115 protein-coding genes, 2 pseudogenes and 1 other annotated feature (2 of these 118 cut by a window edge) are annotated in these 115,343 nt (G+C 28.3%); of the genes and pseudogenes, 39 read left to right on the forward strand and 78 right to left on the reverse strand.

The genetic code is table 11. The annotated features are described in order from the left end of the window. Together rlmD and GSH19_RS03670 are read left to right on the forward strand one after the other, a co-directional pair. On the forward strand, window positions 1-370 hold the final stretch of the coding sequence (gene rlmD, locus GSH19_RS03665; protein ID WP_237026729.1) for a 23S rRNA (uracil(1939)-C(5))-methyltransferase RlmD. 1,031 nt of this gene lie to the left of the window's left edge; the window shows 370 of its 1,401 coding nt (coding positions 1,032-1,401); its start codon lies off the left edge, out of view; its stop codon occupies window positions 368-370. 13 nt (window positions 371-383) lie between these two features. Then, window positions 384-794 (forward strand): hypothetical protein, encoded by a 411-nt coding sequence (locus GSH19_RS03670; RefSeq protein ID WP_237026730.1) that lies wholly within the window; start codon window positions 384-386, stop codon window positions 792-794. A 46-nt stretch (window positions 795-840) separates the two neighbouring features. Here the strand turns inward: GSH19_RS03670 and GSH19_RS03675 are convergent, their stop codons facing one another. Together GSH19_RS03675 and glpK are read right to left on the reverse strand one after the other, a co-directional pair. Then, window positions 841-1,086, reverse strand: a complete 246-nt coding sequence (locus GSH19_RS03675) for a CsbD family protein (RefSeq protein WP_237026731.1) — start codon at window positions 1,084-1,086, stop codon at window positions 841-843. A 61-nt stretch (window positions 1,087-1,147) separates the two neighbouring features. Continuing rightward, entirely contained in the window at window positions 1,148-2,662 is a 1,515-nt protein-coding gene (glpK, locus tag GSH19_RS03680; protein ID WP_237026732.1) for a glycerol kinase GlpK, read from the reverse strand. A 177-nt stretch (window positions 2,663-2,839) separates the two neighbouring features. Here glpK and GSH19_RS03685 point away from each other — a divergent pair, with 177 nt between their 5' ends. Beyond that, window positions 2,840-3,634, forward strand: a complete 795-nt coding sequence (locus GSH19_RS03685; RefSeq protein ID WP_237026733.1) for a tyrosine-protein phosphatase — start codon at window positions 2,840-2,842, stop codon at window positions 3,632-3,634. A gap of 112 nt (window positions 3,635-3,746) precedes the next feature. On the opposite strand, the gene GSH19_RS03690 is transcribed toward GSH19_RS03685, so the two are convergent. The 5 genes from GSH19_RS03690 to GSH19_RS03710 all read right to left on the reverse strand — a co-directional run bounded on the left by GSH19_RS03690 (window position 3,747) and on the right by GSH19_RS03710 (window position 7,967). Then, entirely contained in the window at window positions 3,747-4,328 is a 582-nt protein-coding gene (locus tag GSH19_RS03690) for a LysM peptidoglycan-binding domain-containing protein (protein ID WP_237026734.1), read from the reverse strand. Window positions 4,329-4,535: 207 nt separating this feature from the next. Beyond that, entirely contained in the window at window positions 4,536-5,924 is a 1,389-nt protein-coding gene (gene nhaC / locus GSH19_RS03695) for a Na+/H+ antiporter NhaC (protein ID WP_237026735.1), read from the reverse strand. Between the two features lie 317 nt (window positions 5,925-6,241). After that, the gene (gene trxA, locus GSH19_RS03700) at window positions 6,242-6,562 is read right to left on the reverse strand and encodes a thioredoxin (RefSeq protein WP_237026736.1); all 321 of its coding nucleotides are present in this window, start codon (window positions 6,560-6,562) and stop codon (window positions 6,242-6,244) included. Beyond that, on the reverse strand, window positions 6,552-7,301 hold the full coding sequence (locus GSH19_RS03705) for a TerC family protein (protein WP_237026737.1): 750 nt from the start codon (window positions 7,299-7,301) through the stop codon (window positions 6,552-6,554). Before GSH19_RS03705 ends, trxA begins: the two co-directional genes overlap by 11 nt. Window positions 7,302-7,313: 12 nt before the next feature. After that, entirely contained in the window at window positions 7,314-7,967 is a 654-nt protein-coding gene (locus GSH19_RS03710) for a glycoside hydrolase family 73 protein (protein WP_237026738.1), read from the reverse strand. A gap of 178 nt (window positions 7,968-8,145) precedes the next feature. On the opposite strand from GSH19_RS03710, the gene GSH19_RS03715 reads away from it, so the two are divergent. After that, on the forward strand, window positions 8,146-9,066 hold the full coding sequence (locus GSH19_RS03715) for a magnesium transporter CorA family protein (protein ID WP_237026739.1): 921 nt from the start codon (window positions 8,146-8,148) through the stop codon (window positions 9,064-9,066). A gap of 28 nt (window positions 9,067-9,094) precedes the next feature. Continuing rightward, entirely contained in the window at window positions 9,095-11,839 is a 2,745-nt protein-coding gene (locus GSH19_RS03720; RefSeq protein WP_237026740.1) for an MMPL family transporter, read from the forward strand. Between the two features lie 8 nt (window positions 11,840-11,847). Here the strand turns inward: GSH19_RS03720 and GSH19_RS03725 are convergent, their stop codons facing one another. Continuing rightward, window positions 11,848-12,327, reverse strand: coding sequence for a MerR family transcriptional regulator (locus tag GSH19_RS03725; protein ID WP_237026741.1), 480 nt, complete (start codon window positions 12,325-12,327; stop codon window positions 11,848-11,850). 17 nt (window positions 12,328-12,344) lie between these two features. Next, a complete protein-coding gene (locus tag GSH19_RS03730) occupies window positions 12,345-13,001 on the reverse strand; it encodes a histidine phosphatase family protein (protein ID WP_237026742.1) in 657 nt (218 codons plus the stop codon). A 166-nt stretch (window positions 13,002-13,167) separates the two neighbouring features. Between GSH19_RS03730 and GSH19_RS03735 the strand changes: the two genes are divergently transcribed. Further along, a complete protein-coding gene (locus GSH19_RS03735) occupies window positions 13,168-15,312 on the forward strand; it encodes an LTA synthase family protein (protein ID WP_237026744.1) in 2,145 nt (714 codons plus the stop codon). A gap of 37 nt (window positions 15,313-15,349) precedes the next feature. Here GSH19_RS03735 and GSH19_RS03740 read toward each other — a convergent pair whose 3' ends face one another. Next, the gene (locus GSH19_RS03740; RefSeq protein WP_237026745.1) at window positions 15,350-16,345 is read right to left on the reverse strand and encodes an NAD(P)/FAD-dependent oxidoreductase; all 996 of its coding nucleotides are present in this window, start codon (window positions 16,343-16,345) and stop codon (window positions 15,350-15,352) included. A gap of 42 nt (window positions 16,346-16,387) precedes the next feature. Here GSH19_RS03740 and GSH19_RS03745 point away from each other — a divergent pair, with 42 nt between their 5' ends. Further along, window positions 16,388-17,146, forward strand: a complete 759-nt coding sequence (locus tag GSH19_RS03745) for an alpha/beta hydrolase (protein ID WP_237026746.1) — start codon at window positions 16,388-16,390, stop codon at window positions 17,144-17,146. On the opposite strand, the gene GSH19_RS03750 is transcribed toward GSH19_RS03745, so the two are convergent. Then, window positions 17,135-18,226, reverse strand: a complete 1,092-nt coding sequence (locus GSH19_RS03750) for a PrsW family intramembrane metalloprotease (RefSeq protein WP_237026747.1) — start codon at window positions 18,224-18,226, stop codon at window positions 17,135-17,137. The two genes, GSH19_RS03745 and GSH19_RS03750, sit on opposite strands and share 12 nt — an antisense overlap. Window positions 18,227-18,329: 103 nt before the next feature. Between GSH19_RS03750 and GSH19_RS03755 the strand changes: the two genes are divergently transcribed. Continuing rightward, window positions 18,330-19,286 (forward strand): nucleoside hydrolase, encoded by a 957-nt coding sequence (locus GSH19_RS03755; RefSeq protein WP_237026748.1) that lies wholly within the window; start codon window positions 18,330-18,332, stop codon window positions 19,284-19,286. A gap of 21 nt (window positions 19,287-19,307) precedes the next feature. Here the strand turns inward: GSH19_RS03755 and GSH19_RS03760 are convergent, their stop codons facing one another. Both GSH19_RS03760 and spx read right to left on the reverse strand, forming a co-directional pair. Continuing rightward, window positions 19,308-20,108, reverse strand: a complete 801-nt coding sequence (locus GSH19_RS03760; protein WP_237026749.1) for a Cof-type HAD-IIB family hydrolase — start codon at window positions 20,106-20,108, stop codon at window positions 19,308-19,310. A 114-nt stretch (window positions 20,109-20,222) separates the two neighbouring features. After that, on the reverse strand, window positions 20,223-20,639 hold the full coding sequence (spx, locus tag GSH19_RS03765; protein WP_237026750.1) for a transcriptional regulator Spx: 417 nt from the start codon (window positions 20,637-20,639) through the stop codon (window positions 20,223-20,225). 348 nt (window positions 20,640-20,987) lie between these two features. Here spx and GSH19_RS03770 point away from each other — a divergent pair, with 348 nt between their 5' ends. Further along, on the forward strand, window positions 20,988-22,535 hold the full coding sequence (locus GSH19_RS03770) for a bifunctional UDP-sugar hydrolase/5'-nucleotidase (RefSeq protein WP_237026751.1): 1,548 nt from the start codon (window positions 20,988-20,990) through the stop codon (window positions 22,533-22,535). Window positions 22,536-22,564: 29 nt separating this feature from the next. Here GSH19_RS03770 and rny read toward each other — a convergent pair whose 3' ends face one another. Further along, on the reverse strand, window positions 22,565-24,151 hold the full coding sequence (gene rny, locus GSH19_RS03775) for a ribonuclease Y (RefSeq protein WP_237026752.1): 1,587 nt from the start codon (window positions 24,149-24,151) through the stop codon (window positions 22,565-22,567). A gap of 105 nt (window positions 24,152-24,256) precedes the next feature. Between rny and GSH19_RS03780 the strand changes: the two genes are divergently transcribed. Further along, the gene (locus GSH19_RS03780) at window positions 24,257-25,045 is read left to right on the forward strand and encodes an SAM-dependent methyltransferase (RefSeq protein WP_237026753.1); all 789 of its coding nucleotides are present in this window, start codon (window positions 24,257-24,259) and stop codon (window positions 25,043-25,045) included. Window positions 25,046-25,075: 30 nt separating this feature from the next. On the opposite strand, the gene GSH19_RS03785 is transcribed toward GSH19_RS03780, so the two are convergent. The 3 genes from GSH19_RS03785 to GSH19_RS03795 all read right to left on the reverse strand — a co-directional run bounded on the left by GSH19_RS03785 (window position 25,076) and on the right by GSH19_RS03795 (window position 27,219). Continuing rightward, complete coding sequence (locus GSH19_RS03785) at window positions 25,076-26,044, reverse strand: ADP-ribosyltransferase (RefSeq protein ID WP_237026754.1); 969 nt, start codon at window positions 26,042-26,044, stop codon at window positions 25,076-25,078. 264 nt (window positions 26,045-26,308) lie between these two features. Continuing rightward, window positions 26,309-26,776 (reverse strand): hypothetical protein, encoded by a 468-nt coding sequence (locus tag GSH19_RS03790; protein WP_237026755.1) that lies wholly within the window; start codon window positions 26,774-26,776, stop codon window positions 26,309-26,311. A gap of 20 nt (window positions 26,777-26,796) precedes the next feature. Then, window positions 26,797-27,219: a hypothetical protein gene (locus tag GSH19_RS03795; RefSeq protein ID WP_237026756.1), complete on the reverse strand. Its 423-nt coding sequence runs from the start codon at window positions 27,217-27,219 to the stop codon at window positions 26,797-26,799. Between the two features lie 151 nt (window positions 27,220-27,370). Between GSH19_RS03795 and GSH19_RS03800 the strand changes: the two genes are divergently transcribed. Together GSH19_RS03800 and GSH19_RS03805 are read left to right on the forward strand one after the other, a co-directional pair. Further along, the gene (locus tag GSH19_RS03800; RefSeq protein WP_237026757.1) at window positions 27,371-27,811 is read left to right on the forward strand and encodes a universal stress protein; all 441 of its coding nucleotides are present in this window, start codon (window positions 27,371-27,373) and stop codon (window positions 27,809-27,811) included. A 46-nt stretch (window positions 27,812-27,857) separates the two neighbouring features. Then, window positions 27,858-28,733 carry an RluA family pseudouridine synthase gene (locus GSH19_RS03805; protein ID WP_237026758.1) on the forward strand — a complete coding sequence of 292 codons (876 nt, stop codon included), beginning with the start codon at window positions 27,858-27,860 and terminating at the stop codon, window positions 28,731-28,733. Window positions 28,734-28,779: 46 nt separating this feature from the next. Here the strand turns inward: GSH19_RS03805 and GSH19_RS03810 are convergent, their stop codons facing one another. From GSH19_RS03810 to GSH19_RS03820, 3 genes are all read right to left on the reverse strand, one after another. After that, a complete protein-coding gene (locus GSH19_RS03810; protein WP_237026759.1) occupies window positions 28,780-31,170 on the reverse strand; it encodes a phosphoketolase in 2,391 nt (796 codons plus the stop codon). 249 nt (window positions 31,171-31,419) lie between these two features. Next, the gene (locus tag GSH19_RS03815) at window positions 31,420-32,148 is read right to left on the reverse strand and encodes a GntR family transcriptional regulator (RefSeq protein ID WP_237026760.1); all 729 of its coding nucleotides are present in this window, start codon (window positions 32,146-32,148) and stop codon (window positions 31,420-31,422) included. Window positions 32,149-32,257: 109 nt separating this feature from the next. Further along, on the reverse strand, window positions 32,258-33,820 hold the full coding sequence (locus tag GSH19_RS03820; protein WP_237026761.1) for an Nramp family divalent metal transporter: 1,563 nt from the start codon (window positions 33,818-33,820) through the stop codon (window positions 32,258-32,260). Window positions 33,821-33,944: 124 nt separating this feature from the next. Between GSH19_RS03820 and GSH19_RS03825 the strand changes: the two genes are divergently transcribed. The 3 genes from GSH19_RS03825 to GSH19_RS03835 all read left to right on the forward strand — a co-directional run bounded on the left by GSH19_RS03825 (window position 33,945) and on the right by GSH19_RS03835 (window position 36,457). Next, window positions 33,945-34,445, forward strand: coding sequence for an aminoacyl-tRNA deacylase (locus tag GSH19_RS03825; protein ID WP_237026762.1), 501 nt, complete (start codon window positions 33,945-33,947; stop codon window positions 34,443-34,445). A gap of 121 nt (window positions 34,446-34,566) precedes the next feature. After that, entirely contained in the window at window positions 34,567-35,028 is a 462-nt protein-coding gene (locus GSH19_RS03830; protein ID WP_237026763.1) for a PH domain-containing protein, read from the forward strand. Further along, window positions 35,021-36,457, forward strand: coding sequence for a PH domain-containing protein (locus tag GSH19_RS03835; protein WP_237026764.1), 1,437 nt, complete (start codon window positions 35,021-35,023; stop codon window positions 36,455-36,457). Before GSH19_RS03830 ends, GSH19_RS03835 begins: the two co-directional genes overlap by 8 nt. Before the next feature lie 15 nt (window positions 36,458-36,472). On the opposite strand, the gene GSH19_RS03840 is transcribed toward GSH19_RS03835, so the two are convergent. Then, window positions 36,473-36,997, reverse strand: coding sequence for a TetR/AcrR family transcriptional regulator (locus tag GSH19_RS03840; protein ID WP_237026765.1), 525 nt, complete (start codon window positions 36,995-36,997; stop codon window positions 36,473-36,475). A 316-nt stretch (window positions 36,998-37,313) separates the two neighbouring features. Here GSH19_RS03840 and GSH19_RS03845 point away from each other — a divergent pair, with 316 nt between their 5' ends. Next, window positions 37,314-38,447 (forward strand): YhgE/Pip domain-containing protein, encoded by a 1,134-nt coding sequence (locus GSH19_RS03845; RefSeq protein ID WP_237026766.1) that lies wholly within the window; start codon window positions 37,314-37,316, stop codon window positions 38,445-38,447. A 29-nt stretch (window positions 38,448-38,476) separates the two neighbouring features. Here GSH19_RS03845 and GSH19_RS03850 read toward each other — a convergent pair whose 3' ends face one another. From GSH19_RS03850 to GSH19_RS03870, 5 genes are all read right to left on the reverse strand, one after another. Continuing rightward, entirely contained in the window at window positions 38,477-39,445 is a 969-nt protein-coding gene (locus GSH19_RS03850) for a C39 family peptidase (RefSeq protein ID WP_237026767.1), read from the reverse strand. Then, entirely contained in the window at window positions 39,436-40,458 is a 1,023-nt protein-coding gene (locus GSH19_RS03855) for an NlpC/P60 family protein (RefSeq protein ID WP_370636144.1), read from the reverse strand. The genes GSH19_RS03850 and GSH19_RS03855 overlap by 10 nt, the downstream gene beginning before the upstream one ends. 80 nt (window positions 40,459-40,538) lie before the next feature. Continuing rightward, a complete protein-coding gene (locus GSH19_RS03860) occupies window positions 40,539-41,168 on the reverse strand; it encodes an HD domain-containing protein (RefSeq protein WP_237026768.1) in 630 nt (209 codons plus the stop codon). A gap of 309 nt (window positions 41,169-41,477) precedes the next feature. After that, window positions 41,478-42,470 (reverse strand): AEC family transporter, encoded by a 993-nt coding sequence (locus GSH19_RS03865; RefSeq protein WP_237026769.1) that lies wholly within the window; start codon window positions 42,468-42,470, stop codon window positions 41,478-41,480. 21 nt (window positions 42,471-42,491) lie between these two features. Beyond that, the gene (locus tag GSH19_RS03870; protein WP_237026771.1) at window positions 42,492-44,138 is read right to left on the reverse strand and encodes a malolactic enzyme; all 1,647 of its coding nucleotides are present in this window, start codon (window positions 44,136-44,138) and stop codon (window positions 42,492-42,494) included. 123 nt (window positions 44,139-44,261) lie between these two features. On the opposite strand from GSH19_RS03870, the gene GSH19_RS03875 reads away from it, so the two are divergent. Then, window positions 44,262-45,143, forward strand: coding sequence for a LysR family transcriptional regulator (locus GSH19_RS03875; RefSeq protein ID WP_237026774.1), 882 nt, complete (start codon window positions 44,262-44,264; stop codon window positions 45,141-45,143). A gap of 24 nt (window positions 45,144-45,167) precedes the next feature. On the opposite strand, the gene GSH19_RS03880 is transcribed toward GSH19_RS03875, so the two are convergent. The 6 genes from GSH19_RS03880 to GSH19_RS03905 form a co-directional block, all read right to left on the reverse strand. Further along, window positions 45,168-47,516 (reverse strand): HAD-IC family P-type ATPase, encoded by a 2,349-nt coding sequence (locus GSH19_RS03880; RefSeq protein ID WP_237026775.1) that lies wholly within the window; start codon window positions 47,514-47,516, stop codon window positions 45,168-45,170. Window positions 47,517-47,663: 147 nt separating this feature from the next. After that, window positions 47,664-48,557, reverse strand: coding sequence for an ROK family protein (locus GSH19_RS03885; RefSeq protein ID WP_237026776.1), 894 nt, complete (start codon window positions 48,555-48,557; stop codon window positions 47,664-47,666). Between the two features lie 154 nt (window positions 48,558-48,711). Then, window positions 48,712-51,885 carry a carbamoyl-phosphate synthase large subunit gene (gene carB / locus GSH19_RS03890; RefSeq protein WP_237026777.1) on the reverse strand — a complete coding sequence of 1,058 codons (3,174 nt, stop codon included), beginning with the start codon at window positions 51,883-51,885 and terminating at the stop codon, window positions 48,712-48,714. Then, window positions 51,878-52,966, reverse strand: coding sequence for a glutamine-hydrolyzing carbamoyl-phosphate synthase small subunit (gene carA / locus GSH19_RS03895; RefSeq protein ID WP_237026778.1), 1,089 nt, complete (start codon window positions 52,964-52,966; stop codon window positions 51,878-51,880). The genes carB and carA overlap by 8 nt, the downstream gene beginning before the upstream one ends. 9 nt (window positions 52,967-52,975) lie before the next feature. Further along, the gene (locus GSH19_RS03900) at window positions 52,976-54,256 is read right to left on the reverse strand and encodes a dihydroorotase (protein ID WP_237026779.1); all 1,281 of its coding nucleotides are present in this window, start codon (window positions 54,254-54,256) and stop codon (window positions 52,976-52,978) included. Continuing rightward, the gene (locus tag GSH19_RS03905) at window positions 54,249-55,178 is read right to left on the reverse strand and encodes an aspartate carbamoyltransferase catalytic subunit (RefSeq protein WP_237026780.1); all 930 of its coding nucleotides are present in this window, start codon (window positions 55,176-55,178) and stop codon (window positions 54,249-54,251) included. Before GSH19_RS03905 ends, GSH19_RS03900 begins: the two co-directional genes overlap by 8 nt. 396 nt (window positions 55,179-55,574) lie before the next feature. On the opposite strand from GSH19_RS03905, the gene GSH19_RS03910 reads away from it, so the two are divergent. The 3 genes from GSH19_RS03910 to nrdI are packed head-to-tail and all read left to right on the forward strand — an operon-like array spanning window position 55,575 to window position 60,552. Continuing rightward, window positions 55,575-56,954 carry a hemolysin family protein gene (locus GSH19_RS03910; protein ID WP_237026781.1) on the forward strand — a complete coding sequence of 460 codons (1,380 nt, stop codon included), beginning with the start codon at window positions 55,575-55,577 and terminating at the stop codon, window positions 56,952-56,954. A gap of 50 nt (window positions 56,955-57,004) precedes the next feature. Continuing rightward, window positions 57,005-60,022 (forward strand): YfhO family protein, encoded by a 3,018-nt coding sequence (locus tag GSH19_RS03915; RefSeq protein WP_237026782.1) that lies wholly within the window; start codon window positions 57,005-57,007, stop codon window positions 60,020-60,022. 59 nt (window positions 60,023-60,081) lie between these two features. Then, window positions 60,082-60,552 carry a class Ib ribonucleoside-diphosphate reductase assembly flavoprotein NrdI gene (nrdI, locus tag GSH19_RS03920; RefSeq protein WP_237026783.1) on the forward strand — a complete coding sequence of 157 codons (471 nt, stop codon included), beginning with the start codon at window positions 60,082-60,084 and terminating at the stop codon, window positions 60,550-60,552. 32 nt (window positions 60,553-60,584) lie between these two features. Here nrdI and GSH19_RS03925 read toward each other — a convergent pair whose 3' ends face one another. From GSH19_RS03925 to GSH19_RS03940, 4 genes are read right to left on the reverse strand one after another with little or no spacing between them, the layout of a single operon-like run. Next, window positions 60,585-61,484 carry a hypothetical protein gene (locus tag GSH19_RS03925; protein ID WP_237026784.1) on the reverse strand — a complete coding sequence of 300 codons (900 nt, stop codon included), beginning with the start codon at window positions 61,482-61,484 and terminating at the stop codon, window positions 60,585-60,587. A 12-nt stretch (window positions 61,485-61,496) separates the two neighbouring features. Further along, window positions 61,497-62,342 carry a hypothetical protein gene (locus GSH19_RS03930; protein WP_237026785.1) on the reverse strand — a complete coding sequence of 282 codons (846 nt, stop codon included), beginning with the start codon at window positions 62,340-62,342 and terminating at the stop codon, window positions 61,497-61,499. Window positions 62,343-62,398: 56 nt separating this feature from the next. Further along, window positions 62,399-62,839 (reverse strand): GNAT family N-acetyltransferase, encoded by a 441-nt coding sequence (locus GSH19_RS03935; protein ID WP_237026786.1) that lies wholly within the window; start codon window positions 62,837-62,839, stop codon window positions 62,399-62,401. After that, window positions 62,826-63,263, reverse strand: coding sequence for a MarR family winged helix-turn-helix transcriptional regulator (locus GSH19_RS03940; protein WP_237026787.1), 438 nt, complete (start codon window positions 63,261-63,263; stop codon window positions 62,826-62,828). Before GSH19_RS03940 ends, GSH19_RS03935 begins: the two co-directional genes overlap by 14 nt. 189 nt (window positions 63,264-63,452) lie before the next feature. Between GSH19_RS03940 and GSH19_RS03945 the strand changes: the two genes are divergently transcribed. Beyond that, window positions 63,453-64,796, forward strand: a complete 1,344-nt coding sequence (locus tag GSH19_RS03945; RefSeq protein ID WP_237026788.1) for an FAD-dependent oxidoreductase — start codon at window positions 63,453-63,455, stop codon at window positions 64,794-64,796. 30 nt (window positions 64,797-64,826) lie between these two features. Here GSH19_RS03945 and GSH19_RS03950 read toward each other — a convergent pair whose 3' ends face one another. Next, window positions 64,827-66,008, reverse strand: coding sequence for an MFS transporter (locus GSH19_RS03950; RefSeq protein ID WP_237026789.1), 1,182 nt, complete (start codon window positions 66,006-66,008; stop codon window positions 64,827-64,829). 342 nt (window positions 66,009-66,350) lie between these two features. Between GSH19_RS03950 and cysK the strand changes: the two genes are divergently transcribed. Together cysK and GSH19_RS03960 are read left to right on the forward strand one after the other, a co-directional pair. Continuing rightward, complete coding sequence (gene cysK, locus GSH19_RS03955) at window positions 66,351-67,286, forward strand: cysteine synthase A (RefSeq protein ID WP_237026790.1); 936 nt, start codon at window positions 66,351-66,353, stop codon at window positions 67,284-67,286. A 39-nt stretch (window positions 67,287-67,325) separates the two neighbouring features. Further along, window positions 67,326-68,117, forward strand: coding sequence for a homoserine O-succinyltransferase (locus tag GSH19_RS03960; protein WP_237026791.1), 792 nt, complete (start codon window positions 67,326-67,328; stop codon window positions 68,115-68,117). Window positions 68,118-68,145: 28 nt separating this feature from the next. Here the strand turns inward: GSH19_RS03960 and GSH19_RS03965 are convergent, their stop codons facing one another. After that, window positions 68,146-68,892: an Ig-like domain-containing protein gene (locus GSH19_RS03965; RefSeq protein WP_237026792.1), complete on the reverse strand. Its 747-nt coding sequence runs from the start codon at window positions 68,890-68,892 to the stop codon at window positions 68,146-68,148. A gap of 188 nt (window positions 68,893-69,080) precedes the next feature. Between GSH19_RS03965 and GSH19_RS03970 the strand changes: the two genes are divergently transcribed. Beyond that, entirely contained in the window at window positions 69,081-69,917 is an 837-nt protein-coding gene (locus GSH19_RS03970; protein ID WP_237026793.1) for a DegV family protein, read from the forward strand. A 27-nt stretch (window positions 69,918-69,944) separates the two neighbouring features. Here the strand turns inward: GSH19_RS03970 and GSH19_RS03975 are convergent, their stop codons facing one another. Beyond that, window positions 69,945-70,508, reverse strand: a complete 564-nt coding sequence (locus GSH19_RS03975; protein WP_370636151.1) for a LysM peptidoglycan-binding domain-containing protein — start codon at window positions 70,506-70,508, stop codon at window positions 69,945-69,947. A gap of 372 nt (window positions 70,509-70,880) precedes the next feature. On the opposite strand from GSH19_RS03975, the gene GSH19_RS03980 reads away from it, so the two are divergent. Beyond that, complete coding sequence (locus GSH19_RS03980; RefSeq protein WP_237026794.1) at window positions 70,881-71,258, forward strand: CrcB family protein; 378 nt, start codon at window positions 70,881-70,883, stop codon at window positions 71,256-71,258. Then, a complete protein-coding gene (locus GSH19_RS03985) occupies window positions 71,255-71,608 on the forward strand; it encodes a CrcB family protein (protein WP_237026796.1) in 354 nt (117 codons plus the stop codon). The genes GSH19_RS03980 and GSH19_RS03985 overlap by 4 nt, the downstream gene beginning before the upstream one ends. Before the next feature lie 99 nt (window positions 71,609-71,707). Here GSH19_RS03985 and GSH19_RS03990 read toward each other — a convergent pair whose 3' ends face one another. From GSH19_RS03990 to GSH19_RS04025, 8 genes are all read right to left on the reverse strand, one after another. Continuing rightward, complete coding sequence (locus GSH19_RS03990; protein ID WP_237026797.1) at window positions 71,708-72,196, reverse strand: GNAT family N-acetyltransferase; 489 nt, start codon at window positions 72,194-72,196, stop codon at window positions 71,708-71,710. A 15-nt stretch (window positions 72,197-72,211) separates the two neighbouring features. Further along, a complete protein-coding gene (gene phoU / locus GSH19_RS03995) occupies window positions 72,212-72,907 on the reverse strand; it encodes a phosphate signaling complex protein PhoU (RefSeq protein WP_237026801.1) in 696 nt (231 codons plus the stop codon). A 12-nt stretch (window positions 72,908-72,919) separates the two neighbouring features. Then, a complete protein-coding gene (gene pstB, locus GSH19_RS04000; protein WP_237026802.1) occupies window positions 72,920-73,675 on the reverse strand; it encodes a phosphate ABC transporter ATP-binding protein PstB in 756 nt (251 codons plus the stop codon). Window positions 73,676-73,690: 15 nt separating this feature from the next. Continuing rightward, a complete protein-coding gene (gene pstB / locus GSH19_RS04005; RefSeq protein WP_237026803.1) occupies window positions 73,691-74,488 on the reverse strand; it encodes a phosphate ABC transporter ATP-binding protein PstB in 798 nt (265 codons plus the stop codon). Between the two features lie 9 nt (window positions 74,489-74,497). Then, window positions 74,498-75,385, reverse strand: coding sequence for a phosphate ABC transporter permease PstA (pstA, locus tag GSH19_RS04010; RefSeq protein ID WP_237026804.1), 888 nt, complete (start codon window positions 75,383-75,385; stop codon window positions 74,498-74,500). Further along, window positions 75,385-76,287: a phosphate ABC transporter permease subunit PstC gene (gene pstC / locus GSH19_RS04015; protein ID WP_237026805.1), complete on the reverse strand. Its 903-nt coding sequence runs from the start codon at window positions 76,285-76,287 to the stop codon at window positions 75,385-75,387. The genes pstA and pstC overlap by 1 nt, the downstream gene beginning before the upstream one ends. Window positions 76,288-76,297: 10 nt before the next feature. Beyond that, entirely contained in the window at window positions 76,298-77,158 is an 861-nt protein-coding gene (locus GSH19_RS04020) for a phosphate ABC transporter substrate-binding protein (RefSeq protein ID WP_237026806.1), read from the reverse strand. Between the two features lie 116 nt (window positions 77,159-77,274). Further along, window positions 77,275-78,021, reverse strand: a complete 747-nt coding sequence (locus GSH19_RS04025) for a hypothetical protein (RefSeq protein ID WP_237026807.1) — start codon at window positions 78,019-78,021, stop codon at window positions 77,275-77,277. Between the two features lie 133 nt (window positions 78,022-78,154). Between GSH19_RS04025 and GSH19_RS07225 the strand changes: the two genes are divergently transcribed. Next, window positions 78,155-78,865, forward strand: a complete 711-nt coding sequence (locus GSH19_RS07225; RefSeq protein ID WP_370636148.1) for a winged helix-turn-helix domain-containing protein — start codon at window positions 78,155-78,157, stop codon at window positions 78,863-78,865. A 27-nt stretch (window positions 78,866-78,892) separates the two neighbouring features. Here the strand turns inward: GSH19_RS07225 and GSH19_RS04035 are convergent, their stop codons facing one another. The 6 genes from GSH19_RS04035 to GSH19_RS04060 all read right to left on the reverse strand — a co-directional run bounded on the left by GSH19_RS04035 (window position 78,893) and on the right by GSH19_RS04060 (window position 84,064). Continuing rightward, on the reverse strand, window positions 78,893-79,780 hold the full coding sequence (locus tag GSH19_RS04035; protein WP_237026808.1) for a DUF4097 family beta strand repeat-containing protein: 888 nt from the start codon (window positions 79,778-79,780) through the stop codon (window positions 78,893-78,895). 5 nt (window positions 79,781-79,785) lie between these two features. Further along, window positions 79,786-80,403 (reverse strand): DUF1700 domain-containing protein, encoded by a 618-nt coding sequence (locus GSH19_RS04040; RefSeq protein WP_237026809.1) that lies wholly within the window; start codon window positions 80,401-80,403, stop codon window positions 79,786-79,788. Then, a complete protein-coding gene (locus tag GSH19_RS04045) occupies window positions 80,404-80,730 on the reverse strand; it encodes a PadR family transcriptional regulator (protein WP_237026810.1) in 327 nt (108 codons plus the stop codon). 92 nt (window positions 80,731-80,822) lie between these two features. Beyond that, the gene (locus tag GSH19_RS04050; protein ID WP_370636153.1) at window positions 80,823-81,674 is read right to left on the reverse strand and encodes a fructosamine kinase family protein; all 852 of its coding nucleotides are present in this window, start codon (window positions 81,672-81,674) and stop codon (window positions 80,823-80,825) included. 187 nt (window positions 81,675-81,861) lie between these two features. Continuing rightward, a complete protein-coding gene (locus GSH19_RS04055) occupies window positions 81,862-82,962 on the reverse strand; it encodes a Xaa-Pro peptidase family protein (RefSeq protein WP_237026812.1) in 1,101 nt (366 codons plus the stop codon). An 88-nt stretch (window positions 82,963-83,050) separates the two neighbouring features. Further along, window positions 83,051-84,064 carry an ADP-ribosyltransferase gene (locus GSH19_RS04060; RefSeq protein WP_237026813.1) on the reverse strand — a complete coding sequence of 338 codons (1,014 nt, stop codon included), beginning with the start codon at window positions 84,062-84,064 and terminating at the stop codon, window positions 83,051-83,053. A 157-nt stretch (window positions 84,065-84,221) separates the two neighbouring features. Between GSH19_RS04060 and GSH19_RS04065 the strand changes: the two genes are divergently transcribed. Next, entirely contained in the window at window positions 84,222-84,524 is a 303-nt protein-coding gene (locus GSH19_RS04065; protein ID WP_237026814.1) for a DUF2316 family protein, read from the forward strand. A gap of 19 nt (window positions 84,525-84,543) precedes the next feature. On the opposite strand, the gene GSH19_RS04070 is transcribed toward GSH19_RS04065, so the two are convergent. The 6 genes from GSH19_RS04070 to GSH19_RS04095 all read right to left on the reverse strand — a co-directional run bounded on the left by GSH19_RS04070 (window position 84,544) and on the right by GSH19_RS04095 (window position 91,562). Then, window positions 84,544-85,710: an XRE family transcriptional regulator gene (locus GSH19_RS04070; RefSeq protein WP_237026815.1), complete on the reverse strand. Its 1,167-nt coding sequence runs from the start codon at window positions 85,708-85,710 to the stop codon at window positions 84,544-84,546. 284 nt (window positions 85,711-85,994) lie between these two features. Further along, window positions 85,995-86,915 (reverse strand): ABC transporter ATP-binding protein, encoded by a 921-nt coding sequence (locus GSH19_RS04075; RefSeq protein ID WP_237026816.1) that lies wholly within the window; start codon window positions 86,913-86,915, stop codon window positions 85,995-85,997. Further along, window positions 86,902-87,954: an ABC transporter ATP-binding protein gene (locus GSH19_RS04080; RefSeq protein WP_237026817.1), complete on the reverse strand. Its 1,053-nt coding sequence runs from the start codon at window positions 87,952-87,954 to the stop codon at window positions 86,902-86,904. The genes GSH19_RS04075 and GSH19_RS04080 overlap by 14 nt, the downstream gene beginning before the upstream one ends. A gap of 10 nt (window positions 87,955-87,964) precedes the next feature. Continuing rightward, a complete protein-coding gene (locus tag GSH19_RS04085; RefSeq protein ID WP_237026818.1) occupies window positions 87,965-88,975 on the reverse strand; it encodes an ABC transporter permease in 1,011 nt (336 codons plus the stop codon). Beyond that, on the reverse strand, window positions 88,975-89,907 hold the full coding sequence (opp3b, locus tag GSH19_RS04090) for an oligopeptide ABC transporter permease (RefSeq protein WP_237026819.1): 933 nt from the start codon (window positions 89,905-89,907) through the stop codon (window positions 88,975-88,977). The genes GSH19_RS04085 and opp3b overlap by 1 nt, the downstream gene beginning before the upstream one ends. Window positions 89,908-89,930: 23 nt before the next feature. Further along, the gene (locus tag GSH19_RS04095) at window positions 89,931-91,562 is read right to left on the reverse strand and encodes a peptide ABC transporter substrate-binding protein (protein ID WP_237026820.1); all 1,632 of its coding nucleotides are present in this window, start codon (window positions 91,560-91,562) and stop codon (window positions 89,931-89,933) included. 459 nt (window positions 91,563-92,021) lie between these two features. Here GSH19_RS04095 and GSH19_RS04100 point away from each other — a divergent pair, with 459 nt between their 5' ends. Then, window positions 92,022-93,761, forward strand: a complete 1,740-nt coding sequence (locus GSH19_RS04100; RefSeq protein ID WP_237026821.1) for an ABC transporter ATP-binding protein — start codon at window positions 92,022-92,024, stop codon at window positions 93,759-93,761. Window positions 93,762-93,778: 17 nt separating this feature from the next. Here the strand turns inward: GSH19_RS04100 and GSH19_RS04105 are convergent, their stop codons facing one another. Then, window positions 93,779-94,945, reverse strand: a complete 1,167-nt coding sequence (locus GSH19_RS04105; RefSeq protein WP_237026822.1) for an MFS transporter — start codon at window positions 94,943-94,945, stop codon at window positions 93,779-93,781. 137 nt (window positions 94,946-95,082) lie between these two features. On the opposite strand from GSH19_RS04105, the pseudogene GSH19_RS04110 reads away from it, so the two are divergent. The 4 genes and pseudogenes from GSH19_RS04110 to GSH19_RS04125 all read left to right on the forward strand — a co-directional run. Continuing rightward, window positions 95,083-95,511: pseudogene (locus GSH19_RS04110) on the forward strand (ASCH domain-containing protein); the annotation flags it as partial. A gap of 14 nt (window positions 95,512-95,525) precedes the next feature. Then, the gene (locus GSH19_RS04115; RefSeq protein WP_237026823.1) at window positions 95,526-95,948 is read left to right on the forward strand and encodes a hypothetical protein; all 423 of its coding nucleotides are present in this window, start codon (window positions 95,526-95,528) and stop codon (window positions 95,946-95,948) included. A gap of 24 nt (window positions 95,949-95,972) precedes the next feature. Continuing rightward, window positions 95,973-96,572 (forward strand): hypothetical protein, encoded by a 600-nt coding sequence (locus GSH19_RS04120; RefSeq protein WP_237026824.1) that lies wholly within the window; start codon window positions 95,973-95,975, stop codon window positions 96,570-96,572. Between the two features lie 80 nt (window positions 96,573-96,652). After that, window positions 96,653-97,882 (forward strand): GH25 family lysozyme, encoded by a 1,230-nt coding sequence (locus GSH19_RS04125; protein WP_237026825.1) that lies wholly within the window; start codon window positions 96,653-96,655, stop codon window positions 97,880-97,882. Window positions 97,883-97,928: 46 nt separating this feature from the next. On the opposite strand, the gene GSH19_RS04130 is transcribed toward GSH19_RS04125, so the two are convergent. Continuing rightward, window positions 97,929-98,648: an MIP/aquaporin family protein gene (locus GSH19_RS04130; protein ID WP_237026826.1), complete on the reverse strand. Its 720-nt coding sequence runs from the start codon at window positions 98,646-98,648 to the stop codon at window positions 97,929-97,931. 419 nt (window positions 98,649-99,067) lie between these two features. Beyond that, window positions 99,068-99,309, forward strand: a binding site (T-box leader). 44 nt (window positions 99,310-99,353) lie between these two features. Between GSH19_RS04130 and brnQ the strand changes: the two genes are divergently transcribed. Both brnQ and GSH19_RS04140 read left to right on the forward strand, forming a co-directional pair. Next, window positions 99,354-100,703: a branched-chain amino acid transport system II carrier protein gene (brnQ, locus tag GSH19_RS04135; RefSeq protein ID WP_237026827.1), complete on the forward strand. Its 1,350-nt coding sequence runs from the start codon at window positions 99,354-99,356 to the stop codon at window positions 100,701-100,703. Between the two features lie 72 nt (window positions 100,704-100,775). Beyond that, window positions 100,776-101,390 carry an SAP domain-containing protein gene (locus tag GSH19_RS04140; protein WP_237026828.1) on the forward strand — a complete coding sequence of 205 codons (615 nt, stop codon included), beginning with the start codon at window positions 100,776-100,778 and terminating at the stop codon, window positions 101,388-101,390. A gap of 32 nt (window positions 101,391-101,422) precedes the next feature. On the opposite strand, the gene GSH19_RS04145 is transcribed toward GSH19_RS04140, so the two are convergent. The 3 genes from GSH19_RS04145 to GSH19_RS04155 are packed head-to-tail and all read right to left on the reverse strand — an operon-like array spanning window position 101,423 to window position 103,071. Then, window positions 101,423-102,199 carry a CAP domain-containing protein gene (locus tag GSH19_RS04145; RefSeq protein ID WP_237026829.1) on the reverse strand — a complete coding sequence of 259 codons (777 nt, stop codon included), beginning with the start codon at window positions 102,197-102,199 and terminating at the stop codon, window positions 101,423-101,425. 38 nt (window positions 102,200-102,237) lie between these two features. Next, window positions 102,238-102,408, reverse strand: a complete 171-nt coding sequence (locus GSH19_RS04150; protein WP_237026830.1) for a hypothetical protein — start codon at window positions 102,406-102,408, stop codon at window positions 102,238-102,240. Window positions 102,409-102,444: 36 nt separating this feature from the next. After that, the gene (locus tag GSH19_RS04155) at window positions 102,445-103,071 is read right to left on the reverse strand and encodes a helix-turn-helix transcriptional regulator (protein WP_237026831.1); all 627 of its coding nucleotides are present in this window, start codon (window positions 103,069-103,071) and stop codon (window positions 102,445-102,447) included. Between the two features lie 142 nt (window positions 103,072-103,213). Between GSH19_RS04155 and GSH19_RS04160 the strand changes: the two genes are divergently transcribed. Further along, window positions 103,214-104,209 carry an NAD(P)-dependent oxidoreductase gene (locus GSH19_RS04160; RefSeq protein ID WP_237026832.1) on the forward strand — a complete coding sequence of 332 codons (996 nt, stop codon included), beginning with the start codon at window positions 103,214-103,216 and terminating at the stop codon, window positions 104,207-104,209. Between the two features lie 56 nt (window positions 104,210-104,265). Here the strand turns inward: GSH19_RS04160 and GSH19_RS04165 are convergent, their stop codons facing one another. The 3 genes from GSH19_RS04165 to GSH19_RS04175 form a co-directional block, all read right to left on the reverse strand. Further along, window positions 104,266-104,889, reverse strand: a complete 624-nt coding sequence (locus GSH19_RS04165) for a TetR/AcrR family transcriptional regulator (RefSeq protein ID WP_237026833.1) — start codon at window positions 104,887-104,889, stop codon at window positions 104,266-104,268. Window positions 104,890-104,932: 43 nt separating this feature from the next. Beyond that, a complete protein-coding gene (locus GSH19_RS04170; protein WP_237026834.1) occupies window positions 104,933-106,873 on the reverse strand; it encodes an ATP-binding cassette domain-containing protein in 1,941 nt (646 codons plus the stop codon). A 181-nt stretch (window positions 106,874-107,054) separates the two neighbouring features. Further along, window positions 107,055-107,828, reverse strand: coding sequence for a (S)-acetoin forming diacetyl reductase (locus GSH19_RS04175; RefSeq protein WP_237026835.1), 774 nt, complete (start codon window positions 107,826-107,828; stop codon window positions 107,055-107,057). A gap of 171 nt (window positions 107,829-107,999) precedes the next feature. Here GSH19_RS04175 and GSH19_RS04180 point away from each other — a divergent pair, with 171 nt between their 5' ends. Next, a complete protein-coding gene (locus GSH19_RS04180) occupies window positions 108,000-108,578 on the forward strand; it encodes a TetR/AcrR family transcriptional regulator (protein WP_237026836.1) in 579 nt (192 codons plus the stop codon). Between the two features lie 62 nt (window positions 108,579-108,640). On the opposite strand, the gene GSH19_RS04185 is transcribed toward GSH19_RS04180, so the two are convergent. The 8 genes and pseudogenes from GSH19_RS04185 to GSH19_RS07215 form a co-directional block, all read right to left on the reverse strand. Beyond that, window positions 108,641-108,961 carry a multidrug efflux SMR transporter gene (locus GSH19_RS04185; protein ID WP_237026837.1) on the reverse strand — a complete coding sequence of 107 codons (321 nt, stop codon included), beginning with the start codon at window positions 108,959-108,961 and terminating at the stop codon, window positions 108,641-108,643. Window positions 108,962-109,469: 508 nt separating this feature from the next. Beyond that, window positions 109,470-109,886, reverse strand: a complete 417-nt coding sequence (locus GSH19_RS04190; RefSeq protein WP_370636154.1) for a M57 family metalloprotease — start codon at window positions 109,884-109,886, stop codon at window positions 109,470-109,472. Further along, entirely contained in the window at window positions 109,843-110,016 is a 174-nt protein-coding gene (locus tag GSH19_RS04195) for a hypothetical protein (protein ID WP_237026838.1), read from the reverse strand. Before GSH19_RS04195 ends, GSH19_RS04190 begins: the two co-directional genes overlap by 44 nt. 15 nt (window positions 110,017-110,031) lie before the next feature. Then, window positions 110,032-110,535, reverse strand: coding sequence for a cyclophilin-like fold protein (locus GSH19_RS04200; protein WP_237026839.1), 504 nt, complete (start codon window positions 110,533-110,535; stop codon window positions 110,032-110,034). Window positions 110,536-110,540: 5 nt separating this feature from the next. Next, window positions 110,541-110,732 (reverse strand): DapH/DapD/GlmU-related protein, encoded by a 192-nt coding sequence (locus tag GSH19_RS04205; RefSeq protein WP_237026840.1) that lies wholly within the window; start codon window positions 110,730-110,732, stop codon window positions 110,541-110,543. 12 nt (window positions 110,733-110,744) lie between these two features. Beyond that, complete coding sequence (locus GSH19_RS04210; RefSeq protein WP_237026842.1) at window positions 110,745-111,116, reverse strand: hypothetical protein; 372 nt, start codon at window positions 111,114-111,116, stop codon at window positions 110,745-110,747. 164 nt (window positions 111,117-111,280) lie between these two features. Further along, entirely contained in the window at window positions 111,281-111,952 is a 672-nt protein-coding gene (locus GSH19_RS04215; RefSeq protein ID WP_237026844.1) for a LysR family transcriptional regulator substrate-binding protein, read from the reverse strand. A gap of 36 nt (window positions 111,953-111,988) precedes the next feature. After that, window positions 111,989-112,168: pseudogene (locus GSH19_RS07215) on the reverse strand (LysR family transcriptional regulator); the annotation flags it as partial. Window positions 112,169-112,288: 120 nt separating this feature from the next. On the opposite strand from GSH19_RS07215, the gene GSH19_RS04225 reads away from it, so the two are divergent. Beyond that, window positions 112,289-112,468, forward strand: coding sequence for a hypothetical protein (locus GSH19_RS04225; protein ID WP_237026845.1), 180 nt, complete (start codon window positions 112,289-112,291; stop codon window positions 112,466-112,468). Between the two features lie 107 nt (window positions 112,469-112,575). Further along, a complete protein-coding gene (locus GSH19_RS04230) occupies window positions 112,576-113,298 on the forward strand; it encodes an alpha/beta hydrolase (protein WP_237026847.1) in 723 nt (240 codons plus the stop codon). Between the two features lie 65 nt (window positions 113,299-113,363). Here GSH19_RS04230 and rpsN read toward each other — a convergent pair whose 3' ends face one another. The 3 genes from rpsN to GSH19_RS04245 all read right to left on the reverse strand — a co-directional run. Then, on the reverse strand, window positions 113,364-113,633 hold the full coding sequence (rpsN, locus tag GSH19_RS04235; RefSeq protein ID WP_237026849.1) for a 30S ribosomal protein S14: 270 nt from the start codon (window positions 113,631-113,633) through the stop codon (window positions 113,364-113,366). Between the two features lie 67 nt (window positions 113,634-113,700). Next, on the reverse strand, window positions 113,701-114,330 hold the full coding sequence (locus tag GSH19_RS04240; RefSeq protein ID WP_237026850.1) for a carbonic anhydrase family protein: 630 nt from the start codon (window positions 114,328-114,330) through the stop codon (window positions 113,701-113,703). 18 nt (window positions 114,331-114,348) lie between these two features. Next, a protein-coding gene (locus tag GSH19_RS04245) for an aspartate kinase (RefSeq protein WP_237026851.1) crosses the window boundary here: on the reverse strand, window positions 114,349-115,343 show its 3' portion. The gene runs 298 nt beyond the window's last position; only the last 995 of its 1,293 coding nucleotides appear in the window; its start codon lies beyond the right edge, outside the window; the stop codon is at window positions 114,349-114,351.

The raw sequence follows: 115,343 nt of genomic DNA on the forward strand, positions 1-115,343 counted from the left end.
AGTTCGTGGGATGGATACAATTGCAGATGCGGTTAATGATGCTAATTTGAATGCTGAAAAAAATAACATTCAAAATGCTTCATATGAAGTTGGCAGTGCCGAAGAAATTATGCCAAAATGGATGGCAAATAGGTTCAATCCCACTGCTTTAATTGTTGATCCACCAAGAAGTGGACTAGATCAAGAATTAATTTTAGCCATCTTACAAAGTGCACCAGAAAAATTTGTTTATATTTCTTGTAATCCATCAACACTTGCAAAAGACTTAGTTCAATTAAGTAAAAAATACAAAGTCGATTATCTTCAACCTGTTGATATGATGCCACAGACACCAAAAGTTGAAGTTGTCGTAAAATTCACCAAAAAATAAAGGAGACAATTTTATGAACCCTTTTAATAATAATAACGACGATGAAAATAATAATAACAATATGTTACCAATTCCGCCTAATTATGCAGTAGTTAAACACAATCAATCTCAAAAACTTCGCATTGGTAAAGTTGGTTTCTCATTGACTTCATTACTATTTGGTTTTTTCCCTGCTATTTTTAGAGGAGATTATTATAATCTATCTTGTATGATTGGAATTGAAATTATTGTCGCCTTTTTAATTGCAATTTTTACTGGTAATTCAATTGATAGTGCAATTTATGATTCATATACCATATGTAACTTACTGTGGTTTGTAATATATAATCGTATGTTCTTTAGACACTTACAGAATACTGGATTTAAAGCTACTGATAAACGATCACAAAATTTATTAGTTGAAGCAAAATATTTTAAAGCATAAAAAAACATCTGCTGTTAATAAACAGTAGATGTTTTTTTATTAATTCTTATTCACCAAAAATATCATCCATTTGGTCTTTTACTTCACCTTTTGCTTCATTAAAGTTTCCTTCTGCCTTGTCGGAAAAGTCACCTGAAACTGCTCCCTTAACTTGTTGAGCTTTCCCTTTTGCTTTGTCAGCAAAATTATTAGCTTGTGATTCAATATCTTCAAAGCTACCGTTTTCTTTCAATAGTAAGTAACCCAAAACTGCATTTGCAGAAATACTCATACCTAATAGTAAATTTTTCATGATGAATCCCCCTTTTTAATTTAACTTAATTATAATATAACCATTAAAAAAATAAAAAGAATTACTCTTCATCTGGTCTAAAATGTCTTGCTGCTTTAATTGCTTTATGCCATCCTGCATAAAGTCGTTGACGTTTTTTTTCGTCCATACTTGGTTCAAATGATTTACCAGATTCATATATTTTTTTAACTTCATCTAAATTCTTCCAATAACCAGAAGCAAGTCCAGATAATATTGCTGCACCAAAGGCGGTTGTTTCTTCATCACTTGATCTTTGAATTGAAGTATTTAAAATATCAGATTGAAATTGCATTAAATAACTATTTCTTGATGCTCCACCATCAGTTCTTAATTCTTTAATTTCAATCCCCGTATCTTTTTCCATTGTATCCACAATATCTTTTGTACCATATGCAATTGATTGCAAAGTTGCCTTCACAAAATCATCACTAGTAGTTCCACGAGTGATTCCAAATGCAGCTCCACGCACATCTTGATCCCAATACGGAGCTCCTAATCCATTAAAAGCCGGAACAACATAAATCTCTGAATCATCATTTGAACGTTTCGCAGCAATTCTTGATTCTGGAACTGAATTAATAATTCCCATTTTATCTTTCAACCAAGATAATGCTGAACCAGCAACAAAAATCGAACCTTCTAGTGCATAATGAACTTTTCCATTTAAAGAATATGCAATCGTAGTCAATAATTTAGTTTCAGATACATGAGGTTGAACACCCGTATTCATAATTACGAAAGTTCCATCACCATATGTACTTTTTACCATCCCAGAATCAAATCCGACTTGACCTATCAATGCAGCTTGTTGATCACCAGCAATTCCTGCAATTGGAACACTGATTCCATAAAATTGATAATTTTCAGTGGTTCCATAAACTTCATCTGATCCATGAACTTCTGGTAATATTTGTTTAGGAATATTCAATACATCTAGAATTTCTTGATCCCATTTTAACTCATGAATATTAAATAACATGGTTCGACTAGCATTTGTATAATCAGTAATATGATATTTACCACCTGACAATTTCCATACTAACCAAGTATCAATTGTTCCAAAAATTATTTCTCCATTTTCAGCACGTTGTTGTGCTCCTTCAACGTGATTTAAAATCCATCTGATTTTAGTTGCTGAAAAATAAGAATCAATGACTAATCCTGTTTTTTGATGAATAAAGTTTTCATAACCTTGTTTTTTCAATTGATTAGAAATTTCATTGGTTTGTTTGGAAGTCCAAGCAATTGCGTTATGAATTGGTTCACCAGTTTGCTTGTCCCAAATCACTGTTGTTTCTCTTTGATTAGTAATTCCAATTGAAGCAATATTTTCAGGATGAACACCTGAATCAATCATCGCACTTGCAATTGTTGAAAGAACTGAGTTCCAAATTTCTTTTGGATCTTGTTCAACCCAACCATTATTAAAATTTATTTGTTCGACTGGTTTAACTGATTCAATTATTTTTCGACCATCATGATCATAGATAACCGCACGTGTACTAGTTGAGCCTTGATCAATTGATAACAGATATTTTTGCTCTTGTTCTAGCATGATTTTTCCTCATTTCTTAATTAAACATTTTAATGTACTATATGTTAGCATTTTTTGAACTTTCATACTATTAATTACATAAGATTTAAGTATTATTTAAGTAACTTATTAATTGGAAATAGATAATTAACAATAGTATAATTATTAACAAGATATATAATCAGAAAGGTGAACTGAATGAACAATCAAAGATTACTACCAATTACTTCCGGAGATAATTTCCGTGAATTAGGTGGATATAAAACAACTGACGGTCGACAAGTAAAATGGCATAAAATTATTCGTTCTGGTTCTTTAGGAAACTTAAATGAACAAGATCAACAATTTTTATCCATTTATGGTGTTGATTATGATATTGACCTTCGTTCAAAAGAAGAAGCACTAAATGATCCTGATCGAATTCCAGAAAATGAAATTACTTATCACTTGAATTCATTATTTGATGAAGATCAAACTGATAATTCAAAAGATTCAAAAGATTTAGATACAATTATGACAACTGATGAAAATTATGGGATTAATCATATGAAACAAGTTTATCGTAATATGATAACTGACAAAGGAGCTTTAAAAGCTTTTAACTATTTATTTTCTATTCTATTAGAAAACACAACTGAAAATAAATCAGTTCTATTCCACTGTGCTGCCGGTAAAGATCGCACCGGAATGGCTGCAGTATTTATTCTTTCAGCTCTAGGTGTCGACCTTGAAACCATCAGAAATGACTACTTATTAACGAATGCCGTTGTTCAACATGTTATCGATCGACGTATTGAACTTGCAACTAGCGAAGGTGCAAATTCAATCATGCAAAAAAATCTAAAAGTACTTTATTCTGTATCAGAAGAATTTTTAGATGCTGCATTAGATGAAATAAGCAAAAAATATGGTGACATTAACAACTTCTTACACAATGGAATTGGATTAAGTGATGATGATATTACTGAATTACAAAAAAATTATCTAATATAAAAAAGCGAAACGTATAATTAAACGTTTCGCTTTTTTTAACTTGTTTTTTCTCTTGATTACCTAACATATTAAATATGTTAATTGTTGTTTAAAAAACTTATATCAGTATTGATTAATACCAACCATTGGCCATCCAAAAGTTTTGTGCATTAACCCATGAGCCATAACGACTAGTAACATAATTATTTGCTACAATTTCTTGATTTGCAGGTGAATAATCACCGTTCAAATATGAAGAATCTAATTGATATTTACCAACATAGCGTCCGTTTTGGGCATCATATGAATTAGTTGATTCATGAGATGCAATCCAATTCTTAGCTTGTTCTTCACTATTATTTTGAACTGATGCGTTATTAGTAGTTTCACTCATTTGCGGTGTTTCTGTTTGTGTTTCTACGTTTTGACTAACTGGTTGTGTTACTTGCTTTTTAGGCTTATTTACCTTTTTCTTGTTATGTTTTTTATTATGTTTTTTCTTACTATTTGATAATTTTAGGGTTTGACCTATTTGAAGATCATTACCATCATTTTTCAAATTATTTAATCTGATAATTCGATTAATTGGTAATTGGTTAATTTTTGCGATACTAGAAACGGTGTCTCCGGATTTAACTGTTACTTGTTTAGCAGATGTAGATATTTTTAATCCAATCAAAAATATTGATAAAACTGCAATAACAGTAAATGCCATTAAAAATTTGACATTTTTGGTTTTTAAAATATTATCACTCCTATATATATGAATGTAAAAAAATTTTCGTTCAAAAGTAAATTAAACAACATTTGTCATATTAAAGCCTAAGAATTACACAAAGATTTCCAATTCATTACAATAATTGTGATAAAAGAAACATTGTAATAGTTTTGTAATATTTAATGAACAAAAAAAGAATCCTAACTAGGATTCTTTTTCTATATGTTTAATTCCAATTCCTGTAAATGCACTAATTAATGAAAATACTGGAGATAATAATGAGAAAAATACAAAAGGCAAGTATTCTAAAGTCGGAACACTTAATGTATGGGCAACAAAGACTGCTGCGACTCCCCATGGAACTAGGTAATTAATTACTGCTCCACCATCTTCTAAAGCTCGACTAAGTGCAAGTGGAGAAAGTTTTGCTTCCGCAAATTTTTTCTTGTATGCATTCCCTGGCAAAATAATTGATAAGAATTGTTCACCAATGAAAATATTTACTCCAATTGCTGATAAGATCACCGCTAAAATCAAATTACCAGTTCGATCAATTTTAGAAGTTAAACTTTCCATGATTGTATCAATAATTCCTAAGTGCATTAATAAACCACCTAAAGCTAAAGCTACAATAATTAAAGCTACTGTACTCATCATAGACGAAATTCCACCTCGACTAAGTAATTGATCAACTTCTTGATTTTTAGTATGTGCGACAAATCCATTTTCAATAATGTCTGCTAATTTTTCTAATTTAAAATGCGGATTATTAATAAATAGCAATCCAATTGAAACAACAATATTAATTAATAAAGTTGGAACTGTTGGAATTTTCACCCATGCACAGATGATTAATAAAATTACTGGAATCAACGCAATTAAGCTAATCGAGAAATTTTGATTTAAAATACTTACAGTCGAATTAATTTTAGATAAATCAGCAGTTTGGTGACCATTTCCAATAAAAGAAAATAAAATTAAGGATCCAATAAAGGCCGGAATAGTTGACCACATCATATTTTTAATATGATCAAACAAATCTACTCCAACTACTGCAGTAGTTAAATTAGTGGAAGCTGACAATGGTGATGATTTATCCCCAAAAACTGCCCCAGAAATAACGGCTCCAGCAACCATTGCTGGATTAATTCCCATTGTAATTCCAATCCCCATCAGAGCAATTCCTACTGTCGAAATAACAGTAAAAGCACTTCCAATAAAAGTTCCGACAATTGCACAAATTAAAAAGACTGATGGCAAGAACCATTTAATTGAAATTAACTTAAAGCCAAAAACCATTAAACTAGGAATGACTCCAGAGGCAATCCAAACTCCAATTAAAGTTCCAATTAACATAAAAATAAATAACGGAACAATTCCATTTTTAATTCCAACCACCAAGCTATCATTAACATCATCCCAGCTAAATCCTCGTAGTTTTGCCCAAAAAATTAAAAGCATGATGACTGTCAAAATAGGAACTAATGGGCTTAATTGTAGATACATAATTCCAATCCCCATGATTACAAGCATGACAAGCAATACTGTAATTGCTTCAAATAAATTAATTGAAATTTTCTTTTTTTCCTTCATTAGTTAACACTCCTTTATATTATTTATGACAGTTATCAAATAAAAAACGCCTCTGTTCTATAAACAGGGACGTTTTAACGCGGTACCACCCAAATTAAAAATCAATAAAAATATTGATTAATCACTTGTTCAGATGATATCGATTCTGAATTATTCGTTTTATTTAATGTCGACGTATTTTGAAACTAACACCCTGATCGGTTCGCATTAACCACCGACTTTCTGACACCCAGATGCAATCCTACTTAATCGAAATAAAAAGTCATATTTATTTAAAAGAATCATAGCACTATCTAATTAACTCCGTCAACTAAAAACTATTTTTCTTCTAATTTACGATTTAAAAAATGAGCTAATTTATCTTTTGAATAAAGGCCGGTTACCTTTTCAACGCCTTTACCATTTCTAAATACCACAAAGCTAGGCATACTCATTACTTTATATTTTTGCGGAATTTCTTGATTTTGATCTACGTTAAATTTTACGAACTTAATCTTTTTACCAAAATCTTCTTCTAATTGATCTAAAACTGGTTCCATCATTTTACATGGACCACACCATGGAGCCCAAAAATCGACGAAAACTAATGGAGCATTAACTGCATCATTAAAATTCTCTGGAGTTGCATTAATTGCCATTTTGCTTCCTCTTTCTAACGTAGTGAATAATTAAAGTAACAACAATTGAAATAAGGACAAATGGTCCAAAAATTGTAGGTGGAATTTCGATATGGATCATTGGAATCGATAAGAATAACTTAAGTGAAATAAAGGCAATTAAAACATATGCCATTGTCTTCAATTCTGGAATCTTCTTCATTAGTACCATAATAAATTCAGCAATTCCACGCATTGCAAGAATCCCTATCATTCCACCAATTAAAACAATTACTGGATTATGTGAAATCGCTAATGATGATAATACTGAATCAACTGAAAAAATAATATCCATAAATTCAATTTGAAGAACCACCATCCAGAAGAACTTTCTAGTTCCTCTTTCTTTGGTACTTTTTAGATGCATTTTACTTTTTTTATCACCTTTTTTAAAAAAGTATTGATAAACCAAATACATTAAATAAATTGCACCAATTACTTTAATTTCCCAAAAATCAATTAGGTAAACTCCTAATCCAATTACAATGAATCGAAAAACATAAGCTCCAATCAATCCATAAAACAATGATTCTTCTTGCAACTTTTTGGTTGGTAAAACTTGAGTTTGTGCAGCTAAAACAACTGCATTATCAACTGATAATAAAACTTCAATAATTACTAAAGAAAATATCAATAGCCAATCATTTCCACTTGTAATTACGGTTTGCCAATTATTTAAATCAAAAAATGGACCATAAAGTTTTGCAATAAAATCTAACAATTACTTTCCTCCTTATTCTTCGTAACTATTAATTGCTTCTGTATCATATTCTCTTAAATTATTTTTAACAATTACACCAATTACTTTTTTAGCATAATCTGGATCAGTTGCATAAGCATTTTTTTGAATTAAATAGGCTTGCTTTCTAAAACTATACAAATCAGTCCGTTTAATAAATTTCTTAGAAATTAAATAATTATGATCATCAATTGCGGCTTGTAAACTTGGATACTTTCTAAAATTGGCAACGACCATAACTTTCTTGCCATTTTCATACTCAGCAGTATTATAGCGAATTGATTCACCTTTGTATTCTCCTTTAATTCCAAATGGGTTATTTGCATTTAGATAAAGTCCTGAAGTTCCCCAATCAGACTCTAAAACTGCTTGAGCAATCACAATACTTGGTAATACTTGCTTATTTTTATTGTAACTTTTCATGGCTGGTTTAGATAACTTAGTAATAAAGTTCTTTTGTGCCTTTTTTTCTTTTTTTTCTTTTTCAATTGCTTTAGCATATTTTGATTGCTGCTCATTTTGTTCCTGTTGCTGAGTTTGATTATTAATTCGATCTTTTCTAATTTCAAATCCAACCGCAAAAATTGCTATAATTACAATAAATAAAGTTAATAACGGTAAGAATTTTTTACTACTTCGATGTTTCAAAATTACAAGCCTCCAGCATTAATATTTGTTGTTACATTATACTATACAACTTTTTAAAATTAATTACTTTTAATTAATAATTAACAATTTCTTCATATAACTTCAAATTCTATGCAAAAATCGGCTGGATAGTGTATTATCAATGGTGTTATCATATTTCAATAAAGGGGTTACTACATTGATTGAAAAAGAAATAGTTAACCAAAATATTGAATGGATTAAAGTAATCGATTGTCGTCCAAATGACAAAGAAATTTTAAAAAATGAATATAAAATAACTCAAGAAATGCTTTATTATGCACTTGATCATCATGAACGTCCAAGAATAGAAGTTGATGAAAGTGATATGTTACTTTTAATTTTTGATGTAGCCGAATCTACTCGCTTTAATGGAGATATTTCTGCTGAACCAATTGGAATTATCATTGATGGAAAACGTTTATTTACATTTACAGCTAATAAAACTAATTTTGTAAATGAATTAATGAATCATACTATCCAAAAGATTCAATCAAAAACTATTGAAACATTTCATCCCATTGATTTAACGATGAGATTACTTTACAACCTTTCAATTCAATATTTTGATTACATAAACCAAATTAATAGTGTTCGAACTAGTATTCAACGTAATTTAAAAGGAAAAGCGAAAAAGAATGCAATTAGTCACCTTTTGAACTTACAAACCAACTTAGTTTACTTTTTAACATCATTAACCGCCAACGATGATATGTTAACCGATTTAAAAAGGAAATTAAGATACGAATTATCTGAAGATCAAAATGAAACTCTCGAAGATATTCGAGTAGAAATAAAACAAGGTTTATCGATGGCAGAGATGGCGAATGCAGCTACTCAACAAGTTGCAAATGCCTATTCTAACTTATTAGATAGTAATTTAAATGCAACAATGAAATTTTTAACTGTTTTTTCAATTTTATTAAGTGTTCCAAATATTATTTTTGGCTTTTTTGGCCAAAATGTTACTCTTCCATTCACTCATGGACATTTGGCTTGGGCATTTACAATTTTTATAACTTTTATTTTAATGCTATTAGTTATCTTAATTCTTCAAGCTAATGACTTCTTTAAAAAGTAAATAATCATAAATCAGGAGAAAATATAATATGAAGAATTTTTTTCAAAGTATGCATAAAAACCGTATAATATCAATAATATTTTGGTTAGTAATGGTACTTATAGCAGTTATTTTTATGCCTAATATTAATCAAATATCTCATAATAGTTATCAAAATAATAATGTAAACCAAAAACAAATTAACCAAGCACAGGCTTTACAAAATGAATGGGGACGTGATCTCAACAACACGAACCAAATTTTTGTGGTTTACAATAATCCTGATGGAAAAATTGATAATAAACAACAAAAGATGATTTATCATTCAATTAGTAAGGTTAAAAAAGATGAAAATGGAATCAAAAAAATCACATCTTTGAAGACTACTCCTTCAGCTGAAAAAAGATTATTATCTAACGATAAATCAACTGAACTATTAGTATTAGATGTTGATAATTCGATTGTACAAGATGATGCTTATGCCAATAAGTTAAGACAAGAATTTGGAACGGAAGGATTATCAAATTATGTAACTAATCAAAATATCATTAATAGTGCTAATGCTGATAGTATTTTAAGTAAAACAAATATCGTAGGCATGATAATATTCATGATAGCAATCCTTATAATTGGAATTATTTTCAGATCAATTATTGCTCCAATTATTTTATTAATTTCCAATTCTATTACTTATCTAATATCTGTAAGTTTGATTATGTTGCTAACTGAAAAATTCAAATTAAGTTTTTCTTACTATTCAAATATCACTATCTTAATTAGTAGTGTAGCGGTTGGTACTCTAATTAGTTTCTATATTATTCGTCGTTTTGAGGAATTAATCTCTAAAGAAGATGATAATGAAATTAAAACAGTTACAGCTATCATGGAAGATTTTACTTATCAAATAGCAATCGTTACATTAATTTTAGCAATTGCATTAGGTTCACTATTCCTTATCAATTATGCTCCAATTCAAGCTTTTTCTTCAATTGCAATTACAATCATAATAACTGCAATTGGAACAGCTAACATTGTTACTTTCTTCCTACAAATTTTGGGTAAATCTATCTTTTGGCCTAGAAATAAACTTAATAACCAGAGTAATCATAAAATATGGCAAAAATTATCTAATTTTTCACTTTGGCAACCAATGGCTGGAATTATTTTATCAATATATATTATATTTCCATTTGCGATTTCTTATAAATCAAATTTAACTTATAACGTTAATAATAATGATATAAGTAATAATCAAGCTATAACTGGTAGAGACGTTACTAATCTTCATTTTAATAATGGAAAAACAACTCCAGTTAAAATTTATGTGAAAAATTATCAAAAATTCAATAATGCTAATACTTTATTAGCAATTGATAAATTAACATCAAAATTACAAGCTAATCCTGATATTAAAAATGTTTATTCAATTACTCAACCAGGTGGTGTTCCAGTTGATAAGTATCAATTATCTAATCAACTAGCAATAGTAAATAAACGTTTATCATCAGTTCAATCTACCCTTTCAAATACCAATAGATCATTAAAAGCAAATATTAAAAATATAAATACAAAAAATTTAAATGGTCAGATTACTAAATTGAATCAAAATAGAATTGACTTAACTAAGTTAAACAACAGTATTACAAATACTCAAAATAATCTTTCTAATTCAATTAGTAATGTAGAATCAACTCCAACAATCAAACTAACCAAAAAACAAAAGAAACAAAAAAGACAACAGAAACAACTTCAAGAATCTCTAAATCAAGTCAATCAAGAGCTTAATGATTCAATTAATGATTTATCTGATTTACAAAGTTCAATTAATAATAATTCTGATAATTCTTCTAATCATGAAATTTATTTAAAGAAATATTACTATCAACTTAGAAGAACAAAGACTAATTTAACAAGAGCCAACAAATCAGTTCAATCATCTAATAAAGTAATTAGAAAAAACGCAAAGTATTTAAATAATTTACAAAAAGCTGATATTACAAAAGCTTATTATATTACCGCGGGACAAATGGAGGATACTGATTTTTATCAATCAATGTATAACTTCAATAGTTCAAATCAACAAATTACAATGTTAGAAGTTAATATGAAAGATTCACCTGATAATAGTAGTAATCATAAAAGAATTAATAAACTTGAACAACAAGTTAACACTATGATTCAAGGATCTAGATTAAAAAACTCAGATATTTCATATTCTGGTATCCCAATTGATAATGCCAAAATGCAACAAGATGCTCTTAAATTTATTCCAATAACTTTAGGAATCATGATGCTCATCTTATGGATTGGCTTGATAATAGTTAGTCGTTCTATTCTTCATCCATTATATTGGATTTTAACTTATGTTCTTAGTGCATTTGCTGGTCTTCAAATTTCTCAAATGACTATTAGTTATCTAACTAATGATTCTCTACTTGATTCAAATAGTATCCTATTAATAATTACACCATTATTAATTTTAGCTACAGCGGAATTAGTTCCTTTAGCTAGAACTTATCGAAAAGATAATCCTGATATGATGTATTGGTTATCTTATGAAATAAATGATTTTGGTCAAAAAGTAAGATATTTAATCTTTGGTACAATTTTAATTGCACTTGGATTTGCTTTTGGTGGATTAAATACGTTCTTATATGTATTATTAACAATAATAATTACAACTATTTTATTTAATATTACATTACCATTAATGGCTACTGCACTTGGAAAATTAGCTATAGAATTACCAAAAAGTAAATTGCATGAAATATTCAAACATAATAAAAAGAGCTAGTTAGTTAACTAGCTCTTTTTATATGCAGTTAAATCAGGTTCTTGCCCATCTTCTTTAACCTGATAATGTAATTCGGTATTTTCATCAATGATACCAAAAAGGTGTTTAGTTTTTTCATCATCAAAATATCCGAGATCAATTACTAAGACATCTTCATCATCAACAATTACATTATCGAACGTATTAAAAACAGAATGAATTCTTTTAATTGAATTTTGTCGTTTTTGCGCTCTTTCAAAAGCCGCAGCCAAAGTAAACCCTTGTTGTAAATACATATTAATTAAATTAATTAATATTAAATTTTTGAAATCAAAAACTCTGGAATTAGTTTTTTCAGTTTCTTTTCTAGTACTTTCAATTAAACCTTTTTCATCCCAATATCTAATTTGTCTTGTTGAAACGCCGGTAATTTCACTCACTTCACCAATTCTAAAAACTAACTTTTTAAAATTAGGTGAACTATATAAATGTTTAACTGGTTTTACCATATTTACTCCGATCAAAATTATTGGTTATAAGAAATCACTTTAAATTGATTATGCTTAAATTCTAGCTTAGTTACACTTCCATTATTAGGTCGTTTGGTTAAATCAAACTCTCCATTTGAATATTTTTCAACTAAACTAAGTAATGTATTTCCATGACTAATTAATAAAACATTATCTCCATCTTTTAAATCTGAATTATTAATTATCAAATTTAATCCTTGGTTCAGGCGATTCCAATATTCTTCAGCATTTTCTGCCATATGGAATGGATCTGCTTCTTTTAAATAATTCTTAGCAGTGTCCATATCATGACTTTGAATAATTTCTTTAAAACTTGGTTCCCCGTGTGGTGCACCTGCTTGAAACCAAGTTTGTTCAGAATCTAATCCTTCATAATATCCATAAAAATGTTCTCGAAAAAAATATTTTACAATTGGCTTTTGTAAATTTTGATTCAAATTTTGGTCAATAATAATTTGAGCTGTATCTTGTGCCCTGGTAGTATCTGAACAATAAACTGCTTTAAATGGAATATCACTTAATTTATCTGCAGTTTGTTTGGCTCCATCAATTCCTTTTTGTGTTAAAGGTGAATTACTCCATCCTTGTAACTTATTAAAAATATTAAAATAAGTTTGACCATGACGAACAACATACAAGTTAAAATCAGCCATTTTATCCCTCTTTTCAACTTAACCATGATAACATCATTTTAATCATTCGATAAGCTATGTAAATGATATTCTTCTAAAATTTAAATAAGTTTTCCCTAAATCAAACTTAATTCAACCAATTTCTGATAATATATTACTTGATTACATAATTAAGGAGTCCTGATTCTTGAATAAACTAAAGAGACTATTTTCCCATGTTAATACAAGAGTTGGCTTTATTGTTTTACTAACCATTTTAATTTGGTTAAAAACTTTACTAGCCTATTTCACAGATTTTAACTTAGGCATTGATAATGCATTTCAATTTATCTTAATGATTATAAATCCAATTGCTTCAACTATTATTTTATCTAGTGTTGCCTTTTTATTTAAACCAGCAAAGTTATTTTACCCAATTGCTTTATTAATGGATTTATTAAACACCGTAATTCTATATTTAAATGTAATTTACTTTAGAGAATTTACTGACTTTATGACAGTCAGTACCATTACTGGATATTCAAAAGTAAATCAAGGGTTAAGCGGAAGTTCACTTGCCTTAACTAAACCTCACGATGTATTTTATTGGATTGATTTAATTGTCATCATTGGATTAATCCTATTCAAAGTAATTAAATTAGATAAACGTATTCAAAAAGCTAGAATTGGCTTTGCCATATTCTCATTAGGATCTGTTTTATTATTAACTAATATTGCTTTAGCTGACATGGATCGCCCTCAATTACTAACTAGAACTTTTGACCGTAGCTACATCGTTAAATATTTAGGATTAAACAGTTTTACTGTATATGATGGTATTAAATCACAACAAAATAAAGAAATGAGAGCAACAGCCACTAAATCTGCAATTGACGATATTTTAAAGCACAATGAATCACATTATGCTGAACCTAGCAAAAAAACTGAAGGAATTGCTAAAAACAAAAATGTTATCATTCTTCACTTAGAAAGCTTACAACAATTTGTCATTAACAAAAAAATTAATGGAAAAGAAGTTACTCCATTTTTAAATTCACTTTATAAAAACAAAAGCACTTATTCTTTTGATAACTTTTTCCATCAAGTTGGACAAGGAAAGACTTCTGATGCAGAAAACTTATTAGAAACTAGTACTTACGGATTACCTCAAGGATCCCTATTTACTCAAGTCGGTAGTGACAATGAATTTGAAGCAGCACCTGCAATTTTAGGTCAAGATGGTTATACCAGCGCTGTATTCCATGGGAATAATGCTAGTTTCTGGAATCGTGATAATACTTATAAAAATCTAGGATATCAATATTTCTTTGATGCTAGTTACTATAATACTTCAGGAGACCGTGCAACTGGATATGGATTAAAAGATAAATTATTATTTCATGATTCAGTTAAGTATCTTGAAAAATTACAACAACCTTTTTACGCTAAATTCATTACTGTAACAAATCACTTCCCATTTGATTTAGATTCAGAAGATACTAAAGACTCTACCTTTAAAACAACTGGTACAAATGATTCTAAAGTTAATAACTATTTTGTAACTGCTCATTATCTTGATAAAGCAGTTAAAGAATTTTATCAATACTTATACAAATCTGGTTTAGCTAAAAATTCAATGATTGTTTTATATGGTGACCATTATGGATTATCCAATTCAGAAAACACTAATTTAGCATCTGTTTTAGGTAAAGATCCTAATTCGTGGAATGGATTTGATAATGCACAATTACAAAGAGTTCCATTTATGATTAATTTACCTGGAACTAATAAAGGATATGAAGATCACACATATGGAGGAGAAATTGATGTACTTCCAACAATTCTTCATATGCTAGGTATTAATACTAAAAAATATGTTCAATTTGGTACTGATCTATTCTCTAAACAACATGATTCAGTTGTCGCTTTTCGAAATCGAGATTGGGTTTCACCAAAATATTCATCAATTGGTGGAGTTTATTATGACAGTAAAACTGGACAACCCTTTGATCCTGATGATAAATTAAGAGAAAAACTTCATAAAGTTCAAGATAAAGTTAATACTGAATTGTCATATTCAGATTCATTGAATCAAAAAAATCTATTACGTTTTTACGATCCGAAAGGATTTAAAAAAGTTAACCCTAAAAAATATAACTATGATGATGGAATTGCTCAATTAAATAAAATTCAACAAGCTCTTGGTAATAAATCAACTAGTTTATATTCGAAAAATAAAGATAAATCAACTCAAAAATTATATAAAACTGATGCACCAGAATTAACTCATGACTCAGGTCAAACTAATCGAATTAGTAATAACAATCTTGAATCATCAAGTAGTCAGAAATAATAAAAAGAACCAATCAAATAAATTTGATTGGTTCTTTTTATTTTAAATTAATTCCAGTACTATGAACTGGACCATGATCATTTGGTCTAATTTGTTTTAATAATCCATTTAGAGCAATTGAAGCTTCTGCAAAACCATTAGCAATTAAGTCTTGTTTACTTGAATAAACAATTGGATCTCCAATCGCAAAAACATTTTCAATATCAGTTTGCATAAATCCATCTACAACAATCAAATTATGATCTAATTTTGGCTTAATTGACCATTTCTTAAGTGCTTTATTATTTGATACAAAACCATAATTAACTACTAATTCATCGACAAGTTTCGTTTCCAATTCATTATCAGATTTAACTTTTTTGGCACTCACACTTAAGCGATCATTTTGTAATTCTAATTTTTTAATTAGATAAGGTGTCATTAATTCAATATCTGAATTTTTAAGTTGACTAACCATATGTTCTAATCCTTTAAATTCTTCACGTCGATGCACTAAGTATACTTTTTTAGCAACTTGGTTTAACATTAATGCCATATCAACAGCTGCATCTCCACCACCTGCGACCATAACTTCATGGTTCTTAAATTTATCTAATTTTGGAACACTATAGAATAATTTTTGATTCCTTAATTCTTCTGCATTTTCAGCACGCAGCGTTCTTGGCTCAAATGCACCTGCTCCAGTAGCAATGATTACTCCCTTACTCTTGGTTGTACGTTGAGTTGTTTTAATTGTAAAAGTATCATCATCTTCTTTAACAATATCAATTACTGCCTCATTTAAAAATTGATCTGTTTTGACTAAATTTAATTGCTTTTCTAAATTAGAAATTAATTCTTGTCCAGTGATTCCAGCAAATCCAGGAACATCTAAAATTGTTTTTTCCGGATATAAAGCTTTTACTTGTCCACCAAATTCTGGCAAGCTTTCAATAATTTGTACTTTAGCTTCTCTTAATCCAGCGTAAAAAGCTGCAAACATTCCAACTGGTCCACCACCAACAATTGTTACATCATATATTTCATTATTCATAATTATCACTCTCATCTATTATAATTTTAAGGAGTTTCAAATATGAAAATATTCAAAAATTTATGGATTGCTATTATTCCATTTTTATTGTTAATCGGCATTTGGGAAAGTCGTCAATTAACCTTAAAAAATCTTAAAGTTAATCAATCGACCACTGCTACTATTTTTATTCCAGGTTATGGAGGAAATCAAATTTCTACCAATGCCACAATTAATCATTTAAATAACTTTCATATTGCAACTAAAACACTTCGGATTCATGTAAAAAAAGATGGATCCATTTATAAAACCAAACAGTTCAATCAATTTTCCAAAAATAATCCTACCATTCAATTATTATTCGATAACAATAAAAACCCCAAACTAGAAGCTAATCAAATGGTTAATGTTATGCACTATCTATACAATAAATATAACATTAAAAAAATCAATTTTGTAGGCCATTCATCTGGAGCAAATATTGCTTATGACTATCTAATTCGTAATTCAAAAACATCAAAAGTACCTACACCGCAAAAGTTTATTAGTTTTGCATCAAATTTTTCAAAAACACCACAACCAAATTATCAAAATATTCCTAAACAACTACAAATTTTAAACTTAGTTGGCGAAATTAAACATTCAAGATCTGATTCAGAAATACCATTAAATACAACAAAAAACATGGAAAAATTAGTTAAGCCATTTGTAAAAAGTTATCAATATAAAATTTATCGTGGTAATTATTTACAAGCTGAACATTCAATGTTGCATGAAAATCCTGCTGTCGATAAAATCATCGCAGAATTTTTATTTAAGTAACCTTTTTTTCCTCCTACTCTTTCTTTCAATTATCCTTTGACCTTGTAAAGTTCTAACTTCTCTTAATCCAGCGTCAATTAAAACAATTACCATCATCCAACCAATTAAAATTAAAAGAATTTTTTGTAAATCACAATAATAAAAAATATCAAACGGAATTGTCCAATCCCAAAAAGTATGCAAAAGAATCACAAACAAATAAAAGCGAAAAAATATTTTAGTACTAAAATCATAAATTGAAAATTGAGCTTTCGTTTTTTTACCAATTACAACTGCAGCTCCTAAAATAGCAGCCCAAATTGTATGAGTTCCAATCGTTTGCCAACTTCGAATCAATAACGTAATCAAACCATATTGGCTAGTATATCCAGCATTTTCAATAACTGAAAATCCTGCTCCAATTGCTGCTCCAATTAACATTCCATTGAAAATATATTTTATTTTAAATTGGTTTGTATAATAAATAATAATTAAAAGTTTAGCTGTTTCTTCTACAAATCCAATTAAAAAAGCTGCCCAAAAATTCATATCATTAGAAATTGGAACAATATCGTACAAAATCATTGTTGCAATAATTGCCAAAATTCCACCAATTAAAAAAATTTCAAAAATCTTCATAAATGACAAATTTCGATAAACGTTGATTTCAAAGAAAAGCATTAATAATGACATTGGAACGGTAAGTGATCCAATAAAAGTTAACCCCGTTGAAACTTTGTCACTGCTAAATACGAACATTAAACACCATAGTAATAAAAAACTAAATCCTAATAATGCAAAAACACGACTAAAGAACCATGGTTTAACTGGAGCACTCGAAACTTTTTTTAAGCTTGGAGTAGTTGTCTTAGTACCAGATATAAATAATTGTTCTTCTTCATCCTTTGAATGCTTTTGAAAAACTTGTGAGAACATTCTTCCTAAATGGATTTCGACAGCCTCATAATTTCCCGTCCATTCATTCAAACTTTTAGTTGTATCGTTAAGAATTCGATCATAATTTCGCTTAACACCGACTAAAGAAATCGGAATTTTTTTCAAGTTAGCTAATCGTTTGATATGACTAGTTTTACGTACCATTTTATACCCTCGATTTATAAAAAATTAGTTGCTTTTTTAATATCATTCAAATATGATTCAATTATAGCTTATCCAAGAAACGTTATACAATGGAGGAAGTCACATGAATACAAAGATGATTTTAGATATTGACACAGGAATTGATGATGCAATGGCAATTGCATATGCAGTTAGCGATCCACAAATTGATTTAATTGGAGTAATTGGCTCATACGGAAACATTAAAGCTAAATTAGCGGCTCGTAATTCAATTCAAATCTTAGATTTACTAGAAGAAAACAACGTTCCAGTTTTTATTGGAACTGAAAACCCAATTGACCATACATACAAAAGAGAACCCATTAATAGTCAAATTCATGGTGAAAATGGAATTGGTGATGTTGAATTACCTCTTCCTGTTCGAGAAGTAAGAGAAGAAAATGCCGTTGATTTTATCTTAGATTCAGCTAAAAAATATAAAGATCAATTAACAATTGTAGCAACTGGTCCAATGACTAATCTTGCACTTGCAATTAAAAAAGATATAAAAACAATGCAAGAAATTGGTAATATTACTATCATGGGTGGAGCAATAACTGTTCCGGGTAATGTAACTCCAGTTTCTGAAGCAAACATTAATCAAGATCCAAAAAGTGCTGATATTTTATTCAAAAGTGACTTAAATATTACAATGGTTGGTTTAGATGTAACCCTTAGAACTCTCTTAACTAAAAAAGAAACAAGCCAATGGCGCGAACTAGGTGAAGCAGGAACTAAATTTGCTGATATTGTTGATTACTATATCAATTGTTATGACGATATTTATCCAGAACTTGGTGGCTGTTCACTCCATGATCCACTAGCAGTTGGTGTTGCAGTTAATCCTAACTTTGTTAGTATGATTGACTTAAACGTAATGGTTACAACCGAAAATGATGCTTTTTATGGTCGTACAATTGGTGATAAAGCAAGATTAAACGACTCTACTACTAATGTAAAAGTTGCTGTTAATGTAGATAAAGACTATTACTTAGAAACATTCATGAATAACTTCAATCAATTATTTCAAAAAGTAAAATAAAAAAGGCCAATTGGCCTTTTTTTATTGGAAATATTTCTCTAAATAATCTGCAACTCCAGAATTATTATTATTAAGCGTAACATCATTAGCAACTTCTTGAATATCAGGTTTAGCATTTTCCATTGCTACACCAACTTCTGCAGCTTGCAACATTTCATAATCATTTTTAGCATCACCAAATGCCATCAAATTAGAAAAATCTAAATCAAAATGATTTAAAAGGGCTTGTAATCCACCTTTTTTATTAACTCCTTTAGGTAAAAATTCTAAAATTGTAGGTTGAGATCTAACAATATAGAAATTATCTTCCATTTCTGGTGATACTTCATTTAAAATTTGATCTATTTCTTCTGGTTGAGTTGCAATAATTCCTTTAGCAAAATCTTCATCAGGTAGATTTTTATATTTAATTGATTCAAATTCAATCGGTGCTTTAATTACTGATTGATAAATTGAAGATTTTAAATCATTAATTTGATAAACTTTATCAAAATCTAAAATATCTAATGGATGATGATTTTCAGATACAAATTTATGTAACATTTCAATTTGTTGATTTTCTAGAGATTTTTTAAACATAATATTTTCAGTTACATTATTTAAAACCAATCCACCATTAAAGCAAACAGTAAAATCATTGAATTCAAATAAATCTAAATCAATTAAATAATTTTTTATTGCATTGATTGGACGTCCAGTACAAATAACGATTTTTATTCCTTGATTATGTAATTTTTTTAATTCTTTTTTATTTTCTTCAGTAATTGTTTTTTCATCGGTTAATAAACTTCCATCTAAATCTAATGCAATCATTTTAATCATTATATTATTCCTCTTTTGGCTTTATTTTTAAAAAAAATAACCCTAACCTAGGGCTATCATGTATTAGCTACATAGCTTTATTTTAGACTTTTAAAAAGTTATAAGGAATGCAGGTTAATTAACCTTACTGAATTCAGAACCAAGTCTTGACTCAAGTTCTTTTAATTCAGCTACACGAACGTATCTGGGCAAGAAACGTCTAATTTCTTCTTCATTATAACCAACTTCTAAACGTTTATCATCAAAAATAATAGGACGTTTAATAAGGTCAGGATATTTAACCAATAAATCAACTAATTCAGTTAATGACATATCATCGATATTAACATTTAACTTTTTAAAAATATTTGATCTTTTAGAAATAATATCCTCACTACCATTTTCAGTTAATCGAAGTATTTGCTTTACTTCTTCTGAATTCAAAGGATTAGAACTAATATTTCTTTCTTTAAATTCTACTCTGTGTTCGTTTAACCAAGAGCGAGCTTTACGACTAGATGCGCTACTAGGAGCAACGTATAAATTAAGCATAAAAAACATCTCCTCTCATGCATTCAAGCATGAAGTTAAATTAGTCAAAATAATAATTAACTATAGTGAAAGTTTATCATATTATCTGTTCATGTCAATACTATGCGTAAAAAAATTCACAATAAAATCATTTATGTAAACGCTATTATAACAGCTTGTAATCCTATTTATTACAAGGATTGTGCAGTATAATTAAACTTATAATTAATATATTTATGCTTATTATAGCACTTTAAGAAAATTTTACTACGTTTTTTTGTGTATTTAATCACAAAAAAGTCCTCAAAATTTACTTTATTACCATTAAATAATAGAATGGTAACACAACCTTTTTTCGGAGATGACCATATGAAATTAACGATATTATCAACAAGTGATACACATGGATATATTGAACCAACAAATTATATTAAAAAAAATTCACAAATGAATTTTGGCTTAGAAAAAGCTGCAACCACAATTAATAAAATAAAGCAAAATAATCCATATACCATCACAATTGATAATGGTGATTTTTTAGAAGGCTCTCCTTTGGCTTATTATTTGGCTAAAGTGAATCAACCTAATTCTCCTAAACCATTAAGTGATGCTTTTAATCAAATTAATTATGATTTTGGAATTATTGGTAATCATGAATTTAACTATGGAATTAATTATTTAAATAGTGCAATTTCAACATCAAAACGCCAATTTCTTTGTGCAAATATTTTAAAAAATAATAAGCCATGTTTTGGATTACCTTATCAAATCAAAATAATTAATAACGTAAAAGTAGCAGTTATCGGATTAACAACACAAGGAGTTTGTAAGTGGCAAAATAACGATCTTCTAAATGGACTTTCAATTAAATCTGGAGTAGATACATTAAAAAAATATCTACCTGAAATGAAACAAAAAGCAGATGTAATTATCGTTTCTTATCATGGTGGTTTAGAACGTGATGCAGATGGACATGAAATTGAAGACTTAAATGGAGAAAATGAAGGATACCAAATTTTAAAAGAATTTCCAGAAATTGATGCATTAGTTACTGGACATCAACATCGAAAAATTGCTGATAAATTATTTAATACTCCATATACTCAACCTGGAAAACGTGGTGAATATATAGGACAAATTGATTTAGAAATTGAAAAAGATAACGGAATTTATCAAGTAATTAACAGTGATTGTAAATTAGTTAATACTGGTCAAGAAACAGAAAATTTAAATATTAAAAAACAAATAAAGCCAATTCATGACCAATTAGAAGAATGGTTATCTATGCCTTTAGCTGTTATTAATGGATCAATGAAATATGATGATCCATTTAAAGCTCGCCTTCAAGGAAATGCATTCATTAACTTTGTCCAAAAAATTCAAATGAAAACCATGAAAGTTGATATTTCAGCAACTGCACTTTTCACAAATGAAGCTTATGGGTTTGAAAATCCAATCACTATGCGTAATATTATGACTAATTATATCTATCCTAATAGTTTAGCAACTTTAAAAATAACCGGGCAAGATTTAAAAGATGCAATTGAAAAGTCATCAAATTATTTTATAGTTGAAAATGATAAAATCAAAGTCAATCCTGATTACATTTACCCTAAACGTCGAGATTATAATTATGATATGTTTGCTGGAGTTGAATATACCTTGAAAATTTCTAATCCAATTGGACAAAGAGTTATTGAATTACTTTATCATGGCAAACCAATTGAAATGAATCAAGAATATAAAATTGCTTTAAACGCTTATCGTGCAGTTGGTGGCAAAAGATATCCAATGTACAACGAAAGTAAAATTATTAATCAAAATCCAATTACAATGAGCCAATTAATTGCAGACTATTTAAGAAAAAATAAATTAATTGATGCAGATAATCAAAGTAATTTTAAAATAATCAAATAAAAAATACCTTAATATAATTAAGGTATTTTTTATCCAGCTTGTTTTTTATTCTTAGGTTTTCCACCAACATATTGAATTGCTTGTAAACGCCTAATTGTTGTAACCGTTATTTTACCTGGATAAGTTAGTTCATCTTCAATTTGATTTTTAACTTTTTCCGTTAATTGATTGCTTTGATCATCATTAACCTTTTGTGGATCAACTACAATTCTAATTTCTCGACCTGCTTGAATAGCATAACTATCCTTCACTCCATCGACTTGGTTAGCTATTTTTTCTAATCCTTTTAGTCGATTAATGTATTCTTCAACTGATTCACTTCTAGCCCCAGTTCTTGCACCAGAAATTGAGTCAGCAGCAGCTACTAAAATTGCAATCTTTGATTCAGGTTTTACATCTCCATGATGGGATTGAATTGAATTAATAATAATTGGATCTTCTTCAAAAGTTTTAGTAAGTTGAACACCAACTTCAACATGGGTTCCTTCCATATCACGATCAATTGATTTTCCAATATCATGAAGTAATCCTGCTCGTTTAGCTAAGGTAACATCTAAGCCAATTTCTGCAGCAAAAACTGCCATAATTTGGGCAACTTCAATTGAGTGAGCTAAAACATTTTGACCATAACTAGTTCGATATTTTAGTCGACCAATCAATTTAATTAAATCTGGATGAATCCAACCAAGACGGAGATTAGAAACTGTTTCCTCACCAGTCTTTCTCAATCCTGAAATAATATTGTCATTAGCATCATTAACTTCATTTTCAATAATTCCTGGATTAATTTGTTGATCAACCATTAAATTTTTAATTGCTAATTTAGTTGTTTCTCGACGAAGTGGATCATTTGTATTAATAATTAAAGTATCTGGATACTCTGGATCAAAAATCAAATCTACACCACAGAGTGATTCTAACAATCTTAAATTTTGATCATCTTTTCCAGATATTTTGCTTCTCGTGAAGACATCTGGAATGATAACTGATCTTTCAATATGATCTTTAGGTACATCAATTGGGCCATTTTGAATAGCAATATCTAATAACTCAGTTCCTTTTTTATTAGCATCTAAAACTTGTTCATCACGTTCATTTTTAACTGTTTTTGCTCTTTCGATTTCTAAATGATGCTTAGTATCATTTAAAACTTGTTGAACAGCATGGTCATGATTAATTTGACTTTTATCTTCTAACATTGAAATTCTTTGATCCAATAATTGATCTTTTTTATGAAATTTTTCATCCACAATATCAGCTAATTCTTGTAAATCCATTTCTTTTTGCTTAATTTGTATATCTAATTGATCAATTCGATGTTCGCTTTGAATAATGTTATTAGATCGTTTATTTAGACGTTCACCTCTAATTTCAGTTTCTTGTTCTTGATCAGATAATTCTGTATTCTGTTCAATTTGATACTTTTTTGTTTTTTTGTTTTGTTTAGATAATACTTTTTCATAATTAATTTTAGCTTGCTTTTTTGCATCAGCAAGTACTATTTTAGCTTGTTCATTAGCTTTAGATATTTTGACATCACTGATAATTTTTGTAAGATAGTAACCGACAATACCAGCACAAAATAGTAAAGAAATTAAAACAAAATAAAAAGGCAATTTAATCACTCCTTTTTTGTTTAATTTTTCGTTAACTAGAATAATAATACCATTATTTAAACATTTTTTGAAATTAATCAAACCAGCAATTTAAAAGGAGTAATTATGGAAAACTACATTAACCAAATGGAACGATTTAGAACTGAATACAAAAATTTCCCGCAGCTTTCTTTTTTAATTAATCACGTATTACAAGCAGATTTTTTCTTAAAAATTAATAAATTACCTCAAGATATTCCTAGTTTATCAATTCCTGAAAATATGCAAAACATCATCTACCACCAAATTATGGAAGATTCTTTATTAAATAAGACTGAAAAAGAAAGTAAATGGGAACAGCTATCCAATGATTTACCTAAATTGGAAAATAACCTAAGAAATTTCAGAGATTATTTGTCTGAAACATATGGAATGTGGGCTTACATTTCTAGTCTTTTTGTTAGCCATTTAGCTAACTATGTTGATGGCAAAAAAGGTTTAGAAGTTATGGCAGGAAATGGTTATATTTCAAAAGGATTAAAAGAACATCATCAAGATATTATTGCAACTGATGATTTAAGTTGGGTTAAAGAAAATGAAACTGGCAAACATCTAGTTACAAAAGTGGAAAACCTATCGGCCATGGAAGCTTTTGAAAAGTACAAAGATCAAATTGAATATTTGATTATGTGCTGGTCACCTGATGGAATTGAAATTGACGTTGAATTACTTGAGGCAATTCGTAACTACCATCGAGATATTCCTCTTATTGTAATTGGTGAAAAAGATGGCGCAACTAACTCAAAAAAATTCTGGAACATTGCAAATTTTATTGATGATGCAAAAATAAATGAATTAAATAATTACTACTCTCATTTTGACTTAATTCAAGATAAAATTTATCTAATAAAATAAGGATAGTCCTATTGAGACTATCCTTATTTGTTAATTCACCAAGGTCAATGTAACTAGTTTATAAGTTCCATTACGATGATATGTTTTATTCATTTTTTTAGGTTTCTTTTTACCAATTGTGCTTGTTGCATCAAGAGTAATTTCTTTATTATAATCTACACTTTGAATTTTGGTTACTCTCATTTTAGCATTTGGATTAATCAAATATTCTTTTTCAGTTTTAAATTTGGATAGTGGTTCAATATATGCTCCATGATAACCTTTTGGTACATTAATCTTATATAAAACACCATCACTATAATCTACAGCTGTATTTTTAGATAAAGTAGCTGAAGAATACCCTTTATTTTGGATCATTGCACCAACCTTTAATGGTTGATTATTTAAAGTTAAATTCATTAAACCTTCATTAGTTCCACGATATACAGTTAAATCAAATGGTAAGTAAAATTTGTTAGTTGCTGATTTTAAAGATTTAGTTGTATTTTTAATAAACGCATTCTTTGATTTTCCAGTAATTAATGACTTATTAATATCTTTATAATACTTATTACCTGTATAATCACCAACTGCTTTATATTCTTTTTTACTTAATTTTTTTGCCCAAAGCTTTGAATCTTTTAATAATTTTTTGTATTTTTTATCTGAAAAAGAATAATTTCCAGTTTTATAAACGTTATCATTAAAATTATTGATCATCAATTTTTGACCATCTTCAGTTTCAATAATTGCATCATCAGCAATTTTTTGAATTAATTTAACTTGTGTATCAGCAGCTAATTGATGTGTTTTCTCTAAATTAGGTTGATTATTGTCTAATTCATAGCCATTCACTGATTTGTTTAGTAAATATTGTCCGTCAGTTAAATTAGTTACTTGATTGTCAGTATTAGTATTAATCGTAACTGATGATGATTGATTTTTTGCTTCCACTTGATCATTTAATGATATAAAACTAAGCGAGAAAGTTACAGTAATTGCGAGTAATATTTTTTTCATCTTGTTCTCCTTATGTATAATACTATTTTATATATATTATTATACATATATATAAAGAATTGTAAATAAAAAAGACTAACTTTTTAGTTAGTCTTTTTTTGCATTTATTAAAAATAAACGGATTACAACGAAGTTCACATCTTCTTGTAATCAAGTCTCCTGCAATACGGCAGTTAATGAGACTCCACATAATATAAACAGCCAGCAAGCTGACTGTTCGGCTCATCACGCAAAGATTATTATCACATAATTTATATTTTTTGTCTATTCAGCTTCTTCAGCTTTATTTTTATTTGTTTCAATAACTTCTAATTCATTTTTTGTCCATTCTACAAATGTAGTTAAACCATCTGAATCAAAATTTTCGATAAATTCTTCTGCATCAGCAAGTTTATCAATTCTTAAATTAGATTTCGAAACATTAGGAGAATCAATAATCATATTTACTTGCATTGGTAATTCACCATCTTTAACAATGATTTTTGCAATACTATTAACATATTCTAATGGTAAATTAATTGCACATATTTCTAGACGAATAATAAATTCTTCATCTTTAATTCTAATCTCTGCTCGTGCAACTTTATTCTTTTTAATATTATCAGCAATAAAATTATTTAATGGCATTAGATTAGCTGCAATTCGATCTGTAAATTTTTTCATTGTCATTTCTAATTCAGTATGTTCAAAATTAGCTTCTGTAATTTGATTAATAAATTCTTTTTCGTCCATTATCATTATCGGTTATGTCCCTACTTTCTAAATTTCATATATCTTTCAACTCGTTCATTAGCAGTGATTTTCCTCATCTGCCATGCTAATGCTAACCAAACAAAATTAATCATTAATGAAATTAAAATTAATACAAAAATTAAAATTTTAATCATTAAATTTGTTGGTAAACTAAAAACATTAAATAATGCTCCAATTATATTAACACTGTAAATAATCTCTACGAAAGTTAAAAAATAGATTCCAAACATTTTCTTAAAATAAACTAATAATGTAGGGATTAAAAATAAAATAACTGCAACTAAACTAGTTCGAAAAAAATTAGATAAAGCATGATTATTTGATTGATTAATTAAAAACATTGATAAATTTAACAGTAAAAATAAAACTAATGACATAACAGCAATTAATCCTAATTTCTTAGCTAACTCGTTTTTTTGCATATAAATCTCCTTATAAACATAAATCTCAGTTAAGTATAAACATTTTTTTACGATATCACAATCTTTTCTTGATAAATATGTATATTATTAGCTTATCATTAGCAAAACATGGTATCATGATGATAAAGATAAATTCAATGAGGTGAATCAAATGGCAAATAATTACAAACGTATTTTAGCTGCAATCGATGGTGCCGAAGACACTTTCCCTGTCCTAGATCGAGCAATTGAATTAGCTAAACAAAATGATGCTCATCTAGATATTTTAAATGTTCTTGAAGTAAATCAATTTAATTATAATTATGGAAGTTCAGTAACTTCTGATTCAGTTATCAAATTAACTGATGATACTAAAACTATTCTAGAAACTTTAAAGAAACAAGCTATTGACGCTGGTGTAAATGATGTTAAGATCCATATGCGCTTTGGAAGTCCAAAGAAAATTATTGGTAAAGAATTTCCTGATGATCACAACAATGACTTAATTGTACTTGGTGCAACTGGACTTTCTGCCGTTGAAAAATTAATGGTTGGATCAGTTACCACATATGTTACCGGAGCTGCTAAAAGGGATGTATTAATCGTTAAATAAAAATGTTAGATTACTTCTAGCATTTTTTTATTGGAGAATTTTATTTATGACAAAAAAATGGCAATATGAATTGATTGTTCCACACGAATATAACAACAAATCGATTCGTGAATATCTAAGTCGATACCTACTAATCCCCAAACATTTAATTTTTAATTTGAGAACTGAGCAACGTGTTTTAGTAAATCAGAAATATTTACCTATGAATTTTCCAATTAAAACAAATGATAAAATATCTTTAACTTTTTTTGAATCTGATTTTTCTAAACAAATTATTTTAACTAATTCTAAAATTAAAATTGATGTTTTATACGAAGATGACGATTTAATAATTGTGAATAAACCTCGTGGAATAAAAACTCATCATAATCAACCGAATGAAAACACAACATTGATTAATTATGTTGCTGATTATTTAAAGCCAAAACAGCCATATATGATTCACCGTCTAGATCAAGAAACCAGTGGAGCAATTATTTTTGCTAAAAATCCTGTTGTTGTACCTATTTTAGTTGAAATGATTAAGCAAAAATCCATTAAAAGAAATTATACCGCTTGGATTAAAGGACATTTAAAAGATTCATACGGAACAATCCATGAAGCAATTGGATTTCATCCTTCAGATCAACGTAAAAGGCAAATTAACGGTTCAAAAGCAAAAAATGCAATTACACATTATCAATTAATTAAAAGCTCTAAAACGAACGATTTGGTCCAAATAAGCTTAGAAACTGGAAGAACCCATCAAATTAGAGTTCATTTTGCTTATTTAGATCATCCTTTACTTAGTGATCCTTTATATAATCCAGAAACTAAATCAAATGATAAAATGTTACTTCATTCATCATCCATTAGTTTAACAACACCATTTTATCACCACGAGTTATTTATTAATTCACCAATACCTAATGAATTTAAATAAAAAAGAGAACTCAGTGAGTTCTCTTTTTTATTTACAAATAATTGAATTATTTGTTAAGTGGTTCCCATTTCCATTCAGTTACTTCTGGTAGATCAGTACCAACTTCTCTGATGTAATGGTTATGCTTGTCAACCATAGCATTCATTTCTTGAACGAATGACATACCTTTAACAGCATATGAAGGAATGTTTTCAACAACATCCTTAGCTAAGTCGAAACGGTCTAATTGGTTCAATACACGCATATCGAATGGTGTAGTGATATCACCGTTTTCTCTGTAACCATGAACATGTAAGTTATGGTTATGACGACTGAAGAAGATATCTCTAATCATGTCTTCGAAACCGTGGAATGCAAAGATTACAGGTTTGTCAGTAGTGAATAGTTGATCGAATTCAGCATCACTTAAACCACGTGGGTCAATTGATGGGTGACGTAATTTTAGAAGATCAACAACGTTGATGAATCTAATCTTCATGTCAGGGAATCTCTTGTTCAAGATTGAAATTGCAGCAAGTGATTCCATAGTTGGTTCAACACCAGCAGTAGCAATAACTACATCAGGTTCTTGACCATTATCAGTTGAAGCCCAGTCAACGTAGCTTAAACCACGGTTTACAAGGTTAGCAGCTTCGTCAATGTTAAACCATTGTGGACGAGGGTGTTTTGAAGTAATAATCAAGTTAATTCTTTCGTAACTTGCAAATGCTTCATTACCTACAGCTAATAATGTATTAGCATCAGCTGGGAAGTATTCACGGATAAATTCTGGTTTCTTTTCAGCCAAGTGGTTAATCATACCTGGATCTTGGTGAGTGTAACCATTATGATCTTGTTGGAATACAGTTGATGAATCAACAAAGTTAATTGATGGGTATTGGTTTCTCCAGTCTTGTTCTGCAGCTTTTCTTAACCACTTGAAGTGTTGAGTTAACATTGAGTCAACTACACGACCGAATGATTCATAAGTTACAAAGAAACCATGACGACCAGTTAATACGTAACCTTCTAACCAACCTTCATCATTGTGTTCTGATAAAGCAGAATCAATGATACGACCTGAATGAGCCATCTTGAAGTCATTTGGTTCTTTAACTTCTGGCATCCATTGTCTGTTAGTTACATCGAACATACCATATAATCTGTTTGACCACATTTCATCAGGACCAAAGGCACGGAAGTTGTTAGGGTTTTTAACGATAACATCACGTAACCAGTTTGACCATTCGAACATATCACTTTTTTCTACTGAACCTGGTGTATCAAATTCAACAGCGTAATCTCTAAAGTCAGGTAAGTTAAGAGGTTTAGGATTAATTCCACCATTAGTGATTGGGTTTGTTGACATACGACGGTCACCTTTTGGTGCTAAGTCGATGATTTCTTGTTTGATTGAACCATCTTCATTAAATGATAATTCAGGTTTGTAACTCTTCATCCATTCAACAAATTCATCAGCAGTATCCATGTTATCAGCACTCAATGGTAGTGGAACTTGATGAGCTCTGAATGAACCTTCGATTGGGTCACCATTACCATCTTTAGCTGGACCAGTCCAACCTTTTGGTGAACGGAATACAATCATTGGCCATACAGGTTCTGTAGCATCAGATGCTGAACCTTTTCTAGCTTTTTCTTGAATAGCATGAATATCTTCAACAGAAGCATCCATAGCTTTAGCCATACTTTCATGAACGTTCATGAAGTCAGATTTGTCACCATCAGTTTCAACGAAACGAGGTTTCCAACCAAGACCTTCAAAGTATTTTTGTAAGTCTTCATCTGAAGTACGACCAAAAATAGTTGGGTTAGCAATTTTAAAACCGTTTAAGTTAATAACAGGTAATACAGCACCATCAGTAACTGGGTTAATAAATTTGCTTGAGAACCATGAACTAGCTAAAGGACCAGTTTCAGATTCACCATCACCAATTTCAACAGCTGCGATAACATCTGGGTTATCTAAGATAGCACCAACACCATGTGATAATGAGTAACCTAATTCTCCACCTTCATGAATTGAACCTGGAGTTTCAGGTGCAGCATGTGAAGCAATTCCGCCTGGGAATGAGAAGTTTTTAAATAATTTTTGTAATCCTTCTTTATCTTGACTCTTATCTGGGTAAATGTCAGAGTAACTACCATCAATGTATGAGTTAGATACCATAACTTGTCCACCGTGACCAGAACCTTCAATATAGAACATGTTTAAATCATATTTATTAATAATACGGTTTAAATGTGTGTAAATGAAAGTTTGAGAAGCGATAGTTCCCCAGTGACCAATTGGTTTAACCTTTACATCATCTGAAGTTAATTTACCTTCAAGTAAAGGGTTGTCACGTAAGAATAATTGACCTACTGATAAGTAGTTCGCAGTATTCCAAAATTGTTGCATTTTTTGCAAGTATTCTTTTGAATCGTAATCGACTGCCATGCAATAACACTCCTTTTAATATATATAACAACTAAAAGTTGATAAAAGTAATATTTGAATGGCCGATAAATAATCGACCGCTCTACACCATTTATGATAAAGGATTCTGGTAAAAAGTCAACCTTTTTACCAATTGATACGGTCCAATTATCAAGTGCTAAAAATACACTAATTCAACTATCTTAAGTATGAAACTTGTAATATAAATTGTCCATTGATTTACTTTTAAAATTTCCTTGTTTTTTTCTTTCATTCATCACTTAAATCAACAAAATTATTGTAATTTAAATATTTATAATGTACTCGCATATTTGAAACTTCAAATGGAGTTCCATCATCTAAAAAGAAAATTCCAGAAATAATGCCTACCGGTTCATTTTCTTTAAGATGTAATAACTCTTGGTCTTCTTGATTAGATGGTTCTGCACTAATCGACATAAATGACTTAGTTCCAGTTTTATTTAATTCTTCAGCTAAATAATTAAAAATTGAACCTGATACAATCTCTTGATTTAAATTAGGAGCAATGCTTATTGGAATATAACCAGTTTCAATCATAAATGGTTGATGGTCTACAAACCGTAATCTTCTAATTTCATAAACAAAATCGCCTTCTTTTAAAAATAAGTCCTCTATAATATCTGAACTTGCAGGAATAACTTTAAAATCTAACAATTGAATTTGTGGTGTTACTCCTTGGCTTTTCAAACTATCTGTAATTCCTAAATTAGATCCTTCGTATTGAAAAATCGATCGATTCTTTAAATATAGAGGATTAATAAAGGTTCCAGAACCTCTTTTTTTAAAAATTAATCCTTGCTGAGATAAAATACTAAGTGCTCTTTTAATTGAACTTCGACTAACATTATATGATTCACTAAGACTTCTTTCATCTGGTAGTTTATGATTCTTAAATTCTTGATTTTTTATTTTTCGTTTTAAGTCATTTAAAACATTTTTATAAACTAAGTCTGTCATTTTAAACTCTCCAAATTTAAATTTACAATATTATAGTATAACAGAAACCATTAAATTAATATCAACAACAAAAAGAGACTACACAAATCAGTGTAGTCTCTTTAATTAATTAACCTTTTTCAGATTCTTCAAATTTTCTATTTGATTTATATAAATCATAAACAACCCATGCAAGTAATAATAAAATTAATACAATTGCAATTGTGGCGATTGTGTTAGAAAGACTTACTTGTCCACTAGTTGGATGGTCACCAAAGAATCCTAAAATGGCACCTGGTAATCCCTTAAAGTTTAGATAAGTTAATCCAACAACTGAAATCCAACCTAAAATTTGAATCCATAATTTATTTTTAAATCTTTCTCCCATTTCAAGTTTACTATTTGTAAACATTAATAATGGAAGCATCGAGAACGGTAAAGCAAACGATAGGAAGACTTGCGAATTAACCATCAAGCTATTAATTGCTTGATGTTCTTCAATCTCTGGTTTTCCACTAGACATCCAAACACAAATTACAACCGGAAGGACTGAAAGAAGACGAGTGAATAAACGTCTAGCCCACAATGGAACTTTCATATGAATAAAACCTTCCATAATTACTTGACCTGTTAAAGTTCCAGTAATTGTAGAATTTTGTCCAGAAGCAAGTAAAGCTACTGCAAATAATGTCGATAATACACCAGTACTTGCAACCTGTTTTAAAATACCATTACTCATTGTTGAAGTATCAGAAAGTGCGTCATACAATCCAAAGAATGATGGATCTTGAACTGTTCCTTGTTTGAATACTGCAACTCCCATAATTAATAGCAATGCATTGACAACAAAAGCCATTCCTAACTGAATATTTGAATCCCACGCAGTAAAACGTACTGATTCTGCAACTTCATCTTCATTATCATGATTAACTTTTCTTGTTTGAGAAATAGCTGAATGAAGATATAAATTATGAGGCATAACCGTTGCACCAATAATTCCAAGTGCTCCAGAAATTGGTGTAATTCCACCAATTTCAGGTGAATCTTTGATTGTTTCAGCTGATGGAACTAGATTAACAATTGCTTGACCCCAGTCTGGATTAGCTAAAATAACTTGGTAAGCAAATACAAACAAGATAACTAAAATTAGCGCAACAACAATTGCCTCGATTTTTCTAAATCCTACTTTCATAAGTAGTAACAAGACAAAAACATCTAATACTGTTATTAAAACAGCAATCAGAAGTGGTATCTTAAATAAAAGATACAACGCAATTGCAGCTCCGATAACCTCAGCGATATCAGTAGCCATTATTGCCAACTCTGTTATTATCCAAAGAACAATTCCTAGTTTTTTACTCGTTCTAGCACGAATTGCTTGGGATAAATCCATCTGGGTCACGATTCCAAGTTTAGCTGCCATGTATTGTAGCAACATCGCAATCAAACTTGATATCAAGATTACAGACATTAAAAGGTATTGGAAACTTTGACCACCTGTGATTGAAGTAGCCCAGTTACCTGGATCCATATATCCAACTGCAACTAATGCACCTGGACCGGAATAAGCGAACAGAGTTTTCCAAAAACCTTTTCCTTTTGGAACTTCAACGGTACCGTTGATTTCTTGCAAAGATTTACCGTTAGCATATTCAATGAAACGGCCTTTCTTTGGTTCTTGTTTATTCGTCATAAACTCTCACAACTCCTTTGATATTCGTTTCATTGGCATTATACCTTAAAAATATCTTAAAGTATATAATTTTATTTATACTATTTTTAAAGCTATGTTATGCTCTATGATAGAGGTGTTAAAAATGGCTAAAAACAAATCTAAAGTTCATAAAACATTAGTTGAACAAATTTTAGATAAAAACAAAATTGATTATCAACAATTAATTTTTGAAACATACACTGATGGTGATGTAGAACAAATTAATGTTAACCATGATGAAATAAATCAACATCAAATTTATAAAACCTTAGCACTTACAACTCCAAAAAATGGTCCAATTGTTGGAGTCGTGCCATTAGATGAACGATTAAGCTATAAAAAATTAGCTAAAGCATCTGGCAATAAAAAAGTTGGAATGATTCCACTAAAAGACTTAGCTAATATAACAACTTATGAACATGGGGCTAACACTCCAATTGGAATTTATGAAAAAAAAGGATTCCCAATTTTTATTGATAATTCTGCAACAGAACAAGAAAACATTATTGTTTCTTCTGGACAAATTGGTCGATCAGTTAAATTAAACGCTCAAGACCTTGCCAAATTAGTAAAGGGAACTTTTGCAGACATCATAGAAAACTAACGCTACAGTTCATAGCTGTAGTTTTTTTATTGGTTTAATTTATTTTAATCAAAATCATGTTAGGATAAAGAAAATTAATTTAAAGGAGTACTTTATGGACTACCCACTTTTGAAAAACAAAATGCCAAAACGAATTAAAAAAGTTTGGCTTATTGCTAATTTACTAGGAGCTTTAATTTTTATCATTTTAGCTAGTTTAATTTATAGAGGTTTAACTTATTTTAAGGTTGAATATGTCAAACCAATTTATTTAATTGCTGTTTTAGCAATTATTGTCATTTGGTCAATCGTTGATATAGCTTTAATTCCTTATCGTTATGCTTTTCATCGCTATGAATTTAATGATGAAGATTTAACAGTTCAATCTGGATTCTTTTTTCGTCATACAACTTTTATTCCATTAAACCGAATTCAACATATCAAAACTGAACAAGGACCACTCTTAAGATTACAAAACTTAACTAAATTAAGTATACATACAGCTGCAACTACCCACTCAATTGCTGGATTAGATACCAATGAAGCAATTGAAGTTAGAAAACAATTAATTCAATTAGTAAAGGTGGCTAAAGAAGATGTCTAAACCAGAACACTTGCACCCTTTTGCCCTCATTATTAATTTAATTAATACGTTTCTTTTAATTTTTTCAATTGTTACATTTTTGCTTACCTTTTTTAGTAATAAATTACCAATCACTAAATTTTGGGGACTTTTACTTATTCCAGTTATTATTTATGCTGTTTTAGAATATGCTTTTACAACCTATCAAATTACAGAGAAATCAATTTCACTGAAGTCTGGAATTTTCTTTAAAAAAGAAAAAATCATTCCTTATTCTAGAATCCAAGCCGTTCATCAACGCCAACCTTTTCTTTATCAACCTTTCAACCTTACACATGTTGGAATTGATACTGCTAATAAAGGTGATCAAAAAGCAGAAATCGACTTACCAGTAATCAAAAAATCAAGAGTTGAGTTAATTGAAAAATATCGCCTGCAATATAATACAAACACTGAAACTAATGACTTTGATAGCTCAACAAAAACTAATTCTGATGATTATAATAATATTTTTGACCTATCAATTAAAAAAGTTATGCTATTTGCTTTAACTGATATTAGTACAATTTTTTCATCAATCATTATATTATTAGCTTTCACTAATATAATTCCCTTCAATTCGATTAAAAACTTTAATTACTCAATCATCTCTATTTCTATAATTTTGATCACATTTGCACTCATTGTTGTCTTCATTTCAATTGGAAAAACGTTTTTCAAATTTTTTGATTATAAATTATATCGTGATAAAAATAATTTAATTATTGAAACTGGATTGTTTCAAAGAAAAACTCAAACTATTCCTGTCGATAAAATTCAAAATATTTATTTAGAAACTAATTTTGCTAGAAAGTTAATTCATCAAACTTCTTTAAAATTAACTATTGCTGGTTCTCAAAGTGATAAAGATAATGTTAGCAATGGAAAAATAATCTTATTCCCATTAATTCATTCAAAAGATGCCATTAATCAGCTAAACCGTTTAATTCCTGAACTAAACATTTCTCAACCTGGCATTAAATTAATAACCAAGCATGATTTACATGCAATTTGGCTATTTGGCCGCTGGTCCTTTTTATCATTTGGTTTAATTAGTATTGGATTATTATTTTATGCTCCAGTATTTTCAATTATTCCATTGATTATTTTAATAATTTCATTTTTTAATGCAATTTATAACACTAATCATCAAGGAATTCAGATTCAAAGCATTAACAATGTAGTTGTTCAAAAGGGATTTTGTTTTGGAACTAATGTTATATTCTTTTCACGTAAAAGAATTAAAGATTTAGACAATGATACAACCCTTTGGCTATACAAAAGAAATCGTGGACACATCACATTTAATTTATTAAATGGTTCTTCCAATTCAGAAGTAAAACTAAGATTTATCAAAAAAAATGCCATGCAAAAAATTGACGATTTTTATCAAAATAAAAGCACTAACTAATTAGTTAGTGCTTTTTTAATTACCAAAAATAGTATGCAATGGCCCTTTAATTAATAAGCTCAAAAAAGTTTCTACAATTTTTTCATGAGAAATATCTGGATGATCTAAAGTATACAAAATAATAGATACATCTGAAGTTGCAATGAAATCAACTGCTAATTGGTCATCGACTGTCATATCATCTCCCTTAATAAAAACAAGGCTTTCTTTAATTCGGTCACTCAACATATTTTTTAATGTATTTTGAAATCCAGGATGACCATTTTCACTTAAAATAATTTTTAATACATTTTGGTTTACTTGAATAATATCCAACAATTGAGCGACATAAATTGATAACTTGTTAGCCAAATTATCGATGGTATTTGATTGATTTATATCATTTTTAGGAATTCCAAATAATTGATTTAAAAAATCCTGCTCGATTTGATCTAAAACTTCATATTTATCAACAAAATGCCGATAAAAAGTTGATCGATTAATCTCACATGCCTGACAAATATCATTCACCGTTATCCTAGTAGTTGGTTTCTTTGCCATAAGTTCGACAAATTTATTTTTAATAATTTGATTTGTTTGATTTAATTTGTGTTTGTAATTAGCAATTTAATAAAATCCTTTCATGTTATGATTAAATAAATTTTTCAAAAGAAGGTTAACTATTATTAAAATTATTATTAGACACTATTACATAAATACTAAAAGGTTCATTCGAAAAGCTTGGTATAACTTTTACGATCGTTATTTTAACGAATTTACTTAACAAAATGCAACAATATGATTCATTTTGACTCTCTACAAACATCTTACCATCAGATATATTATGAATGACTAAAAAACATCTGGAGGTAATCTTATGAAAGACATTTTAAAAAACAAATTTTTTATTTTCGCAACTATCGCTGCTATTTTCATTACTTTAATTATGACAATTACACAAATTCCATCAGTTAAATCAAAACCACAAAATATTGATATTGGAATTGTAAATCAAGATCAAGGTCAATTTGGAAAACAAATAACTAAAAAAATTAAAGCAAATAAAAATAAAGCTGATGGTGCTAAAAAACCGATGTTTAAATGGCATGAATATAAAACCATTAAACAAAGTAACCAAAAACTTAGTAGCCAAGGTAATTACGCCACAATTATCATTCCTAAAAACTTTACCAATCAAATAACCACATTAAGTAAAGAAGGAACTAAACCAACCATTCAGCTTAAGATTAATAAAGGTCGTAATAATGCTTTATCAGGAAACGTTGAAACTATTTTAAATAATGTATTCAATAAAATTAGTCTTGGAATTGGTCAAAATTTATTAAAACAAATTGATGCTCAAAATATTCCAATCAAAGCCAGTAAAGCTGCTGAGTTATCTAATCCATTCCAAACAAAAGCTACTTATGTTCATAATACTAAAAATTTAGAATCTGCTAATAGTGTATTCTTCCAACCAATTTGGATTGCTAGTCTACTAATTACATTACTTCTATTCTACGCTGGTAAATCAATCAATCCTTCAAATCGAAAAACAATGATTAAAGTTAAAACTAGTCAATTGCTTATGACTACTCTCCTATCATTTGTTACAGGATTTGGAACATTATTCTATGTTAATACAATTCTAGGTTATCAATTTAATCAAAATACAACAATTGGATTTTTCCTAACTTTAGCAACTTTCGCTTTCATTATGCTATTCTCTGGATTTATCAGTTGGATGGAGCTTCCCGGAATGGCAATCTTTGGACTTCTTCTCTTCTTCTCAATGCCACTAATGGCAATGGCTCCTCAATTATTACCAGAGTTTTATAAGAATTGGATTTTACCATGGATTCCAATGCGATTCTTATACGATGGTGCAAGAGAATTAATCTACTATGGTAGTAATTTCTGGAATCAAAATTCAATCTATCTAAGTATTACATTACTAATCGGTTTAACATTATTTTTACTAGAAGGTTTTAGAAAGAAATATTCAAAATAAAAAAGATTAAGATATTATCTTAATCTTTTTTAATATCCAAGTGCTCGATATTTATCATATTTACGATGATAATTAAATTTACTATAACTCATTTTGGCTTTTTTATTAGTCCAAGGATCATTATAATAAACATTTTGACTATCATATCCAGTCATTGTAATTGCATGATTAACAAATCCATCAACAAAAGCAACCCAAACTACAACTGGATGGTTATTTCTAACTTCTTTTTTTAACTTAGCTGTTGATGCACCTGTTAGATTCTTTGATGTCCCAACATGTCTTTTAACTAACTTAGTTAAAGCTTTAGGATAAATCCACCAACCAGATTTAGAATAAGGGCTTCCAACAAATCCCTTATTACCATCATAACTACGAGGCATTTCTTTAGCCAACTTAAACTTATTAATATGTTTAGCTCCTGCATAATCTAACATCATTGTTACAGCAACAATTTCACATCCTGTAGGAAGTTCTGGTCTTTGTGGAATTGATTTAACATTTAACAATTTAAAATTAGAACTCATCGCATTTTTATTAACATATCCAATTGTTTTTTTATTAATTCTAAATTTAAGCCAAGTTCTATTTTTTACTTTTTGTTCATTTGTAATTAAAACTTGTTGATTACGATATTTACTAGAATCACTAATTGAATTTAAATTATTTTTACTAGTTTTATATCCACCACTTCGATAAATTTTATAATTAACCTTACTATTTTTAAATTTCAAATAGTAATTAACTTTTTTATTTGACTTTACTTTATCGTATTTAATTTTTTGAACTGGCTTACTAGGTTTTTTATCAGGTTTTTCTTCTGGCTTATTTACATCTTCATTACTTTGATTTTGATCTGTTGGGTTAACAACTTCTGAATCATTTTGGTTATTATTAACTTCTGAATCGGCATTAATAGCTGAAATATTAATTAACATACTTAATGAGCTAATTAAAATAGTTAGAATAATGGAATTAAAAAATCGCTTTAATTCCATGGTCTTGAAACCCCAGCAATGATTGATCTTTGACTATTTTTAATTGGTTGAATCATTACTCTAGGTGGCCAACTTTCAATTACTTGATTATGACCTAAGTACAAAGCAACATGCCAAACCGTTCTAGTTCCAGGTTGATAATAGAAAATTAAGTCACCTCTTTGACGATGACTATAGCTAACTCGCTTAAATTTATTATCTTTAAATAAATTACGACTATTCCATTCATTTCCTGGATAACCATGATGAATTGAACTTACTGGTTTAGGATTAATTCCACCGGCATATAATGCTTGCATAACTAATCCTGAACAATCAGTTCCATAAAATGGATATGATGATGATCCTACAAGATAAAGATTTCCTAAATATCTTTTAGCTTGTTTAATTGCAGCATCAACATGTGCTTTTCTTCCTTGCCAAGCTTTTGCACCTAATGGAGCAACATAACTATCAATAGATTTCCATTGTGATTTTTTTAAGCCCAATTTAACCCAAGTTTTTTCATTAACTCTACCAGTAGCTTTAATGTGATGTTTTCTTTGGAAATTTTGAACTGCATATTTAGTAGCATAATTATACTTATTATAACCATTATAAGTCCCAAGACGTTTCATTACTTTATATGTTTTAATACCTTCATATCCGACACCAATTGAATGTCCAACTTTTCCATATGGCTTAATTTGTGTGTAATTTACTTGATGATATCTTTTAGGGTTTTGATATCCTTGAGTTTTCTTAACAAAATTTTTATTTGCACTTATGTAATAACCTGAAGCTGTTTTTAATGTATGACCTTGGACTGATGAAACCTTAACAAAATTGTTCTTACGATAATAACCTTTATGAACCTTTTTAGTTTCATCTTTATATTTTGCAACTGTTTTCTTAATTTTTACAATTTGTGGATTTTCCTTATAGTACTCACTTGCACTTACATTTGTTGATAATATAACCATCCCAAAAGTAACTACAAGAGCAATAGACAAATATTTATAAATTTTTTTCAACTTCTTCACTCCTATATATATTTTTTAATTACATTTTAATATTATCTAACTTTTTATTAAGAAAAGCAATTTATACCTATTTAATTGGCTTCATCAATAAAATCATCTAAAAAATCTAACATAATTCGTTGTCGTTTTTCACCAATCTTTTTAGCTTCAGATGTATTCAATTGATCCTTTATTTTTAATAATTTTTCATAAAAGTGATTAATTACGGTTCCAGGTTCTCGATATTCCTCTTTATTCAATTTTTTTCTTGGCAAAATATCTTTATCATACATAACTTCTCCAAATTTACCACCATAATAAAAAGCTCGTGCAATTCCTAATGCACCAATTGCATCAAGTCGATCTGAATCTTGAACAATCTGACCTTCTAAATCTAATTCTTTTTTATTAACTAAATTTTCACTAAAAGACATTGAATCAATTATTGAAAATATTTTCTTTATTTTAATTTCAGAGAAATCCAATTCTATTAATTTATTTTGAACAATTTGTTTTTGTTTAATTACATCCTCAAATATTTTTTCATCATAGGAATCATGTAAATAAATTGAAGTTAAAATAACTTCATAATCAACTTTATAGTTCTTCATTATTTGTTTAGCTAATTTTATTACTCTTTTAATATGATTAAAACTATGACTATCATCATTTATTTGCATTATTTGTTGAGAAAATATCTCAATTTGTTTTATTTTATCCATTACTTAATTTCTCCTATCTTTTTTGATAGCTTTGATAAATCAACCAAATGATGATTAAAATAACTGCTGGCCAAAATAATAAATGAAACATCATTATAAGTATCAATAAAAAACCTAAAATTAGAATCAAAAACAAACATGAACATCCATCAGTAAAAATAGCCGCTAACACAAGAAATGGTATTAATAAAATAAATAAAAATAGTAGCAAAAAATAACCTCTTTCGATTTTTAAGATATCTTTATTCTATCATTTAATAAAAAAATAAGAATATAAAAAAAGAGTAATCATAAGATTACTCTTTTTAACTAATATAGTACGTTAATAACTTGCATCAAGATTGGAACTACGATTACGAATAGTACCGTACTTGTAATTACAACATTATTAGCATAATCAACATCACCATTAGAACGACCAACTAACATTGGAAGAACTGCAAGTCCAGGAGCGGCTGCTTGAATGATGAAAGTACTTGCTTCGATTGAAGGAACACCAGCACCACCATTTGCAAATAATACTAGAATACCAATCATAAGAGCTGGGGCAATTACAAAACGGCCCAATAATGCTAGAACTGAATCACGATCAAAGTGAATTGATTTAAGTCCAGCATCAGCTAAAATAATTCCAATATAAATCAATGAAAGTGGTGTAACTAAACTACCAACCATTTCAAATGTTTTACCTAACATTGGGAATTTGTCTGATTCAATAAATGTAGTTGGAATATTAAATGCAATCCATACTAAGGCAACAATAAATCCAATTAGTGGAGCAGGAAGTAATTTCTTCCAATTAAATCCAGCTGAATCTTTTGAACCTTTTTCTTTAGTTGGGTCATCAGCTGAAATAAAGAAGATTCCGATTGCCCAAGTTGAAATAGTATTCATTAGGTAATAAATCAAGAAGTAAGGAACTGCTTCTTTACCAAATAAAGCTAAATTAAGTGGCATTCCAATAAAAATTGTATTGGCATTAACAAACATATTAATGAAAGTACCACGACGACCTTTTCTAATTTTGAAAACATAAATCAATAGAATTGCGACTACATAACCTAATAAGAAACTTAAGAATGTATAAAGTAATCCACTTGATAAACTAACAATTTTACCACGATCTAGTTTGGTAATTACTGACATAAAAATTGAAACAGGTAATGCAACATTCATAATTAAAAATGAAATATTACCTTTAAAAGTATCAGCTAATTTACCTGATTTACGTAACCAATATCCTAATGCAATAACTAGTACGATTTCTCCAACACTAGATAATGATGTAATAAATGCATCCATTATATTAATCCTCCAAAAAAATTATTTATTGATACTTTTATATTCAGGAGCCCACATTGTGTCTTTTACAGCTTTGTCGACATCACTGATATTTTCTCTTGTAAGACCTTGCTTTACTGCACTATTAGCAACTGCTTTAGCAACAGTTTCTGAGAATTCAGTTAATTTATCGACTGGTGGCAAGATAGCTGCACCTGGTTGTGATGCATCAACAATTCCACCAAGTGAATGGGCAGCAGCTGAAATCATTTCATCATCCAATTTAGTTGCTGTGGCAGCAATGGCACCTAATCCAAGACCTGGATATACTAAAGCATTATTAGCTTGTCCAATTTCATAAGTAACCCCTTTGTATTCAACTGGATCTGAAGGAATTCCTGTTCCAATTAAAGCACGACCATCAGTCCACTTAATTACATCTTCAGCTTTTGCTTCAGCTAACTTAGTTGGATTTGAAATTGGGAAAATAATTGGACGTTCAGTATGAGCAGCCATTTCTTTAATAACTTCTTCTGAAAATGCACCTGGTTGAGTTGAAGTTCCTACCATAATAGTTGGGTGAACAGCTTTAACAACATCAAGTAAGTTAGTTAATTGATCTGCATTATCAAATTCATCACGGCTTCTAGCAAACTCTTTTTGACCTTCAGTTAAATCTTCCATGTCATCGAATAATAGTCCTTGTTTATCAACCATGTAGAAATGCTTCTTAGCTTCTTCTTCTGATAAACCTTCTTGAACCATTTCTTCACAAACACGTTGTGCAATTCCAACACCAGCTGTACCACCACCAAAACATAGATATGTTTGGTCAGTCATTTTTTCACCAGAGATGTTTAATCCACCTAATACACCAGCTAATACGATAATTCCAGTTCCTTGAATATCATCATTGAAAACTAAGTAATCATCTTTGTATTTTTTAAGTAAGTTTGAAGCATTTGAACGACCGAAGTCTTCAAAGTGAAGATACATATTAGGGAACATGTCTTCTGCTTCTTTAACAAAATTATCAACAAAAGCGTAATAGTCATCACCATATTCTCTTTTTTGAGAATTACCTAAGTATAATGGATCATTCAATAAGCTTTCACGATTAGTACCAGCATCTAATACGACAGGTAATACTTTAGCAGGATCAATTCCGGCTGCTGCAGTATAAACCATTAATTTACCAGTTGGGATATCAATTCCTTGAGTACCCCAGTCACCAATACCTAAAATACCTTCACCATCAGTCACAACAATTAATTCAATGTCTCGACCATCAGTAGCATTCTTTAATCCTTCTCTAATTGTTTCACGACTACTGTCATTAATTGAAAAGAAAGCAGCATTTTGTGGGTTAGTATAAATTTGACTGTAATTTTCAATTGATTCAGCAATTGTTGGATCATAAACTACTGGCATAAATTCACTAACATGATCAGCGAAAAGTGCATAGAACAATACACGATTTTCATTGAAAATTGTCATTAAATAAATTCTTTTTTCTAAATCTGATTCTTTTCTTTGATATTCTTTATAAACACGATCTTTTTGTTGATCTAATGTTTGTACAGCGGGTGGAACTAAACCTTGAATTCCAAGTGTCTTACGTTCATCTTCTGTAAAAGCAGTTCCTTTGTTTAAGAAAGGATTGTTAACTATTTCTTGACCTTTTGCCATAACAAATATCCCCTTTTTAATAAATATTTAATATAAAGTACTCGAAGAATGTTAAACCTATGCGTATAATATAGTCAAACGCATTTTTGTTATAAATGTTATTTATATGAGAGGAACACATACATGAAATTACAAGATATGCTGTACTTCAACAAACTTGTAAAGCTAAAAAGCTATACTGAAGTATCCAAATTTTTTGAAGTTAAACAACCAACCGTAACAATGGCAATTAAACGATTAGAAGATGAATTTAATATTGATTTAGTAAAAAGAGATCACTCCCACCGAGCAATTACTATTTCAAAAGCGGGGCAAAAATTATTTGAACACACTAAATTAATTGGTGATGAAATCACGGCAATTAATGGAGATATGCAAAAATTAACCAACAATCCTATTCATTTTGGATTACCCCCAATTATTGGAAATTATTATTTTCCAAAATTAGCGACTAATTTAGTTAAAAGAAATATTCTAAGTGATATTCGTAATAAAGAAGATGGTTCAAATAAACTATTGGAAAATTTAAAATCTGGTTTAATCGATATTGCTTTAATAGGTTCAGTTGAACCCATGCAAAATAAAGAAATTGCTGGAGAAGTACTAACTAAAGATCAATTTCACTTTGTTGTACCTAAAAATTCTAAGTTTGCCAACTATGAAACTTTAACTTTTAACGATATTGAAAATGAAAAAATGGTTTTACTATCATCTGATTATGTTCATAATCAAGTTTTTGATAATATGTGTAACCACCATTTTATCCATCCAGAAATTGCATATCGTTCTCAAGATTTTGAATTAGTTAAAAAAATGATTAGTGAAAATTTAGGTGTTGGATTCTTAGTCAAGCACGCGGTTTCAGATCATGATAATTTAATTACAATTCCAATCAATGATCAAGACTTACCACCATTTTATATTTCTGTTGCTTATCGTACATCACATAAATTAAATTTAAATGAAAAAGAATTGATTGAAACAATTGAAGATTCAGTCAAATAAAAAAGATGCCAATTGGCATCTTTTTTATTTACTATCAATAACTTCTTTAGTTCCTAAGATAAATTTTTGAATAATCTTATAAACAAATACAACACTTGCTAATAATATAATTGCAATTAATCCTAATCTTAAATCAATTAATGAAGCTAATGAGAAGAAATTATTAAAGATTGTAAAGACAGACACAAAAGCACCTGCACTAAATACTATTAATCCCATTTTAAAGCGTGTTATTGGAGCACTTGCATTAATTAATGATATCCATGAAATTGCACCTGTCATTAAGACATTTAAAGAAGAAATTTCATGATTACTTAGCTGTAGAAAGTGTCCTAAAATACCAATTCCTAATATATATACAACAACAGTTAATGAAGCTGGAATTGAAATTGCATAAATATTTTTAACAAAACGATTTTTAATAATTTCATAACTAGGTTGTAGCGCTAACAAGAATGTTGGCATTCCTACCATAAAAGCATTAATTGGAGTTAACTGAATTGGTTGGAATGGATAATTTTTAGCAACAAAAACAAAAATAACTGCTAGCATAATTGAATACATAGTTTTGATTAAGTATAAAGAAGAAATACTATCAATATTATTAATTACTCGACGTCCTTCTTTTAAAACATCAATCATTGAAGCAAAATTTGAATCAATCAAAACAACATCAGCAATACTTTTAACGCTTTCACTACCAGATGCCATTGCAATTCCACAATCAGCTTGTTTTAGTGCTAATAAATCATTAACTCCATCACCAGTCATCGCAACTGTATGATCATCTTGTTGATATGCTTTCATTAAATTTTGTTTTTGAGTTGGTGTTACTCGACCAAAGATTACATAATTTCTAGTCAAAGCTTGATAATCAATTGGATCTTTTAATGATGACATATCAATATATTTGTCGGCATCTTCGATTCCAACTTGCATACCAATATTTGATACAGTCATTGGATCATCACCAGAAATAATTCTAATTCTAGCGCCTAAATTAGTGAAGTAAGCTAACGTATCAGCTGCATTTTCTCTAATTTCATCAGAGATTAAAATAAAAGAAATCAATTCAGGATTAGAGAAACCATCTTCAGATAAATCATTTACCTTAACTAAAGCTAAAACACGATTTCCTTTTTCTGCATTTTCTTGAACAATATTTTTCTGACTTTCATTCATTTTTAGAATAAATTGAGGTGCTCCTAAAACAAATTGTCCTTGTTTTATTTGAGCTCCACTCCATTTTTTTGCTGAAGAAAATGGAACAATTAAATCAGACTTAAATGGATTTTTACTACTAAACTGATTTTTTAAAGCAGTTGCAGTTTCATTTTTATCATCAACAATATGAGATAAATCACCAATAATTTCATTAATTTGATTATTATCATATTGCTTGCTTTGTGGTAATGTTTTTTCAAACTTTAAATTACCGGTAGTAATCGTTCCTGTTTTATCTAAACAAATCGTATCCACTCGAGCTAACGTTTCAATTGAAGAAAGTTCTCTAACCAATACTCTTTTTTTTGCTAAGGTATAAGCAGAAACTGCTAGAGTAACCGATGTTAATAAAACTAAACCTTCTGGAATCATTCCAGTCATTGCAGCAACTGTTCCTAAAATTGATTCATTTATGTTTAGTCCATGTAAAAGACGTGAAATAAATAAAATGATTCCAACTGGAATAATAATAATTGTTAAAGTCTTGATAATTTTTTTCAATAAATTAATCAAAACACTATTTTTACTTTCTGTCATTCTAGCTTCATTGGTTAAATAATTAACAAATGCTTCTTTTCCTACCTTAGTAGCTAAGATAACTGCCTCACCACTAACTAAGAAACTTCCTGATGTGATTTCATCATCATTATGTTTAGAAATTATATTAGACTCACCTGTAATTTGCGATTCATCGACTCCGATACCCTTAGTTGTGATAACTTTACCATCAACTGAAACTTGATCTCCACGATCCAAAACAATTAAATCACCTAAAACAACATCTTCTGGTTGAACAGTTTGTTTAACTCCATTTCTAATCACTTTGACATTTGTTTGTGATAACAAAGCCATTTTATCCACTTGTCTTTTTGATCTAATCTCTTGAAAAATTCCGATTGAAGTATTCACAATTGCAATTACAATAAAGACCAAATTTTTATAACTACCCGTAAAAATAACTAATGCAGCTAACAATACGTTAATCATATTAAATAAAGTAAAAATGTTATCTGAAAAAATTTGTTTATTACTTCTAGTTAAAGATTTAGGAGGAATATTTTTATTACCAGTTTCAAGTTGCTTTTGAACCTGCTCATCCGTCAATCCATTTTTTAAATCAACATCTTTTAGATTGATTCCATTATTCATAATAAGATATCCCCCCTTTAAATTATTTCTAATTATAATTGATTTCAATTTAAAATTAATGACTAAACTACCAATATAAGAAAAATTTAAGTAACCAATTAATTTTTCTTACAAAAAAAGACAATTAAATTGTCTTTTTATTTTTTATTATATTTCAACAATATCATCTTTATAATATTGCTTTAATGCTAAAGCAAAATTTCCAATTGTTGCTGAACCATTATTTTTAATTGCAGGAGAAGAAATATAATGATTTAAATCATCTAGTGGAAAATAATTATTGAATAACTTCTTGAAGTGATTTCTAACTTTCACTAAAAATGGTTCACTAACTACTCCACCACCAAAAATAATTTTTTCTGGTCGAATAAATAAAGTCACTTGCATTGCAGCCTGTGCAACATAATAAGCTACCTTATCCCAAGCAGAATCAGTCATTGGGACATCTTTACCTTTTTTACCAGTCCTTTGTTCAAAAGTTGGACCGGATGCTAATCCTTCTAAACAATCATCATGATAAGGACAAACTCCTGAAAAATTTTGATCTTCTGGATGTTTTTTAACTAAAACATGTCCAACTTCAGGATGACCCATATATCCTAATAATTCACCATTATTAACAATTCCAGCACCAATTCCAGTTCCAATTGTATAATAAGCCAATGAACGGATAGGCTTTTTTTGATTAATCGAATTAATATATTCACCATATGCAGATCCATTTACATCAGTAGTCCAATAAACTGGAATATCAAAATGTTCCTTAATAAGACCTAAAAAATTAGTATTCTTCCATCCCTCTTTTGGAGTATCTGTAATATAACCATACTTTGGATTATTAATTCTCACTTCAATTGGTCCAAAAGAAGCAATTCCAATGGCCATTAGTTCAGGAAATTTTTGAAAGTAATTAATGCATTTTCCAATTGTTTCTTCTGGATTGGTAGTTTCAAAACTAACACTATCAATTTCTTTATATGTTTCATCACCAACCGCACAAACAAATTTCGTACCGCCAGCTTCAATACTACCTAATAACATTAGTTATTCCTCATTTCATCTGGTCTCTATTTAAATCTAAGCATAAAACATCTAATGATATCATTATATTATTTTTATTCAATAAGACCAACTATTTTGAAGTCTAATTATCAAATATTTAAACAATAAAAAAGAAAGCACCTAATGCTTCCTTTTAAATTGATTGAATCATAAATGACTGACTCTCTAAAACTTGTAAAATCGCATCAAAAGTATCTAATGCAGTTAGTAATGGTACTCCGTGCATAATACTTTGATTCCTAATTGCACTACCATCAGCCAAACTCGTTGAATTATTTTCAATTGTATTCACAACTAATTGAATTTCTTGATTAGTTAATAAATTAGTTAAATCATTTTGTTCACCAATCTTTCCAATTATATTAACTTTTAATCCATTTTGATTTAGATATTCTGCAGTTCCTTTAGTTGCTAAAATTTCAAAGCCTAAGTTTGAAAGTCTTTTAGCTAATGAAACTGTTTCCGGCTTATCTAAATCCTTAACCGTTAACAGTGCTTTCCCGTGATTTGACACATGAATTTTAGATGCTTCAAAAGCTTTATAAAGAGCTTTTGGTAAAGTAACATCAGAACCCATCACTTCACCAGTTGATTTCATTTCTGGACCAAGTAAACTATCAACATCATTTAACTTACTAAATGAAAATACTGGTGACTTAACATGAATCATTTTACCTTCTGGAATTAATCCAGGATTATATCCTAACCCATCTAATGATTGACCTAAAATTAATTGAGTGGCCACTTGTGCCATAGAAACTCCAGTAACCTTACTTAAAAATGGAACTGTTCGACTAGCTCTTGGATTAACTTCAATTACATAAGCTTGATTATCATGGACAACAAATTGAACATTCATTAACCCAATACAATTAAGTGATAAAGCTAAATTAGTTGTATATTCAATAATTTGATTTTTAACTTGCTGACTCAAAGTTTGACTTGGATATACTGCCATTGAATCTCCAGAATGAACTCCTGATCTTTCAATATGCTCCATAATTCCTGGAATTAAAACTTCTTTTCCATCACAGATAGCATCAACTTCACATTCTTTTCCAACTAAGTATTTATCAATTAAAACTGGATGATCATTTGACACTAAAACTGCATTTTGCATATAACGTTTTAAATCTTCTTTTTGATGTACAATTTCCATTGCTCGACCACCTAAAACATAGCTTGGGCGAACTAGAACTGGATAACCAATTTTTTCTGCAATTTCAATTGCTGTATTGTAATCACTAGCAGTTCCTCCCACTGGTTGTGGAATTTTTAAATTCTTAATTACTTTATCAAATTCATCACGATCTTCTGCTCGATTAACATCTTCAACTTTTGTTCCGAGAATTTTAACTCCTTCATCAGCTAATGGTTCAGCTAAATTAATTGCAGTTTGTCCACCAAATTGAACTACTACTCCCATTGGTTTTTCTAAGTCAATGACATTCATAACTTCTTCTAAAGTAATGGGCTCAAAATATAATTTATCTGCAATTTCTGCATCAGTCGAAACTGTTTCAGGATTATTATTAATAATAATTGCTTCATAACCAGCTTTTTGAATCGCTTTAATGGAATGAACCGTTGCGTAATCAAACTCAACTCCTTGTCCAATTCGAATCGGACCAGAACCAAGTACTAACACTGATGGTTTATCAGAGATTTCACTTTCATTTTCAGATTCATAAGTACTGTAAAAGTATGGTGTTTCAGCTTCAAATTCACCAGCACAAGTATCGACCATTTTATAGGTTGGCATAATTTTATTTGATAAACGTAAACCTTTAATATGATCTAAATCAACATTCCATAATCTTGCTATAGTTTGATCAGAAAATCCATAAGTTTTGGCATTTTTTAAGACATCAAGATCACCAACATGAGTACTTAATTCAGTTTGAATTTCATAAATGTGTAATAAAATATCTAAATAATAGATTTGAATATTAGTCATTTCTGCTAATTTATCAATTGAGTAATTTCTTTTAATTGCTTCATATAAGTAGAAAATGCGATCATCACGAGCATGAATAATACCATTATCTAAATCAGTTTGACTTAAATTAGTTAAATTATCATCATTTAAATCTTTTTGATCAATATCCAATGATCGAATTGCTTTTAAAATTGAAGCTTCAAGATTTCGACCTAATGCCATTACTTCTCCAGTAGCTTTCATTTGAGTTCCTAAAGTTCGATCAGCTGACTCAAATTTATCAAATGGCCAACGAGGAATTTTAGTAACAACATAATCAAGAGCTGGTTCAAATTCAGCATAAGTTGTTTTAGTCACAGGATTAATAATTTCATCTAAATGTAGACCAACTGCAATTTTGGCTGAAATTTTAGCAATTGGATATCCAGTTGCTTTAGAAGCTAAAGCACTTGAGCGACTAACTCGAGGATTAACTTCAATTACAAAATATTTATTACTTTTTGGATCAAGTGCTAATTGAACATTACATCCACCTTCAACTTTCAATGCACGAATAATTTTTAAAGCTGCATCACGAAGCATTTGCACTTCATTATCAGATAAGGTTTGAACTGGTGCAGTTACAATTGAATCTCCGGTATGAATTCCAACCGGATCAAAGTTCTCCATATTACAAACTACCATGGTAGAATCATTTGCATCTCGCATTACTTCAAATTCAATTTCGTTCATGCCTGCAATACTTTGTTCAATTAGGACTTGTGTGGCAGGCGATAAATAAAGCCCATTATCTGTAATTTCAATTAATTCAGCTTCATTGTTAGCAATTCCACCGCCAGTTCCTCCCATTGTAAAGGCAGGTCGAACAATTACTGGATAACCAGTTGAATTAGCAAACTCTACAGCTTGATCAACCGTTGTGGCAATTGATGACTCTGGAACCGGTTCATTAATTTCTTCCATTAAAGCTCTAAATTCTTCTCGATCTTCAGCTTGATTAATTGCTTTTAAGCCAGTTCCTAACAATTCAATGCCTAAAGTATCTAAAATACCAGATTTTGATAACTCAACAGCAGAATTTAATCCTTGCTGTCCACCTAAAGTTGGAATAATTGCATCTGGTCGCTCTTTACGTAAGATTTTTTCTAAAAAATCTTCAGTAATTGGTTCAATATAAACTTGATCAGCAATTTCTTTATCAGTCATAATTGTTGCTGGATTAGAATTAATTAAAATAACTTCATAACCTAATTCCTTTAAAGCTAGACAAGCTTGACTTCCTGAATAATCAAATTCTGCTGCTTGACCAATAATAATTGGACCTGATCCAATTACCATAATTTTTTTAATATCTTCTCGTTTAGGCATTGAATAAATTCTCCTTTTGATTTCTTTGAATTAACTCTTTAAATTCATCAAAAATATAATCAGCATCATGGGGACCAGGAGCTGCATCTGGATGAAATTGCAATGAAAATGCTGGATATTTTGTGTGAACTAAACCTTCAACTGTTTCATCATTAATTTCTTCATGAGAAACTTCTAAATCTGTGTTGTAAACTGAATTTCGTTCTACTGCATATCCGTGATTTTGTGAAGTGAAATTAATTTTTCCATTTTCAAGAGTACGGACTGCATGATTAAATCCACGATGGCCAAATTTCATTTTAAAAGTTGTAGCACCATTTGCTAAGGCAAATAATTGATGTCCCATACAAATCCCAAACATTGGAACTTCTTTTTCAACTTTGCGAATCATTTCAAGTGTTGCTTCTGTTACATCACTTGGGTCACCAGGTCCATTGGTCAACATGACTCCTTTAGGTCCATATTTCATAATTTCAGAATAACTTGTAGTTGGGGGAACAACAATTACATCAAAATTACGTTTAGCTAGTTCTCTTAAGATTGAATATTTCAAACCAAAGTCTACAACCACAACTCTTGGACCATCAGAAGGTGCTGGATAAGCTTCTTTAGTTGCACTAGTTGGGATTAATGGATTTTCATTAGTAGCTGTTTTAATATCATTAATCGATACATCTGAAATATCATTCAAAATAGCTGCTTTCATAGCACCTTTTTCACGAATATGCTTAGTAATTGCTCTTGTATCAACCCCTTTAATTCCAGGAATTTGATGACTTTTACAATACTCATCTAAATCTTGTGTCATTTCAAAATGAGTAGTTTTTCTAGCTAATTGAGTTACTACAACTCCTTTAGTTGTTGGCTTTAATGACTCTAAATCTTTATCATTCACTCCATAATTTCCAATTAATGGATTAGTAAACATTAAAATTTCACCATTATATGATTGATCTGAAATTGATTGTTGGTACCCAGACATCCCTGTACTAAAAACTAGTTCACCAATTTGATTTCCTAAATCTCCAAATGCTTCACCAGTATAAATTTGACCATCTTCTAAAACTAAGTATCTTTTCATAAAAATTCCTCACTTATTTTTTTGATAAACAACTTTTCCTGAAACGATTGTTAACATCACGTCACCCGTTAGTTGATGATTAATGAATGGAGTATTATTTCCCTTTGATTGCATTTCTTCTTTATTAACTAATCGAATTTGGTTAGGATCAAAAATAGTAATATCAGCTGGCTTGCCAGCTTCTAAGCTACCAGCTACTTCATTTTTAAAAATTTTAGCTGGATTAACACTCATCCAATTAATTATTTGTGCAAATGAACATAATCCAGGTTGAACTAATTTTGTATAAAGTAATGACAATGAAACTTCTAAGCCTGTAATTCCAAAAGCTGCATTCATCATTGAACCAGCTTTTTGTTCATCAGTATGTGGTGCATGATCAGTTGCAATCATATCAATTGTTCCATCAAATAAGCCGGCTAAAACTGCTTGGCAATCTTCTAAAGTTCGAAGTGGAGGATTCATTTTGTACATTGCATTATCTGATTCAATCATTGATTCATTTAAAAACAAGTGATGTGGAGAAACTTCTGCAGTAATATTTACTCCATCTTTTTTAGCTTGACGGACCAATTCAACACTTTGTTTCGTTGATAAATGACAAACATGATAGTGTGCTCCTGTTTCTCGAGCAATCTCAATATCTCTTGCTAACTGAGCAGTTTCAACTAAATTAGAAATCCCTGGTAATCCTAATGATTCCGCTTTTTTTCCAGCATTCATTACTCCATTACCCATTAAACTCTTATCTTCGACGTGAGCAGCTAAAACAGTATTATTTTCTTTAGTTAATTTCATCGCTTCTAACATTGTTTTAGCAGATTGAATTCCAGATCCATCATTAGAAAAGCCTTTTGCTCCATTTTTAATCATTGCTGAAAAATCAACTAAATCATCACCTGTTCGACCATAAGTAATTGAAGAATACTGTTCAGTATGAACGACACTATTTTCATGATTTAAATCAATCATTTGTTGCATTTTTTCAGCAGAATCAGGTACCGGATTTAAATTAGGCATTGCATAGACAGTTGTATATCCTCCATGCGCAGCTGCTAAACTTCCAGTTTTAATATTTTCTTTATCTTCAAATCCTGGTTCTCTAAAATGAACATGGACATCGACTAATCCAGGAATTACATATTGATTTGTTGCATCAATAACTTGTTGATTATTTATCTGAAGATTATTTTGAATTTTGCTGATATTTCCATCATTAACTTCAATATCAGTTTGTTGAAATTCATTATTTTGAAAAACATATCCATTTTTAATCAATAATTTAGTCATCTAAAGCTCCTTTTAATAATCCTTTTTGTTGTAAAATATCAGCTAAAATTGCCATTCGAACAAAAACTCCATTTTCCATTTGACGAAAAATTCTTGATTTAGAACTTTCAACTAATTCGCTTTGAATTTCAACTCCTCGATTAACTGGTGCCGGATGCATAATAATCGCATTTCCCTTTAGAGTTTGATAACGCTCTTGGCTTAATCCATAAGTTTTAAAATATTCATGATAATCAAATCCGACAAATTCTTTTTCCAGTCTTTCAGTTTGTACTCTCAACAACATAACAACATCAACCGATGAAAATAAATCATCAACTGAAATAAAATCACCATATTTATTAAATTCATCGCTATGCCACTTCTCTGGTCCAGCAAAAACTACTGTCGCACCGAGTCTTGTCAAAATTTGCATGTTTGATTTTGCTACTCGAGAGTGATTTAAATCACCTACTATCCCAACTTTTAAGCCTTCAAAATGACCGAATTCTTCATAAATTGTTAATAAATCAAGTAGTGATTGAGATGGATGTTGCCCACTTCCATCTCCAGCGTTAACAATACTAATTGATAAATCATTTTCTAATAGACTCTGATAATATGTATTTTGAGGGTGTCTAATGACCGCAAAATCAACTCCAATCGCTTGAATCGTACGAATTGTATCAAGCAATGTTTCCCCCTTAGTTAAAGAACTTGCTTTGGCATCGAATTGTAAAATATCAATTCCAAGTTTTTTCTCTGCCATTTCAAAACTCGTATGAGTTCTTGTGCTATTTTCAAAAAAAAGATTCATTGCATAAACAGGTCGTAACAAATTAACTCTTTTACCATTTTTAAAATTTTGTGCTAGTTTTAATTTATGCATTACTTCTTTTTTCGACATATCTTCTACTGAAGTCAAATTCAATTGGTCATTCATATAATTCCTCCTAAACTATAAAAAAAGCTATCACTAAATTTTGATAGTGATAGCCAATTATTTTTATCTTAATTACAATTGGTCTCTCACTGGAAACAATTAATTGTCTTTTTACAAAAAAAGAGATATTGCCGTTTGATGAACGTGCAATATCTCTAGATAATGATATTAACGTTACTTACCAACCTCTCTGGATTGGATTAAAGCGACAGATTTATTTTATTTATTGTTTGATATCATATATTTAATTAATATAAATGTCAATATTTTTAAGTTATATATGAACATAAAAAGATAAAATATGATAGTATTTGCTATGTTGAAATTATTTATTTCAAAGTGCACCAGATAAGTTTATAATATATAAAATAAAGATAGTTTATTAAAAAAATTGAAATGAGGAATGATCTTTTGAATACAGGTCCGTTGTTTATCGATTTATCAGTTATCATAGTTTCATTTTTACTAGCAGCATTTTTCGTTGCTTGTGAATTCGCTCTAGTTCAAGCACGCTCAAGTGCAATTGAAGAATTACTAGATGACAATGATATCAGTGATAGACAAAAGAAAAAATTAAATCGACAATTAGATATGGTATCTCATTTAAATGAATACCTTTCAACCACTCAAGTTGGAGTTACAGTAACTGGATTGATTTTAGGTTGGATTGGTGAATCATTTGTAATTGATATTTTAGTTTCTTTTATGAATTTGGTTGGAATTGAAATTCATCCAACTAGTGCTCACGGAATTGGAGCCGTAGTTGGTTTAGTTCTATTAACCTATATTCAAGTGGTATTTACTGAAATTGTCCCAAAAAATATTTCGATTGATATGCCACTAACTGTTCTAAAATACTTTGCTACACCACTTCACTATTTCCATATTCTTTTTTATCCATTTGTATGGTTATTAAATACAACTTCATCTGGCGTAGTTCGTCTATTTGGAATGCATGTTGCTGATGAAAATACCGAAAACTTTTCTCAAGCAGAAATCCTTAATTTATCAAAAGACGCGGTTGCAAACGGAGCTCTAGAAAAAGATGACTACTTATACATGCAAAGAGCTTTTGAACTAAATGATAAAGTCGCAAAAGATATCATGATTGATCGAACTCAACTGGTTACAATTGATATTACTAAAACTGTTAAAGAAGCTATTCAAGTCTATCTACAAGAACGATTTTCTCGTCTTCCAGTTGTTGCAAATAATGATAAAGATAAAATTTTAGGTTACATTTTTAATTATGATTTAATTCGACAATCACAAGTTGATTCATCAATTAAAATCGACAAATTAATTAGAAATATCTCTACAACCTCTGAAAGTACTCCTATCACAATGGTACTTCAACAAATGATTAAAGAAAGACAACCAATTGTTGTGATCATCGATGAATATGGTGGTACTTCTGGAATTATTACAGATAAAGATATTTATGAAGAACTATTTGGAACAGTTCGTGATGAAATTGATCCATCAATGAACGAATACATTTTCAAACAACCAAATGGTACTTATCAAGTAAATGGTAAATTAAACACTTCAGATTTTGAAAAATACTTTAACACTGAAATTAAAGAATTTGATGAATCTGATGTAGTAACTTTAGCTGGATTTATCATTGAAAATCATCACCACATTAAAAAAGGTGACGAATTTACTATTGCGAACTTTAAATTAAAAGTTTTAGATTACGAAAATTCATTCATTAATTGGTTTGAAGTTACAATTATTGAAACTAAAAATAATGATGAAAATGATGAAAAATAAAAAACTGAGGAAAATTCCTCAGTTTTTTTATTAGAAAGGAAGAAACCTCCTTGCACAAAATAAAAAATAAATTAAACTATCCATGGGCTTTATATACATTCATGTTTCTAATTTTAATTAGTATCTTTACTGTAATTTTTTTCTTAACAGGTAAATCTTTAATATGGAGCCAAGATGGAATGGCGCAGCATTTTCCAATTTTAATTGATTTTCGTCAACACATTTTAGATTGGATTACTCATCCTTCTTTTGATCTTTCAAATTGGTCTACTAATATTGGTCTAGGTGCAGATCAATTAACTAGTTTTTCTTACTATGTAACTGGCGATTTATTCAACTATTTAATAATTTTATTTCCAAAACAGCAACTAGAATTAGGATATGCATTTTTAATTATTTTACGTCTGTACTGTTCTGGATTAGCATTCATTTTATACGCAAAATTATTTACTAGAAAAAAATTTAGTCTTGCAATTGGTGCATTAGTTTTTACTTTTTCTAGCTATTCTATGTTAATTGGAATGCATCATCCCTTTTTCATCTTGTCATTAATCTTTTTACCACTTTTATTTTATGGAATTGAAAAAGCATTACATAATAAAACACTAATTCCTTTAACCGTATCAGTTTTATTAACTTTTATTGGTAATTTTTATTTTGCTTATATTTTAGGAATTACTTGTGTATTTTATTTTATAATCAGATTCATTTCTCTTTATCCTTCTATTAAAAAGAAATGTTTAAAAATAACTATAAAAATTACTGGATCAGTTGTGACCGGTATTTTGTTAAGTGGAATCATTTTAATTCCAACACTTATTTTTGTTTTAAATTCTACTCGAACTAATTCTGAATTCGCTAATGGATATCTTTTTTATCCACTAAATTACTATTTATCAATTCCTGCACAATTACTTTCATTTGGTAATAATTATAATTTTTGGCTTTTACTTGGATTTAGTGGGATTAGTTTTATTAGTGTTACGTACACAATGATTCACTTTAAAAAATATTGGCCATTAAATATCTCTTTAATTCTAATTGGATTGGGCACTCTATTCCCCTTTGTCGGAGCAATTTTCAATGCATTTTCAACCCCATCAAATAGATGGACACTAATTGCCATTTTACCTTTGAGTTTAGCAACCGTTTTCTTTTTAAATCACTTATTTCGTTTAAATAAAAAAGATTTAAATATTATTGTTACTAGCATTGCTAGCCTTCTTTTGATTAGTTTTATAACTCAAGGTGGAATTAAGCATACATCAGCTACTCAATATTTCACATATTTACTAATTATTATATTAATAATCAGTATTTATTTAAGTCGAGATAACTTATGGTCACATCACAAACTTAATTTTCTAGTCGCTAGTATTGTGATCTTAAATTTAGCAATTTTAGGGAATGATTTTTTCAATCCAAACGAAAGTAAATGGTCTAATCAACAACTTGACCGAGATATTCCTACTAATTATATTAAAGATTATTATAATGGAGCTGATAATTATGTTAAAAACCATCTAGGTAATTATCAAACTTCAATTGGCGCTAATTACCATAATGTAAATAATCCATCTAATTTTTTGAATACTAATTCAAATATTTCATTAGTTAAAGATACCAAAGAAATAACTTCTTACTTATCAACTGAAAATGGTTATCTAGGAAGATTATCAAATCAATTACAAAATAATCAATCCAGTCTAAATACTCCGGTTGCTCAAGGTGATTATCGAACTTCTTTATTAAATATTTTAGGCGTTAAATATTTATTTATTCATGAAAATCAGCTTAATAAAGCAGCTCCATTTGGATTTAAACCTGTAAAGATTAACAATAAAATAAAAGTATTTAAAACACCTCATCCATTTATCAAAAATGATGACAATCAAGGAACTATTCTTTTAGAAAATAAAAATCCTTTACCTTTACTATATAGTCAAAATTCAATAATTGATCAAAATATTTTTAATCAATTAAATCCGATTGATCGAGAACAAGCTTTAATTCAAGGTGCTTCTTTAAAACACAAAATAAATGGTATTAAATCATCTAAAATGAATAAAGCTTCCAAAAATATCAATTATTCTGTCCAAATGGATACTTCAAAAACAATTGATAGCATCGATAAAGTAAATCAGTTAAGAATCAAGAATAAAAATGTTTCTAATAATTTACCAAATAAAAATTATGCTCATAATCATAAAGTCAAAAATATTATTAAAGAAAATAAAGATTTAATTAAAAGAACAAAAATTAAAAATAGTAATGGTTTAAAATCTATGACTACTGATAATTTAGGTCATCAAATGTCATTCTTTTTAAAAGTTAAAAATCCAAATCAAATTAAAAACAAAGAACTATACTTAGTAGTCGATGATGTTAAAAGTAATGAATTTACTGCACATGAACAAATTAAAATGCGTAATAAAATTTATACTCTAAATAATTTAAGTAACCCATTAATTGATCAAATCCAATCATTTAGAAAAAATTTATTCCATACTTTTAATGGTAATTATAAATTTACCGCTTCTACTAATGGCTTTAAAAATGGTTTTACTCAATATGGTAATGATAATCTTTCTAATTATCAAAAAATTCATAATAAAGTTATTAATTTAGGTTATTATCGAGATAATCGTAAAAAAATTGAAGTTAAATTTAATGGAGTTAAAAATTTAAACTTTAAAAAAGTTCAACTAGTCGCAGTCGATTTCAATAAAAATTACCAAAAACAAATTAATAAAATTCAAAAAAATAAATTTGAAAATATAAAAGTTAAAAATAATAAAATCACGGGAATTAGTCATCAATCACAAAAATCAGTAATGACAACCAGAATTCCATACTCATCTGGTTGGAAACTAACAATTGATGGCAAGCCAACTAAAACTAAATTGGTAAATCAAGGTTTTATCGGTGCGGTTGTTCCAAGTGGCAAACATAAAATAAAATTAACCTATCAAACTCCAGGAATTATAATTGGATGTATTTCGACATTAATTGGTATTTTAATCATCATTATTTCACTAATTTATATTCCTAAATCAAAGAAAAATTAATTAGTTTTACCATTAATTTAGAGTTAAAATATAGATATCAGATAAATGGAGGGATAATCGTGAAACCTATTAATGTTATGTATATTTCAGTTGCCGGAAATACTCGATATTTCATTCAAAACTTAACTGAATATGCGGAAGAGCAACATCAAGAACAATCAGATAATCCTTTAATTAATCCGATTGAAATTTCAGATCAATCCGATTTTGAAGCAGAAGAAAATGACTTTTTTGCTTTTGTTCCAACTTACCTCGATGGTGGTAATGGAACCGATAATGGAGTTAAAGAATTGATGACCAACACTTTGGGTGAATATATTGATTATAAAAACAATGCAGATCATTGTATTGGTGTAATTGGTAGTGGAAATAAAAATTTTAATGATCAATACTGTCTAACCGCAAAGAGATACGCTAAAATGTTCAATGCCCCTTTTATAACTGACTTTGAATTAAGAGGTAGTAACTCGGACATTGTGCGTGTCTATAATGAATTAAAAACAAATAATTTAAGTAAAACAGCAAAATAAAAGACTATAAAAATTTTTATAGTCTTTTTTATTTAATTAAATCCTTCTCCTATTACCATATAAAATGGCTTATTTCCAATTGTATAGATACTAGATATGGCCATATCATCTCCATATGCATTATCTTCATAACTAACCGCTTTTCGGTTATCTTTAAGCACAAAATAATATCTACTAATTTTAGATTTTTTGTTATGATGCATTTTTAATCCAGGAATTTTATGATCAATATAAAAATATTTCTTGTTTTTACTTTGCTTAACTAGTTTTATTTTGGAAGATGCATCTGGTCTTGATTCATAAAAAACTGAGTTTGTAGGATAACCATCCAATGAATCTTCATTTATTTGTGGATATTCGTGGTATTTATAACGATATAATTCAATCCATCCATCAGAAGTTATTTTATAATATTTACTAAAATCTCGTTTTGGTAACTTATGAATTGCAGATAGTCCACCGGGAATAAATTCACCTGAACCATAACTCAATGCATACGAAGGCTTTTTAATTTTGGTTAAAATTTTACTACTTGGTTTAATTCGAAATGAAATTATACCTTCACCATATAGTTTAGAACTAATTCCTTGTTTTTTTAAATGATAGCTTAAATCAAAATTATCATAACCAAATTTATAATACTTTTGATGTGTAATATATTCTTCTTCTTTTTTAGCTGTAATAACAGTTCCCTTTGGAATTTTAATTTTTTTATAAATCGTTCTTGAATCTTTTTTAGATAAAAGTTGTAAATAAACTTTTGTACTTTTATTAAATCGATAAAAATTATTTTTAAACATTCCAGGATCATTTTTGATATCAGATGAATTAACATCACTTGTGTGATTTTGTTCAGCTTTCATAGTGTTAAATAATCCAAAAGCAAAGAAAACAATCATCATTGATACTATTATTTTAAACTTTCTAAACATTTTAATCTCCTTTTAACCACCAGCAGTTAACTCAGTATAATATGTCTCATTACTTATCTTATAAATATCTCCATAAATTCTAAGTGGAATATCAGTTACAAATTTAGAATATGGAGTTTTTAAATTATTTAATGAAATTCGATAATATGTCTTGTGATTTACCTTGACTTTTTTTAAGTCAATATTTTTCATTGGATGTTTTAAATAAAAATATTTAACTGATTCCTTTGACTTAACAAATCTAATTTTACCCATACTTTCTGGTTTTTGAAGATAGTTAAGCGTCACTTCTTTTTTTCCTTCTTTAAAATTAATTCGATTATATGGATAAGATTCTAGATAACCATCTGAAGTTATTTTTAATAAATCACTTGAATATTTATTGGATGAGAATGCTTTTAATCCACCTAAAAACAAATAATTATTTGAATCAGTTAATAAATAATTTGGCCTTTTTACAATTTTCATTTTTTTGGGCTTATACATGAATGATGCAACTGAAGCAGGTCCATATGTATTCTTTTTATATACTTTTTTCATTAAATGATAACTTAAATCTGCCCCTGATCTTAGTCTAGTGTCATCACTAATTCCACCATCACCATCTATAATTGTTCCTTTTGGTAAGGTTATATACTGAACTCGATTTGCTTCTCCATGATTATCACTTACCCTAATTTTTTGTTTCATTGGTTTTGTAAGTTGATAATATAATTTTTGATCATCATTTAGTTTTAATCCTTCAATTGTTGAATAACTTTCTTTGACTGGCTTATAATCAGCTTTAATATAAAGATTCATTGAAATGGAAAATACAAAAATAAACCCACCTAAAATTAATAAAGTTTTCTTTTTCATTCTTTCCCTCCTAAATTTTTTCTAAAGAAATTATAACATCAAGTAAAACACTAAGGTTAAATTCTATCATGAATCATCTTAATATGAGGAGTAGAAGCGTGAATAAAAACATCTCCAACAGATTTAAAACCAAATTGTTTATAAAATCCTTGAACTGGTTCTTGTGCTTCAATTTCAATTGTTAATCCTGAGAATTTATTATGAATTAAATTCATAATTTGATTCATTAACTCTTTACCGATTCCTGTTCCTCTTACTAAGTTACTTGTTACTACTCGACCAAATGTTACCTTATTTTTATCTGATTCAAGGAATACTCTTGCATAGGCAACTAAATCACCATTTTTTTCTTTAAAAATATGAAATGCATTCAAATCATTTTCATCTTGATCACGATATATTCTATTTTGATCAACAATAAATACATCACTTCTAAGTGCATAAATTTTATATAATTCTCGATTTGTTAACTCATCAAATTTTTTAATTTTCCACATTTTGATCTCCTTTTTCAAATAAAATTTTTTCTAATGTCATTACACTTTTATAAAAATCTTTCAGTTCTTGATCGCTCAATGTCTCTAAGAGTCGCTGAATTTGTTGAATTGATTTTTGATCAATGTCATCAGTTAATTGATTACCTAATTCTGTAAGTAAAATTTTTTTTACTCTTAAATCTTTTGGATTACTTGTCTTAATTAATAAATCTCTTTTTTCAAAAGACTTTATAATTCGACTAGTATAACTTTTATCAAGATTTAAATTTTGAGAAATCATTTGTGGAGAACATTGATAATTTGCTTTAATTTCCAAAAGAATTCTTCCCTCAGTTAATGAAAAATCAGTATTAAATACTTTTTTATTTAACAAACCTAACAACTGCGTATACTTACGATTAAAATTACGTATATCATTAATCATTAATTCATTTAAAATAAAATCACTTCTTTCTATTTTTAAATTATAAAATATTTTAGTGGCTTTTATCCACTAAAATATAATTTAAGTTATATTAAAAGAGTAAATAATAGTATTAGCAAATGAAAGATGATAAGATAATGTCATATAAAAGATTGTGCAATAAATAACAATCGTTGGAGGTTTTATACTATGAAAGTAACAGTAATTGGTTGTACACATGCTGGAACATTTGCAATTAAACAAATTTTAAAAGAAAATCCAGATGCTGAAGTAACAGTTTACGAAAAAAATGATAACATTTCCTTCTTATCTTGCGGAATTGCTTTATATCTTGGTGGAGAAGTTAAAGATCCTCAAGGATTATTTTATTCAAATCCTAAAGAATTATCCGACTTAGGGGCTAATGTACAAATGAAACACGAAGTAACTAATATTGATACTGAAAATAAAAAAGTATCAGTTAAAAACTTAGATAATAATGAAGAAGTTGAACAAGATTACGATAAATTAGTTATGACTTCTGGTTCACTACCTGTTGTTCCACCTCTAGAAGGTATCGATAGTAAAAACGTTCTTTTATGTAAAAACTGGAATGATGCTCAAGCTTTATTTGAAAGAGCTAAAGATTCAAAAAGAATTACAGTTATTGGTGCTGGATACATTGGTGCTGAACTTGCTGAAGCTTACATTAAAAAAGGACATGATGTAACTCTTGTAGATAGTACTGGTCGAATTTTAAGTAAATATTTTGATAAAAAAATTACTGATGTTATCGAAAAAGATTACACTGATCACGGCGTAAAATTAGCTAAAGGTCAAAGAGTTACTGGATTTGAAGATAAAGGTGATTCAGTAATTGTTAAAACTAATGAAAGTGAAATTGAATCTGATTTGGCTATCTTATGTATCGGATTCAAACCAAATACATCACTTCTTAAAGGTAAAGTAGATATGATGGACAATGGCGCAATCATTACTGATGATTACATGAGAAGTTCAAACAAAGATATTCTTGCAGCTGGTGATTCAGTTGCAGTTCACTATAACCCAACTCATAAAAATGCTTATATTCCATTGGCTACAAATGCCGTTAGACAAGGTATTTTAGTTGGTAAAAATATTAATAACCCTACTACTAAATATATGGGTACTCAATCATCATCAGGTCTAAAATTATTTGATCGCACATTTGTTGCTACTGGATTAACTCTTGAGGCAGCAAAAGAACAAGGCATTAATGCAAAACAAGTGGTTGTTGAAGACAATTATCGTCCTGAATTCATGCCAACTACTGAACCTGTTCTTATGAGTTTAGTTTATGAAGCTGATTCAAAAGTTATTTTAGGTGGAGCATTATCAAGTATGTATGATGTATCTCAATCAGCTAATACTTTATCACTTGCTATTCAAAACAAGAATACCATTGATGACTTAGCAATGGTTGATATACTATTCCAACCACACTTTGACCGTCCATTCAACTACTTAAATATTTTAGGACAAGCTGCACAAGCTCAAGAAGAAGAAGAATAGTAAAAAAGAAGCGATTAATCGCTTCTTTTTTTATAATAAATTAGCCTTTTTACTTTCAATTAATGCCATTAACATTGTAAAAAATATAAATCCACCGGCAAAAATAAATAAAGTAGGATAATTAAATAATTCAACAAACAATCCACCAATCAATGGTCCTGCAGCTCTTCCCATTGACATAAAGACATTATATGTTCCTTGATATTTACCTTTTTCTTTAATATTAGCAAGTCTATCAATCCAAACTGGAATTGATGGTAGTCCATTCATTTCACCAAATGTTAAGATAACGATAATAACTACAAAAGATAAGTATTGTCTGGCACCAATTAGTAAAAAGAATGATAAGGCAAAAATAGAAATTCCAAAACAAATTTGTGAACCCATTTTAAATCGGTTACCAATTTTATTAATTAAAGGCTGTCCAAAAACTATCATTAATCCATTAATTGTCCATAAAAGACTGTAATGTTCAAATGAAATACCTAATTGTGTTAATCTGACAGACATTACACTTTCCCAAAGTGTATAACTCATATAAATTGCAAATGTCATTAAACAAATTAATAATAATAATTTTACATGATTTCCAGATTGAGAATCATCAGTTGATTGCATTTGATTTTCTTTTAATTTTTTTGCTTTAGCCTCTTCAATATTAATATTAAATTTAAATAATGTTAAAAAGAAAACAATTGCATAAAATGTAGCTGCAACAATAAACACGGTTGTAATTCCGTAATTTAATAAATAACCAACTGAAGCAGTCCCAACTACCACTCCTACATTTAAGCCAATATAAACCGCATTAAAAACATATCTAGTTGTTTTAGAAGTTATTAATGAGGCATAGGAATTTAGAAGTGTTAGACTACATCCATTTCCAAGACCATAAGTTAATAATAGTAAAGAATAACTTAATCCACCATGAAAAAAAATTAAAATAATAACCGAAATTAAAGTAATAGAAACACTAATTAAAGCTACTTTATATGGCGACCATTGATCAAATAAGTAACCACCAATATAATTTCCAATAATCATAAAAACAGACATTCCAAATAAAACTACTCCAGAAATAGTAAGAGACATCCCTAAATGATCATGCATATAAATAGTGGTCAAGGGCCACATAAACGATGAACCAGTATTCAATAATAATGCATATATTAAAATGACTGGTAAGCTCAATTCTTTTTTACTATTAGACAAATAATCACTTCCCGTTTTTTATAATAGTTACATCATAACAAAATTAAAGATTATCGGTATCTTTTTTTATTATAATTGACTTATATATCCTTAGTCAGTTATACTGACAAAAACATTATTAAAGGAGGAAAACATCATGAATAGAAATAATAATAAACTTTGTTGTTTGATTATCGATAATTATGCTGTTTTCTCTCGGATAGTTTGTAATTAATATTAATTACCGTTAATCTTTTATGTAATCAAAATGATTAAAAATCTTGGGGCACATCATAATTATCAAAAATTGATAATTATGATGTGCCCTTTTTGTATATTTAAAAATTAGAAAGGAATTTTTTTATGTCTAAAATTTATAACTCTATCAGTGAATTAATTGGTAATACTCCAATTATAAAATTAAATGAAAAACTTGTACCTAATGATGCTGCTGACGTTTACGTTAAACTAGAATTTTTCAATCCCACTGGATCAATTAAAGATCGAATTGCAGAATCAATGATAGAAGAAGCTGAAAAACATGGAAAATTAAAACAAGGTGATACAATCATCGAACCTACATCAGGAAATACTGGTATTGGACTTGCCTCAATAGGAGCTGAAAAAGGATATCATGTAATTATTGTTATGCCTGAAACAATGAGTATTGAACGCCGTAAAATTATGCAAGGATATGGTGCAGAACTAATTTTAACTCCTGGAAATGAAGGTATGAGTGGATCAATTAAAAAAGCCCAAGAATTAGGTCAAAAACCTCATACATTTATCCCAATGCAATTTGAAAACATTGCTAATCCAAATACTCATGCAGAAAATACTGGTAAAGAAATTATCGAAACATTTGGGGAAAATAATCTTCCTGATGCTTTTGTAGCAGGAATTGGTACTGGTGGAACTTTAAGTGGGGTTGGTAAGCAATTAAAGCAAGAAAATGAAAATATTAAAGTTTATGCATTAGAGCCTGAAGAATCACCACTACTAAAAACAGGTCAAAAAGGACCACATAAAATTCAAGGTATTTCTGCAGGATTCATTCCTCAGACATTAAATCAACAACTATATGATGATATATTAGAAATATCTAGTGATGAAGCAATTGAAATGGCTCAATTAACTGGTAAAAAAATGGGATTCACACCTGGAATTTCTAGCGGAGCTAATATTGCCGGAGCAATTAAGTTAGCTAAAGAAATGGGCTCAGGAAAAAGTATCATTACAGTCGCTCCAGACTACGGTGATCGTTATCTTTCTACTGATTTATATGACTTCTCAAATTAAATACTCAATAAATCATTTATTTTGAAAGGATTATCTAATATGAACAATTCCAAATTAATTAAAATTGGAATTTTAAATTTAATGCATGACAAACTTAGTTCTAAAAATAACTTTGATAGTACCTTAAAAAATTCATCAGCAAATATTGAAATAACTTATTTTTATCCAATCACAAAATATACAAATCAAAAAATCCCGGATGAAGTAAAAAAACTTTCTAATACTTTAAATCTAAATAACTTAGCTGATTTTGATGGATTTATTATTTCTGGTGCTCCAATTGATAAATTAGAATTTGATCAAGTTTATTATTTTGATGAAATTAAGAAGTTGATTAATCAATTAAATAAACTTAATATTTCTCAACTTTATATTTGTTGGGGAGCAATGGCTGCCCTACATCATCTATACGGTTTTAATAAAAATATTTTACCCAATAAATTTTTTGGTGTTTATCCTCATTATATTTTAAATAATTCTAGTTTAATTGGGGGATTAAAAAATGGATTTCAAGCTCCACATGCTCGCTATGCCGAGATGGATTTATCTAATATTAATAGCTTTCCTAAATTAAAAGTTGTTGCAGAAACCACTAATAGACATGCTTTTTTAATTGAAAATCAGCAAGAAAAACAAATATTCTTATTTTCACATTTAGAATATAATCAAAATGATTTATATAAAGAATACTTACGTGAAACAAAAAGCTCTAAACAAAATAAAAAAGCAAAAATTGTTCGTCCTAAAAATTATATTAATGATATTTCTTCTTTACAATGGCAATATTCCAAAGAAACTTTTTTTAATAATTGGATAAAAAAAATCACATGAAAAAATTCATGTGATTTTTATTTTTGACTTATCTTGTAAATTGCGTAAAGCTTGAATTATAAAAACCTTTTTGTAGAGGCTTATTACTTGAATTAACAAGAATAAAACTGTTATTAGAAGTAAATCTTAAGTATGTTGTACAAGTTTGTTTTTGACCTTTTAAACGATACTTAACTGATGCAAAATTACTTTTTCCAATTTTTAAATTATAAGTAGCATGAGAAAATTTTGTACTAGTTACTTTATCATTCTTAATAAATTGTAATGACATTCCTTTATTATTATCAAAAATTAATCTTTGTGATTGATTACTTTTATTAAAAGAACTATTCCATGAACCTTCAAGTGTTTCACCAGTTATCTTTTTATTAGTAGTTGCTTTTTTACTAGTTTTTTTAGTTGTCTTTTTAGTTGTAGCTTTTCCTTTTTGTTGAACATGAATTATACGGTAAAAGTAAGATTTACTATTTACCTTATTAGCATAAACATATAATTGGGTTGCTGCTTTTTGCTTACTTGGTAAATCTAATTCAAAATTACCATTTGTTTTACTTGCATATGTTTTAGCAAGAACTTTTTTATTTTTAGTTTTTACTGTAATTAATGACCCTTTTGTTGCTTTACCACTAACTTTATTACTATTACTATAAATTGCATTCACATTTAATGAAGGTGAATTTTGTGCAATTTTTGTATTACTTTTAGCACTAACTCCTAAACCTAATGATGCGATTAACATAAATCCGGCTAAAGCCTTTAAAATTATTTTTTTCATTACAATCTCCTTTTCAATAAAATTATTATATATCATTTTTCTGATTAAAAACACTTTTTTAGAAATTATATATAATTAATTAACTATTTTGTAATCTATCATTTAATTAAAATAGTTGATAAATGATAAAATAATCATTATAGTGATTAGAGTAAAATACAAACGTATTAAGAAGGGAAAGTCTAACTATGATACATGTTGTAACGGATTCAACCGCACAATTAACTTCTGAAGAAATTAAAGAAAATAATATTAAAATAATTCCACTTCAAATCAATGATAACGGAAAAAGCTATACTGATGGAGTTGATATCACAAGACAAGAATTTTCAAATCGTCTTGCAAATGAAGAGGGATTTCCTCAAACTAGTCAACCTGCTTTAGGTCAATTTGTACAAACTTATCAAGAAATCATTGATGAAGATCCAGATGCAGAAATCATTTCATTTCATATCACAAGTTTTTTAAGTGGTACTTCTGATACAGCTAAAACAGCTGCACAACAATTTGATAATCGAATTGAAGCAATTGATAGCGAATCAACTGATCGAGGTCAAAGCTTTCAAATATTAGCTGCTGCACAAAAAATTAAAGACGGGAAATCAATGAATGAAATTATTGCAGAAAATAAATCAATTATTGATAACATTAATTTATTTGTTTTCGTTAATAGTTTAGAATATTTAGTTAAAGGTGGTAGAGCTAGTAAAATGACTGGTTTTATTAGTTCTTTAATTCAAATTAAACCAGTTTTAGAATTAAAAGATAATGTTTTAGGTGTAAAACAAAAATATCGTGGTAAAAAACGTTTATTAAAAGCTGCTGATGAATTAACTGAAAAAGTTATTGCTGATGAATCAGTATCTGAAGTTTGTCTATCCTATGTTGATGATGATACTGAAGTAAATAAAATTGCTGATAAAATTAAATCTGAAAGACCAGATATTAAAGTTATTGCCCAATTAACTAGTCCAATCGTAATGACTCATGTTGGTCCTGGCGGATTCGGTTATATCTACAAATAAAAAAAGGCTATCTAAGATAGCCTTTTTTTAGTACCAACCGTTTGCTAACCAGAATGATTTTGCAGCACTCCATGAACCATAACGACTGTTTACGTAGTTGTCAGCAACTCTTTCTTGATTAGCTGCTGAATAATCACCATTTAAGTATGATGATGATAATTGGTATTTACCAACATATTGACCGTTTCTTGCTGAATATGAACCACTTGATTCACGATTAGCAATCCATGATTTAGCTGAATTATCATTTCCTGAAACATTTGATGAATAATTAGCTTGTGTTTGATTTGATTGTACTTGGTTATTTTGTTGAGTAGTAGTGTTTTGTGGTTGTTGAACTTGTGTGTAACTTTGAGTTTGATCACCACTTGTTGGCATAATTAATTCTTGTCCAACATAAATCATGTTAATGTTACTTAGATTATTTGCCTTTTCTACATCACTGATTGATACATTATTACGATTTGCTAGTTTAGAAACTGTGTCTCCGCTTTGAACTGTTACTTTAGTAGATGCATCTGCACTAATTCCTACTAATAATAGGCCTAAAAGTGTAGTACTTGCTGCGATAACTGATTTGATTCCTTTAATTTGTTTGATAATATATTCCTCCAGAAATTGTTCCGATTTTAAGTTTAGTTGATTTCTTCTAATCAACAATAAGTATTCTACAGACGATTGATTACAATTAGATAACAGAATAATTAAATAAATCAATGATTTTCGTAATTATGTAATCATTAGATAATATTAGGTAATATAAAAAATAAAATTATTACAATTTAAATTGTTATCAACAACAAAATTCTAATTTTGAAATTATTAAATCTTTATTTCATATTTTTTTCTTATTAGAAAATTTAAAATAAAGGATATATACTTAGATATGTAATTTACCAAGCAATAAAAAAGCTGCCTTTGTTGTATAATAAAGGCAGCTTTTTTATTGGAGGTCAATTAATTATGGAATTTTTACTAATATTTATTTTTGGTATTTTAGGTGGTATTTCAAGACTTTGGATTTCTAATTCAATTAGTTATGAATCGTTTCCATATATGATCTTAGTGATTAATTTACTTGGAACCTTTGCTTTACCAATTTGGAATAATTTTCTTGGACAAAAAGTAAATCAAAAACTTAAAATTGCAATAGGAACTGGATTTATTGGTTCTTTTACAACTTTTTCTGGAATTACCATTGATTTAATTAAATTTATGCAAGCTTCTAATTATTTGAGTGCTTTAATTTATTTAACAATTACGATAATATTTGGGTTCATCTTATCTATTATTGGAAATAATTTAAGCGAAGATTTAATTAATCAAGGAGATATCAAATGATTACATACAGTTTAGTCGGATTAGGTGCAGGCTTTGGTGCTCTATTAAGATACCAAATTACAAATATATTTAAGAAAAAAACAATTGGTTACTATGGAACATTTTTAATCAATATTTTGGGTAGTTTTCTTTTAGGTTTATTTTTTGCCACTTGTTCAACTAATTTATATAGTCTTTTAGGCACTGGCTTTTGTGGTGGATTTACAACTTATTCAACTTTTAATAATGAATTATCTAATTTATTTTATGAAAAAAAGACCAAAAGATTATTCATCTATTGGTCTTTGTCTTATCTTTTTGGTATATTACTCGGTATTATTGGATGGTTGATTGGAACCAAAACAATTTAATAATTGGCAAGTTTCATTTTATCATGTACAATAACTATTGGAATTTATGATTCCATCAAGCAGAGATATGGTGTGGAAAGCCATATCTCATTTTTTTGCTTATTTTTCAAGTTTTGCCATTAAATAAGCATTATGATAATCACCATTTACATAGTATTGTTCTTTTAAAGTCCCTTCAATTTCAAAACCATATTTTTCATAAATATGAATTGCTGGTTTATTTTCAGCATCTACATAAAGATAAATACGATGAAGATTTAAAGTCTTAAATCCATAATTAGAACAAGCTTCAAATGCTCTTTGTGCTAAACCTTGTCCTGAAAACTCGTCAGATAATACAATTTCGATTTCTGCATGACGATGTCTATAATCAATATCAATTAACCCAACTAATCCTGCAAATTCACCGTCTTGATCAATTACAAATAAACGAGTTGCTAAATCCTTATCTTGCTTTTCATAAAAATCTTCTAGATTTCTATAACTCATCATCGGTTCTTCAAACCAATAATCCATTGAGGATTTTTGATTAAAAATTTCATATAATTCAGGTAAGTCTTCTTTTTCAAGCACTCTTAATTTCATCATATTTACTCCCTCAAATTACTTATCGTTTAAATGATGATTACTATTTTCATCATTTTTAAGATTTAATTCTACAAACTTCCCTGAGTCTGTATAAACAATCCATTCTGCTAAGTTAACTGTATGATCACCAATTCGTTCCAATAATCGAATAACCATTAAGTAACTAGCTGCTGCTTGAGCAACATTTGAATCTTCTTTTAAATCACGAGTAATTTCATCTCTTGTTTTAGCATAATATTCATCAAGCTTCAAATCTTCTTGTGCAACTTCCATTGAAACCTTAACATCAACTTTAACATATGCATCCAATACTTGCTCTAACATTCTTCTAACATGTTTAGTCATCTTATCAATTGTTTCTTCAACTGATTTAATTCTTGGATTTCCTTTAGCACGAATTGTTTCTTTTGAAATATTGATAGCATTATCACCAATTCGTTCTAAATCATTACTAGCTTTTAACATACTAATGATAATTCGAAAATCAGAAGCAAGTGGTTGTTGTAAAGCAATTAAATTTAGCGCTTGTTGTTCCAAACTCATTTCTTCTTCATTAATACTGTCATCAGATTTAATTACTTTATTAGCTAATTCAATATCATGATCACTAAAAGCCTTTGTTGATTGATAAATTTGTTCACTAACGTTAATTCCCATTTCCATAAAACGGCCACGCAATTTTTTTAATTCATCATGAAATAATTCTCTCATTAAATATTCCCCCTATCCAAATTTTCCATTTAAATAATCACTTGTCATTTGTTGATCAGGACTTAAAAACATCTTTTTAGTTTTATTGTATTCAATTAAATCACCATCAAGCATAAAAGCAGTTTTATCTGAAATACGTGCTGCTTGATGCATATTATGAGTTACCATAATAATTGTAAATTCTTTTTTTAATTTTAAAAGCGTATTTTCTACTTGGTTACTAGAAATTGGATCAAGCGCACTAGTTGGTTCATCAAGTAAAATTACATCTGGCTTAACTGCCAAAACTCTTGCAATACAGATTCTTTGTTGTTGTCCACCAGAAAAAGATAACGCATTTTTGTGTAGATTATCTTTAACCTCATCCCAAACTGCTGCTTTTTTTAAACTATCTTCAACAATTTGATCAATTTCCTTTTTATCTTTAATTCCTTTTAGTTTTAGTCCATAAGCTACATTATCATAAACAGAAAAAGGAAATGGATTGGGTTGTTGAAAGACCATTCCAACTTGTTTTCTCAAATCATCTGATTTCATTTTGCTACTATAAATATCTTTATCATGTAATTTAAAGTCCCCTTGAATGGAAACTCCAGGAACTAAATCATTCATTCGATTTAAGCATCTTAAAAACGTTGACTTACCACAACCCGAAGGTCCAATTAATGCCGTCAATTCATTCTTATTAAAATCTAAACTAATACCATGTAATGCTTCTTTTTTTCCATAAAATAATCTTACATCTTTGGTTTCAATAATCTTTGTCATTATTTTCTCCTTATATTAGCCAAAATGTCCAGTTATATAATCTTCTGTGGCTTCTTCACTTGGATTAGTAAAGATTTTTGATGTCTTATCATATTCAATCAAATGGCCCATGTGGAAGAAGGCAGTATAATCAGAAATTCTTGAAGCTTGTTGCATATTATGAGTAACCATAATAATAGTGTACTTTTCACTTAATTCTTTTATTGTTGCTTCAATTTTTTTAGTAGAAATTGGATCAAGTGCACTAGTTGGTTCATCAAGTAATAAAATATCTGGATTCATTGTGATTGCACGCGCAATACATAATCTTTGTGCTTGACCTCCTGATAATGACATTGCACTTTTATTAAGTGAATCTTGTACTTCTTCATATAATGCGGCTTTCTTTAGACTACTTTTTACAACTTGATCAATTTGTTTATTATCTTTTATTCCATGTTTTTTTAAAGCAAAAGTTAAATTATCTTTAATTGATTTAGCAAATGGATTGGGTTGTTGAAAGACCATTCCAATTTGTTTTCTTAATTCATAAACATTAATCGCTGAAGAATTGATGTTTAACCCTTCATAATTAATTTGTCCATCAACAGTTGCTACATCATCATTCATACGATTTAAGCATCTTAAAAAAGTAGATTTACCTGATCCAGATGCTCCAATAAAAGCAATAATACGATTTTTTGGAAATTGCATACTAACATCAAAAGTTGATTGTTTTTCACCATAAAACACATTTACATGCTTTGCATCTAATGCAACACGCTCTGGTTTAAACTGAATAATATTATTTTTTGTCAAATCATATTGTTTCATAATAATCTCCTATTTATCTCCAGTAAGTTTTTTGTATACACGATTTCCAATATATCTAGCACCAAAATTAAAGATTAAGATTACAATAATTAATACCGCAGATGAAGCACTTGAAATAATATCTGCATCTGGAGTGATTCCATCAGTATTAACTTTCCAAATATGAACTGCTAAAGTTTCTGCTGGTCTCATTGGATTTAAAAAACTAGTTTCACTAAATGGATTAAAGTTGGTATAACTCATAGTAGGTGCACTTTGACCAGCAGTGTAAATTAATGCAGCTGCTTCTCCAAAAATACGACCTGCACTTAAAATAATTCCAGTTAAAATTCCTGGCAATGCTTCTGGAATTATAACTCCTTTGATTGTTTCCCAGCGAGATAATCCAAGTGATAATCCTGCTTGTCTTTGCAATGGGGACACTGAATTAATTGAGTCTTCAATACTTCTTGTTAGAATAGGTAAGTTTAAAAACATTAAAGCAATTGATCCGGCTAAAATAGAAAAATCTAATTGAAATTTAATTACTAAAACTAAATATCCAAATAACCCAATTACGATTGATGGTAAAGAACTTAAAACTTCAATCGATGTTCTAATAGTTGAAGTTAACCAGTTAGGTTTAGCATATTCGGCTAGATAAATTCCAGCTCCCATAGAAATTGGAATTGAAATTAAGAGTGATAAAACTAATAAGTATAATGAATTAAATAATTGATTAACAATTCCTCCACCTGCAGCAAATGCTTTTGATTCAGTAAATAGGAACTTAAATGATACATCAGGTAAGCCTGTAATTAAGATATAACCAATTAAAGAGAGTAAAATTAAAACAACAATACTAACTAATCCAATGATGACACCAGTTGCGATTTTGTTATTTCTTCTAGCATTCATTATTTAAGTTGCCCCCTCTTTGCAATGTATTTAACCACTAAGTTAAAGAATAATGACATAAGTAATAAGATTAATGCTAATGACCAAAGTGCGTTATTAGGTAATGTTCCCATGATTGTATTACCAACTTCTGTAGTTAATTGACTAGTTAAAGTTGATGTTGGACTAACTAGACTAGTTGGCATTAAGGCTGAATTTCCAATCACCATTTGAACAGCTAGTGCTTCACCAAAGGCTCTTGCCATTCCAAAGACAATTGCTGTCATAATTCCTGGCAATGCTGCTCTTAAGATAACTTTATAAATAGTTTGCCAACGAGTTGCTCCAAGAGCAAGTGATGCTTTACGATAATGACTTGGTACAGCATTTAAACTATCAATAGTTAAAGTAGTAATTGTTGGTAATACCATTACGAATAAAACAATTGATCCAGCTAAAATTCCAAATCCTGTCCCACCAAATAAAGTTCTTACTGCTGGAACAACTACTGTCAATCCAACAAATCCATACACAACTGATGGAATTCCAACTAATAACTCAATAATTGGCTGTAGAAATTTTGAGCCTTTTTTATTTGCAATTTCAGTCATGTAAATTGCAATCGCAATTGCAAACGGAGTAGCAATTAATGCTGCTAACAAAGTAACTCCAAAGGATGTCACAATCATTGGCAGAGCTCCTGTCATTTTCTGAGAAGGACTCCAATCAGTTCCAGTCAAGAATTTAATTGGATTAACATGATTTGAAATAAATGTTGCCATCCCTTTTGTTGCAATGAAAAATATAATCGATGCCACTAAGATAACAATTAATCCGATACATAATACACTAATACGACGACCAAATCGATCTTGTTTTGTAGCCTTACTAGGTTTTAATAACTTATTTTTAATTTCACTCATAAATTAGCTCCTATTTTTTGATTACTTTACCGTCTGCTAAAGCTTCAAATTTCATATCATGAATACTTACATAACCTGCTTCTCTAACTAATCCATTTTGAACTTTTACTGATTGTAAATAATCAATAAATTTTTTTGTAGCTTGATTAGTTTTCTTTTTAGTATACATATGTTCATAAGACCAAATTTTCCATTTATTTTGAGCAATATTTTCATAACTTGGTTTTACATTATCAATTGATAAACCTTGTAATTTTTTACTAATTCTCAAATATGGAATTGATAAATAACTGATTGTTCCAGGAGTAGCTGATACAATTTTATCAACTGTTCCATTAGCATCTTGTTCTTGTGCCTTTACACTTTTAACCCCCTTTAAAGCAGTTTTCTCAAAGGTTGATCTCGTTCCACTTCCTTGAGATCGATTAATAATTGTAATTGCTTGATTTTTACCACCAACTTGTTTCCAATTAGTTATTTTCCCTGCAAAGATATCTCGTAATTGCTTTAAAGATAAATTCTTTACTCCAGCACTCGGATTTACAACTGGTACAATTCCAACTACTGCAATTTTATGATCAACTAAGTCCTTTGCATTAATTCCTTCTTTTTCTTCTGCAAAAACATCAGAATTACCAATGCTGACAGCTCCTTGAGAAACCTGAGATAAACCTGTTCCAGATCCCCCGCCTTGAACTGTAATATTTGCAGCTTCATTATTCTTTTTATAATCTAGTGACGATTGTTCAACTAACGGTTGCATTGCCGTTGAGCCAACTGAAGTTACTTTATTTGGATTGTTTTTATTACCACATCCACTAATAATTAAAAGCAATAGGCCCATCGCAATTAAAAGAGAATATTTTTTCATTATGTTGCCTCCATCGTTATTAACTTTCAAAATCATTATATCTAGTTAATGTAAATTTGATGTAGGGGAAATGTAAATTATTTGTAAATAAAAAATCAGTAATTAAATTACTGATTTCATAGATTATGATATTTTTCATTTTGAAAGAAAGTTACATATGCTAGAAATATCAATGCAATCATGCCAGTTAAAATAGGTTGTCCTATGGTAAATTCTTGATTAAAGAAAAATAAGATAGATACAAATAATAATCCAAATCCAATTATGTATTCATATATTTTATTAATAGATGAGAATAATAATAAAATAACTAAAATCAACCCAACTATCATCGTTATTGTAAATAAACAAACTAAAACTCGATGAGGAAAATCTTCCGCTAAAGCAGTCAATTTTAACGAACTAAATAATCCACTAGTAATTAATATATCAATTCCTGATAAAAAGATAGTTAACCCTTTAAATAGCCAAAAATCACCTTGATTAACATTTTTTTCATAAAATTTAGAAATTATATAGGCTAAACCAATTAAACTAATAACTCCATGAATTGGCCATCCTAAACCATCTTGATAATTTAAAAAGGTAATTGGAGATATAGTTATTACTCCTCCAATTAAAAGCATAATCCATCTGGGTAACAGAATCGTTAACGTTAAAAAAGAAATCATTAATAAAAACAATTGATAATTTATAATAAAAACAAAATAAATGAATGAATTATCCATTTTAGCAGTACCTAATCCACCAAATGATAGTCCTAAATCAAATAAAAGAATTAAAGAACAAAATACTGAAAATATACATATTAATGATTTAATAAAAAGAACCAAATCTCCATTCTCTTCAAAAATTTTTTTCATATACATCCCCTTTCGTGTACTAGCAACTTTACCAAAGACTAATTAAAATAACAATTTCACTACTTTTCAATTTATACAATTACATTTTTAAGTTATACTTATTAATAAATTAATATAAAGAAGGTTATAAGCTGTGCAAAATATTGGATTAGTTACCAAAGATCTTGAATTATCAATGGATTATAGCAAAATCGCAAATGAATACAATTGGTTCATTGATAATACTTATAAACCTGAAGATATTTTAAAGTGGATCACAACTCATAATGAAGTGGCTGTTCTTTGGGATGAATCAACAATTAGAGTAAAAGATAATTTACATATATTTAAAGAAATTAGAAAAAATCTTGCTGGTCCAATTATTGTCATAGATAAAATGAAAGCTAAAAATAAACTTAACTGGTTTTTCGAATTAGGTGTCGACGATTATTTATCATTTTCGGATGAATTTGATGAATTAAATTTAATTTTAAATCAAAGAATTAATACTTATAATAAAATCTATCATCAAAAGAAACATGAATATCGTTATATTTATTTTGGCGATTATCAAATTGACTTAGAAAAATATAAAGTCACTAAAGATGGAAAAGATTTGGGGTTAACTCCAAAAGAATTAAAACTTCTCTATTATTTAATCAAACATAAACAACAAGTTTTGGATCGTGATCAATTATTAGAAGGAGTTTGGGGAGATTTTGGAGTAATGGAAACTTCTCGGATGGTTGATATTCATATTTCTCATTTACGAGATAAAATAGAAGCTAATCCAAAAAAACCAGAATGGATTAAAACCAAAAGGGGCTTTGGATACTTCTTTAATGGCGAATTTACTACAAAATAAAAAGGAACTGATTAGATCAGTTCCTTTTTATTTTGTAGTTATATGATTATTACCATAGCGATTATTTAAAATAATTGAATTCTTTTGTTTAGAATTAATTGTTAAATCACGTTTTCTTTTTTCACCATTAACATAGTTATTACCATGTTTGCTTGCTTTTAAATCAAAGTTAACTTTACCAACATTTTTAATTGTTTGCTTATTCAAATCATCGTAATCGTCGTAATCACTATAATCATCATCAATATCTTTATTATCAATATTTAATTCACCTTTAACTTTACCAGTATCATAAATTAAATCTGAAGGTGTTTTAATTGTTCCACCATTTAAAAATGATGAACTTTCAATTTTAACATCTCCATCAAGTGTTGATAATTTAGATTTTTTATTTAAAATTGTATTCTCTAAATAAATATTTCCATCATTTAATTGAATATTTGCTTGATTAATTTTAACATTACGTGCTCTAAAATTATTCATCTGATTTTCATTTGGAACATTCATAATAACTTTATTCAATGTTTTACTTTTTGGTACTGTAACAATAATTAACGGAGCATTGTCATTATGAACAAAGAATCTTCCGCCATCAGTTTCTCTTTTATCGATAGTTAAAGTACCATTCTTAACTTTATATTTTGGAAGCTTTTCACCATTTGAATCTACTTTAATTGAATATTTATCACCACTAACCACTCTTAATGCATAATTATCAGCATTATTTTTAATGTTATCAAACTTACTTATTTGTTCATTTACACTTCTTTTTTCATTTGAAACATTTAATTTTAAATGATCTGAAATATAGAGTTTATTAACTGTCGACATACCGCCTCCAGCAAACCAACCAACTATTCCAAGAATTAATCCGGTGAAGAAAACGATTAATCCAATTTTAAAAACTTTTTTCATAATTATTAATCCTCACTTTCATGTTGACTTTTATTACTTTTTTCATAGATATTACGAAAAGCCTGAGCAATTACTTGAATTAACCAAGAAATGAAAAGATATAATCCAGAAAAAATAACGATTGTTAAACCAATAATAGCGAATCCTAGTCCAATTAAACCTAATCCAAATAAAGACTTCGTTCCAATTAAACTAACTCCAAAAATAAAGATTACTCCAGTAAAAATAACTCCAACAATAATTAAACAAATAATAGAAACAATAAATCCAAATAGAGCCGCAAACATTCCAATCATTAAAGCTAAAATAATAATTAAGACTGGAATTGCAACTGGTGTTGCTAAAATAGCCAAAATAACTAACCAAATTGTTTTGGTATTTTCAAACATTCCACTTCTTTCACCTTTTTTAGATTTTATGTCATCATTTTTAATTGCATTATCAGCAATAATTTTTCTAGCCAATTGTTTTGGTGTTCCTAATTCTTTTTCAATATCACTGATATTTTCAAAACCTGCATCTTGAATATATTCAGAATAGAATTCAATTGCATCATTTTTTTCATCTTCAGATACTTTTGATAAGCTTTTCTTTAAAGAATTAATATATACTTCTGAATTCATTTACTCTTCATTCCCTTCTGATTGATTATTTAAGATTTGGTCAATACTTTTTTTGTATTCATTCCATTCATCTAAAATTGTTTCTAATTTTTCTTTACCTTGATCAGTAATTTTATAGTAACGACGATTACGTCCTTGATAAGGTTCATCATATGTTTCTAATGATTCTTCTTTTTTTAATCTTCTTAACACAGGATACATTGTTGATTCAGATATTTTTATTGATGCTTGAATTTCTTGAGTAATTGCATAGCCATAATAATCTTGTTTTGATAATAAAGCTAAAACCATTCCATCAAGCATTTCGGAATTAACATGAATGCTCATTCAAATCCCCCTCTTTTGTTTATAATAATATTATACGATATATAACATAGTTTGCAAGTTTTTTTTGCAAAAAAAAAGACAAATTAATGTCTTTAATCTAAAATGATTTTCATTTCTCTCACTACAGAGTCATAGTAAATATTTCCAAATTTAAGTAAATGAAGCATCAAATAGTATAAACGATAAAAATGAACTCGTTCATTATAACCATCATCAATTGGATATGCTTCATTATATGAATCATAGAAGTCTTGATTATAACCACCAAAAACAGTTGTTACACCTAAATCAAATTCTCGATCACCATAAAAAACTGCTGGGTCAATTAAAATTGGATCATCATTATTATCAAATAAATAATTACCACCCCATAAATCTCCATGTAAAAGAGAAGGCTGACTGGAATGTTTTGATAATTTTTCAAGAATCACTTTCCTAACTAATAAATATTGTTGTGCATCTGTTGCATCAAATAAATTTTGATTAATTATCTTATCTTTTAAAGCATCAAGTCTTTTTTCAACAAAAAGTTCAGCCCAACTATCAGTCCACTGATTATCAAAGGTAATATCTCTACCTTTTGAATTAATTTCAAATCCAAATTTTTTAGCTGGATTAATTACTTGATGCATTTTTGCAACTAATTTACCCAATGCTCTTTGATTAGTATTTCCCTTTTCAATATAGCTAATAATTAAATAAGCATCGTGATTTATTTCGCCATTACTAATAACTTTAGGTGCATTAATCTTATTTTTTGAAAATTCTTGTAAGCCGGCTATCTCTCCTGCATAGAAATTTTTATCTTGATTAGGTTGAACTAATAAAAAATATGATTTTTGGTCAGCAACTAAATGATAGGCTTGATTTACATCCCCACCACTTACAGGAGTTACTTTATTTACATTTTCAAATGGCAATTGATTAAGCCATTCCTGATTCATTTGACTCACCTCAGATTTAATAATTATTCTTAATGGTAAAAAAGATCCTCTAATTGTTCCAGCAAGTTTTGATTTTTGTCTAGCAAATTTAAATTTACCTTCAAATTCTGTTGGAATTTCCATCCCATCACTCAATTTAAACCCAACTGCTCTTTTTTTATCATTTTCAATTGAATACATGATTAAATTAATCCTTTGCGTATCTTAATTCTTTAGTAGTATTTGTAAATGGTTCACATCCATCTTGAGTTACATGAACACAATCTTCAATTCGAACTCCTGCAACATCTGGAATATAAATTCCTGGTTCAATTGAAAAACACATCCCTTCTTCAAGAACTAAATCATTTCCTTCCATAATAGATGGAAATTCATGTTCACCCAGTCCCATACCATGTCCTGCACGATGAATAAAGTATTCACCATAACCAGCATTTTCAATAACATCTCTTGCTATTTTATCAATTTCTGAAGCTTTAACTCCTGGTTTTACAGCAGCTTGAGCTTTTAATTGTGCTTTTAAACAAGTATCAAAAATATCTTGTTGCTTTTCATTTAATTTACCTACTGCAATTGTTCTAGAAACATCACTAATATAGCCATTATGAACAGTTCCTAAATCAAATAAAACTAATTCATTGTTTTCTATTTTATTCATATCAGTTGCGCCATGTGGATTAGCGGCATGAGCTCCAGCTTGAATAAGCGTGTCAAAACTCATTTCCATTACACCACTCTTTTTCAACTTATATTCTAATTCAGCTGCTACTTCTGCTTCAGTTTTGCCAACTTTCACAGCATTATAAGCTGTTTCTAAAGCAAAATCAGCTTCTTTACCTGCTTCTTTTAATTCTTCGATTTCTTTTGGAGTTTTTATTAAACGAAGTCGATTAATTTCATCAGTTAAGTTACTTTTAACTTCAACATTTGAAAAGTGATTTTTTATTTGATCAAATCTTTCAATTGTTAAATTATCCTTTTCAATTCCCCATTTAGTTGGATTAGGATTAATTTCTTTAATTAATTGCGCAATCTTATCATATGGTTTTTCATGATCAAGATATCCATATACCGGATAAGGCCAGCCAATTTCTTTAATTACTTCAACTTCTAAAGCTGGAGCAAAAATAAAAGGTTCATGATTAGGAAAAACAAATAATCCTAAAACTCTTTCAATTGGATCACTAGAAAATCCGGTAAAATATTCAATATTCTTAAAATCACTAACATAAGCAATATCTAAATCATTGTTTTTAACCCACTTTTGAAACTCTTCTAATTTTGGCATTAATAAAACTCCTTTATATATTATGTTAACGGCAATTATAGCACAAGAACTCATAATAAAAAGCCTTGAAAGATATCAAGGCCTTTCTTTAAGCTTTTAAATTTAACGTGATATAAGTATATGTTTTATCTTGTTTATTTTCTCTAACATGGGTTCTACCATTTTGTCGTAATGTATATCTTTCAGTAATCGTCGATTTAGCTTTTTGAATATTAGTTACAATAAATTTATTTGAAGGATTTAATAAAAATTCATTCTCAGTTTTACTTGCAGATAATGAACTAATATAACCACCTAAATTACCATTAGGTAAGTTGATTTTTAACATAAAGTTATCGGTGAATTGTGCTGCTGTCATCTTATTTAAACTAGTTGATGAAAATCCGTTATCAAGATATGTGGAACCCAAAGCCAACTTATTAATATTATAATTCGTTTGTTGAGAACCATTGTACTTATTCATTAAAGAACTTTGGAGGACATTACTACTGATTCCACGATAAACCGTCATCGGATCATTTAAATAATATGTGTTAATACTATTTTTAACCAAATCAACTCTGTTTTTTGTTTTATCACTATAATGAGCATTAGGATATCTCAAATAACTATTCATGGCATAATATGAATCTAAAGTATAATCATAAATTGCACTTTTTTCCGCTTTAGTTAAGTTTTTCCCCCAATTTTTAGCCGTACTAATTAAATTATCATATTCAGTTTTATTTAATTTTTTAGTAGAATTATCATAAAAATTATTTTGATTATAATTAATTTTCATTGTTTTTGCTTTTTTAGTTTGACTTCTAGTCACTAAATATTGATTATCATTTAATTTTTTCTTAATATAAATAACTTTATTTTTTGGAATAGTAACAGCAACATTATTTGCATTAGCTTTTATTTTTGTTTTGGTCACAAATGCTTTTGGTCCAACATTATTAACCTTAGTAGTCAAATACTCATTATATCTAACTACGCTACTATCTTTTAAGTCAGCATTACTTAATTGATTACTTGCATCAATCTCACCACTAGATAAACTAATAGTTAAAATAAATATTAATGAAGCCAATAACACTTTCAAATTTCTTTTAATCATATATACTCCTAAAAAGAAAAATCACATTATAATATTTTTGTAATATTTCCGTCATATTTATGTAACATTATATATAAGTGACTCAATTTTCTCAACCTTAATTACTAATTGTATTTTATTAAAGAACGACTATAATACTTTTCGTAGAGGTGTTTAAATGTCATTAAATAAAAGAGAAAAAATTAACACAATTAATGAGTTACACGAAAATTTTGAATTGCTTAATCAATCACCAGATGAGATAGCTGAATGGTTAAATACTACAGAAGATAAAATTAATAATATTTTAAACCTAAAAATTGATAATTTAGAAGAACCTTGGATCTTATTAACTTATATGAATGAAGAATTACTTAAAGAAAATAAAACTCCAATCAAATACTCTAAATTATCAGGAGATTATCATCAACTATTCTTTTTAAATAGTTATCTAATTGACAATAAAATAATTAATAGTTAAAAAGAATCCATAGTAAGAACTATGGATTCTTTTTATTTTCATGACTTTGTTTTGCCGCTTCAATAGGTATAACTCTAGCAGATTTCAATTTATTACCACTAGAAAAATCTTCAATTTTACGAAGAAATACTTTATACAAAAAAGCTTCATGAACTCCAAAAGTATCATAAATTGCATTCAATTCATTTGAACTCAAGGCATTTAAAATTGTATATATTTTTCCTGGAATATAAATGGGAATATCTAATAAGTAAGGCTCATTTTCATCATAACCTAACTTAGATATTTTTTGATAAAAAATTTTTGATTGTCTTGCATTAATTAACCCTAATTTTCTTGCTCTTTTTTTAATTAAAAAAATTGAAACTTCATAATATTGTTTTAATTGTAAATATTGTTTTGGATCGGTTGGATCATTAATCGTTCTTTTATAATTTTGAATAAAAAAATCTTTTTCTAACAATAATGCACTTGCAAAATAATTTGCTTCACTTTTTAATTTCTTGATGTAGTTTACATCTGATGAATTAAAATCACTACCTCGATGCAATAAAAGATGACCAAATTCATGTGCTAAATCAAATAAACGATCTGACCCATACTTATTATTTCTCAAAATAATGTATGGACGATTGGTATCGGTCCATGTACTATAAGTTCCAATTTTTTTATTAAGGCCTCGCTCTAAAACAAAAACTCCTGATTTTTCAATTGCTGACATTAAATCATTATTTTTTTTATCTAATTGAAGGCTTTCTCTAACATATTTAGCAATTTCATCAATACTTAAATTATTATCTTTCATTAATTGAACTTCTTTTAAAATATCAACAATAGTTGTTTTACCTAAGTTTAAATACTTTAAAATTTCACGTAAAAAACTATCACTCATATTTATAAATTGTAATTCTCGCTCCTTACTTTTCAAATCATTCACATACTTTGAATTAAAGGATACTTCATCATAATTTGTAACTTTAGGCACTGAATCAATTTTACTAAAAAATGGCATTTTTAAATCAAATAAATTATTCAATTTAACTTGTATTGCAAAAGTTGGCTCTTCAATTCCATTTTCATATTTTAGAATTGTATTATTGGGTAAATTAAGCAATTTTTCTAAATCTTTTCGTGTGAAATTAAATAATTCTCTAACATCTCTTAAACGAGTACCATTAAAACTCATTTTTATACTCCCTTCTATCATCATTATCATGAATAAAGTAGTATTAAGCATAGAAAAACGTTTATTAATATAACAAAAATTATATTTTGATATTAATAAACTTATATATTTTATAACTACAATTAATTTTCTTCAAATAAAAAAACTTTTGGACTTTTTTATTAAATTCGAAATAAATACTTTCTTTAGACTTTTTTAATTATACCACCATTTTATTTTTTAATTAAATTTAATAACTAATTAATAAAGAAAAACACCAAATTCAATGTTTTGGTGTTTTTTCATTAATATTTTTTAGCTTCTTCATCACTACAGTACAAATAATGTCCTGGTTTTACTTCTTGTAAATAACGATCATCTGAAAAAGCATTTTTGCTATCAAACTTTTCACTCTTATGAGTTCGTTCAATTTCAGGATCAGGAGTTGGAACTGCCGTAAGTAAACTTCTAGTATAAGAATGTAGTGGATTTGTATATAATTCTTCAGTCTCTGCAAGCTCTACAATTTTTCCAGAATACATAACTGCAATTCGATCACTAATATATTTAACCATTGATAAATCATGAGCAATAAACATATAGGTTAATCCACGCTTTTGTTGAATATCCTTCATCAAATTAACAACTTGAGCTTGAATTGAAACATCCAATGCAGAAATTGGTTCATCAGCGATGATAAAATCAGGTTCAACTGCTAGCGCACGAGCAATTCCGATTCTTTGTCGTTGACCTCCTGAAAATTCATATGGATATCTACTAGCGTGATCTTTATTTAAGTTAACCATTTCAAGTAGCTCAATTACTTTTTCATCACGTTCTTTATCATTTTTTACTAATCCATGAACATCTAGGCCTTCCGCAATAATATCCTTAACTTTCATCCTTGGATCTAATGAAGCATATGGATCTTGAAAAATCATTTGCATTTCTTTTCTAAAATTGAATAGTTCTTTGCTATGATTTTTAAGTTTGGCAATATTTTGTCCTTTAAAATCAACTTCTCCACTTGTTGGATCATAAAGACGGATGATACTTCTTCCAGTTGTACTTTTACCAGAACCAGATTCACCAACTAATCCAAAGGTTTCACCTGGATAAATTTCAAAAGAAATATCGTCGACAGCTTTAACAACGTTATTTTTGCTTAAGTGAAAATATTGTTTTAAATTTTTAACTTTAACAATTGGATCTTTAGCTTCTGGCATTTTCATCACCTACAATCTTAGCAAATTTTTTAAATCGTTCTTGAATTGATTCTGGAGGAGTTACTTTTGGAGCACGCTTATCCAACAACCAAGTTGCAGCGTAATGTCCATCAGTAACTTTAAAGAAAGGAGGTTGTTCTTTACGATCAACTTCAAGTGCATATTTATTTCTTGCAGAGAACGCATCTCCATCAGGTGGATTAATCAAATCTGGAGGAGTTCCTGGAATTGTATTCAATCGATCTTTTTTCAAATCAATTGTTGGCATTGAGTCAAGTAATCCCCATGTATATGGATGTCTTGGATTATAAAATATATCATCTACGTTACCATACTCAACAATTTTTCCAGCATACATTACTGCAACACGGTCTGCAATTCCTGCAACCACTCCAAGATCATGGGTAATGAAAATAATTGAAGTATTCGTTTCTTTTTGCAGATCTTTTAATAAATCAACAATTTGTGCTTGAACCGTTACATCTAAAGCAGTTGTTGGTTCATCAGCAATTAATATTTTAGGATCATCAACAATTGCCATTGCGATTACGATTCTTTGTCTTTGACCACCAGAAAATTGGTGCGGATAATCTTTCATTCTTTCTTCTGCATTTGGAATACCAACTTTTTTAAGAACTTTTAAAGCTTTAGACTTTGCTTCTGATTTAGAGATTTTTGAATGTAAAAATAAAGGTTCAGCAACTTGTTTCCAAATCGGCATTGTTGGATCAAGTGATGTCATTGGATCTTGGAAAATCATTGAAATATCATGACCGCGAATATTATTCATTTCTTTTCTTGATGATTTCAATAAATCTTTTCCTTGAAAATCAATTGTCCCATCAACAATATTAGCGTTATTTGCTAATAGTTGAATTAAAGTTCTTACAGTTATTGATTTTCCTGAACCAGACTCACCAACTAATGCTAATGTCTCACCTTCATTTAAATGAAAGCTAACATTTCTAATTGCATGAACAACTCCATTATAGGTAGAAAAATCAACTTTTAAATTTTGTACATCTAAAATTTTAGTCATTTTTTACCTCCTAATTTGATTTAGGATCAAAAGCATCCCTTAATCCATCAGCTAATAGGTTGGCAGTAATCATAATTAAACTCAATACGATTGCTGGAATCCACATTTGATATGGTAAAAAGTGAAAGGCTTTTTGTCCGTCATTTAATAATGTTCCAAGTGATGCATTGGGAGCAGGAATTCCAATTCCGATAAAACTTAAGAAAGCTTCAAAGAAAATTGCACTTGGAATTGTAAACATTGTTTGAATAATAATAGTAGAAGTTAAATTAGGAATTAAATGTTTAATCGCAATTCTAGTTGAAGATACTCCTAGAGTCTTAGCAGCTAAAATATACTCTTGTGTTTTTAATCCTAACGTTTGTGCTCTAATTAATCTCGACATTGTTACCCAACCAGTAAATGCAATTGCAAGAATAATTGAAACAATCCCTGGTTTTAAAATTAATAGTAACAAAATAACAACAATCAAATTTGGAATTGATGAGATAATTTCAACAATTCTTTGTAAGAATAAGTCTAATTTCCCACCAGCATATCCAGAAATAATTCCATAAGGAATTCCAATTAATAAATCAATTAATGTTGCAATTACTGCAACTAATAATGATAGTCTTGTTCCATAAACTACTCGAGCAAATAAATCACGACCTAAATAATCTGTTCCAAAAATATAATATTTTCCAGATGCAACATGTGCAGCTTGATAAGCATCAGTTAAAACACCGCCAGAATTTTTCATTCCGTTAAATCCCGGAATATTTAGATTACCAATTTTTGGTGGTAAATTTGCAATTGAAGCATTTTGAGCATTGGGATCATGAACTGAAATAAATGGTGCAAAAATAGCAACTAAAACAATAAATAATAAAATAAATAATGAAATCATCGCTATCTTATTTTTGAATAAACGTTTTCTAACATCTTGAAAGTAGGTTAATGAAGGACGTGAAATTGAATCTTGCAATTCAGAACGGTCTTTTTGCACAAATTTAAAATCGTCTTGTATTTGTTTTTCCACTATTCTTTACCTCCATTTCCTAGTCTAATTCTTGGATCAATGATTCCATATAAGATATCAACTACTAAAATAATTACAACTAATAAGAATGAGTAAAAAATTGTTAAGCCCATAATTGTTGGAAAATCATTAGTTAAAATTGATTGTACAAATTGATTTCCAATTCCAGGAATTGAGAAAATATTTTCGACAACCATCGAACCAGTCATAATATTAACAGCCATTGGTCCAACAATCGTTATAACTGGAATCAATGAATTTCTCAATGCATGTTTTGCCACTGTTTGCCAGTTACTATTTCCTTTTGCACGAGCTAACTCAATATAATCACTACTTAATACATCAACCATTTCAGTCCTCATAAATCGAGCAATGTTAGCTAATGGAAAGGCAGCTAATGCAATGGTTGGTAAAACACTTGATGAAAAGCCACTCCATAGAGCTACTGGGAACATTTGTAATTTATAACCAAAGAAATATTGAAGTAATACCGCGAATACAAAACTTGGAATTGATAATCCAAGAATTGAGAAAAATGTTGCTACTGTATCAATCCAGCTATTTTTTCTAATTGCGGCAACTGCTCCCAATAGCACACCAAGTAATGATCCTAAGATCATTGCTTGAGTACCTATTTGTAGGGATGGTCCAATTTGTTGTGCAATTAAAGTTGTCACTGGCTGATTATTAAATTGAAAAGAAGTTCCTAAATTACCTTGAATTAAATTACCCAAATATGCGAAATATTGGACAATCAAAGGTTTATCTAACCCATATTGTTGATTCATAATTGCTCTTTGAGCTTCTGAAAGTTTTTCTTCATTACTAAATGGAGTTCCTGGAAGAAATTTCATTAAGAAGAAAGTAATTGAGGCAATTATGAAAAGAGTTAGAAATAGGTAAGCGATTCTTTTTAAAATGTATTTTGTCATACCTAATCATGCCTCTTTTTTAATTATTTTTTGTAAACATTTGCCATATTGTATAATCCACTTGGATCTTTTACATAACCTTGAACTTTATCATTCATTAATGATGCAACAGTTTGTTGGTAAAGTGGAACTGTACCTTGTTCTTTTGTGATAATACTTTGTGCATTCAACATATTATTCCAACGAACTTGTGGATTATTAGCATTTGTAATAGCTGCTGCTTTATCTTGAGCATCATATTGAGCATTTGACCATTTACCTCTGTTCATTGCATTACCTTTAGTAAATAGATCTAAGAAAGTACTTGGATCTGGATAATCGGGACTCCATGCAGAGATAACCATGTCAAAGTCTCCACTAGTTGATTTTTGTAAACGATTTTTAAAAGGAACATTATTTAAAGTGATTTTAAGACCTGGTAAATTCTTTTCTAAACCATTTTGTAAGAATTCTGAAGATTTTTTAGCAGTATCAGTATCATCTGAAACAAGAGTAATATTTTTGTTTCCACCGCTAACTTCTTTTAACCCTTCTTTCCATAACTTAGTTGCAAGTTTTGGATTGTAAGAAGTTGATTCACTTAATGCTTTAGATTGTTTTTCATCTTTGAAATCTTTTTTAGTTTTTTCATTGTATGCCATACCTTTAGGAACTACTGTTGTTGCAGGTGTTCCTGTATTACCTAACACTTTAGTAGATAATTGTTTTCGGTCAATCGCATGTGAAATTGCTTGTCTAATTTTTTCATTTTTAAACAATGGATTTTTAGCTTGGTTAAGTTCCATGTAGAATAGTGAACTTGATGGTGTAGTACTGAAGTCTTTACGATTTGATAATTGTTGTGCTGAATCTCCACTTAATCCAGTGTAAATATCTAAATCTTTACTGGTGTATAGATTTAATCCAGTATTTGGATCTTTAACTACATGATATTTCAATGCATCTAATTTAACATTTTTAGCATCCCAGTAGCCTTTATTCTTTGTTTCTTTCCAAGTAGTATCACTAACTTTCCAATTATCTAATTTAAATGGTCCATTAGATACTAAATTTTTACTATTTAATCCATATTTACCTTTTGATGCTTTAACAACTTTTTCGTTTTGTGGGAAAAATTGAGATCCTGCTAGCATAGAATTAAAGTATGCAATTGGATGTTCAAGATCAATTTGTAATTTATAATCATTCAATGCTTTAATACCTAAAGTATTTGTTGGCATTTTACCGGCATTAATTTTTTCTGCATTCTTAACACCACTAAATATGTATGCATATTGTGATCCAGTTTTTGGGGCAACAGTTCTTCTCCATGCGTATACATAATCTTTTGCGGTTACATTATCGCCATTAGACCATTTAGTTTTACGTAAATCAATTGTATAACGTGTACCATTATTTGTTGGTTTAGCAATTGAAGTTGCACCTGCTGGTTTTAAATTTTTACCATCGAAACGATACAAACCTTCCATAGTGTTATTCAATTGTTGTGCACCGATTGCAGTTGTATTTAATGATGAATCCATTGTAGGCAATACGTCACCAACATTTACTGAAACCGTCTTAGCATTTGATTTATCTTCTGAATTACCACATGCGGTTAATGTTAACAATCCAGCTCCCAAAACAGCCGCTCCTAAAATTTTTCTTAGGTTCATTTGAACCACCTCCAAAATTTATATTTTTGTTATCATAAGCACGATTTTTAAAAAAGTAAATAAATAGTGTTAAAAAATGTTTAAAAATGGTTTATATTTAATTAAAAAAATGGTGAATTTTATAAAAAAGAAAAGGTTTACATTATTGATTTACCAGACTAAATAAACATATGTACACTAAATAGAAACACACGAAACATTAATATATTTCACTTTAACTTGAAAAATATTAATGTTTCGTATTTTAACTTTTTAAATATAAAAATAAATTTTAAAGTTTGTATTTGTACGCACAATTTTTAATAATATTTAAAAATAGTTCGTTTTATTGCAAAAAGCAAAATAATTTTTATTTTTTTATTTAAATTTATGTTGTTTTAAACTCTTCGTAATTTGTTCTGTTTTTAAAAGAAAAAAAGAGTACAATTAATTTTTAAAACATGAAAGAAGGTTTATTAATTGAAACAAAAAAATACTGACGGTAAATTCAAACTAAATGAATTCATCAAATTAATTAAAGCAACTAAGCCTAAATACTGGCAATTATGGATTGGTTTAATACTTGGACTTATTGGTACTTTTGCACAATTAGTTGTCCCAAAAGTTGCCCAATCAATGGTAAATAACTTCAGTAAAGGAATAAATGGTACATTAATTACTGGAGTAATCATATTATTTATAACAAGCGCAGTTATTAGTGCAATGTCTGGAGCTCTACTTGGATTCTTTGGTGAAAATGTTGTTGCTAACTTAAGAAACTTATTATGGAGAAAGCTTCTTCGCTTACCAGTTTCTTATTTTGATACAGTTAAGACCGGTAAAATGACTTCTCGATTAGTTAATGATTCTGATCAGATCAAAAATTTACTAGCTGTTTCATTTCCAAATTCCATTAATTCTGTTTTCCAATTAATTGGAGCATTACTTATCATGCTAGTAATGGACTGGAAAATGACTTTAATTATGTTCATCGCTATTCCATTAGTAATGGTAGTTATGCGTCCGGTTATGAAACAAGCTCGAATTGTTGGTCGTGCTCGTCAAGATGAACTAGCTGAATTCACCGGAAAATCTGAAGATACTCTTGGAGAAATCAGACTAGTTAAATCCTCTAATTCAGAAGAATATGAATCAGATAGCGGAAATAAGATGATTCATAAATTATACAAAATTGGTTTTAAAGAAGCTGTTTATGATTCAATCGCTAGTCCATTAATGGGAACAGTTATGATGGCATTAATCGTGGGTATTTTGGGATATGGTGCTCATCGAGTTGTTACTGGTTCAATGACAATTGGAACAATGTTCGCATTCTTAATGTATCTTTTCCAAGTAATTGGTCCAGTTGGTACATTAGGTCGTTTTGCAACTGACTTATCAAAGGCAAATGGATCTACTGATCGTGTTCGTGAACTAATGAAAGAGCCTGAAGAAGACTTAATCTCTGGAATTAATAAAGATGTTAGCGAACAAAACTTAAATCTTAATAACATTAACTTTGCTTATGAACCAAAATCTCCTATTTTAAATGATGTTTCAATTACTGCTAAGCCAAATACCACCGTTGCTTTTGTTGGACCTTCTGGTAGTGGTAAATCAACAATTTTTAGTTTAATTGAACGTTACTATTCTCCACAAAATGGTGAAATTAAAATTGGAGACACCAAAATTCAAGATATTAATTTAACTGATTGGCGTAAGCAAATCGGTTTTGTATCACAAGATTCTTCTATTATGGCTGGAACAATTAGACATAATTTAACTTATGGTTTAGATGATGAATTTTCTGATGATCAACTATGGTCTGTTTTAAAATTAGCTTATGCTGACAATTTCGTTGAAAAAATGCCTGAAGGTTTAAATACTGAACTTGGTGAACGTGGAATTAAAGTCAGTGGTGGACAACGTCAAAGATTAGCGATTGCTCGTGCATTCTTAAGAGATCCTAAAATTTTAATGCTAGATGAAGCTACTGCAAGTCTTGATTCTCAATCAGAAGCAATGGTTCAAAAAGCTCTCGATTCATTAATGGAAAACAGAACTACTTTAACGATTGCTCATAGATTAAGTACGATTGTTGATGCTGATCAGATTTACTTCATTGAAAATGGTAAAGTTAGTGGACATGGTACGCATGAAGAACTATTAAATAAATTAGATGTATATAAAGAATATGTAAAAATTCAATTTAATAAATAAAAATAGACTAGAAAAATCTAGTCTATTTTTTTATTTGTTATGATACGCACTATTACAATAGAAAAAATCATAAATAATAAGATTAAAATTACTACAATTTGCTTAAATGAAAATACTTTATCAAAAACTCCAATTCCCCATAAAATAATTATTGAAGAAATACTACACAGAGTTCCTACAAAAGACATTAAAGATGACATTATTTTACCAGGAACTAATTTTTGAATATCAACAATTACTTGATTACTATAGATATTGAAAGGCAATAAAAATAGAATTAAAACAAACATAAACATGCTTTGATTACTTAGTAAATTAATTAAGATAAAAGTAATTGAAATCAATAAAATTAATAGATAATATGATTTATTCCAATTAAACTTTTTAAAAATATAATTTGCTCCAATGGCAACTAATTGAAAAAGAATATAAAATATTCCAAAGTATTTTTTATCAAAATTAATATTCAAAAAAATAACTTGCCAAAATTGAAAGAAAATTTGAATAATGATTTGAAAAATTGCCATTAAAATAATATTTAATAATAATTGCTGATTTTGATAAATAATTTTAATATCTTTCATGATTGAAGAAATACTACTTTCAGATTGTTTACCTTTGGTAGTTTTACCAAAAAATAAAATTATCATTAAAGCAGAAATAATAATAAAAACAATTGAAATATAATAAATTCCATTCCCAGAAAATTCATAAATAAATGAACCAATTCCTCCACCAACTAAAGTACTATATAAATTAACATTATTAAACTGTATATTAAATTTTTTGATTTTATAAGAATCATTTTGATAGGTTCGCAAAAAATACATTTCAAGTGAACTATTCATTGTTGCATTACTAATTCCGTAGATAAACCACGATAAACACAATAAATAAAAATCACTGGATAAAAGGATTATGTAATAAGAAATAAATAATAAAAATAACGATATTATATATACATATTTTTCTAACCACAAATCAGTTAATACTCCAGATGGAAATTCAAATAAAATACCAGCTAACATAAAGAAACTTTGAATAATTGCAATATTCCCAACTGTCATCCCCTTATTCAATAAAATCACCGTTAAAACAGCATGGGGTAAAACTCGAGCAAAATTATACAGAAAAAAACTAATAAAATAAATAATCTTTTGCCGATGAAAAATTTCTAAATTCATTTCTATCATCTCCAATTAAAGTAAATTAAACAGATAATATTCTTTATTAAAGATACCGTCAACTGTTAATTTAAAGAATTAATTGATATGATAAAAAACGATTGGAGGAAAGCAGTTATGAATGAAGAAACAAAAAATTTTGGCACGCTTTTAAATTAAGACATCATGTAACTGATGATGATCTTATTGAAGCATGCCAATTTGGTGATGGTCCGAAAATGGCGAATGAATTAGCTAATTTAATTAAATCTGGAATAAAAACGGCTACTACATCAGCCTATGAATTATATGAATCAGATGATCCTGTACCTAAAGTTGGACAATACACGATTATATTAGATGGAAATAATCTCCCTGTCTGCGTTGTTAAAGATGTTATTGTCGAAATTATTCAATATGATTTAATCTCTGCAGAACATGCATACCATGAAGGTGAAGGAGACCGTTCATATCAATACTGGCGAAAAATTCATGATGAATTTTTTAAAAATGCATATCTCGAAGCTGATAAAACATTTACACCTCAGATTAAATGTCTTTGTGAAGTTTTTGAAGTTATTAATTAATAAAGGAATTAAATATGGAAAAAAATAACAAACCAAAAGTAAAGTCTTTGAACACCAATTACATAATTACAATCATGAGCTGTATTCCAATTATTAGATTAATCAATTATTGCTTTGGAATTTTAGATATAATATCCATTGTTGCATCAATCATTACAATTAAAAATAAAAGAGTATCAATTACAAGTTCAATTTTAATGTTAATTGCTAGTTTAATGAATTTTATCAAAATAATCGTAATTTATGCTAGTCTTCCTGCATTCTTTCAACAATTAATCGTTATATACAACAATCATACAATTGACCATGATGTTAGTTTGAATGGAGCAGCTGGCGGGACATTTCTTTTATTACTAGGAGTGTTATCGTTTATACTTAGAATTATTGCGATTATAATTGCAACTAGAGAAGTTAATTTTACAAAAGAAACTAATTAAGATTACAAAAGGAGTTTTTTTATTATGGAACATATTGGAACTAGTCTGTTATCACTAGGAATCATAATTTATTTTATTAAGGATCAATTTTCTTTTTCAGCAGTAACTAAAGTAAGATTTTTATTTTTACCATTATTTTGTTTATACCAATTTGTTTCCAAAATAGATACGATGGATTTAAATGGATTTATCTATTTTGTCGCATTATTTATCATTTCAGCATTGATTGGTGTATATCAAGGAAAAGATTTTATGACAAAATCATATTTAAGAAAGGGTTCTTTTACAATTGATGATGATGGTAAGAGACATCATCTTTATCGTGAACGTCTTTTCTCTAAAGGTGGAAATTCTTATCTAATTGGTTGGATTATTATGTTTGTTATAACTTTACTAGTAGAAACAAACTTCCATATTCACTTTAATTTACTTTTACTTTTAAAAGAATTACTCTTAGAAATTATGAAAGATCTAACAATTTGGTTAAGAGTTACTGATAAAACAAGTAATTGGCAAATTTGGGAAATTCTTGGAGTATCAAATATTGTTTATTTAATTAGAATTCGTATGAAATCACCAAAACTTAACAACTATTTCAAAAATGATTTAGAAGAAATCGATTAAATTTAATTATATTCTTATTAAATAAATAGTAGGTGTTATAATGAAAAACACAATAACGTTTAAAAAATAGGAGTAATAAAATGAAATTAAAACATTTATTTTTATCTTTACTAACATTAGTACTTTTTTTTGGAATAAGTGAAAATGTTAAAGCAAACAATACTAATTTAAGTAGTAGCAATCAAGCAATTACTTATGATTATCCTGTCTACGATATTTCAGAATGGCAAGGTAAAATAACTGATGCTCAAGCACAAAAATTAAAAACAGAAGTTCCATTCTTAATTTTACGTGTTCAATATGGAAGTTCTTATGCAGACAAAACTTTTCAAGCTAATAAAGCAATGCTAGAAAAATATGATATACCTTATGGTGTATATTCATTCAGTCAATATGAAGATGCTGATGATGCAGCAGATGAAGCAAAAACTCTTTATCAAAAAGCACCTAATGCTCGCTTTTATGTAAATGACTATGAAGATCAAACTGTTACTTCTGGTAGTACTGATGATGCAACCTTAAGCTGGCTTAAAGAGATGAGAAAATATTCTGGAAATAAAAAAGTTCTTTTATATTCTTATCAAAACTTCATGCTAAAATATGCTTCAAAAGCAATTAGTTCTTATGATGGTTATTGGCTTGCGGCATACCAATCAACCGAACCAACCAGAGAACATGTTTTATGGCAATACACAAGTAGTGAATACTCAGCTGCATTAAACAAAAAAGTAGATGCAAGTATTTCTTCAAGTAAACCAATCAGTTGGTTCTTAGGTTCTGGTAGCAACAATAACAATGAAAATAATACTAATACCCAAGAAGTTCAATTTAAAAATGTTAATTTGAAGAAAATAATTAAAGCTAATACTAATTCAAATATTTATGATAATGTCCCTGGTGATACTGAAAATTCAAGTGATATAGTTGATAATAGCAATAATTATGTTGCTAAAAATATGAAAATAGATCAACAAGCAACTAATTCCAAAAATGAGAAATATTACCATATTAGTTATAAAGGAAAGTCAATTGGTTGGATTTCAACTAGTGCAGTAACTAGAGCTGTTACTTATAAAAAAACTAAACAAAAAGTAAGAGTTAATGCATATCCTACTTCCAATTTCTATAATCATGTTCCTGGAAGTCAATTAGCAACTAAGAAAAAAGCAAATGGTAAAACATACGCTAATCGTGTTTTAACTGTTAATAAAGTAGCTACTAAAGATGGTTACAAACATCAATATTTTAACTGCTATTACCGTGGTAAATTAGTTGGATGGATTTACGGTGGTTCACTAGTTAATAAATAATCAAACAAATAAAAAAAGACTGACAACAATTATTGTCAGTCTTTTTTTAAAAGATTCCTTTATATATAAATGCAGCAGATACCGCTCCAGCAATTGGAGCAACTACAGGAACCCAACTATAATTAAATTGTGAACTTCCTTTAAACTTAAATGGCCAAATAGCATGAAGTAATCTTGGACCTAAATCTCTGGCAGGATTTAAAGCGGGACCGGTTGCTCCACCAAATGAAACAACTAAACACATTACTAAAAATCCAAGTCCAATATAATCAGCACGAGCATCAATTTTATCTGCAGTTAAAGCTAATGCTCCAAATATTAAAATAAAAGTTCCAATAAATTCGTTAATAAATCCATTTAATCGACTATGTGATTCATCAATAGTTGCAAAAGTTCCTAATATGCATTCAGGAGAGGTTGTTTTATCATAGTGAGGTTTATAAGCTAAAACAATTAATAATTGTCCAAAAATAGCACCTAACATTTGAGCTACAATATATGGAGCTACTTCACCCCATGGAAATTCACCTGTAAAAGCTAAAGCCAGTGTCATGGCTGGATTAATATTTGCTCCAGAAATTGCACCAAACATCATTGCTGGAATCATAACTCCAATTCCATAACCAAATCCGATTAAAATCCATCCACCGTGATATCCTTTAGTTCCTTTTAACTCGACATTGGCCACTGAACCATTACCTAAAGCAACCATTATTGCAGTTCCAATAAACTCTGCTATACACCTAACTAACAACGTATCATGCATCTTAAAAAAATTCTCCTAACTATTATTCATGTGATTTTTTATCACTATTTTATTTTCAAAGACCGACTTTAAAAGAATATTAATTAAAATTATTTTAATTTTTTCTATTAAGGAATGTTTTAAATTTGATTGTATTTAATAAATATTAGACATAAAAAAATACTTGTTTCTATACCGCAAGGATTCAATCTTTTGAGGGAATCAGTAAATTTAACATCAGTTAATATATGTAAGATTGATTAATTATCAAAATAAATTATCTTTTCAGGAAATTAATTCCAGTCGGAATGCGCTAAACAATTTAACACAGTGCTTTAATTATAACATATTATTAATAAATTTATAGAAAAAATTTATTTTTGATTTATCACTTGACTTTTAAAATAAATATAGATTATATTAGTATCATTATAAAACGTATAAAGACAGTGCGTAGAAGAGTAATTATGTGAATTATTTTAGTGAGCCTTAGTTAGTGAAAAGAGGTAATTTGAAACATGATGAAAGTAATCTACAAGTCGTAGTTGTGACATCTTTGAAGTAACTACTGGGATTGCGCCCATTACAGCAATGAAGTATCGCTTTTTTAGCCGTACTTTTTGAGTTATCAATTGTGAAATTGATAAAAACAAAGGTGGTAACACGTTAAAACGTCCTTAGCTTAATTGCTAAGGGCGTTTTTTTATACAATTAGGAGGAAATTTTATGGAACAGAAACTGACAAAAAAACAATATTTAGCTTTAGCCTCCCTTTTATTTGGGCTATTCTTTGGTGCCGGAAATTTAATTTTCCCAATTCATCTAGGACAAATTAGTGGATCTAATTGGTTCCCTGCAGCAATTGGATTCTTACTTTCATCAATCATTTTACCTTTGATGTCGATTCTTGCTCTTAGTATGACAAGAAGTAATAGTATGTATGATTTAGCTAGACCTGTTGGTAAAAATTTTGCTTCTTTCTTTTTAATTTTAACTCATGCATCCCTTGGATTATTAGTTGCATCTCCAAGAACTGCTACAGTTACTTATTCAATTGGAGTAGAGCCTTTTGTTCCAAAAAATTTATCTCATGTTGGTTTATTTATCTTCTCATTAATCTTTTTTATTGCCGCATATTGTCTTTCATTTAATCAAGATAAATTGACTAAGTATGTTGGTAAAATTTTAAATCCATTATTCATTATTTTATTAGCATTAATTTTTATAATTGCATTTTTGATTAATGGTGATTTAAATGGATTAACTTTATTTACTGATAATCATCAAAATAGTTCAAGCTTAGTAAATGGTTTTCTGGAAGGTTATAACACAATGGATGCCTTAGCTGGACTTGGATTTGGAGTTACAATTATTGCTGCTTTAGATAAATTTGGAATTACCAACACTAAAGAAAGATCTAAATCAGTTGCTAAAGTTAGTTTCTTATCGATGGGATTTGAATCAATTATCTATATTTTATTAATTGCTTTAGGTGCTGCTAGTCTTAAATTCTTATCAGTTTCAGATAATGGTGGAACTGCATTCTCACAAATCATGAAACATTACACTGGACTAGCTGGGACATCAATCTTAGCTGCTTTAACTTTACTTGCTTGTTTAACAACGGCGATTGGTTTAATTACTTCATTAGCTCAGGACTTAGGCCACCGTTTTCCAAAACTTGGATATCACTTTTTCCTAACTGCCACAACTATTGGTGCATTTTTAATTGCTAACTTCGGATTAGATCAAATTATTCTTTACTCTACTCCAATCTTACTTTTCTTATATCCATTAGCAATTGCAATTATTATTCTTGGACTATTAAAACCATTTATTGGAAATAATACAATTATCCATAAAATAACGGTTTATCTAACAATGATTCCTGCAATTTTAGATTTAATTCATAATCTTCCCCCTGTATTAGCAAATATCTCAATCTTCAAAGCAATTAATAATGCTGCAAATGTTATTCCTTTATATGATATTGGTCTTGATTTTATTCCTTTTACCTTATTTGGATTAATTCTAGGATTCATTATTCAAAAAAGTATTACTTCAAAAACAAATTAAAAGAAACCAAACTTGGTTTCTTTTTTATTTATTTAAATATATTATTAATTTAAGGAGATTTAATTAATAACTATGAACTTAAAAGATTTTAATCAAACATATTTTTATAAAACAAATTTAATTAAACTTTGTAAAAATTTCAATTTACCTACATATGGAACCAAAGCTGAATTAAATGATTATATTAGATTATATTTAAGTGGAATTGATGCTACTCAAATTCATGTTAATCGCAAAAAACATTATGACAATAAATTATTGGCTAGTGATATTTCATTAGATACAAAACTAATTAATAGTGGTTTCTCCTTCAATAAAGAAGCTAGAAAGTTTTTTGGTAATTATTATAATATTGATCATTTTTCTTTTACGAAAAAAATGGCAATTATAAAAAGAGAAGCTGAATCTAATAATGATGTTAATATTACAGTCGGTGATTTAATTAATAAAATAGGATCAAATAATCAAATTGTTAATACAACAGTTGAGGAGAGTACTTATCAATGGAATAATTTTGTTAGTGATTTTTTAACTAGTAATGAAAGTAATGAATTTAATGATAAATTAAAAGTTGCTTCAATTTTATGGAAACATGTTAGAGATTCATCTAATGAAAAAATATATACTTCAAATTTAATTAATGATTATTTCTCTGAAATTAATAAATATCTAAAAAAAGCTCGTTGATTTAATCAATCAACAAGCTTTTTTAATTAATTTTATCTCATTATATTTACTGATAAAGTTTCTTTACTTCCTTTTACAGTAACCCCAACTCCAATATATTTTGATTCAGGATTTAATAAAATATCTCTATGACCCCAATCAGAAGCAGCATCATCATAAATCATTGCATTAATTTGTGTTTTTGCAAATGATTCTGGAGTATCAGCATAACCACTACTATATCCAATACATTCAGCAATATAACTATAAGAAATATTCATTTGATTCGCTTCTTGAACATGCAAAGCATGTCCTTCTTTATCATAATGACTAAAATTTGATTGAATTTCAGCTGATCTTCTTTGTGCTAATTCATTCATTTGATCATCAGATGTAAGTGGTGATAAATTTCTTTTAGCTCTTTCCATATTAATTAATTTAAATGCAGCTTGTGCAGCTTCACTTTGAAATTCTGCAACACTTAATTTTTTATTAGATTTATTGGTTGAAACTTGTTTAGAATATTTAATTTTATTATTTAAAATATATCCTTTAACTTTTGAATTATTCTTTTTAATATATCTAACTTTAATTGTCTGACCATTATTTTTAATTACATGAATTTTACCATAATAAATAGCTTGGTTCTTTTTTAAACTAGCAACTTTTTTAGTTAGTTTTTTATTTTTATAAACATTTGTTACTTTTTTTGTATAACCAATTGAACTTTTAGCATCTATATTATTAATATTTACTATCAACGCAGCTGAAATTGACAAAACAACTAATCCAACTATTGTGATAATCTGTTTCTTTACTTTATTATTCATAATAATCTCCTAAATATGTATTTATTGATATAAAAAAATTATTTTTTATATACTCCACTATAACAAAAATAAAAAATAACTGATAAAACAAAGAACAGTACAAATGCTCCAAGATCAAAAGTCTCCCACTGATATTCAAAAAGTAAATAAACTATGTAAATAAAATCTAAAATAGCTAAAATTCCTGATAAAATCCCAATAAATTTCATTAAAAAATCTCCTTCTTTTGTAATTATTAATATATACTATGATGTAAATTTTTTATTTCCAAATATTAATATTAAAAAACTAATTAAAATAGTAATACTTCTAAGTGTAATTCCTATTAATTCACCAACATTATACGAATCCATTGAATTATGAAACAAATGAGATATTAATTCATTACACATTGATAACTGTAAATTAAATTGGAAAATAAAAAATAATATTGAAGTAATCCAAACGCTTTTTGATTTTGACTTCCAATCTTGCCAACTATCATTAGTAATAATCCATACTATTACATTAGTTAAAATCAAGAAAGTGAATAAAGGAACTCTAAAATGCCAAGGATTATTAAGATTCAAATAGCTCAAAAATAATAATACTATATTCAATATGTAACTAACTTTATTAACGGTATTATTTTTACTTTTAGTTTTACTTTCTTCTTTATATAATTCGACTAGTTCCTTATCATCATTTAATAGATCATTCAAAGATACTTTGTACTTATTACTAATTTTTAAAAGAGTTTCTATATCAGGATAATTTCTTCCTGTTTCCCAACTAGAAACCGTTTTTCTAGATACATTTAATTGTTCTGCCAAATTCTCTTGGGTAAGTGAATAATACTTTCTAATTTCTTTTAATTTATGTGTAAACTCCAAAAACACACCACCTTTATAAAATAATATAAATATTACTTTAATTTATTATATTATATTTGGCTAAAATTTTCTTTTTAATTAACAATTAATTCAATAAGTGAAATAATCAAATTAAATGTAGATTAACAAAGGAGATTTTATTGTGAACAATACAAAAATTACTGTATATAATGTAAAAGATGTCGAAAAGCAATATTTTATTGACTTAAATAAATATGACTTTGATTTAAATTTAGTTAAGGAACCATTGAGTATCAACAATGTAAAAGAAGCTAAAGAATCAATTGGAGTATTAGTAGATGGATCAAGTAACGTTGATAAACAAATTGTTGAGCAATTAGCTGATTTCAATGTTAAATACTTATTCACAAGATTTGTTGGATATAATAATATCGACATCAAAACTGCAAAAGAACATGGAATAGAAATTGCAAATGTTAGAACATATTCCCCATATTCAGTTGCTGAATTAGCTTTATCATTAGGTTTAGATTTGTTCCGCCATACTTCACAAGCTACCTTCGCTACTCATAATGGAAATTTTAAATTAATGCCTAACTTTTTCTCAAATGAAATTCATGATGCAACCGTTGGAATTATTGGAGTTGGGCATATGGGAGCTGCTGAAGCACATTTATATAAAGCATTAGGTGCTTCTGTCTTAGGATATCAACGTCATCCTAATGACAATCCTGATGTAAAATTTGTCTCACAAGAAGAATTATTAAAACAATCTGATATTATTTCGCTTCATGTTCCTTATATTCCAGGTGAAAATGAAAATATGATTAGTAATGACGAAATTAATTTAATGAAAAATAATGCTATTCTAATTAATACTGCAAGAGGTCCATTAGTTAATACTAATGCCGTTTCTGATGCTTTAAAAAATAATTCATTAGGTGGTTATGGAACTGATGTTATCGTTGATGAAGATCAAATTAATGGTAATGAATTTAATTCATTAGATGACTTACCTGATAAAGATTTAATTAGTTTAATGAAAAATTATCCAAATGTAATTGTTACTCCTCATATGGGATACTTCACTAAACCAGCAACTAAAGATATGATTAAAACCAGTTACGATAATTTTCAAGATATCATTACTACTGGAACTACTAAGAATTTAATTTAATATATATTTTTTTATATTTATCAAAACAAAAAAGCTCTAATTATATTAGAGCTTTTTTAGTTCAACGAATTTAATATTACTTTAGTCACACTTTTTGTTTCTTTTTCTAAATCATAACTTTCAATATCAAATTTTGTCATTTTTAAAAATTCAAATAATAAATGCCCTGCAATTAATCTAATAATTTCATCAAAAGTTAAATTAGTATCATTCAACAATTCATTTAAATCATATTTAGTATTTTCATATAATGGTTTAAAACTATTTCGAATTTCTAATAGAATAGTATCGTTAACCATCATTTCAGTTGATAATATTTTTAAAATGTTTTGATTTAGATAAATAAATTCCATACGATCTTTTATTGTATATTTAAGAACATCTTCTAAGCTAGTTTTATTTTGAATATTATCATTAATAACTTCTCTTCCATAGTTAGGTAATAAGTCATTAATAACTGGAGTTAATATATCATTTAAAAGTTCTTTTTTAGACTTAAAGTATTTAAAAATAGTTCCTTCACTCATACCAGATCGTTCAGATATTTGTGCTGTAGAAGTTTTTTCAAACCCTTGCTCAGAGAATAATTCAATAGCTGCAATTAATACTTTTCTCTTTCCTTCAGGACTTACTTTTTCATTAATTAAGTTATTAAAATCATTTATTATTTTTTCCGCCATTAATTTAATACCCGCACTTTTATAATATTTATCTTTAATTATATTATTCAGCACTAAGACTTTCAATTGGATCTAATTTAGCTGCTTTACCAGATGGTAACATTGCAGCAAATAAATTAATTAGTAATGCAATTACTACAACATAAATAATATTAATTGGATTTATTTGAATAATATCATAATGAATTGAACCATTAATCGCAAAATTAATTAAAAATTGTAGTATATATGCAACTCCTGTAGCAGCAATGCTTGAAAAAATACCTAGCAGAATTGATTCACTAAAGAATAGTCCTCTAATATTTCCTTTAGTAAGACCAATAGCACGTAAGATACCAATTTCTTTAGTTCTTTCTGCCACACTAATATATAATACGACAATAATCATTATTGCAGAAACTAATAAAGATATACCAGCAATTGTTGCTAAAACATAAACAGCTAAATTAATGTAATTATTTAAAGTTGAAACTAATGAACCAGCACCAGTGATACTAAATTCTTTTTTACCATTAGAATTTTTAATGTTTTTAATTGCATCTTGTGCAGGTTGGACTTTATCAACATTTCCCTTAATAGTTGCAGTCACAAAATTATCTTTTAATGTTACATTTTTTTCTTGGTACATTGATTTCAATGTTTCATAACTTATATACATAGCAGGTGAAACACCATCAGAAATACCACTAATTTTAACTGAACGGTTCATTGGAATTGAACCATTATTATTTTTAATTGTTACAAAAGATAAATCTACTTTCTTACCAACTAAATCCTTTTGATTTTTAGCCATTTTTTTAGCAATACTTGATGGCAACATTACTTCATTTTTATTAACTGGAGTTGAGCCATATTTAACATTTTTACTTAAAAAAGTTGCATTAATAGTTTGCATCATTTGTCCCTGTTGAGATTTATTTTTATATTTAATGCTAGGCTGCATTACCATTGAGCCTTTTTCAACTTTTTTAACATCTTTTACATCTTTAATTTTATTAATATCATTATCAGATAAATTAGATTTATTAATTTCACTCATATCAGTTCCGTTTTTACCCTTAATAATTTGAACTACATTTGGATTAATTTGATCCGAAATTTGTTGATTCATATAACCTTTAATTCCATTACCCAACCCTAGCATGAACATAACACTAAAGATTCCAATTGCTGAACCAAAAATAATTAATAAATTACGTTTCAAATTATAAGTTAATTGTCGATATGACATTTTAAAAGTATTTACGAAACTAAGTGGATGCAACTTCATATTATTATTATTTTTTTGATTATATTTTTCACGAAGATTTTTATCTTCAGTAATTTTACCACCAGCCATTCTAACCAAACGTGTACCATAAGAAGCAACTTTATCAGAATGGGTTACCGTTAATATTAATTTACCTTCTTTGGCAATATCATCTAAAATTTTTAATACATCATCTGTGTTTTCTGCATCTAGTGCACCAGTAGGTTCATCAGCAATAATGATATCTGGATCTGAAGCTAATGCTCGAGCAATAGCAACTCTTTGTTTTTGACCTCCAGATAGTTGATTTGGATGCTTATGCATATGGTCAGATAAACCAACTTTTTTAAGTAACATTTCACAACGATCTATTTGTTCTTTTTTTGACATATCACTCATTTCGAGTGCTACTTTTACATTTTCTAATACAGTCATATGACCAATTAAATTAAAGTTTTGAAAGATAAATCCAATTGTTTTTCGACGATACTCATCCATTTTCTTTTCAGTATCATTACGTAAAGATTTACCTTCAAGGTAAACATCCCCACCATAATTACTATCTAATCCAGCAATTATATTCATTAGTGTAGATTTTCCACCACCAGATTCTCCAACTAATGATACAAATTCACCATAATTAAATTTAAGATCAATTCCTTTTAGTACAGGAAATTCTTCTTTTTCTAAAAAATATGATTTAGTTATGTTTTTTAATTCTAATAAATTATTCATCGATAAAAACTCCTTAAATATATTTCTAATTATCTAAGTGAGTGAGCACTCACTTTCGATATAATGTATATTAATTCATTTTATTAATTACGTCGATCATAAAATATTATTTTTTATATTAATTAAAAATAAAAATAAGAGCTTCTAACTGTGTTAGAAACTCTTATTTATTATAAAAAAATTAATTAAATACCATTCCACCATCAATCAATAATGATTGACCTGTCATGTAATCTGAATCTGAACTTGCAAGATATGCTACACAAGCAGAAATGTCTTCTGGTTTAGCTAATTTTTTTAATGCAATGTCTTTTGCAAATTGATCCATTCCCCATTCAAAAGGTTTACCAGCATTATCAGCAACACTTTGTGCAATATCTCTCATCATTGGTGTATCAACAATTCCTGGACAAAATGCATTAACAGTTATACCAAATTCTGCTAATTCTTTTGCAGTTGTTTCAGTAATTCCACGAATAGCAAATTTTGATGATCCATAAACAGTTAAGTTTTCATTTCCTGTCATACCTGCTTGTGAGGATGCATTTATAATTTTACCGCCATGACCTAATTCTTTAAATTTTTGAGATGCGGCTTGAATTCCCCAAATTGTTCCTCCAACGTTAATTTGCATAGTTTTATCTAAAATTTCTGGAGTAACTGTATCAATTGGTGTTGTTGGAGCTACACCTGCATTATTAACCATAACATTTAAATCACCTAATTCTTTAACTGCTTGATCAACTGCACTAAATACATCATCGCGGTTTTTTACATCACCTTTAATAGCAACTGCTTTTCCACCATTTTGATTAATTTCTTTAGCTACATTTTCTACTTTTTCAATGGTTCTTCCAACTAAAGCAACTGCGAAACCATCTTTACTTAATCTTTCAGCAATTGATTGACCGATTCCTTGACCGGCACCTGTAATTAAAGCAACTTTATTATTCATAATTATCTCCTTTAATTAATCTATATTAATTATATATGTTATACCCCTAGTACTATACAATTCATACTATTTATTCTACAATCACTAATATTAAACAAATTATTGTTTAAACAATAATTTGCCCCCGAATGTTGTTTAAAATAAACTTTTTTATCAAAGGAAAATATTACTATGTCCAATTTAAATGACTTAAGAACTATCAAAACACTAAACTCCATTGAAACAGCATTTATAAATCTTTTAACAATTAAAAACTTTAAAAATATTACAATAAATGACATTTCCAAAGAGGCAATTATAAATCGTTCTACTTTCTATTTGCATTTTAATGATAAATATCAGCTACTTGATTTATTAATTAATAAATATATAAAAAATGTAATTTCGACTGTTTCAGCAAAATCACATATAAAAAATAATAAATTAGACTATGAATCTTTTTTCAATGATTTAGAAAAAGCTCTAAATATAATATCTAAACAACCTCTATTTTATAAATTCATATTAAATGATCCTGAATTTTTAGGTACTCATCGAAAAACTGAAGAATACTTTATTGAAGAATTAGATAAAAGTTACCCACAAAAAACTGCTGTAGAACGAGAATTATTAATTAAAGCAACTTCATCAATTTATATTTCAGTTATTAGCTGGTGGTTAAATAATGATATGGTATATTCCACAAAATTTATAGCTAATGAAATAGTTAAACTTTTTAATCTAGGTTCTGCAAACCTAATATCCTATTAAAAGTCTGTCTTATTGAATTAGACAACAAAAAAGCCACAAAAATTATTTTGTAGTTTTTTATTTTAGTGTCCACTTGTTATTTTTATTCCAATAATACTAATTACTAATAAAATAACAAATATTAAAGTTGAAATAGACAAATGATCTTTAAATAAGAAAACTCCTACAAGAATGGCCCCAACTGCTCCAATACCAGTCCAAACTGGGTAAGCTAAACTCAGTGGTAGATGCTTAATTGCTAATGATAAAAATAAAAAGCTAACTATCATTCCGAAAATAGTTAAACAAGAATATAGTAGATTACTAAATCCATCACTAAATTTCATAGTAGTTGACCAAACGACTTCAAAAAGTCCTGCAATTATTAAATAAATCCAACTCATAATAATACCTCTCTTTTTTTAATTAACAATATTGTATCAAATATAATTTTTACTTTAATGAAAAATTTGATAGTGTCTATGATGAAAATAAAAAAGTTATTTTATTTTGTTCAAAAGATTTTAACTTAGTTAATGTATGTATATCATTATCAAACGATAAGATTAATATCAAAATATTTGAAAATAGTTTTGTTAAAAAAACAAATCCAAATAATTATGAAATTGGTTACATAGATTAATGAAAAGTACTTAAATAATCATTTAGGAAAGGTACAAAAGTATAAATTTCTTGTAATTGGTTAGTATATGAAAAAAATTCGTAATTTCTTTAATAAATTATTTACAGCTATATTAGATAATAGTTTTATTGGCGATATTATTGCTTTTATAATCATAATATTTGCAACAATTTTTAGTTGGTTTGATAAACATAATAAGAAGAGATATTAATAATATAACTGCTAATAATATTAGTATAAAAATAATTATTCCTCCTTAACTTTAACCATCAATCATAAATATATTTAAGTGCATTTATATCTGCTTTAGATAAATTATTCCTACCTTGATTTACAGGATACATAATAGATTTTTTATTTTTACTATGTTTTAAACCTAATGCATGCCCTATTTCATGTATTGCGACTGAGGTATTTACAGATTTATTAGGATATTCATAATTTATACCTGCTTGTCCATAATTATGATTACTAAACGGACCTGTGTATAACCTTGGCCCTCCATTACCTAATTCTACAAATCTATTATTCATATTAACTGACTTTCTATAAATAAAAAATGTTATATGATTTTTATTTCTTGTTTTTTTGGAATAATTGAAATGTACAATTCCAGTATTATTATACTTTCTTATTGCTTTATTAAAAGTTGTTTTGACTAGTTTTGGATGGATTATATTTTGTATTTTTAGTTATATTTTGTTCAACATTATTATTTAATAAATTGGTTTGGAACAAATAATTATAATTATCTTTTATTGAAATGAATAAAGTAGCTAAACACATAATAAAAATAATTTTGATAATATTTTTCATATAGATGTTTCCTTACTATCTACGTAATATCTTTACATTAAAATTACTCTTTTGACTTTGAATTGTTCTAATTGCTCTGTTTTTATCAGCTTTATCAAAGCTTCCAATAACATGAATTCCTTCCCAGTACCCTACATCACCGAAATATAAAACTATTCTTGGCTGAGGAGACCAGTAACCAATATCACCTGGTTTAGGATCATCACCTTTAGACATCCCTTTAATATTAATTTTTTTATTTAAATCGCCTATTTTTTCATCAAAATCAGGTGATAAATCATTAAAATCAAGTGATTGTGGTAATCTCCTATATAGCTCTTGTGCAGCAATACTTTTATTTAAATGAGCATTAAATTGTTTATTATTAATTTTTACTTTAATTGCTCTTCTTTTACTTTTTTGTACTACATTTTCATTAGAAACATTAGAATAATTTCGCGAATGTAAATCATTATATATAAATAATGTAGCTATTAAAGCGATAAAAAGAACTGAAGTATATATAATCTTCTTTTTCATTAAATCTATTCCTTTCCATCAATTTGTTTTATTGGTCTGGCTGGATTACCAACAACAACGGTATTATCATTTACATCTTTTGTTACTATTGATCCTGCACCTACTATAGAATTTTCACCTACAGTAACTCCTGGTAAAATGATTGAACCAGCACCAATCCAAGCTTTTTTCTTAATATTAATAGCTGCTGGCTGCAAATCTCTTCTACTTTATGCATCCATAACATGATTTACTGAAATTAAACTAACATTTGGTCCAATTAAAGCACCATCGTCAATATAAATTCCTCCAAGATCTACAAACATACTATTTTTATTTATAAATACATCATTACCAATAAAAATATGATTTCCAAAATCTGTTTGGAATGGCAATTTTATATCAGTAGAATTTGGAATCTTTTGATCTGTAATTGCATTTAATAAATCTACTTTAGTTCTTTTAGAATTATTTTCATAATTTAATTTAGTTAATAATTTTTGATTATTATCTATAATATTATTTATTTCATTAAACTCTGGATCATTAAATTCAATTATATCTCCGTTAAGTGCTTTTTTTAATATTTTATTTTCAGTCATAATAATTCACTCCTTTTATAAATATAAAGTTTATATACGAATTATATGTATGTCTAATACTCATTATGAATAAACTACTATACTTATAAGTTATATAAAAAAGGACATCAAAGATTAAATCAATCTTTGATGCCCTTTTGCTATTAATTACAATTTAGATATAATTATTTATCATTTTCTAAATTAGCATTCATTCTATTAATAAATAATTTTGCAACTTTAGACTGTACTGTATTTTTTTTCCACGCAATAATTATTGGATCAAATAATTTAGGCTTAAGTGGTTTAAAAATTAAATTATTTTGTCTACTATCTACTAACCCTTTAAAAGACATTAAATAAGCACTTTTATTTAAAACTAACAAACTAGCATTAAATATTAAATTAGTTGTTCCTATAACATTTAATTTTGGCTCCAAATTTCCTAGCCAATTTTGAAATCTATTTTCTTTCAATGATTGTTCAGAAAGTATGATTGGTAAATTAATCAGTTCTTCAGGATTTATAGAAGATTTCTTAGCCAATTTATCATCTTCACGCATCACTAATCCCCATTCATCTGACTCAGGTAGTTTTAAATAATCATAATTATTTGAAGGATACTTACCCATAAAAATGGCAAAATCCAATACCCCTTTTTCTAATTTCTTTTCAATATCAAAGGCATCTCCACTTACTAATTTTATGTCAACTTTAGGGTAGTCTTTAATTATATCTCCAACAACATCCAAGATTCTTTGCATTCCAATACTTTCACCTGCACCAATACTTAAAGTTCCCGCTGTTATATCATGAGATTGAATGTTTTTTGCAGTATTATTAGCTAAATCAACCATTTCTTGGGCTTTTTCTCTTAAATATTTACCTTCATCTGTTAATACGATTTGACGATTACCTCTGATAAATAATTTTACCCCTAATTCATTTTCTAAATCTCTTAATTGTCTGGATAAAGCTGGTTGTGATACTAATAATTGTTCAGCTGCTTTAGTTATATTATGTTGATATGCAACCTCTAAAAAATATCTTAATACTCTTAATTCAATAATTATTCACCCTTCCATAAATAAAAGTTATATATAGCGATAGTATATAAGCATTTAACATGTTAATCAAACTATATTATTCTTTAATAGTAATAAAAATAACAAAAAATGAAAGGAATTTAAAAAATGTCTAAATTAACAAATGATACTAGAGTATTTAAAATCAATCCTAAAATTGAGGTACAAAACGTTACCTTTAAGAATAAATATGGTTTTACCATTGCTGGTCATTTATACTTACCAGAAAATTTTGATTATAAAAAAAATATAAATCAATTATTATTTCCGGACCTTTTGGTGCTATAAAAGAACAATCTAGTGGCTTATATGCTCAAAGTCTAGCAGAAAAAGGATTTGTTACTTTAGCATTTGACCAATCTACTACTGGAGAAAGTTCTGGTTCTATTCGTAATATGGCATCTCCAGAAATTTTTGTTGAAGATTTTTCAGCAGCTGTAGACTTTATTGGTACTCAAGATTTTATTAATCGTAAAGAAATTGGAGCACTTGGAATTTGTGGATTAGGTAGCCATGTGTTAACAGCTGCATCTATTGATACACGTATCAAATCTGTAGCAACAAGTGTTATGTATGATATGTCTGATTCAATGTGGAAAGGACTTAACAACTCAAAAACTGAAGAACAACGTAATATTGAACGTGATTATTTAGGTCAAAAACGTTGGGATTTTGCTGAAAATAGTCAAGAAAAAGGTGGATTACATGAACTACCTTTCGATGAAAATAATAATCCTATTGAATTAGATAAAGTTTTACCTAATGAAATCAATGATGATGTTGATTCAGTAACTAAAGAATTTTTCAATTATTACAAAGTTCGTGCTTTCCATCCAAGATCGATTAATTCAAATGGAGCATGGGACGCAATTAGTCCATGGGGTTATTATAACTTCCCTCTACAACAAAAAATTAATAATATTAGTCCAAGACCAGTTTTAATTGTTACAGGTGAAAATGCTCATTCAAGATACATGGCTGAAGAATCATTTAATCAATTAAATTACCCTAAAGAATTAGTAATTGTACCAAAAGCAACCCATACAGACTTATATGATCAAATGGATTTAATCCCATTTGATAAATTTGCACAATTTTTCAATGATACTTTAAATTAATCTTTCCTATAAAATAATTAATAAAAAGCACCTTAAATCTAAAGAATTTAAGGTGCTTTTTATTTTTACCAACTAGCTTTTTTAACTCCTGGAATCTGACCATTATGGGCATATTTTCTGAAGTTATGTCTTGAAAGACCAAATTTTCGCATATAACTACGAGCATTTCCATCTAAATTATCACGATTATTCAATCGATTAGGATTAGAATTCTTAGGTAATTGACGCAATGCTTCATAATCATTATTTTCTTTAAGTTTATATCTTAAATCTGCATACTTCTCAACTAAAGCTATTTGTTTGTTAGTTTTTGCAATTTTTGATTTCTTTGCCATTTTGACTCCTTTTACTTACTTTTTATAATTACCAACTTATTTATTGTAAGCAAAAATCAAATTAATGTCAATCAAAGAATTTAATTTTTCGATTATTAAGTGGTTGTAAATCTCGATTATTTTCATCAAATATTTTTTGATATCTTTCAAACTGTTCTTCACTAATTGAAAGAATTGGCGTAGTAAATACATACCAATCAATTGTTTCGGTTAATGGTGGTGTCGTTAATGAACCTTCATAATTAAATCCTTGTCCCTTTTTTGGTAACCAATCATTAATTGGAATTTTAACATCAATCGTTTTTAATGAATTAAAATCATCTAAAATAGATTCAAAAATTTTACTAGGCTGACCAATTTCTACCATTAAACCAAGTACCAAATTATCTCCATCTTCACTTTGATGAACTAAATGAAATTCTAAATCAAAAGTTTTTCCATCAATTACATGCTCAGCTGGATAATGAAAATGAGTTTGTTGAAAAGAAAAAATTTTTTGATTTAATTTTAATTTTCCCTCACCTAATAATCGAATTGTAGTTTGATCATTAATTTCTTTGGTTAAAAAATAATCAGAAATAAACTCAATTGCTAATTTCTGATTACTTCTATTCACATTTTGATGATTAATAGCAATTGGAGATTGCTTTTTACCAGCAATTAAATTCCATTCATTTTGGTGTTGATAATCATACATAATAAAACTCCTTATTATTTATACAACTTTTTTATTGATGTTATTGTATAACTTTTCAAAAACAAGGTGGTAATCTTTATCTTCAACTTCAAAACTAAACTTTAAATCATCACTAAATTGACGCAGTCCTTTTACCTTGATATCACTATCGTTTAAGGCTTCAATCAAACTACCCACTAACGTAGGTTGTTGCTTAAATTGTTCTGAAACAACTGTTACAATTGACACGTTTTGTTCCATTTCAACTTTTTCAAAACCAATTACTTGTCTTAAATCATTTTTAATTTTAATTGAATTTGAAGTTTTTTTAATGTAAACATTAATACTATCAAAACTTGCCGGTTCAAAAGTATAATCAAGATTTAAATTTTTCAAATAAGATAACATTTTAATTACTAAATCATAACGTTTAGATAATTGATAATGATAAATTCGAAAAACAACTTGATGTTGATTACATGTCATCCCTTTAATTCTTAAATTATTCAAATTTGCTTTTGTTTGATTAGAAATTGTTGTTCCCAAATGTTCCGGATGATTAGTATTTAAAATTACTAAAGGAATATTTTTTTGTTTCACTGGTTCAATTGCTTCATCATTAAATACTTTTGTGCCTAAATATGAAAGTTCTTGTAATTCTTGATAACTTAAATTACTAATTGAAACTGGATTTTTAATTAGATTAGGATCAGCCATTAGTAAACCGTTTGTATCAGTCCAGTTTTCATATTTATTAGCATCCACTAAATTAGCCACAATTGAACCTGTTGTATCTCCTCCACCACGTGGTAATAATTCAATTTGATCATTTAAATTAATTCCATAAAATCCAGGAATTATGTAACGTTGATTCTTTTTAATTAATTGCTGTAATTTATTTTGTGATAAATGATAGTCAACTATCCCTTGATTAATCATTAAGAAATCTTTTGCATCAATCATTTCAACGTCCAAAAACCTTGCTAAAACTAAGGCAGTTAGGTACTCTCCTCTTGAAACAAGCTCATCATATG

Origin of the sequence: Lactobacillus sp. S2-2 (genome assembly GCF_021698855.1) — a bacterium.
Taxonomy (GTDB): Bacteria; Bacillota; Bacilli; order Lactobacillales; family Lactobacillaceae; genus Fructilactobacillus.

Bases quoted from the DNA above. Each gene is read 5' to 3' on its own strand.
- GSH19_RS03670 (WP_237026730.1), top strand. From the start codon at position 384: ATGAACCCTTTTAATAATAATAACGACGATGAAAATAATAATAACAAT.
- GSH19_RS03675 (WP_237026731.1), bottom strand. From the start codon at position 1,086: ATGAAAAATTTACTATTAGGTATGAGTATTTCTGCAAATGCAGTTTTG.
- glpK (WP_237026732.1), bottom strand. From the start codon at position 2,662: ATGCTAGAACAAGAGCAAAAATATCTGTTATCAATTGATCAAGGCTCA.
- GSH19_RS03685 (WP_237026733.1), top strand. From the start codon at position 2,840: ATGAACAATCAAAGATTACTACCAATTACTTCCGGAGATAATTTCCGT.
- GSH19_RS03690 (WP_237026734.1), bottom strand. From the start codon at position 4,328: ATGGCATTTACTGTTATTGCAGTTTTATCAATATTTTTGATTGGATTA.
- nhaC (WP_237026735.1), bottom strand. From the start codon at position 5,924: ATGAAGGAAAAAAAGAAAATTTCAATTAATTTATTTGAAGCAATTACA.
- trxA (WP_237026736.1), bottom strand. From the start codon at position 6,562: ATGGCAATTAATGCAACTCCAGAGAATTTTAATGATGCAGTTAATGCT.
- GSH19_RS03720 (WP_237026740.1), top strand. From the start codon at position 9,095: ATGAAGAATTTTTTTCAAAGTATGCATAAAAACCGTATAATATCAATA.
- GSH19_RS03725 (WP_237026741.1), bottom strand. From the start codon at position 12,327: ATGGTAAAACCAGTTAAACATTTATATAGTTCACCTAATTTTAAAAAG.
- GSH19_RS03730 (WP_237026742.1), bottom strand. From the start codon at position 13,001: ATGGCTGATTTTAACTTGTATGTTGTTCGTCATGGTCAAACTTATTTT.
- GSH19_RS03740 (WP_237026745.1), bottom strand. From the start codon at position 16,345: ATGAATAATGAAATATATGATGTAACAATTGTTGGTGGTGGACCAGTT.
- GSH19_RS03745 (WP_237026746.1), top strand. From the start codon at position 16,388: ATGAAAATATTCAAAAATTTATGGATTGCTATTATTCCATTTTTATTG.
- GSH19_RS03750 (WP_237026747.1), bottom strand. From the start codon at position 18,226: ATGGTACGTAAAACTAGTCATATCAAACGATTAGCTAACTTGAAAAAA.
- GSH19_RS03755 (WP_237026748.1), top strand. From the start codon at position 18,330: ATGAATACAAAGATGATTTTAGATATTGACACAGGAATTGATGATGCA.
- GSH19_RS03760 (WP_237026749.1), bottom strand. From the start codon at position 20,108: ATGATTAAAATGATTGCATTAGATTTAGATGGAAGTTTATTAACCGAT.
- spx (WP_237026750.1), bottom strand. From the start codon at position 20,639: ATGCTTAATTTATACGTTGCTCCTAGTAGCGCATCTAGTCGTAAAGCT.
- GSH19_RS03770 (WP_237026751.1), top strand. From the start codon at position 20,988: ATGAAATTAACGATATTATCAACAAGTGATACACATGGATATATTGAA.
- GSH19_RS03780 (WP_237026753.1), top strand. From the start codon at position 24,257: ATGGAAAACTACATTAACCAAATGGAACGATTTAGAACTGAATACAAA.
- GSH19_RS03785 (WP_237026754.1), bottom strand. From the start codon at position 26,044: ATGAAAAAAATATTACTCGCAATTACTGTAACTTTCTCGCTTAGTTTT.
- GSH19_RS03790 (WP_237026755.1), bottom strand. From the start codon at position 26,776: ATGGACGAAAAAGAATTTATTAATCAAATTACAGAAGCTAATTTTGAA.
- GSH19_RS03795 (WP_237026756.1), bottom strand. From the start codon at position 27,219: ATGCAAAAAAACGAGTTAGCTAAGAAATTAGGATTAATTGCTGTTATG.
- GSH19_RS03800 (WP_237026757.1), top strand. From the start codon at position 27,371: ATGGCAAATAATTACAAACGTATTTTAGCTGCAATCGATGGTGCCGAA.
- GSH19_RS03805 (WP_237026758.1), top strand. From the start codon at position 27,858: ATGACAAAAAAATGGCAATATGAATTGATTGTTCCACACGAATATAAC.
- GSH19_RS03810 (WP_237026759.1), bottom strand. From the start codon at position 31,170: ATGGCAGTCGATTACGATTCAAAAGAATACTTGCAAAAAATGCAACAA.
- GSH19_RS03815 (WP_237026760.1), bottom strand. From the start codon at position 32,148: ATGACAGACTTAGTTTATAAAAATGTTTTAAATGACTTAAAACGAAAA.
- GSH19_RS03820 (WP_237026761.1), bottom strand. From the start codon at position 33,820: ATGACGAATAAACAAGAACCAAAGAAAGGCCGTTTCATTGAATATGCT.
- GSH19_RS03825 (WP_237026762.1), top strand. From the start codon at position 33,945: ATGGCTAAAAACAAATCTAAAGTTCATAAAACATTAGTTGAACAAATT.
- GSH19_RS03830 (WP_237026763.1), top strand. From the start codon at position 34,567: ATGCCAAAACGAATTAAAAAAGTTTGGCTTATTGCTAATTTACTAGGA.
- GSH19_RS03835 (WP_237026764.1), top strand. From the start codon at position 35,021: ATGTCTAAACCAGAACACTTGCACCCTTTTGCCCTCATTATTAATTTA.
- GSH19_RS03840 (WP_237026765.1), bottom strand. From the start codon at position 36,997: ATGGCAAAGAAACCAACTACTAGGATAACGGTGAATGATATTTGTCAG.
- GSH19_RS03845 (WP_237026766.1), top strand. From the start codon at position 37,314: ATGAAAGACATTTTAAAAAACAAATTTTTTATTTTCGCAACTATCGCT.
- GSH19_RS03850 (WP_237026767.1), bottom strand. From the start codon at position 39,445: ATGGAATTAAAGCGATTTTTTAATTCCATTATTCTAACTATTTTAATT.
- GSH19_RS03860 (WP_237026768.1), bottom strand. From the start codon at position 41,168: ATGGATAAAATAAAACAAATTGAGATATTTTCTCAACAAATAATGCAA.
- GSH19_RS03865 (WP_237026769.1), bottom strand. From the start codon at position 42,470: ATGGATGCATTTATTACATCATTATCTAGTGTTGGAGAAATCGTACTA.
- GSH19_RS03870 (WP_237026771.1), bottom strand. From the start codon at position 44,138: ATGGCAAAAGGTCAAGAAATAGTTAACAATCCTTTCTTAAACAAAGGA.
- GSH19_RS03875 (WP_237026774.1), top strand. From the start codon at position 44,262: ATGAAATTACAAGATATGCTGTACTTCAACAAACTTGTAAAGCTAAAA.
- GSH19_RS03880 (WP_237026775.1), bottom strand. From the start codon at position 47,516: ATGAATAATGGAATCAATCTAAAAGATGTTGATTTAAAAAATGGATTG.
- GSH19_RS03885 (WP_237026776.1), bottom strand. From the start codon at position 48,557: ATGTTATTAGGTAGTATTGAAGCTGGCGGTACGAAATTTGTTTGTGCG.
- carB (WP_237026777.1), bottom strand. From the start codon at position 51,885: ATGCCTAAACGAGAAGATATTAAAAAAATTATGGTAATTGGATCAGGT.
- carA (WP_237026778.1), bottom strand. From the start codon at position 52,966: ATGAAAAGATACTTAGTTTTAGAAGATGGTCAAATTTATACTGGTGAA.
- GSH19_RS03900 (WP_237026779.1), bottom strand. From the start codon at position 54,256: ATGACTAAATTATTGATTAAAAATGGATATGTTTTTCAAAATAATGAA.
- GSH19_RS03905 (WP_237026780.1), bottom strand. From the start codon at position 55,178: ATGAATGACCAATTGAATTTGACTTCAGTAGAAGATATGTCGAAAAAA.
- GSH19_RS03910 (WP_237026781.1), top strand. From the start codon at position 55,575: ATGAGGAATGATCTTTTGAATACAGGTCCGTTGTTTATCGATTTATCA.
- GSH19_RS03925 (WP_237026784.1), bottom strand. From the start codon at position 61,484: ATGTTTAGAAAGTTTAAAATAATAGTATCAATGATGATTGTTTTCTTT.
- GSH19_RS03930 (WP_237026785.1), bottom strand. From the start codon at position 62,342: ATGAAAAAGAAAACTTTATTAATTTTAGGTGGGTTTATTTTTGTATTT.
- GSH19_RS03935 (WP_237026786.1), bottom strand. From the start codon at position 62,839: ATGTGGAAAATTAAAAAATTTGATGAGTTAACAAATCGAGAATTATAT.
- GSH19_RS03940 (WP_237026787.1), bottom strand. From the start codon at position 63,263: ATGATTAATGATATACGTAATTTTAATCGTAAGTATACGCAGTTGTTA.
- GSH19_RS03945 (WP_237026788.1), top strand. From the start codon at position 63,453: ATGAAAGTAACAGTAATTGGTTGTACACATGCTGGAACATTTGCAATT.
- cysK (WP_237026790.1), top strand. From the start codon at position 66,351: ATGTCTAAAATTTATAACTCTATCAGTGAATTAATTGGTAATACTCCA.
- GSH19_RS03960 (WP_237026791.1), top strand. From the start codon at position 67,326: ATGAACAATTCCAAATTAATTAAAATTGGAATTTTAAATTTAATGCAT.
- GSH19_RS03965 (WP_237026792.1), bottom strand. From the start codon at position 68,892: ATGAAAAAAATAATTTTAAAGGCTTTAGCCGGATTTATGTTAATCGCA.
- GSH19_RS03970 (WP_237026793.1), top strand. From the start codon at position 69,081: ATGATACATGTTGTAACGGATTCAACCGCACAATTAACTTCTGAAGAA.
- GSH19_RS03980 (WP_237026794.1), top strand. From the start codon at position 70,881: ATGGAATTTTTACTAATATTTATTTTTGGTATTTTAGGTGGTATTTCA.
- GSH19_RS03985 (WP_237026796.1), top strand. From the start codon at position 71,255: ATGATTACATACAGTTTAGTCGGATTAGGTGCAGGCTTTGGTGCTCTA.
- GSH19_RS03990 (WP_237026797.1), bottom strand. From the start codon at position 72,196: ATGATGAAATTAAGAGTGCTTGAAAAAGAAGACTTACCTGAATTATAT.
- phoU (WP_237026801.1), bottom strand. From the start codon at position 72,907: ATGAGAGAATTATTTCATGATGAATTAAAAAAATTGCGTGGCCGTTTT.
- pstB (WP_237026802.1), bottom strand. From the start codon at position 73,675: ATGACAAAGATTATTGAAACCAAAGATGTAAGATTATTTTATGGAAAA.
- pstB (WP_237026803.1), bottom strand. From the start codon at position 74,488: ATGAAACAATATGATTTGACAAAAAATAATATTATTCAGTTTAAACCA.
- pstA (WP_237026804.1), bottom strand. From the start codon at position 75,385: ATGAATGCTAGAAGAAATAACAAAATCGCAACTGGTGTCATCATTGGA.
- pstC (WP_237026805.1), bottom strand. From the start codon at position 76,287: ATGAGTGAAATTAAAAATAAGTTATTAAAACCTAGTAAGGCTACAAAA.
- GSH19_RS04020 (WP_237026806.1), bottom strand. From the start codon at position 77,158: ATGAAAAAATATTCTCTTTTAATTGCGATGGGCCTATTGCTTTTAATT.
- GSH19_RS04025 (WP_237026807.1), bottom strand. From the start codon at position 78,021: ATGAAAAAAATTTTTGAAGAGAATGGAGATTTGGTTCTTTTTATTAAA.
- GSH19_RS04035 (WP_237026808.1), bottom strand. From the start codon at position 79,780: ATGAAAAAAGTTTTTAAAATTGGATTAATCGTTTTCTTCACCGGATTA.
- GSH19_RS04040 (WP_237026809.1), bottom strand. From the start codon at position 80,403: ATGAATTCAGAAGTATATATTAATTCTTTAAAGAAAAGCTTATCAAAA.
- GSH19_RS04045 (WP_237026810.1), bottom strand. From the start codon at position 80,730: ATGAGCATTCATGTTAATTCCGAAATGCTTGATGGAATGGTTTTAGCT.
- GSH19_RS04050 (WP_370636153.1), bottom strand. From the start codon at position 81,674: ATGAATCAGGAATGGCTTAATCAATTGCCATTTGAAAATGTAAATAAA.
- GSH19_RS04055 (WP_237026812.1), bottom strand. From the start codon at position 82,962: ATGCCAAAATTAGAAGAGTTTCAAAAGTGGGTTAAAAACAATGATTTA.
- GSH19_RS04060 (WP_237026813.1), bottom strand. From the start codon at position 84,064: ATGATTAAAAGAAATTTGAAAGTGTTATTGGCTTCATTAATATTTATT.
- GSH19_RS04065 (WP_237026814.1), top strand. From the start codon at position 84,222: ATGTCATTAAATAAAAGAGAAAAAATTAACACAATTAATGAGTTACAC.
- GSH19_RS04070 (WP_237026815.1), bottom strand. From the start codon at position 85,710: ATGAGTTTTAATGGTACTCGTTTAAGAGATGTTAGAGAATTATTTAAT.
- GSH19_RS04075 (WP_237026816.1), bottom strand. From the start codon at position 86,915: ATGCCAGAAGCTAAAGATCCAATTGTTAAAGTTAAAAATTTAAAACAA.
- GSH19_RS04080 (WP_237026817.1), bottom strand. From the start codon at position 87,954: ATGACTAAAATTTTAGATGTACAAAATTTAAAAGTTGATTTTTCTACC.
- opp3b (WP_237026819.1), bottom strand. From the start codon at position 89,907: ATGACAAAATACATTTTAAAAAGAATCGCTTACCTATTTCTAACTCTT.
- GSH19_RS04095 (WP_237026820.1), bottom strand. From the start codon at position 91,562: ATGAACCTAAGAAAAATTTTAGGAGCGGCTGTTTTGGGAGCTGGATTG.
- GSH19_RS04105 (WP_237026822.1), bottom strand. From the start codon at position 94,945: ATGAATTTAGAAATTTTTCATCGGCAAAAGATTATTTATTTTATTAGT.
- GSH19_RS04115 (WP_237026823.1), top strand. From the start codon at position 95,526: ATGGAAAAAAATAACAAACCAAAAGTAAAGTCTTTGAACACCAATTAC.
- GSH19_RS04120 (WP_237026824.1), top strand. From the start codon at position 95,973: ATGGAACATATTGGAACTAGTCTGTTATCACTAGGAATCATAATTTAT.
- GSH19_RS04125 (WP_237026825.1), top strand. From the start codon at position 96,653: ATGAAATTAAAACATTTATTTTTATCTTTACTAACATTAGTACTTTTT.
- GSH19_RS04130 (WP_237026826.1), bottom strand. From the start codon at position 98,648: ATGCATGATACGTTGTTAGTTAGGTGTATAGCAGAGTTTATTGGAACT.
- brnQ (WP_237026827.1), top strand. From the start codon at position 99,354: ATGGAACAGAAACTGACAAAAAAACAATATTTAGCTTTAGCCTCCCTT.
- GSH19_RS04140 (WP_237026828.1), top strand. From the start codon at position 100,776: ATGAACTTAAAAGATTTTAATCAAACATATTTTTATAAAACAAATTTA.
- GSH19_RS04145 (WP_237026829.1), bottom strand. From the start codon at position 102,199: ATGAATAATAAAGTAAAGAAACAGATTATCACAATAGTTGGATTAGTT.
- GSH19_RS04150 (WP_237026830.1), bottom strand. From the start codon at position 102,408: ATGAAATTTATTGGGATTTTATCAGGAATTTTAGCTATTTTAGATTTT.
- GSH19_RS04165 (WP_237026833.1), bottom strand. From the start codon at position 104,889: ATGGCGGAAAAAATAATAAATGATTTTAATAACTTAATTAATGAAAAA.
- GSH19_RS04170 (WP_237026834.1), bottom strand. From the start codon at position 106,873: ATGAATAATTTATTAGAATTAAAAAACATAACTAAATCATATTTTTTA.
- GSH19_RS04175 (WP_237026835.1), bottom strand. From the start codon at position 107,828: ATGAATAATAAAGTTGCTTTAATTACAGGTGCCGGTCAAGGAATCGGT.
- GSH19_RS04180 (WP_237026836.1), top strand. From the start codon at position 108,000: ATGTCCAATTTAAATGACTTAAGAACTATCAAAACACTAAACTCCATT.
- GSH19_RS04185 (WP_237026837.1), bottom strand. From the start codon at position 108,961: ATGAGTTGGATTTATTTAATAATTGCAGGACTTTTTGAAGTCGTTTGG.
- GSH19_RS04195 (WP_237026838.1), bottom strand. From the start codon at position 110,016: ATGAAAAATATTATCAAAATTATTTTTATTATGTGTTTAGCTACTTTA.
- GSH19_RS04200 (WP_237026839.1), bottom strand. From the start codon at position 110,535: ATGAAAAAGAAGATTATATATACTTCAGTTCTTTTTATCGCTTTAATA.
- GSH19_RS04210 (WP_237026842.1), bottom strand. From the start codon at position 111,116: ATGACTGAAAATAAAATATTAAAAAAAGCACTTAACGGAGATATAATT.
- GSH19_RS04215 (WP_237026844.1), bottom strand. From the start codon at position 111,952: ATGGTTGATTTAGCTAATAATACTGCAAAAAACATTCAATCTCATGAT.
- GSH19_RS04225 (WP_237026845.1), top strand. From the start codon at position 112,289: ATGTCTAAATTAACAAATGATACTAGAGTATTTAAAATCAATCCTAAA.
- GSH19_RS04230 (WP_237026847.1), top strand. From the start codon at position 112,576: ATGGCATCTCCAGAAATTTTTGTTGAAGATTTTTCAGCAGCTGTAGAC.
- rpsN (WP_237026849.1), bottom strand. From the start codon at position 113,633: ATGGCAAAGAAATCAAAAATTGCAAAAACTAACAAACAAATAGCTTTA.
- GSH19_RS04240 (WP_237026850.1), bottom strand. From the start codon at position 114,330: ATGTATGATTATCAACACCAAAATGAATGGAATTTAATTGCTGGTAAA.